This window comes from Facilibium subflavum (assembly GCF_003574485.1).
Taxonomy (GTDB): Bacteria; Pseudomonadota; Gammaproteobacteria; order Francisellales; family Francisellaceae; genus Facilibium; species Facilibium subflavum.
This window is the reverse complement of the sequence record NZ_QLIT01000048.1, coordinates 1-84,281: the sequence shown is the minus strand read 5'-3', so window position 1 is coordinate 84,281 and position 84,281 is coordinate 1. Positions and strand designations below refer to the sequence as shown.

Genomic DNA, 84,281 nt, shown 5'->3' with positions numbered 1-84,281 from the left:
TGAAAACTGAAACCACTGATGCGAAAATGAGTTATGCGTGACCTCGTAGTCATCCCTGTGGATTTTGCTTTAAGCAGCCACGTTTGCGAGTTTGGGGCACGCACTTTTATATATCGAATGGACAACTTGTGCGTATGGTTACGGCCATAACCACGAATAGCAGATTGGCCTATAAAGGTTTAAAAACGTTGTCATTGTGTCAATAGGTTTAAGAGTGTATTGCAAGGTAAAGTAAGGACCGTTATCAGCCTTTAGATTAAACGGAGAATTTCTTTTGGCCTGTCGCTTGACAATACACATAGCAGGATGACAAAGGATGGGATGAAAACCAAGTATCGGTATAGACCTAATCAAGGTTTCTTGCCATAATGAAAGCAACATGAAAATAAAAACAACAGCAATGCAACGAAAAGCAAAAAAACTGCGTTTAAATACCAAACAGCCCTTTGGCATGTGGGTTATTCTTATTACCAATATCTTATTCACAATGGGTGTTACCACGGTGATGATCTGTTTTGATGATTACAGTAACCAAACCGCACCTTATTTGCCCCTGTCTTTGCAGCACGCTGATTTAAATCTGTATATCAATCTGTTTTTGTTTGGTTTTTCTGGCATTATCGGTGGATTATTAGGCTTTAATATCGGTTATAAGCGCTCTGTCGTGATCGGTATGATGTATGCCTTTGCCGGTTTAATCGTTTTATCTTTTAACAACCTGGCACTGATTGGATTTTCTGCTTATATTATCGGGCTTGGTCTTGCTGCACCTAATCTATTTACCACACTAAGCTTTTTATACACACAGGATGATCCAAGAAGGCATGCGGGTTTCACCCTTGTATACATGGGCAGTGTATTAGGTGCAGCCCTTGCCATTATCACCATAGATTTGTTTGTGAACGTATTAGGCTATCAAACCCTGTTTATTATCATGGCGGTATTAAGCCTTATTGCAACACTGATTTTTATCACCTCAAACACGAGACTTCATATCAGCGTTATTGATCGGATTAACCCTAAGTATGAGCCATCCACCTATACCGTAATCTTTATTCTGGTTATCTTATCAAGCCTTCTGGATTATTTTTTGGCTTATCTTTTTATCTTACAGATTACAACCATTTTGGTTAGTCTTATCTGCCTGGGATTTATGGTGCTTTACACTTATCTTGAAAAAGACCTTGCACAAAAAAAGCGTAATATTGCTTTGTTGGTGTTGTTATTTTTTAGCTGTTTTTTTTGGTTTATTGATAAAAACGTCCTGATTATCTTTATCGATTATGTCAAACTGTTTGGTAATAATTATGGTTTCACAGGAACACAAACCCTTTCGGCTGACTTTATGTTTGAGGCCAACATCATTCTTGTTTTTGCCATCGGCATTATCTCTGCTATTTTATGGAATAAAAACAAGCAAAAGCAGCATGTTATTCGTCTGATTAAAATGGTTGGCCTTGCACTTTTGCTCTCAAGCATTGTCTGCTTATTGCTATTTATTGGCTTTTGGCTTCAGCGCTTACATTATTATAATACGACAAGCTATTTATTATTGGCCATGGTTATGCTAAATTCGGCAGCTAAAGTCCTTCTACTTCCTTTATACTATGCAATGGTTGGCAAGTTTGCCCCACGAAAATATGAAGCGATTGTTATGGGGTTTTTCTTTGTTATCACTGCAGCACTTGGCAGCCTTGCCAACATGATCAATCAACAGATAAATATTATCTCCAAGGATTTTACACAGCAATACACCGCGTTGAGTTACTTATATGGTGGGTTATTTATCTTGACCTTGATACTCACAGGCATTATCTACCTCACGGCAAACATATGGAAGAAACACCTATAAAGTGCTTAAATTTAAGCCATCAGCTCTTGCTTTTTTAGCAACTTCCCCCATATACTATTAAGCAATAAATACGCTATGAACAAAATGATTATAACCACGATAAGGAGAAGACATGAATAGCCCCTTTGACTATAAAAAACAACCCGGTGCACGCGTTATTGATCAACGCAGCAGCACTTCGGTGATTCAAGCCAATAAAGTGCTTAGAAACACCTATCTTCTATTATCACTGACTTTGGTATTTAGTGCTTTAACAGCTGGATGGTCCATGGCCGTTGGCGCACCGGTGATAAGCCCAATTTTAACACTTATTATCTACTTTGGCCTGCTTTTTGGTGTTCAAGCCACAAGAAACAGTCCAATGGGGTTAGTGCTCACCTTTGCATTAACCGGCTTTTTAGGCTGGACATTGGGGCCTATTTTAAACTTTTACATCACTGCCTTCTCAAACGGCTCTGAGCTTATTATGATGTCACTTGGTGCCACAGGTGCGATCTTCTTAGGCCTATCCGCCATCGCACTTAATCCTAATCGTGATTTCTCACGTCTAGGTTCTTTTCTTGGTATTGGCGCATTGGTTGCCTTGGTTGCAATCGTTGTAAACTTATTCTTGCAAATGCCAGCCTTATATTTAGCGCTTTCTGTCATTATTGCCTTTATCTCAGGCGGCTTTATCTTATGGCAAACCAATCAAATCGTTCGCGGTGGGGAGACCAATTATATCGTGGCAACCGTCACCATCTATGTCTCCATCTTAAACATATTCTTAACGATCTTACAATTCTTAGGCATGTTTGCCGGTAATCGTAACTGATATTAATCCTTAATCCTATCCAATACTAACAAACTTCGTCACAGCCGCTAGGCGGCTATTTATGTAGCACAATTGCACACAATGCTTTACATAAAACATTATCCATGATAAAACTTCCTCTCAAGAAAAACCGCTAAATAAAAAGGATGATCATATGCGCCTTGCCCATGTTATGATTCGCGTAAATGACTTAGATGAATCGATCAATTTTTATCATGATATTTTCAAAATGAATGTATTGAAAAAGACACAAAACGAAGCTTATCGTTATACATTAGCTTTTATGGGCTATGGCGATGATATCAACGCCGTTACCGCCCTTGAGCTCACGTATAACTGGGATACAAAAAGCTATGATCACGGTGATGCCTTTGGACATTTATGCATTGAAGTCGATGATGTTTATAAGGCTTGTGAAATGATTCAAAATAAAGGCGGAATTGTCACACGCCCTGCTGGCCCTGTTAAAGGTGGCACAAGCATTATTGCCTTTGTAAAAGACCCAAATGGCTATCAGATTGAACTCATTGAGAAAAAAGTCCGCTAAAAAACCAATTAACGCCGTTTGATTATTGGTTTTTAGATAAAAAATGCTACAATGACGGCCATGTCCTGATAGTTCAACGGATAGAACAAGCCCCTCCTAAGGGCTAGATGCAGGTTCGATTCCTGCTCGGGACACCAGATTTTATCTACCATCATTTCGTCCGAAATAAATTTACCAAGTAGCCACTATGACAGAAATAACTTAGCATAGACGCATTCAGTTTATGCCAAGGAGCGCTTATGAAAGATAAACCAAATGCAGTCATGAAATTATATCAGCACCCATTATTTGACCCAAATGCAGCCGCACAAATCTTTGCGCTTTTACCCTTTGATGGACATAATTCATCATGTGTTGCATTGCAAAGCCTGTCACCTAAAGATGAAAACCATCATGCACATGATATTTATCTTACTTTTCTTAAAAGCCATTCATGGAAAAAGCTTATAGAAGAAAGTGGACTGAGCTATACTGCTAATCTAATGTTGCAGGATATAGATCGAAGCATGATGAACCGATGTATTATCGCCATGTTACAGATTATCAATAATCAGCCACTTGAGAATGAAGAAGACTTGCAACTGCTTCATACCCATCATGCAGAAAGAAACACGCTTTATGATATCGCACGCGCAATCTATCGATTAAGAGATAATAAATATGCTGCAGCTTATCTGGCAGAAAACCTTAAAACCAATCTAGATATTGCTAAGGCTGCACTTCAAAACAATGGGTTTGCTATTCAGTATTTCTCTTATGATTTAATTGCAAACAACCCTGATATTGCAATGCTAGCTGTCACACAAAATGGATTGGCCATTAAATATTTAGCTGAATTTATAGAAGCCCATCCAGAAATTGCTATTGCCGCTGTCAAACAAACACCTTTTGCCCTTCAATACCTGCCGGATGCATTTTTAGAGGAAAGGCCTGATATCGCCGTAACAGCATTTCACCAACACGGCGATATTGTTTTTGACTTAGACTTGATTCCAGCATCTATTGTCGGGCTTGTTGAAGAAGCTAGCCTAAACACAGAGGAATTAAGCTTTCACAATGTCCAAGGTGTAACCGATATAGAGTTACTCAACCCTAAATTGATGTGATTAGATAAAAATAAACAACGCTTTTCACGAGGATCATCGCCAAGCAATGATGACGGTTCTTTGATAAGGAACGCCTTTGATTTTGGCCATAACCTCCTTGAGCACCCAACGATAATCACGTGGATCCCCGCCAGGCGATGATGACGAAGGCTATTATCCTTTGGCTATAAGCACCTCACCCGTCACAGCCGCCTGGCGGCTGTCCACGTAAAGGTTATTCCTAAGCAATAACGGTTGGGGCCGTATGCAAAGACTGATCCAATTGCAGAAAACCTAAAAGGTTGTGGCTAAAACTGGCACATCCTTGCCGATATCTGCATAAAACGCATTAACAAAGGCATCAAAATATCCTTCATCCAAAGATTTTCTAATCCCTTTCATTAAATTTTGAAAATAGGTAATATTATGAATCGTGTTTAATCGTGCACCTAACCCTTCTTTTGTCTTATCCAAATGATGAAGATACGCTTTTGAGAAATTCTGACAGGTATAACATTCACAGCTTTCATCAAGCTTTGTTGTATCTGTCTTATAGCGACTATTGCGAATTCTTACCACACCTTCTTTGACAAACAAATGGCCATTTCGTGCATTGCGTGAAGGCAGCACACAATCAAACATATCCACACCGCGCCTGACACCTTCAACCAGATCTTCAGGCTTCCCAACTCCCATTAAATATCGTGGTTTATCCTGTGGCATCTGATGTGCTGTGTGATCTAAAATACGAATCATTTCTGATTTTGGTTCACCAACCGATAACCCGCCAATGGCATAACCATCAAAGCCAATCTCTGTTAAAGCGGCAAGTGATTGATCACGTAAGTGCGTATACATCCCGCCTTGAATAATCCCAAATAATGCTGCTGGATTATCACCATGGGCAATTTTACTTCGCTTTGCCCAGCGCATTGACAGCTCCATGGATTTTTTGGCTTCAAGCTCCGTCGCAGGATATGGTGTACATTCATCAAAACACATCACGATATCTGAGCCTAGATCACGCTGGATTTGCATTGATTTTTCCGGATCAAGAAAGACTTTGGCGCCATCTAAGGGTGAGCGAAACGTTACCCCTTCTTCAGTAAGCTTTCTTAATTGACCCAAACTAAATACCTGGAAACCACCTGAATCGGTTAAGATCGGGCCTTGCCACTGCATAAAATCATGCAGATCACCATGTAATTTGATAATATCTGTGCCAGGTCTAAGCCATAAATGAAAGGTATTGCCCAATAAAATCTGCGCCCCTGTATTTTTGACATCATCCGGGCTTAAAGATTTCACCGCACCGTAAGTACCTACTGGCATAAAGGCCGGGGTTTCAACGATGCCACGTTTGAAATGAATCTCACCACGGCGCGCCTTGTTGCTGGTTGTTAATAGTTTAAATTTCATTTTGTATTTTGATAAAAAATGCAATGGGCACAATACTAGGCAATTCGCTGTAAAAAAGCAATTGAAAAAGTCAAAGTTACTTTTTATCTGGTGGGACACCTAACATGCTTAACACATGCGCGGCAATCTCAGTAAAAACAGGGGCGGCAGCCGAACCACCACCATAGGCCTGACCTTTTGGATCATCGATCACCACCACAATCACAAACTGTGGATCAGATGAAGGTACGATCCCCACAAAGGTTGCCATATAACTATCGGTTGCATAACCTCCGGCAACTGCCTTTCTTACCGTGCCTGTCTTGCCTGCAACATGATAGCGAGAAAGCCGTGCTTTTGAAGCAGTACCGCCAAGGCCTTCAACAACAGATGTCAACATATCAAGCATTTTAGCTGAGATGTCTTTATCAATTACAGGATAGCCTTGTGTTGGGATTTGTGGATCATGGCGCAATAGGGTTGGATGAATAAGCTTGCCACCATTGGCAATGGCTGCATAGGCTTGAGCAATTTGTAAAGCCGTTGCATTCATTCCATAACCAAATGATAAGGTTGCCAGTGGAAACTCACCCCATTTACGCGGACTTGGCACAAAACCAGAACGCTCACCAGGAAAAGCAATACCCGTAATACGCCCAAAACCAAACTCACGCATGGTATCAGCTAAATCATTCGCAGGTAAGGATAAAACCATTCGAGAAATCCCCACATTGGAAGACTTCATTAAAATATGCCGTAAATCCATTTCGCCATAATTGCGAAAATCGCGCACTGTGCGCCCATTTAAACGATAAAAACCAGGTGATGTATCAATCACAGTATCCACATCATATTTGCCACTTTTTAATCCAGCAACAGCAGCAAATGGTTTCATCACAGAGCCTGGTTCATATACATCGGTTAATACACGATTTCGGCGTTTATCGGCTGTTGCATTTTGGAGATTGTTGGGATTGTATGAAGGGTAGTTCACCATCGCCAAGACCTCACCGGTATGTACATTTACAATAACGGCAGAACCTGCAGCGGCATTATTCTCTATAACACCTTCTTTAAGATATTTATAGGCAATATACTGCACCTTTCGATCAATACTTAAATAGATATCCTGCCCATGTTTAACGATCTGATCGTCTTCATTTTTTCTTGCCACCCCGCCTTTTAAATCGCGATGGATAGAGCGCTTACCATCTTTGCCTGTTAAAGCCTTGTCATATTGAAGCTCAACACCTTCTTGGCCCTTACCATCAATATTGGTAAAGCCCACAACGTGTGCGGTAATCTCGGCATCAGGATAATAACGTTTAAACTCTCGATCAAGATGTATACCTTTAATATTCATCTGCTGGATTTCTGATGCAACAAAAGGCGAGACTTGCCTTTTAATATACACAAATCCACTTCTGCCTTGACCTTTTTTAATCCGTGCTAAAATCTCCATTTTATCGGCACTTGATAAGTCAAGCTTATCTAAAAGCGTAAGCAACTTTGGATCATCAGCAGAAACAAAATAAGGGTCAGCCCAAATAGAATCAACCGGAGTGCTAATAGCCAAAGGTTTACCTTCTCGGTCCAAAATCATCCCACGATAGGCGCGGCTTATTGTTGTTCTTTGTGAACGATTTTGCCCTTCTTTTGCAAGCCTTTCATGCTCAACACTCTGCATATGAATAAGCTTAAAGACAACGATACCAATGGCAATAATTAAGACAAATAAGATAAAAAAATAGCGCCATGCTTTGCTCATAAATTATCAACCTGTATTGTTTTAATCTCTTTCACACCAGGTAAATGCATGTTGTTTTTCTCGGCAAAATGTTCAATATTGGTGGGTGAGGCTAATGTGCTGTGTTCAATTAAAATTTGTGTCCATTGATCGCGTAAATCTTCTTGTTGATAATAAAGCTTCTGCTCTTTATCCAATAAGACTTTATATTGGTATTTTACAACAACCACCATAAAAGCCGAAGCAATCAATATGATACAAAACGCAAAGGCAATCATGACTTTGGTGTCAAAAATACTCTTAAACAGTGATTGGAAAAGTTTGGCACGAACCTCAGCACGCGTCATCGTCATGCGATTTTCTCCACTGCTCTTAAAATAGCACTTCTTGAGCGTATATTTTCATCGAGCTCATTGCTGTCTGCTTTAGCTTTTTTGATGATCCATTTAAATTTAGGTTTAAAGGTATTCACTAAAGGCAAGTGCCGAGGCAAATTTTTTTGCTCACCTTGAATATTGCCCACCATAAATCTTTTTACAATTCGATCTTCAAGTGAGTGGAAGCTTATAATACTCAAGCGCCCTTTAGGTGCCAAAATCTCCAGCATATCCCCCAATGCCTTTTTCAACTCCTCAAGCTCTTGATTCACATAAATGCGTAATGCTTGAAAACAACGTGTTGCTGGGTGTTTTTTTTCTCTTTTACCAATGCTCTGATAAATCAAATCCGCCAACTCAGTCGTGCTTGTTAAAGTCTGCCCATCATCCAAATGTTTTTTAATCGCACAGGCAATCTTCCATGCATGTTTTTCCTCACCATAGGTACGAAAAATATCGGCAAGCGCTTGCTCATCGTGTGTAATTAAAACCTCACTTGCAGGGATGCCTTGTGTTGGATCCATACGCATATCTAAGGGGCCTTCTTTTGAAAAACTAAATCCGCGCACAGCTTCATCAAGCTGTGGTGAAGAAACCCCAAGATCAAGTAAGACACCATCGATTTTACCTAAAAGCCCATGTCGCTGGCAGTAATCTTTCATTGATGAAAACGGTGCATGTATGATGGAGAAATTATCCTGGGTAAAATGTGATTTTGCATAATTTACTGCGTTAGGATCGCGATCAAAAGCGATAAGGCGTCCCTTATCAGATAGTTTTTTTAATAACGCCTTTGTATGTCCACCACGACCAAAAGTCCCATCGATATAAATACCATCTGATTTAACCGATAACGCATCAATTGATTCATCTAAGAGGACTGAATAATGCATGTGTTTTTAACATCCTTAATAAATTCGCTGATTTGTGTTGCTGCCTGAGCTATATTATCAAGGTTTGCTTCAATAATCGATGAAAAAAAACTGCCAACAATAGCACCATCAGCACCCGCCTGCCAGATTTTTCTGACATGTGCCGGTGAAGAAATGCCAAAGCCGACAATTATTGGCTGATCGATTAGTTTACTTAGATGTTTGACCCGATCAATAGTTTCTTGGGCAACTTCCTTTTTTGTCCCGGTTGTGCCAAATCCACTTAGTACATAATTAAAAGCACTGCTATTTTGCGCTAACTGCTTTACCCGTTGATCATCAGCATTAGGTGCGATCATTTGTACCGCACCAATATCGTACTTTTTTAATAACGCTAAATGTGCCGTTGCCTCATCAAAGGGCAAATCTGCACAAACAACACCATCAACGCCGACCTGTGAAAGCTTCTCATAAGCACGCTCACCTTGGCTAAATAAAAGGTTGTAATACAATAACAAGCCAATTGGAATTGTTTTATTGTATTGGCGAATTTTTTGCAATAACGCAATACTGCGATCAAAGCTCATCCCACTTTTAAGCGCTCTTTGCATTGATCGTTGATTGGTTGGCCCATCAGCAATTGGATCTGAAAAAGCAAACCCAAGCTCTAAAGCATCAGCGCCTGCATCAATCGCACTTTTAATTAAAAAAAAGCTTTGATCAAAATCAGGATCACCTAAGGTAAAAAAAGGGACAAAAATCTTTTTATTCTTTTGCGCGAATAATTTTTCAAATCGATTCATTTGCCAGCCCCTTTTTATATGCAAAATAACTATGTAAATCTTTATCGCCACGACCTGATAAATTTACCAATACGCGCTTAGCGGATAAAACATCTTGAGATAACCTTAAAGCCAACGCCACGGCATGTGCTGACTCAAGTGCCGGGATAATCCCTTCCTTTTTCGATAATTGCTCAAAAGCATCAATGGCTTTGTTGTCAGTAATACCATGATATTGTACACGCTTTGTCTGCTGCAAAAAAGCATGCTCAGGCCCAATCCCTGGATAATCAAGTCCTGCTGATATTGAATAAGGCTCTGTAATCTGTCCATCCTTATCTTGTAAAAACAAAGAATGCATGCCATGGAAAACACCAGCCTGGCCTTTATTTAATGTCGCTGCATGCTTATCCGTCTCAACCCCCTTGCCCGCGGCTTCAGCACCATAGATTTTCACGCTTTGTTCATCTAAAAAGGCAGAGAAAATACCAATGGCATTGCTGCCACCACCAACACAGGCAATTACAGCATCTGGCAAATGTTGTGTCTGTAGTAACATCTGTTTTTTAGCTTCCTGACCAATAATGGCTTGAAAATAACGCACCAGTGCTGGAAAAGGGTGTGGGCCTGCTGCGGTTCCAAAACAATAATACGTATTTTCAGCATTTGCAATCCAGTCACGCATTGCCTCATTAATGGCATCTTTTAGCGTGCTACTACCGGATGAAACGCTGTGAACCTTTGCGCCAAAAAGCTTCATACGTTCAACGTTACTTTTTTGTCTGACAACATCAACAGATCCCATATAAATCTCAACATCAAAGCCAAGCATGGCGCCTGTCATTGCGGTTGCCACACCATGTTGACCGGCACCTGTCTCCGCAATAATGCGCTTTTTCCCTAAATGCCTGGCAAGCAATAATTGACCGATGGTATTATTGGTTTTATGTGCACCACCATGCAACAGATCTTCACGCTTTAAATAAAGTTCAAAACCGTATTCTGAGGATAAGTTCTTTGCATGTGTAACAGGCGTTGGCCTACCTGCATAATCCTGTAAGAGTCGATGAAATTCAGCCTGGAAATGCTCATCTTGCTGAGCCTCAATAAATCCTTGTTCGATCTCTTGTAAAATCGGAATCAAGCTTTCAGGCGCATAACACCCACCAAAGCTTCCATAGCGCGTTTTTAGCTGCATATTAACTCACTTATATTGATCTGTACTCATTCATAGATACTAACACATCATGCGTTAAAATCACAACGAAATAAGCTGCCTTGTCCAAGCTCACTTTGGATATATAATACCGCCTTATGCCGAATTAGCACATGTTTGACGATTGACAAACCAAGCCCTGTTCCACCGGTTTGGCGTGAGCGCCCCTTATCCACTCGATAAAAACGCTCTGTTAATCGAGGGATATGCTTTTGTGCCACACCGATTCCTTGATCTTTCACATAAAAATGTTTGCCTGTTTTATCTTTATACCAGACTACATCAATTCTGCCACCATCAGGTGAGTAACGCACAGCATTAGTGAGTAAATTACCAAAGCAGCTTTTTAGCTCCTTTTCATTGCCACGCAACAATAAGCCTTGCTCGATCTTCGAAGAAAATGTATGTCTGCTATCACTTAAACGCTTTGCATCCTCAATCAACCCTTGAAGCAATAAAGGCACATCCACCATTTGAAGCTTGCTGTCATCGACTTCATGGCTTTGAAGCTTAGACAATAATAAAAGCTCCTCTAAAAGCTCTTCTAAACGGGTCATCTGCTGCTGCATCTGTGTCATATAAGGCGCCCAGTGTGGCAGCGCATCACTTACCTCTGCAGAAATCATCTCCAAATAACCGGCAATAACCGTTAACGGGGTCCGCATTTCATGAGAGACATTAGCGACAAAATCCTGACGCATCCGATCGATATGATGACGATAAGCCGCATCCTGTCCAATCAATAAAAAGTGCGCACCATAAGGAATAAGCACCATCGATAACACCTGATCAGGTTTTTCAGGTAATGGCAGCTCTAAAGTACTTACTTTCTGCTGTGTCAAATATTCATCAATAACAGGTGATTCAAAGATAACCGCAACGCTCTCACCATTATCCGTTTTGGTTAATTGAAAAAATTTCTTTGCCGCATGATTAAACCAAAGCAGTGTGCCTTTTGCATCAACCACCAGTACCGCATCACTAATACCTTTGGCAAATGTCTTTGCCCAAAAAAGACCGGTATCAGCAACGCTTATATCATCTATCATAACAGCTCACTAACCATTTGATATCCTTCTCCACGTACCGAGCGAATATAATGATCATAACCAAAATTCAAAAGAAGCTGTCTTACACGCCTGACATGGACATCAACCGTTCTTTCTGTTACATCCTTTTGCGGTGGCCAGACATTATTCAAAAGATGTTCGCGCGATAAAGTCTTGTTGATATTTTTCACAAAGTAAACCAGCAGATTAAATTCCAAACGTCCGCATTTTACCGTATTTTTATCATATAACAGACGTCTGCCTTCTAGATCAAAATACAGCTTTTTAAACTGTAAATGCTTATGTTTTATAGTCTTTGTACGCTTTAATACCGCATGAATCCTTGCGATTAACTCTTTTGGTGAAAAAGGTTTGGTAATATAATCATCCGCCCCCATACTAAAGCCACGCACGATGTTGTCTTCTTGGGCTTTGGCTGTGAGCATCATGACCGGTTTTTGCTTTAAATCTGCCTGCCCGCGAATATGCGTTAGCAGATGAATGCCACTCATATCAGGCAACATCCAATCCAAAAGAATTAAATCGATATCGGCATCTGATTTTAATTGCTGTAATGCTTCTTTACCATGCTCAGCCAAAGTCACTGAAAATCCGTTTTTTACCAGTGCGATATCAAGCATTTGCCGAATAGGCGCCTCATCATCGACGACTAAAATCTTTGCCATGAAGGTATCATCATGCTTTAATTTACACCTGCCATTATCTTATCGAGCATTCTCAGCAAGTGCAAGATCATTATTTACCTTACTTACTGGTGATTTGTTGGCAAGCATTTCTCTGACGATTTTCAACCTGTAACATAATCCTCGATGATAAAGCTTCACTTAACTGCTTAACCGCATTTATCCATAATTCATGCCCCTTTGTATAAAAATCATCATTGGTTTTTATTGCTGCAATCGATACCAAATAACAGCCAAATGCATAGAGTTTTGCAATATTATCATCTTTTGTCCATGAAACAGGGTTGCTGAAAAATCTAAAAAAACTGAAATTTGGCGCCAATAATGTTGGCATTGCCGCATCAATAAGCCCAAATATGTGATCAAGATCAGGTTTGTTTTCTGATTTGGCAAGATTAATGGCATCTACCAAACGGGCAACACTGCCTTTTGTTAAAGTAAGACCATTGCATTGAATAAGCTCAGTGCGCCCAAGCTGAATATTAAAAACCGCTGCAAAAGGATTTTGCTTTGCATCAACAGGATAAAAAGACACCTCTTGTGCTACGCTTTTTACTGCATCAACTTTATCCGCATCTAACACAGGGGTTATTTTGTGAATATGATAAAGCGCACGCGCAATAATTGCTGCAAACAGACCATCATAACTTAGATATTCTGTTTGTAAAATATGCACAAGTTTATTGATATCAGCCACCTTCTGCAATATAGTTATATCCTGGTAAAATAAAATCACCATGCCGGCAAAAAGAAGTTTACCAACATATAAATCATCATGATATAAAAATTCATCAAGCAGGATGATCTCAAAACTTGTTGCTACAGACATTTGCTGGAAGATATTAAACGTTACTTGATTTGCATCTTTAACATTCTGACAAGAAAAAACATATGCATTCACCAATTCATCCATTGGGATTTCACCCTTTTTTACCTGATCTACAAAAGATCGCGTTAATGCAGAAAAGTAAGTAAACGTGCCTTTTAATACCTGGTGATTATTGACACTTAAGGTCGTCTGCCCTATTTTATAATCAATCTCCATATTATTGCACCATATTATTTGCTTTTGAACACACCTGTATTCTAGCAATCAAATAAATGGCTTATTATAAAAGTTAAGACGATTTATTGCTTTTTTCGGACACATTTCACAATATATTGAAATCACAATCATGCGTAACATCAGTTACCAAGAAAACCAATTCAACAATTTCTCACAAAAAAAGTTAGGCGAACGTTGTTTTTTTGGCTAAAATAAGCCCAGGTTTATGAATTAGGCCATTTTTGATGGCAAAAGTATTATAAAAGAATTAAAAGGTAAAACATGTCACAAACAACAACGCCAGAAACAGATAACATACACCAGCATACTCACGTATTAAACAAGCCAAATAAAAAGGTTTTTATCAAAACTTTGGGTTGCCAGATGAACGAGTATGATTCATCACGTATGAATGAAGTTTTACAGGCGCACTTTAATACCACCAAAACTGAGGATTTCACCGAGGCAGACATTATTTTAATCAACACCTGCTCGATCCGTGAAAAGGCTCAGGAAAAAGTCTTTCATGAATTAGGTCGCTGGAAGAAGCTTAAAAACAATAAACCCGAGCTTGTCATTGGTGTTGGCGGCTGTGTTGCTTCGCAAGAAGGTGAAAACATTATTAAGCGCGCCCCTTTTGTTGATATTGTCTTTGGGCCACAGACCATTCACCGCTTGCCTGAACTTATTAAGAAAAAGCAGACAACGCAAACATCACAGGTTGATATCTCTTTTCCTGAAGTTGAAAAATTTGATTATTTGCCTGAACCTAAAGCTGAAGGTGCTAAAGCATTTGTATCAATTATGGAAGGTTGTGATAAATATTGCTCTTATTGTATCGTGCCGTACACACGTGGCCCTGAGGTTAATCGCCCCTTTGAGGATGTGCTGGCAGAATGCGCTTTATTGGCTGAACAAGGGGTAAAAGAAATCACCCTTTTAGGCCAGAATGTCAATCATTACCTTGGCAAAATGGCCTCGGGTGAAACAGCTGATTTAGCCCTTTTAATTCACTTTATTGCTGAGATTGATGGTGTTGAGCGTATTCGCTTTACCACATCACATCCAGTTGAGTTCTCTGATAATCTGATCAATGCCTATGCTGAAGTACCTAAGCTTGCCAATCACCTGCATCTGCCTGTACAACATGGCTCTGATAGAATACTTACCGCAATGAAACGTAATCACACTATTTTGGAATTTAAACAAAAAATCCGTAAGCTTAGAAAAATCCGCCCGGATATCACGATCTCATCTGATTTTATCGTGGGCTTTCCAGGTGAAACCGAAGAAGACTTCAACAAGCTTATGGATCTTGTCAAAGACGTTAATTTTGACCAATCCTTTAGCTTTATTTACAGCAAGCGTCCAGGCACCCCTGCGGCAAACCTGCCTGATGATACACCCATTGAGATTAAAAAGGAGCGCTTAAAACGCCTCCAGGAGCAGTTAAATCACAATGCGATGGTGATCAGCCGTCAAATGGTTGGCAGCATCCAACCTGTTTTGGTCGAGGGCGTATCTAAAAAAGACGATCAGATTTTAGCCGCACGCACGGAAAATAACCGGATTGTGAATTTTAGTGGTGATTCCAGTTTAATTGGACAGCTTGTCAATGTTAAAATAACACAAGCCAACCCACATTCACTACGCGGAGAACTCGTCTAGCTTATGAAGTCGTTACAATTTACCCTGGAATCAGACAATAATCATTTATTATCAAAGCTTTGTGGTGATTTAAATGAAAACCTGCGCCTGATTGAGAAATACTTAGCCGTTGAAATCATTCAACGTGGCAATCAATTTCGCATCGTTGGGCCTAAAACCGCAATCAATGAAGCACAACACTTTATTCAGGATCTGCATCATAAGCTTGTTAAAGATCCAGGTTTAGAACTTAACAACAAGGATTTAAATATGGCGCTTCATAGTATTGCAACCGAGAATAAAAGCGATCACAAGGAGAAATTTGTTGCTGAATTTCAATTGATGATCAAAGAGCGCGCCATTAATCCCAGAACAATTAATCAAGAGCGCTACCTTCGACGCATTCAGGATAATGATATTAATTTTGGTATTGGCCCTGCTGGAACTGGAAAAACGTACCTTGCAATGGCCTGCGCGGTGGCTGCATTTGAAAAGGGACTTGTCAAACGCCTGGTCCTTGTCCGACCTGCGGTTGAAGCTGGCGAGAAATTAGGCTTCCTCCCAGGAGATCTGGCACAAAAGGTCGACCCTTATCTTCGTCCCATGTATGATGCCTTGTATGATTTAATGGGCGTTGAGCGTGTTACAAAGCTTATTGAAAAGCAGATTATTGAAATCGCCCCGCTTGCTTATATGCGAGGCCGCACGATTAATGATGCATTTATTATCTTAGATGAAAGCCAAAATACGACAAAAGAGCAGATGAAGATGTTTTTAACGCGCATTGGCTTTAACTCAACGGCGATTGTCACTGGAGACATTACACAGGTCGATCTGCCTAAAGGCATTACCCCTGGATTAAGACATGCCATTGAGGTGCTCTCCGGCATTGATGGTATTAGCATGACCTTTTTTGAAACAATTGATGTGGTTCGCCACCCTATTGTTCAACGCGTTGTTTCTGCTTATGAGCACTATGAACAAACTCACAGTCCAGAGTACTTATAAACCTGTATGAATATTGAGATTGATCTTTACAACCCACATAATCTGGTCATACCTGAGAAATCAGATTTTGAAAACTGGATTGCTTTAGTTTTGCAATTACAAGGCGAATCAACCTGCCAGATCAGTATTAATATTGCCACCGAAGATGAGATACAAGCGATTAACAATACCTATCGTCATAAAGATAAACCAACCAATATCCTCTCATTTCCCTTTGAAGCGCCACCTGGTTTACCAAAAACACAAATGCAACATTTTGTAGGTGATCTTATCATTTGCCCTGAAATCTTATTAAAAGAGGCAGAAACGCAAAAAAAACCGCTCCAACATCACTGGTGTCATATCACAATACATGGCATACTGCATTTATTCGGCTATGATCATATAAAAGAAGATGATGCTGAAATCATGGAGAATATTGAAATTAAACTTTTGGCCCAATTAAATATTGACAACCCATATGTTGAGAAATAAATAACGATGGATGATAAGAATACCAAAAACACCACTGATGAAGTCACCCAGTCCTGGCTTGAAAAAATCGCTGCCAATATCTTAATGCCTCACTCACCTGCTGAGTTTTTAACGCTTGTTAATCTAGCGGTTAAAAAAGGCACGATCGATGCTGAATCGCGTGATATGATTAAGGGCGTATTAAATGTTGCCTCATCACAAGTCCGTGATATCATGATCCCAAGAACACAAATGGCAACGATACATATTGGCATGTCAGGTGATGCAATATTAGAAGCTGTTACCAATGCTTCACACACACGTTTCCCTGTTTTTGCCAAAAACCGTGAGGATATTGTTGGTATCCTTCACACCAAAGATCTGCTCAAGATTGAAGTGGAAAATAATCGCTTAACAAGTGAACTTATTCGCAGCATCTTACGGCCAGCTATTTTTGTACCAGAAAGCAAGAAGCTCGATGCCTTATTGCGTGAGTTTAAATCAAGCCACAACCACCTGGCGATTGTCGTAGATGAATATGGCGTTATTTCAGGCTTAATTACGATTGAAGATATCCTGGAAGAAATCGTTGGGGATATTGAAGATGAGTTTGATGAAGAAGAAACACAAATTCGCCCTATCGATGATGAACAATACAGTGTTGATGCGTTAACCGAAATTGGTGATTTTAACGACTTTTTTGACAGTGATATTGATGACGATGAAGTCGACACCATTGGCGGGCTTGTTGTCAACACACTTGAACACTTACCTAAGGTCGGTGAAGAGATCACGATTGATAAATTTTTATTCCGTGTAAGTGCCGCTGATGAACGTCGCGTATTAACCCTTACGGTAAAACCACTTTACGACAATGCATCATAAATCACTTCATTTACTGCTGAGCTTTTTAGCTGGGGCATTATTAACCTGCGCTTTTGCACCGATTAATTACCCGCTTGCCGCCTTTGTATCGCTTTGTAGCTTTTTTTATCTATTAAATATTGCGCAAAATTTAAAACGAAAGACTTTATTGGGCTATGTCTATGGCATCGGCTTTTTTGCCACCAGCGTATCCTGGGTTTATGTCAGTATTTCAACATTCAGTCAATCCAGCACCCTTGGCATACTTTTAACCGCCTTATTTATCATTATCTTAAGTTTATTTTTTATTATATTTGTTTTGCTTTCGGCTATTGCGAAGACACCCATACAACGGATGCTTATTTACCCTGTTGCATGGGGTGTTATTGAGCTTGCCAGAACAAAGCTTTTTACCGGCTTTCCGTGGGTGCTTTTAGGTTACACACAAACAGATAGTTTTTTAGCAAGCTATGCCAGCATTGGCGGGGTTTACCTTGTAAGCTTTATCGTCTGTTTAATCAGTGTTTGCTTAAGTGAAATATTGCTTCAATTCAAGCAATTTAAAAACCAACGCATTCAAAGAATAAACAAAACAACACTTATTTTGAGTATTACCCTTGCCGTTATACCCATTATTGCTGGCATATTTATCAATAAAATCACCTGGACACACCCAGTTGGCAAAAGTAAAACGGTGCGCATTATTCAAGGTAATTACGTGGAATACCAAAAATGGGATCCAACACGCTTACAACATATTATGCGTTATTACTATCAAGTCACAAGAAACAACCCGGCTGATTTGATTTTCTGGTCAGAAAATTCAATCCCAACGTTTAAACCTTATATTACCTCTTACTTAAAAGCAGTTGATGAGATGGCCAAAGCACAAGATAGTGCTGTTCTTGTCGGGACAGTCGATGTGAATGCAAAATCGCAGTATTTTAATTCCGCATTTGTCTATGGCAATGGTTATGGACATTATTACAAACACCACCTGGTGCCTTTTGGTGAATATTACCCTTTTGAGTATCTTCTATCACCTTTTATGCAATATTTTAATATCCCGATGTCAAGCTTTACCAAGGGTCAGGAAATACAACCCCTGTTAGATATGGATGGTGTTCTGGTCGCTTTATTTATTTGCTATGAAAGTGCATATCCATTTGAAGTACGTGCACAACTGCAAAATGCGCACTTGATCGCTATTATCAGTGATGATGCCTGGTTTGGTAATTCATTAGCACCGTGGCAACATGCACAGATTGCGCAAATGCGTGCAATCGAAACAGGACGCTTTGTCGTACAATCGACCAATAATGGCGTATCACTTATCATCAATCCAAAAGGACAAGTGATTGCGCAACTACCACGTAACAAACAAAGCATCTTAAGTGGAAAGATCACACCAATGGCTGGTCAAACTTTCTGGATGCAATATGGAATATATCCATTTGTTTTTATAAGTTTATTGTTTATTATCTTAAGCCTTTTATCTGGTTCACCCATATTTGCAAAGGCTAAGCCAGAGGTTTACACTAATAGTACTAACATACAACAGGAATAAAAGCGATGATGTTCAAAGAATATAAACTCTTGCCAACCCACACTGAAAACAAACCTGTACTTCCTTATTTTCACCCGGATACGATGGATGTTATCTCATTGGAGACACCTGCTTTAGATGTACTGGCAGACTTTCATACCAAGCGTCCACGCATTATTCATAAAGACGCGCGTGCGGATGATGCCTTAGCGCAAATGCAAAAAGAGCAGGTGCGCGCCCTTTTGGTTATTAACGATGAAGATCAGGTCGTCGGCCTTATCAATGCTGCACGTGTACAAGGTATCTACCGAACTCAAATAGCACGTCAACATGACATACATACCAAAGATGTCACGGTAAATATGCTTATGGCAGCAAGCGATATTTTACCCTTGCTTGACTATAATGCGGTAAAAGATGCATGTGTTGGGCATATTGCCCGCTTATTGCATGAGAAAAAAATCGACCATATCCTTGTATATGAGACCAACGCCAAACACAAGCTGGTTATCCGCGGTATTTTTTCAGCAAGCTTTATCAGCAGACGCCTTGGCATGCCAATTGGCCGAGATTTAAGCTCAGGCTCTTTGGCTGAGATGAATAAAATTATTTAATTGAACCTACTGATCACGCATACTAACGGACACACTATCCCTTTATGTCTATTATCTCACTTCGTAACCTTGAACTAAGGTTTGGTCACCATCAGCTACTTGACAACATAAGCTTTGACATCCCTGAAAACAAACGCATCTGCTTAATTGGCAGAAACGGCATGGGAAAGTCCTCTTTGTTTCAGGTCATCCAAGGACAAATACCGCCAGATAATGGCGAGGTCATTATTCACAATAATGCAACTGTTGCTTGGCTTAACCAGGTTGTGCCTGAAAATATTTTTGGCAATGTCTTTGAAGTTACCTTGCAAGGTTTAGGTGATATTGGCCACAGTATTATTGCTTATAACAAGCTGTTAAACCAGTCACTTGATAGTGATGAAAAGATGCAAAAACTTGCGGATTTGCAAAAGCAAATTGATCAGGCAGATGCCTGGCAAAAACAAAACGATGCTGATATTGTCTTATCCAAGCTCAACCTTGATCCAAAAGCAGACTTTCACACGCTTTCAGGTGGAATGAAAAGGCGCGTATTACTGGCACAGGCCTTGGTAAAAAAACCTGATTTGCTATTGCTGGATGAGCCAACAAACCACTTGGATATCGACTCGATCACCTGGCTTGAAGGTCTTTTAAAACAATTTAAAGGAAGCGTGTTATTTATTACACATGATCGAATGTTTCTTGAGAAAGTTGCCACAGATATTATTGAGCTTGATCGCGGTAAACTTTTGAATTTCCCAGGTGATTATACCAACTTTCTAAAACAAAAAGAAAATCACCTTGCTGCAGAGGCACAGCAACAGGCATTATTTGATAAGAAGCTTGCTGATGAAGAAGCCTGGATTCGTCAAGGCATTAAAGCCAGACGCACGCGTAATGAAGGTCGTGTTCGCGCCTTAAAAGCAATGCGTGAACAACGAAAGGAACGCCGCCAGCAACAAGGTCAAGCAGCTATTCAGGGCAATGTTACACAAAAATCAGCGAAAGTTGTCATTCGCGCGGATAATATCTCTTTTAAATATCAAACACGCTTTTTATTTAAAGACTTCTCTTGTGAGATTCATCGCGGTGATAAAATTGGCATTATTGGTAACAATGGGTGCGGTAAATCAACCTTGTTGCAAACACTTCTTAAGGTTATCCCACCAACAACTGGTGACGTCTTTCACGGCAACACATTACAAATTGCTTATTTTGATCAGCTGCGCCAAAGCCTCAACAACAAACTATCTGTTATTGAAAATGTAACCGAAGGCAGCGATTACTTGGATATTAACGGGCAAAAAGTGCATGCCGTAGGTTATTTAAAGAACTTTTTATTTTCACCAGCACGCCTGCAAAGCCCTGTATCTTCGCTTTCTGGTGGTGAAAAAAACCGCTTGTTACTGGCGAAATTACTCGCCAAACCAAGTAATGTCCTGGTAATGGACGAGCCAACAAACGACTTAGATATTGAGACATTAGAAGTTCTCGAGAGCTTTCTTACTGAGTATACCGGCACGATATTGTTAGTCAGCCATGATCGTGCATTTATCAATAATTTAGTCACAAGCACCATTGTCTTTGAGAGTAATGGGCACTTATCTGAATACGTCGGTGGCTATGATGACTGGCTTTCTCAGAGACCTTCTGTTGAGATAAATTCTGAGCTTTCTGTTAAACAGGCAGAAAAAAAACATGCATCACAGACAAACAAAAGTCGCAAAATTAAATTAAGTTTTGCACAGAAAAAAGCCTTAGAAACACTGCCTGATGAAATTGAACAATTAGAAAGCCAAATCGAGCAATTGCAACAAGAGATGGCAAATAGCACATTTTATCAGCAAGATCCTGCTGTTATTAAACAAGTGCAAGATCAGTTAACCGCACTGATGAAAAGTGTCGAGAGAAAATATCATGACTGGGAGGCACTCTCTGAGATTGAGGCACAACAATATGAATAAAAGTGAATTAACAACAAAAATCAATTATGAAACAGCAAAAGTCCACTGGCATGAGTTACAGCGCTTTTTTGCTGCTGGAAAAGTCTTATTCGTGGACAAGAAACTTGATCTTGTTGAAGCTGCAACACACATTGCACATGATAATATGCCAAAAGTCACCCAATGGCTTAATGATAACCTTATTTTACCCGTTAGCGATACACAGGCAAAGAAGTGGTATAAAAACAATACGGTACTTTGGGCAAATATCGTTAAACCATGGATTTTGGTTCAGAAATTATAATTTTTCACTGTAAACCCCTTGTTCTTTCAGCATTGCTTGTTTAAGCTGGACGGGTAAACTGACCAATATATAACAATGGAGAAAACATGAAAAATTTGACAAAAATCAGCCTAAGCGCGCTTATCTTAGCAGGTATCAGTGGTAGTGTATTTGCTGATACGAACAGCAACACAATGGATAAGACAATGCAGAAAACGCAACCTGCTGCAATGGTAAAAGCAGATAACAGCGACAACAACGCAGATGCCAGTTATACCATTGGTTACTCCATTGGCAAGAACATGACTGAGCAGCTAAAACAACAAGATGTTAATTTAGATCAAACTCAGCTTCAAGCAGGATTCAAAGCTGGCACAACCGGTGAAAAACCCACACTAAGCCAGGATGAAATGGAAAAATCAATGCAAACTTTCCAAAAGCAAATGGAAGCAAAAATGAAAGCCAAGCAAGCAGCACAAGAAGAAGCACAAAAAGCAGCAGATAAAGCAAAAGATGCAATGAAGCAAGCAGGTGATAGTAAAACAGATGCTAATGCCGCAGCAAAAGCTGTGACTGCAACACAAACAGATAGTGACAACACGAACTCATAATTTATTCATGACTTTAAGCATGCAAGGTTTACGATGGATTACATCCACATTCCTGACATGCTTTACTGTCATCAATTTTACGTTTAAATACCTTTTATTAAAGATGGAGTGTCTTATATGAAAACATCAAAGAAAATTTTGTTTGGTGCGATGGCAACAGCTATGTTATCTGTTGCCCTTGCCGGTTGCAGCGGCTCTAATGGCGATCAAAAGTCAAAAGATGCTCAAAAAGACGCAGGCTCAGCACAAGTCAGCACCAGCAACACCGCATCGGCAAAATCACCAGAAGCCACAACAGATAGCGAATCATTACTAAGCAAAGTAAGCTACACGCTTGGCTATAGCGTTGGTGGCAATGTTGTTGCACAGCTAAAAAGCCAGGGTGCAACATTGGATGAAGCGCAATTACTTGCTGGGTTTGAAGCAGGATCTCAAGGAAAAGATGGCAAGTTTGATATGCAGAAAATGCAGCAAATCATGCAAAATTTCCAGCAGCAATTAATGGCAAAGCAACAGCAAAAACAAGTCGCAGCTGTTTTAGACAACACAAAAATGCTTTTAAACAACCCTCAAACACCAGTTGTGGGACCAAAAGATGCAAAAGTTGCTGTGATTGAGTTTTTTGATTATAACTGCATGTTCTGTAGTAAAATCGCTCCTGTAATGGAAAAAATTATGGACAATAATCCTAATGTGAAATATGTCTTTAAAGAATTCCCAATTTTTGGTAAGCGTTGGGATTCTTCACAATATGGTGCTGAAATGGGCATTGCAACTTATATGCTTAAAGGATCTGAAGGCTATTTGAAATATCATAATGCTGTTTTTGCCACAGGCGACGATGAAGGTAAATTAACGATTGAGGAAATCAAAAAGGCAGCGCAAAATGCTGGTGTTGATCTTGATAAAGCACAAACGCTGATCAAAGCGAAAAAAGTGACTGAAAATATCGATCAAGATATGCAGCTTGGCTTGAAAGAACTTGGTATTCAGGGCACACCTGCGATTATCGTTATGCCTGTTAGTGGTGCTAATGCACAAAATACAACGGTCATTCCAGGCTATGCCCCACAATCAAGCATCCAAAGCGCAATTGATAAAGCAAGTAAATAGGAAAACAAAAAATGTCTAAAAAGAAAGTAGCCGACAAGGCTGAGCCTCTAGAAATACTAAACCAAAGCTATGACCTTAAAGCATTGTTTGATGATGAGCCTGATGTGCCAGCGGATGAAATGGTTGCAGAAATGCTAAATGGTGTCGTGAAAGCCAGTGTTGAGCTCACTAAACTGATCATTGAAAAAGACCCCACTATCAATACAAAAGATGCCATTTTAAAAACGTATCAAGAAAGTTTGGAGCGTACGTTTTCAACGCTTACTAATGTGGGGTACTAAATAAGCGCTTGGACAATTTCTTCCATTTGATTGGCCCGTGATCCTTTCACAAGGATGCGGGTTTTTTCTTTATTTTTAAGGTACTTTTTGAGCGTATCGACAATCGTCCTTTTATCATGATACAAGGCAATATTCTGCCCTTTTGTTTCGTGTAGCATGATAGACATTAAATTCTGATCACCATACAGGCATACTTGATCCAAACCTGCCTTTGCAATCTTTTGCCCAATTTTTTGATGATAAAAAACAGCCATTTCACCAAGCTCACCCATATTGCTTAACACCAGCACACGCACCCCGTCAAACTCTGAAAGGCTCTCAATAGCTGCCTCAACCGATTGAACACTGGCGTTATAGGTGTCATCAATCAATGAAACATAAGCCGTTAACCGGTGCAATGAAAAACGCCCCTTATAGCCAGAAAAGCATTTCAACGATTGAATGGCTTTATCAATATCTAACCCCAAAGCATGGACATAACCCAAAACCATTAACATATTATGTAAATTATGCAGGCCAAAGACATACAATTGCCCTTTGTAACATTGACCATCAACCTCCACCGTATATGCAAAACCATTTTCTTCGTCATGATAGTTTATTAAATGAATACCAGCCTGAGGCTTATTTTGTGCTGTAACAAATACTTTCTGACAAGAAAGCGTTTGACTAAACGTTGCAATACGTGGGTCATCAAGATTAATAATTGCCACACCTTTTTTTCCAAGCGCATTTAACAAAGCGCCCTTTTCTTCCATCACACCATCTAAAGAAATTAACTTTTCCAAATGTGATGCTGAGACATTCGTAATACCTGCAATATCCGGTTGTGCCAATGTGGCTAAATGCGCAATTTCTCCTGGTGCATTCGTGCCAAGCTCTAAAAGAAGATAATCACAGTTATCTGGCGCTGACAGGATAGAAAGCGGTAACCCAAGCTCGTTATTAAAATTTCCCTGCGCATAATGTACATGGCCTTGATCTTTGAGCACACATGCCAGCATCTCTTTGGTCGTTGTTTTACCACAACTGCCCGTTATGGTAATAACAGGCATTTTTAAACAGTTTCGCCATGCCATGGCTAGTTGAAAAAGCGCCTTTTTACTCTCTTTGACCACGATTTGAGGTATTGTTATATGTGGTTGTTTTTTTTCAACCAATAGTGCACTGGCACCCTTTTCAATGGCATTATCAATATAATCATGACCATCTCGTTTTGCACGAATTGCAACAAACAACTGTCCTGGCTTAATTGCTCGTGAATCCATATTTGCACCTGTGATGCTGACATCTGCACCAATATATTCAGCATTAATTTGCTGCACTAACTGCTTTAGTGATTGAATCAAGATTTTCTCCAAATACTTTCTACGACTTCTTTTTCATTAAAATAACGTTTTTGCCCTTTTTCATCGATATAATTTTCATGCCCCTTGCCAGCAAGTAAGATAATATCACAAGCTTCACTCATAGAAATCGCTTTTTCAATAGCGATTTCACGCTTGGGCTCAATATAATAGTTTTTTATTTGTGGATCAAAGCCTTTAATAATATCTGCTGAAATAGATTCAAAAGACTCATAACGATTATTATCCTCGCTGACAATGCAAAAATCTGCCAGTTTCTGCGCAATTGCCGCCATTGAAGCTCGCTTTGTCTTTTGTCGATCACCCCCGCAACCAAATACACAAATAAGCCTGCCATTTAATTGATTTTGCATGGCTTTTAATACTTTTTGCAATGCATCTGGGGTATGGGCAAAATCAATCACAACAAGCGCTTTATTTGCCATTTTTAAAAGCTCCAAACGCCCGGGCACTCCTTTTAATTCGGGCAATTTTTCTACCACAGCCATTAATGGATAATCATTTGCCATCATACTTGTAAATGCTGCGGCTATATTGCTGATATTAAAATCACCTAATACCGGTAGATGCAAACTTGCCACTTGATGCTTTTGCCAAAAAATATCAACAGCAATCGCATCAGGATAATATTGCTTGATATAAAAAAAAGTATCCGCATTCTTGTGAATCGTGCTATAACAAAACAGCGAAAGTTTACCTTGCTTTTTAAGCTTATCATAAAGCCTTTGCCCGTAGGGGTCATCAATATTAATTACCGCATTTTTAAGATGTGGTTGTTCAAAGAGTTTTGCTTTAGCTTCAAAGTAGTTCTCAAGGGTTTGGTGATAATCCAGATGCTCTTCATCCAAGTTTGTAAAAACAGCCGTATCAATCGCTAATTGTGCAATTCTATTTTGCGCAATGGCATGAGATGAGGCTTCCATTACCACATTTTTAACCGCCTCATTTTGATAATCAGATAAGTGGCTTTGCAGCTGCAAATTATCGAGCGTTGTATGGCTTGAGGTTTCAAGCTTTGGATAAATCCCATTACCTGTTGTGCCTAAAATAGCTGTTTTCTCACCCAACAAGCAAAATAATTGTGCAATGTAATGACTCACCGTTGTTTTGCCGTTAGTGCCTGTGACCGCCGTGATATTAAGTTTTTGTGACGGGTTTTGATAAAACCAGTCTGCCAGCGCTGACAGCCTTTGTCGAATATCTGTTATTTCAACAACGCTTGATAAATCACAAGTATTATCTATCCTTTTAATATCCTCAACAATACACAAACAAGCCCCTTTCGCTTGGGCGTGTCTGACATATTGATGCCCATCGAAAACAGCTCCTGATAAGGCAATAAAAATATCATTTTCACCGCATAACCGTTGATCTTGATAGATACGATTGACAATTACATCTGCATCAACCGGTAATGTTATATTTAAAAACGCAATCACTTGAGAAAGCTGTTTCACATTTGCCTGCCCTTGGTTTGTTTTAAAGTATTATAAAAGACAATTGGCTAACAGTAATCAAGATATACCTAAATATTTTATCATATGCTGGTACTACCCCAGCGTCCTTCAAACACAACTCTAATCCTCTGGTCAAATGCCAACCCTTGGCGCCATAAATTATCAATCATTATCATATTTTTTAAGTAAGCCTTTTGACTTAAGAAGACGACAATATTTCCCACCAAAATTCCTTACCGTAAAAGTACGCATTTAAAGACAGTCTTTAAAAAAATATTGACTTTTTGTTCTTAAAATATACACTTCATGCTTACTTAATATGATGTAAAATCAGTACGCAATATATGGAACAAATTATACACGCACACCGATTTGTTTGGCCAAAATATGCCTGCCAAATTGAAAAGCTGTGTAAACCTTTTTGCCAGAAATTTCATGTAGAAGGGCTGACATTAACAACGGTCGATCAAAACGGCGAAGTATTTGATCTTGTACTTAGAAAAAATGAAGGTATTGAAATTTATCAAAGCCAGAACTACTTTCAATTTGAACGACTACACTATTATCAGAATCTGCTGCGCATGCCAAAGCAATTTGAAGAAATACCTTTTCATACAATAATCAAAGACACAATGAAACAAAGTTTAATTATACCTAAAAATGCGTTGTATCGTACTATGATTAACATAGATGGGTCTATATCAAAGCTATCCATTGTGCCTGAGTTTGAAAACATTATCCCATATTATAAATACAATCAATATACATTTGATTGCTTTATTCAAACACTCAATGAGGCACTTCCACAAACCCTGGGATTAAATCATGAGGCATTTCGAGCTCATCCTGGTGAGCAACCCCAACCCTTACCACTGAATAACCCATCGGGATTTTCTTGGTATAAATGGACTGACCTTGAGAAAAAAGTTTTGCTTTGCCTTTACCACGGTATCATCTCAAGCAAACAGCTCGGTCATAAATTAAATAAGTCAACGAGAACCTGTGAAGACTATATTGAAAGGATTAAACAAAAATTGAATAAAAATACTAAAGATGAGTTATTAATTTACCTTCACCAAAATTATCGATTTATCTATCAGTCTTTGATCAATTAAAATCCTATATTGGTTTTTTTATATTCCAATTATTTTAATTGACATTATGAAAGTTTCACATAAAATGACTAGACATTTGATAATATGAGAAATGCCGTTGAAAAAAACTGATTTCATTATGTCTTCTTTTTGTATATTATCTGTATGTTTTGCTATTGATGGCTATGATGCACTAATTGATACAATTAGCCTGGATGTTGGCCTTGGTAACAACCTTATCAAACTTGGCACAACAATATTTCTGATCATTTTAGGTGCAGGGCAAATTATTGTTAGTAGAATTACTTCACTTTGGCATCAGTACGGCGTTTTGCTTATTAGCGCGTTGCTGTTTGTGCTTGGCAATGTTTTATGTGCAATTACTTACCACTCTTCTTTATTTTTTGCTGCCAGAATACTAGCTGGCCTTGGTGCTATGGGTATGCTGGCCTTGCCTTATATATTTGTTTCACAAAAAAATACACAAGGATCTATCACAAAAACGTTATCTTATTTTCATGCACTATCTACACTGTCACCAGTACTTGCCCCTATGCTTGCATTAATTTTATATAACCGCTGTCATAACTGGCACTTATTTTTTCTTATATTAAGTATTCCCGGGATTATTATTATCTATTTAACCTTTACTAACGCAAAACACCTACTAGAGGCGAAAGCACCACTTAAAACACTAACCTTAAGCCTTTACATCACATCAATAAAAGACCAACTTTTCTGGCTTGCGATATCGCCAGCAATCAGCGGCCTTAGTATATTTATTATTTTAATGACATCTTTATCTAACTTTCCACATGCACATATACTTATTTTTGCCAATGCTGGTATAGCACATTGCGTTGGTGCCTTTGTAGCACCTTTATGGTTAAGGCACTTTCATCAAGCTTCACTAGTGAAACTAGGAAGCAGTATTGTCCTTATTGGTTCTGCCATACTGCTGATGAAAGATAATACACCCTTGCTAACGTATTTTAGCATTTCAGCCATTAGCATTGGTTCAGCATTTCTTTTAGGCGCAAGTACAATATCAACGCTTTTTTCTACTGAGCGGTTCAACAAAATTGCTGTATCAACCTTTTACTCAAGCATACTACTATTGTTCAGTGGCCTCATCTCAACACTTGTTGCGTTAATAAAATATCCGAACATACACTTTTTCATTATTATTCTGTTATCTATATTAAGCTACTTGAGTATCTATTTACTTAAAAAACAACTCCAATATAGCCATGCCTGTTTATCTGCTGCATAAATGCAAAACAACACCTTTAATTAATTTTAAGTCACTTGATTTATTAGGAGTTGTTGATTATTGCTACTTTGAAATCGATCCATTTAAGCAAGCAATCTTTTTTCTGAAAAACACCAATCTGGCGGATAAGATATACAATACGTGCTGCAACCAGCCTCAAACATTTTCATGTACCGGTATCACGACTTTATTATCTTTACCAACAACACTTATTGATACTGAGCAACTACTTGATACTGGCTTACAAGATCAATATTCAACAGTATGTTATATTCATATTACCGTTGACTTGCACATTGCCATGTTAGTTTTGCAACTTAAAGATCCATGGCAAAAATATTACCTACCAGACCGTACTTATGAATTAATTGAGAGTGCAAAAATATGTCATAATATAACCCAAAATCAAAAGACAGCACCATTGCCTATAAACTATAACGAAATCATATTGAATAATACTCTATCAATAGATAACGTTTATAGCAGCAAACTAAAAAATAACGTTAAGCTGAGTATATCACAGCTGAAACTTTCAGCATTAATTATTAATCAAATATGTGTGCTATTTGAACAGTCTGCTTTACTTAAACTTTCACCAAGAACCATATAGGGACTCTATCGTCAGCTGGCAAAAAAGTTCAACTGCAAAAATAAATATGAAATTATTGCTTTTTTATCTAGAAACTCACATATCGTTTATGATAATTTACGTGACCGCATTTTAGGTAAAAACAAATGACATGATTAAATATTGCGTTTTCACCACGGACAAGTCTGCCCCTTTAGATCATAAAACTCACCTGAATGCGATGATGTCAAACCATCAATAAAGGCAATCATTTCCGCAACGCTTTCCTTAATACCAAGTACAGCACGATCACCACCCATATCTGTTTTTACCCAGCCAGGTCGCAAACTTATGGTAATAATATTTTGGTATTCGGCAGCAAAACAACGTGTCAACATATTAAGCGCAGCCTTTGACATCCTGTATGAATAACCAAAACCTGCTTTTGTTTCCGTAATTGACCCAGCCTGACTTGACATATTAATCACCTTTGGTGCTTTAGCCAAAAGCAAATTAGGCAAAAACGCTTGGATACATTGATAGCTTCCAATAGCATTCACATTTAATGCTTCAATGACATTTTCTACTGGGTTATCTTTTATCCCATGGCGTGCATGCATTTCAGGATAAACACCGGCATTATTAATCAAAATATCAATAGGGTTATTTTCTAGAAATAAGGCAGCCTGTGTAACTTCATGCTGGGATGTTACATCCATTTTTATTAATCTAAGATTATCTTGATTACTTTCATAGACATCAAGCAAACCCTTTGAGTTCACCTTATTGCGATAAGTTGCCGTCACAAAGTAGCCATCATGTAAATATTGCTTAACAAACCCCAATCCTATTCCTCTATTGGCTCCTGTTATTAGGACATGTTTTTTCACATTAAGACCTCTGTATTGAGTTTTACTAAAGCTAGATAAAGTAACAAATAATTTACGATTAATATATAGCTTTCAGCACCTTATATTAATCTCTTGTCAGGAGGTTATAAACTTCTCAAACACATTCAATGTTTTATTGATATCTTCATCGCTGTGGGCAATCGACATAAACCCTGCCTCAAAGGCAGATGGCGCAAAATAAATACCATGATCCAACATGAAGTTAAAAAAGCGATTAAATTGTTTTATGTCACACTTTTTAACCTGATCAAAGCTTTTTATATCTGTTTGATCTGTAAAGAATAAACCAAACATTCCACCGACATTTTTGGCAAAAAAGGCAACATTGTTTGCCTTAGCAAGCTTATTTAACCCATCAACTAAACGCTTTGTTTTTTGTGTAAGGTTTTCATAAAACCCAGGCTGCATAATTTTATTTAAGGTCGTAAGACCAGCCTGCATGGCAATTGGGTTACCGGATAAGGTTCCTGCTTGATAAACACCACCTTCAGGTGCAATATGCTGCATGATTTCTTTTTTACCACCAAAAGCACCAACCGGCATTCCACCACCGATGATTTTACCAAAAGTCGTTAAATCCGGTGTAACCCCATATAAACCTTGTGCGCCGGTTAATCCCACACGAAAGCCCGTCATCACTTCATCAAAAATTAATAATGCGCCATATTTTTCACACAACATTTTCAACTGTTGCAAAAACTCCCTGTGCGGGACAATCAGATTCATATTACCCGCAATTGGCTCAACAATAATACAAGCAATCTCTTCTGGATAGGTTTCAAACAGTGCTTTTACACTGTCAATATCATTGAATTGCGCAGTGAGTGTATGTTTTACAGTATCGCCAGGCACGCCAGGTGAGTTATGTACGCCAAGCGTTAAAGCGCCGGACCCTGCGGCAACTAAAAACTGATCCCCATGCCCATGATAACAACCGGAAAATTTAATGAATTTGTCTCTTTTGGTATAACCCCTGGCAAGTCTTACCGCACTCATGGTAGCCTCTGTCCCAGAGTTCACAAACCGAACCATATCAATACTTGGCATTAATTCACACACTTTTTGTGCCAATAATACTTCTGCTTCACATGGCGCGCCATAGCTTAACCCCAGATCCGCCTGTTTTTTAATTGACAAAATAACATCATCATCGGCATGCCCTAAAATCATCGGTCCCCATGAACCGACATAGTCGATATAAGCCTTATTATCAACATCATAAACATAAGCACCTTTTGCCCTGGCAATAAACTTTGGAATGCCACCGACACCTTTAAAAGCACGAACTGGTGAATTCACACCACCGGGAATTACTTGTTGCGCAGCATTAAACAATCTTTGTGAATTATCTGACATAGTGAATCCTTTTTTATCATTTGTTTCTTAATTTAGTCTCTATCACCGCAATTAAAGTATCAGCAGCATTTATGTTTGTGGCCTTATAGATTTGCTGAATCATCGTTGGGCTTGTAATATTAATTTCTGTTAAACATTCACCAATTACATCAATTCCTGCAAATAAAACGCCCTGCTTTTTCAAATCTTTGCCAATTACACTGGCAATGTCATACTCTTTTTGATTGAGTTGCCTTACTTTTGTGCTTGCGCCACGCGCGGTATTGCCTCGACCATCCTCAAGGCTTGGGATGCGTGCAACCAAGTGCGAAACAGGCGCTCCATCAATAATCAATATTCGCTTATCCCCATCAACAATTGCAGGTTGATAAGCTTGTGCCATTATAAACTGGCTTTGATAGCGTGTAATCGTCTCTAAAATTACATTCTTATTCACATCATTTTGTGTTATCCGAAAAATAGACTCACCACCCATACCATCTAACGGCTTAACCACTATGTCCCTATGTTTTTGCAGAAATTCATTAATCTGATGAAATGATCGGGTAACCAGTGTGTTTGGGGTTAATTTTGGATAATTCATAATGGAAAATTTCTCATTGGCATCACGCAAAGTGCCTGGTTTGTTAACAACCAAAACCCCTGCTTTTTCAGCCAACTCCAAAATATAAGTTGCATAGATATATTCCATGTCAAAGGGTGGGTCCTTACGCATGAAAATCACATCAAACTCGGATAGATTCATCTTTTGTGTAGCATGCTTATTATACCAGCGCTCACCTTCTTTTGGCAGCTCAATCGGCGTTGCCAGTCCATATGCATGCCCATCCTGCGCAAATAAATCGTTGAATTGTAATATATATTGCTGCCAATTTTTTATATCAGCCGCCTTCATCATCATATAGGTACTGTCTTTTTGAATATTAAAATGCTCAATCGGATCAATAATAAATGCCGCTTTAACTGTCATGATATTTCCTAAATATTTTACTTGATTAACGTAGAATGGTTCTATGGTGATTTATTTTATTAATTACACAAATGACAAACAAGGCAAACCTGCTCTTAAATACCTTACGATCCAAACACCTTGCCAACCCATTGTTTTAAGGCATAACCATGTTGAAGGGATTTCACTGCTTGCATTTTTTTACCAGGAAACTGTAAAGTACCAATTATCAAGCATCCTTTGGCTGTTTGTACTTTAATCCCATCATCTGTAACATCAACAACCTCTCCTGGAAAAGCAGTATTATGGCACTTGCAAACCTTAACATCTGTAACCTTAATCACCTGGTCATCAACGATTATAAAACTGCCAGGCCACGGATCAAAGGCACGAAATTTACGACTGATTTCATTAGCTGAAAGCGCCCAATTTATTCTGCCTTCTTCTTTGGTTAACTTGGCAGCATAAGTTGCTTTTGTATCATCTTGTTTTTGCGGTTGAAGGCAATCTTGCTCGATTTTCGCTAATACATGAATCACGGCAGGCACAGATAATTGTGCCAATCTATCATGCAAGCTTGCTGCTGTATCCTGATTCAATATCTCTGTTTCAATTTGATACAATATATCCCCTGTATCCAATCCCTCATCCATCTGCATAATGGTAATACCCATTTTTTCATCACCTGCCTCAATCGCCCGTTGAATGGGTGCCGCTCCACGCCATTTGGGCAACAAGGATACATGAATATTAATACAGCCAGCTTTTGGCACATCTAACACTTCTTTGGGTAAAATAAGCCCATAAGCAATCACGACCATAACATCTGGCTTAAGTGCCTTTAATGCTTCAATCGCTTGTGGTTCTTTTTTAAATGATACCGGCTGAAACACTTCTATACCTTGGCTACTTGCAAGCTGCTTTACCGGGGATGCCTGCAACTTTCTTCCGCGACCCTTGGTGCGATCTGGCTGTGTGAAAACACCAACGATATTCTGATTATTATCGATCAAGCCTTGTAATACAGTTGCTGAAATCTCTGGCGTGCCTGCAAAAACGATGCGCAAATTTTTATGTTTCTGTTGCATTTCACACCCTGACATCACATATTATAGGCATAGGCATAAAGGCTTGCACCATCTAATGGACCGGTATTTTGCGAGGCAACACAATTGCCAATCACAACATTTGCACCATGCGCAGATGCAAGCGCTTTTGCTTTGGTAACATTTTGCTGACAAGCTGCTTGAATTTGTGATTGTTTATCATAATGGGAAATAATACGAATAATACCTTGTGGTGCTTGATTCACATTATTCACAACAGGCACTGCTTTAGGCAGGTTCATGTCACTTGCCGCATAAAACTGTACTGATTTTGCATTAATTGGTTTCATCACTTCAGTGGTTTTGGGTAAATACACACCGTGGGCCTGATAGATGTGTTTAGGCACAATAAACCAAAAAAAGCCAATAATGGCAATTAATAATCCTGCATAAATGATATTTTGTTGAAAACGACTCATAGTTGCTTATTTGCATTATCTTTGGTAGCCGTTATCATAACATAATCCTATAAGGTAACGTAGCACAAATACACCATTCATCAATCATTTTATAAATGATTTGCGATGGGTATATTAGGTTTGTACTAGAACCAACTAGACAATTTAATGATACTTGTGTATCGTTACAAAGATACAAGCACCAACCGATGTCGCAAGGAAAAACAATGTCAAATCAGCAAACCTTTACAACAAAAACCGGGATAACCGTTACATATCAAAAAACGAATAATCCAATGGATAGCCTAACACACATCACGGATAAACTTGATCGTTATAAAGGTATGATGATGTCATCAGGTATTGAATATCCTGGACGCTATAATCGCTGGGAACTAGGGTTCTATAACCCGCCTGTAGAGGTTATTGCTTATCAGAATGAGGTTGTTTTCAATGCACTAAACCCTCGTGGTTGCATTATTCTGGCGTTATTTACCCCTGTGCTTATAAAAAGTGCTAATCTTGTGATTACGAAGCAGACAACAAACCAAATTCGGCTTAAAATAATTTCATCTGATAAACGATTCAGCGAAGAAGAAAGAAGCCTTAAGCCATCTGTTGCGACACCTTTACGGTTGATCAATGAAGAAATGCATAAGCTTAAAGATAATATGCTTGGCTTTTTTGGTGGATTTGGTTATGACTTGATCTTTGTATTTGAGCCACCAAAACAACCACTTAAGCGCCCGGACAATACAAAGTTATACCATTTATTCTTTGCCGATCATATTTTTGTGATCGATAAGCAAAAGGCACAATCATTTACCCTATCCCTGGAATTCTCAAAAGAAGATATCACAACGAATAACAGTGCAACAGAACCATTTGAGCACCTAAAACCCCAAAACGCCCCTTTTCAAGCGCAATCTAATATTGACATTTCTTTACCTGATGAAGAATATACCAAACTCGTTGAAAAGGCACAAAATGAAATGAAAAAGGGGAATATTTTTGAGATTGTTTACAGTCGTCATTTCAGTGCAAAAGTCAGTGGTTCTGCTGCCATGCTCTATCAAAAACTTAAAGAAATGAACCCAAGCCCGTATGAGTTTTATTGCCAGTTTGGTGATGAGCAGCTTGTTGGCACCTCACCTGAAATGTTTGTACGCTGTGAAGGTGATATCGTTGAATCATGCCCCATCTCAGGCACAGTGAAACGTGGAAAAAATGCCATGGAAGATGAAAAGCAGATCCGTCAATTATTAAACTCTTATAAAGATGAAGTAGAACTTACGATGTGTACCGATGTTGATCGAAATGATAAGGCACGCATATGTGAACCTGGCAGCATTGAACTTATTGCGCGCAGAACTATTGAACGCTATGTTGGGCTTTTTCATACAGTTGATCATGTTAAAGGAAAACTCAGACCTGGCTTTAACGGTTTAGATGCGTTTTTAAGCCATATGTGGGCGGTAACATTAACTGGCTCGCCTAAAAAGCGTGCTATTGAACTGATTGAAGCAACAGAAAAAAAACCCCGTAACTGGTATGGCGGTGCTGTTGGCTGCTTAGGTTTTAATGGTGATATTAACTCAACAATTACCATTAGAACCGTTCATTTAAAAGAGAATATGGCCTATTATCAAGCAGGTGCTACACTTGTCTGGGATTCAAACCCCAAAGATGAAGCCGAAGAAACACGCACGAAAGCTACGACTTTCTACAAAGCCTTAGGCCAGTTTAAAACAATAAGTAACACAAACCAGCAGTGGGTTAAAAAAGACTTCAGCCATATCAATGCCATTATGATTGACCATGAAGATTCATTTGTGCATACCTTAGCCAGCTATTTCAGACAACTTGGGGTTAAACTTTCTACTTATCGTTATAATGTGATAAGTACAGATGAGATTATTGCTCAATCCCCAGATTTAGTAATTTACTCTCCAGGCCCTGGCACACCAAATGATTTTGACCTGCCCAAAATGGTACAGACCCTTACCCAAAATGATATCCCACAATTTGGTGTATGCCTTGGTTTACAAGGTATTTTTGAAGCCTTTGGTGGAAAGCTTTCCTTACTCGACAACCCAAGGCATGGAAAAACATGGCAGCTTAAACACAATACATCTTTTTTATTTGATGGTATTCAACAAAATGCCGAGGTTGCCGCCTATCACTCTATTATTGCAGATAAAAGTACCTTACCGCAATGCCTTGAAATAAGCGCTTTTAATGAGCATGGTGATATTATGGCAATCACACATAAAACTAAGCCTGTTTGCGCCGTACAGTTCCATCCAGAATCAATTTTAACCTCGCACGATGACACCGGTCTTAAATTAGTGCAAAATAGCTTATTATATTTATGTGCAGAAAAAGGAAAAAACACGTAATGAAAGTACTAACAATCGGTGGTGCCACATTAGACACCATTATTGAATATGAAGAAATGGAAACCATGGAAATCCAAAAGCCTGCGACTACCCAGTCCTATCTTTTGTTAGAAGAGGGTGCGAAAATCGAAGTCACAAAACAAAAATGCTTTAGCGGCGGTGGTGCGACAAATGCGGCAGTGTCCTTAAAAAGGCTTGGATTTGATGTCAGTTTTTTTGGCAAAATTGGTCGTGACAACATTGGTCAATCGGTTTTACAAGAGCTTAAAGATCAGGACATCAACACAGATGAGGTACGATTTTCTGAGCATTACGGTACAGCAACCTCTTATGTTGTGCCTTCATTAAAAGGTGATCGCACCATATTTGCTTATCGAGGTGCTAATCGTGATTTGTTAACTGAAGATCTACCTGAAAATGCGATTAAAGCGGCAGATTTTGTTTATGTGACCTCATTGAGTAAAACCTCAGCTGCACAATTACCACAGATTGTTAAATTTGCCAAAGAACATGATACAAAAGTTGCCATTAACCCCGGTAATAGTCAGCTTGAAGTAGGCAACGGATTTATCAAGGAATCCTTGCATGGTATTGATATTTTAATTCTAAACTATGAAGAAGCCCAGAAACTTATGAGCTCTTTACTCACTGATGAAAATCAAGAAAAAGACGTTAAAAATCAACAAAATTTATTAGAAACCCAACCTGTTTTTCAAGACAGTTTCTTTTCATTAAAAGAATTCTTTCAAAAAACCTTATCACTTGGTCCCAGCATCGTCGTTGTCACTGATGGTAGTAATGGTGTTTATGTTGGTACAGAAAAAGAGCTTTATTTTCACCCTGCATTAAAAGTTGAAAACATCGTTAACACGCTAGGTGCCGGTGATGCTTTTGGTTCAAGCTTTTGCGGTGGGATTTATTCAGGCAAAAGCATTGCTGAGGCTGTTGCCTATGGGCTTGTCAATAGCGCCTCAGTGATTCAGACACATGATGCAAAATCAGGCCTTTTAGATAAAAGCACCTTATTAAAACAGGTAGAGAAGCTTGATTTATCGCTTAAAACGGTTAACTGGTAATACATTTTTTATTATTGGAACATTTTACGGTTGCGGCCATCACCGCCTTTAATAAAGACCTGGCCTATCGATCAGATGCCCATCTTCAATTTCATAAATATGATCCATCTGTTTTGCAAAGGCATAATCATGTGTGACGACAACAAAGCTTATAGCAAACTGATCACTCAATGTGTTAATAAGTTTTAATATATTCTCGGAATTATGTGCATCAAGGTTTCCTGTTGGCTCATCTGCAAGCACACAGCTTGGCTGGGTAACCAAAGCTCTGGCAATAGCAACACGCTGGCGCTCACCACCTGAAAGCGTTGCCGGTTTATGATCCATTCGATGACAAAGTCCAACGATATCAAGCATTTCCCTGGCTCTTTTTACAGCCTGAGCTTTATTCACACCCTCTCGCATCATTAAAGGCAGTAAAACATTGTCAAGCGCACTAAACTCAGGCAATAAATGATGCAGTTGATAAATAAACCCTAAATGTTTATTACGCATTAATGCGCGCTTATTTGCCGATAGATGATCAAATCGGCAGTCGCTTAAATAGACCTTTCCTGTTGTTGGTTTATCCAAGCCGCCTAAAAGATTTAAAAGCGTTGTTTTACCTGAGCCTGATTGACCTAAAATAGCGACTTTCTGACCTTTAACCACCTGCAGATTAATATCATGAATAACATTGATTTTTTGCTTACCATCCTGGTAGGTTTTAGATAATGATTGGCAAGCAAGTACAATCTCTTTACTCATAACGTAACGCCTCTACTGGTTGAACACGTGAAGCACTCCAGGCAGGATATAAAGTTGCCAAAAAGCTTAATGTCAATGCCGCAATGCCGACCTTGATAACATCTAGATAATCAAGCTTTGATGGAATGAAATCAATCTGATAAACACTTGGGCTTAAAAACTGCACACCAAATACGTTTTGAATCCAGTTAACGATTTCAGTGGCATTTAATGACAGTAAAACCCCAAGTCCAACCCCTATTAATATACCAATAATACCAATGGCAAGACCTTGAATAATAAAAGTCATAATAATCTGGCGCGATGACATGCCCAAAGTTCGCAAGATTGCAATATCTGCACGCTTATCGGTAACAACCATGACAAGCGATGATAAGAGGTTAAAAATTGCCACTGCAATAATTAACAACAAAATAAAAAACATCATCGTTTTTTCCATCTGTAGCGCCTGGAAAAAACTCTTATTTTCATCTGTCCAGTCACGTGCAACATAAAAGCTTGGTAATAGCTGGGTATTTAAGGTCTCTTTTAAAAAAGGCGCTTGATAGATATCCTTAACCCCCAGCTGTAAAGCTGTCACTGAATCACCCATCTGAAAAAGCTTTGCCGCATCATTAATGTTAATCAGCGCATAATAACTATCATATTGGTAACTCACCGAAAAGATACCGGATACTTTAAATTGCTTTAATCTTGGCATAAGACCTGCGGGTGTCAAATTTGCCTGAGGAATGATCACGGTAATTTTATCGCCAACCTTAACCCCTAAGGATTGTGCCAGATATTTACCCAAAACAATATTAAATTCTCCTGTTTTAAGCTGTGAAAGCCTGCCTTCAACCATATGCTGGCCAACAGGTACAACACTATCTTCATATTTGGGATCGATACCTTGAATCGCAGCAAAGGCATTACTGCCACCCATGGATAACAAGGCCTGGCCTTCAATAATGGGGGCTGCTCCCGTAATCCTTTTATCTTTTTCTTGTAAGTGCTGGGAAAGCGCCTGCCAATCATATAATTTTCCACCAGCCTGGTAAACTTTAACTGGCGGCACCATCATTAAAATGCGGTCTTTAATCTGCTCATCAAAGCCATTCATCACAGACATTACCGTTATTAGCACGGCAACGCCCAACGCAATACCGACAAATGAAATACCAGAGATAATGGATATAAACTGATTTTTTTTCTTTGCACGCAAATAGCGCAGACCAATAAAAAGTGGCAGCGGACGATACATGTTGGCCTTTTTATGTTTACTGTCTTCAACTAGCTGAAATACTAGCACAAAAAGCAAAACAAAGAACGGGTTTTATGGCTTTTGTTATTTTTTATAAACTACCTGCCCAACTGAATGCTTTAGCTAGCACATGTTATAGATATTTTGATAGTAAATGAAATTCAATATATTTACTCGATAAAAAATGGGGAATGGAAAATGCCTGATGATGACCTACTTTCACATGGCAAATAACCATACTATCATCGGCGCTAAGTTGTTTCACTTCTGAGTTCGGCATGGAATCAGGTGGTACCAACTTGCTATTATCATCAGACAAGGCAATTATACTGAATGCTATGAAAAAGTCCACCCTGTTTTTTATTATTTTAATGAAATTTCGATGACAAACTTTCTGACTTATGCTTGGATACCAGGTAAGTCACCATCATAGAAAAAGAAATCTACTGGGTAACTAAAAACTTCATCATAGTAAATGTTTGACTTATACGTTATTTTTTTGGTGGGAATCCACACAAGAGCTATTCGTGAATCCCTATATTTTAAGACAGTATTGTAGCGCCACTTGCCAGATGAATGTGGGCACCAAAAAATTCTGGTTTAATAATTTTATCTGATCCATGTTCCCTATCTGATTACCAATTTCTATGACATCAGTAATCGCATGCCTGGAGCTTGCCTGTGTAACCTTTACAAAACCCTTTTCTTTAAGATGCAACAAACCAAGGTAATCCGCATTGGGTAGTTCACCAAGGATACCTTTTTTTTGATGACGTAACAGCACTAAATCATCGGCAATTAAATGATAGCCATGCTTCTGCACCAGTACGTGGCTTAAATGGGATTTGCCAACACCGGGCGCACCAAAAATCAATACACCACGATTTTTTCTGGCAACGAAGTTGGCATGAATGGTAATAAATTTAAGGGGTAACATCTGAAGCGGATAAAAACAATTGATATAATTGTTCATTTGATTGCGCTTGACGGATATTCGTTAACGTCCCCTTTTTCTTCAGAAACTTGACAAGCTCCCCCATAAAAGCAATATGAACATCTTTAACACTTTCAGGGAAAATGGCCGCAATAAATATATCCACAGGCTCATTTGTCATCTCATATTCAATAGGCACATCAAGTGTTAAAATCGCTAAACGTGTTACCATAATGCCAGCAATTCGGCAATGTGGCACGGCGACACCTTTGCCAATTGCCGTACTACCAATTCTTTCTCGATCAAAAAGTTTTTGATAAATCAAATCACTGCTGATTTCATCATCAGGTGTATGCAATAAATTACTCAATACTTCAAAAATCCGCTTCTGACTTTTTAAAGAAGCTTTATTTACCGTACGATCTTTAGAAATAAAAGGAGATAGAAAGCTCATGGATAAAATTTAATTGATCATATTTAAGAAGATATTTCTTGGTTTTCAGGATGCTCTTGCTCAAAAACAGCCTCTTGATAGTTTTCTTCCGCCTCTGCTAACTGCTCTGCAGGACGTTCTGCACGATGTTCCTTTAGCTTTTGCTTATGTTTTCTCACCTGTGCATCAAGTTTATCTTTTAGCATGTCAATAGCGGCATACATATCACGGCCATCTGCTTTGGCAACAAATTCATTGCCTGGAACATTCACAACTGCTTCAGCCATCTGCTTTTCTCTTTCTACCGATAGAATGACTCTTGTGGCTATAATGTGATCAAAATGATTATTTAATTTACTTAGTTTATCTTCAACATAGCTTTTTAATGCATTTGTAATTTCCAAATGACGGCCTGTGATTTGAATTGACATAACTTAGGTCCTCCATCATTGTCATTGTGAACAAATATAACATAAGAAATATTATTTATTCTTATATTACCTACCTTTAAGGTTAGTGCTTTCATACATAAATTACCAGCTATTACAGCACAATTTTATTCACTATTTTTCGCTGCCTTGACTTGATTTTTCCTGATTTTCTTGCGTACTGTCGTCTGAGAAGTGTTGTTGAATATTTTGTTTGGTTTCATTTACAAAGCGCTTTGTATCTTCCCAGCCTTCCTTGCTTGCTGCTTTTGTTTTATCCCATGCTTTTTGACTATAATCACTTACTTTTTTGCCGGCATCTACCGCTGCATTTTTTGTCGCAGTTGAGGCATCTATCACTCCTTTTTTGAAAAGATCCCAATTACCCTGACAATCATAACTATCAGCTTTACACGCTTGTGCTTCTTCTGGTTTGTTATTTGTATCATCTGTTGTGCTTGAAAATGCAACACTTGAGATCATTGCAAACCCCAAAAATAAAATCGATATATATTTTTTCATCTGACACCTGTGCTATTGCGCTTTTAAAAATTTTTAACAAAAAAGATGCTGTAATACAATTTATAATGCATCAGGAAAATCAATTTGCTGCCACATTTGGTTTATACGATCATAGACATTCTGTGCGCTAACTGATACTTGGCATGGGGCAAAAGCCTCTTTTGTAATTGGGCATACTTTTTTCAAACAAGGTGAGCAAGTAAGCTTTGATGATACATGAATAACGCGCCCACCTTTTGCACCTGTAAGCTTAGCAGAGGTTGATCCATAAATACAAAGTGTCGGAACATGACAGGCGGCTGCTAAATGCGATAACCCAGTATCGACAGCAATCACTGCTTTACTTTGAACAAAATATTTTGCTAATTCCGTCAGATTTAATTTTGGTAGTACAATAACATGTTCCAGTCTATCGGCTATTTTACATGCCTGTTCATATTCTTTATCATTACCCCATGGTAATAATACTTTTACACCTTGATCTGAAAATAATTTTGCCAAGGCCTGCCAATGCGACAAGCACCAATGCTTGCTTGGCCAGGTAGTTCCATGCAAAAAAATCACCTGGTTTTGACACTGATTCATATGCCATTGATACTGAATACCATAATCTATATGTTCAAGCTCAGGCTTATAGTCTAATACACTTGCCAATAATAACTGCAAACGGTCAACTGCATGCAAGCCTTTTGGCACATGTACTTTATGTCGGTAGAAAAAACGTGATATGGGTTCTCGTGCACTTTTCTTATCAAGACCATAGCTTACACCTTTTGCTAAAAAAGCAATCCAGGCACTTTTTATCAATCCTTGCGCATCAATCACATAATCATAATGTTGGGCTTTTAAACGCTTTTTAAACTGACGAATGTCGCGGTAATGTTTAATAATATGTTTACGCCACTTTCTTATTTCAACCGGAATAACCTCATCTATCGCTTTATGCCAGCGAGGAATTTCATCAAATGATGCCTCCACCACCCAGTCAAAAACAATATCTGGTCGCTTTTGTTTGGCTTGTGTTATCGCCGGCAGCATATGAATAACATCCCCCAATGATGAGGTTTTTATAATTAAGCAACGCTTTGTCATTTTCTGTGCTTTTATTTTGTGTTCTACTTATAACTTCGATTATTGTACCGATATTTTCTAAAAATGACATCTCTTTAGTTTATACCGCTGAATCAGCAGGTTTATTGTAAATAGTCCTAGCATATGCGCACGCCTTAATATTCACTTGACATCTATAAACAAAGCCTGGAAACTCATCAAAATAAAAAACATAATCATGGATAAAATCAATGCTTACATTTGTCTTGTTGTTAATCATAGCTTACCTTTTTGGCTCAATTAACTGCGCTATTTTGACCTGCTTTGTGCTGCGGCTGCCTTCACCAAGAACCATAGGTTCAGGCAACCCAGGTGCGACCAATGTATTACGTTTAGGTGGTAAAAAAGCCGCGATTATTACGCTATTAGGTGATGCCTTAAAGGGTTTTATCCCCGTACTTGGTGCACATTTTTTTGGTTTAACAGAAATACAAATTGCCACGGTTGCGCTTTTTGCAATCCTTGGGCATATATTTCCCGTCTTTTTTGGCTTTAAAGGCGGCAAAGGGGTGGCAACCTTAATCGGTGTTTTATTTGGCTATAACTGGCTTATTGGTGCAATATTTGTTATCAGCTGGCTTGTTTTAGCCTTTTTAACCCGTTACTCCTCTTTGTCCGCGCTTATTGCAACCATTATTACCACTTTGTGTACCATAATTTTTTATGGTGTATACAGTGCAGCCCCTTTTATTATTATTGCAATACTTGTTATTATCCGCCATCAAGAAAACATCAAACGCCTATTATCAGGCACTGAAAGCAAGATTGGGCAAAAGAAATCCTCCTTGCCTTAAAGCAACAAAAACCCTTTGTCAATAACCCATTGTATCAATATAATAGCAACCCAGAGCAATGGGTTTTAAAGGAACCAAAATGAGCAAAATCATTGATGGGAAGTCACAAGCCAAGCAATTAAGAGCATTAATCAAACAAAAAGTAAACTTACGTAAACAGCAAAACCAGCGTGTACCAGGATTGGCAGTTATTATCGTTGGCAATGATCCTGCATCAATGATTTATGTTCATAATAAACGAAAAGCGTGCGAAGATGTGGGTTTTGTGTCCAGAAACTATGATTTAGAGACCTCTATCAGCAATGACGAACTTCTTGCTTTAATCGATCAATTAAATAAAGATGCAACAATTGATGGTATCCTAGTACAACTGCCATTACCTGCACATATTGATACAGAAAAGGTACTTGAAGCAATAACACCCGATAAAGATGTTGATGGCTTTCATCCTTATAATGTTGGCAAACTGTTACAGCGCAACCCTTTATTACGACCTTGCACACCAAAAGGCATTATGACACTGTTGGAAAATACATTGGGTGATCTCAAAGGCAAGCATGCTGTTATTGTCGGTGCATCAAATATCGTTGGCAGGCCCATGTTATTAGAGCTTTTGCTGGCTGGGGTTACCGTAACCGCTTGTCACCGACACACATATGATCTGACTGAACACCTTCAGCGTGCAGATATTGTTGTTGCAGCCGTTGGCAAACCTAATTTCATTCATGGTAAAGACTTAAAGCAAGGCGTAACTGTTATTGACGTTGGTATTAATCGATTAGATAATGGTAAGATTGTTGGTGATGTAGATTTTGACAGCGTGAAAGATAAAGCAGCCTATATCACGCCAGTGCCAGGTGGCGTGGGCCCTATGACGATTGCAACCTTGCTTGAAAATACACTATTTGCCTGTGAACAATTACACCGTAACGCTAGTCATTTAAATATTTAAAATACAAAGGTATAAAGCACAATGCGTTTTAGATTGAGAAAACCCTCCTTTTTAACCATAAGCGTATTATTTATGCTTGTGATTACCGCATTTGGCATCTTTATGCTTTACCCACAACAAACCAAAGCCGCCAAAGAAGTCGTTGCCTCTCAATCAACACTGACCACAAAAACAGCTAAAAAAAATACCTGCGAAGGTGAAAACTGCCAGATCAAGCAAGCACCAATTGCTCACCTTACGCCCAAGGAAGCTTTTATAAAAGGGGTACAATTCTCGCAAAATGGAAGCCAAGGTAGCAACATGACAAAAGCAGTTAATTATATTCAATACTCTGCTGCAACAGGATATGCTGAGGCTCAATTTAAACTGGGTCTTATGTATTTCCAGGGTGTCGGTGTTCAAGCCAACTCTGCAGTGGGTTTTTACTGGATTCAAAAGGCTGCTAGAAACGATTATCCAGAAGCACAGATATACCTTGCCTATATGTACAAAAAAGGTATTGGTGTTCCGGTTGATATGTTTCAATCCAATTACTGGCTGCGCCAGGCAAAACGAAATGGTATTGACGTTAATATCACCTCGTTAGATTTTATGTAATCTGAATTGCTCGCACATCTTACCTGCACTTTAATGATCAAATGACTTTCAATGACATTAAAATGATTAAAAAGCAACAAACCGTAATCACCACTCACATCCAGGTGATTTTCTGCCTATCTTGAAACAAGGCAGCAATAAACCAGGTTAACATTCCCCACACAATTCCCTCAGAAATTGACAGTGTCAGTGGCATCAATACAATCGTAATAAAAGCGGGTAAGGCATCGGTTGCATCACTCCAGTCAATATGCTTAACCGAGCACATCATAAAACTGCCGACAACAACAAGTGCTGGCGCCACCACAAACATTGGAATCATTTGCACTAATGGCGCTAAAAATAAGAAAGGTAAGAATAACAGCCCTACCACAACCGCAACAAAGCCTGTTTTACCACCTGCAGCCATACCTGTTGCTGATTCCACATATACAGAAGCCGGTGAACTACCACAGATACCTGAAAAAGTCGCCGCAATTGAATCAACAATTAAAGACTGCTTTATGCGTATCGGCTGGCCTTTATCATCAAACCAATCTCCTGCTTGCGCCAGACCAATAAGCGTTCCTGTACTATCAAAGATATTAATGAATAAAAAGGTAAAAATCGCTGGCAGCAAAGAAATTTTCAGGCTGCCAAGCCAGTCTATTGCAAAAAAAAGTGAAAAATCAGGTAACGCAAAAAAGTGTTTAGGTATGATTAATAGTGTACTTTCCCCCCATAAGCGTCCAAATGGCAAAGCAATAACACAGCCAATAACAATCATTAGCAAGATCGCAGCTTTAATGCGCAATGCAAAAAGCGCCGTTAGAATGACAAAACAAAGTAAAAACACAAATGTTGATTCGCTTAAAGGTGTTATCTCCAAAAGTCCTGAAGGCGCTTGGTGAATAAATCCTGCATTATAAAAGCCAACCAAGGCAATGAATATTCCAATACCAGCACCAATACCATGCTTAACGGCATTGGGAATCCCAGCCAATATTTTGGTGCGTACGTTAAAAATTGCCAGAAAAACAAAAATCACCCCAGACCAAAAAACCGCCCCTAACGCCGTTTGCCAGGGGATTCCCCAGGCTTTGACAATCGTATAGGTAAAAAATACATTCATGCCCATTGCTGGTGCTAGTGCATAGGGGTTTCTTGCATAAATACCCATCGCGATTGATGAAAATGCTGAAATAATCACCGTGCTTGTTACTAAAGCCGCCTCAGGCATTCCAGTTTGCGAGAGAATTTTCGCATTGACAACGATAATATAAAGCATTGCTAAAAAAACAGTTATACCTGCAATCGTTTCAGTACGGTAATTTGTCTGGTACTGATCAAAACCAAAATAGCGCTTTATTACTTCAAACATAACAATCTCACCCCAATATAATTAAACTAAATAACTTTCAAGGAACTTAACATTATCAAAAAACAGCAAAAAGTAATCATACACGACATCACACTTAATTGCCTGCGATCATGAAATAAAGTAATTAAAAACCATGAAACCATACCCCATACAATCCCTTCTGAAATCGATAGAGTCAGCGGCATCAGCACAATCGTCACAAAAGCAGGAATTGCCTGAGTCAAGTCATTCCATTTTACATACTGAATGGATGACATCATCAAACACCCGACCATTACAAGCGCAGGTGCAACAACGAATAATGGGACCATTATCACCAAGGGTGATAAAAATAAAAATGGCAAAAACAAGAGCCCAACAATAACAGCAACAACACCAGTGCGTCCACCTGCTGCAATACCGGTTGCTGATTCTACAAAAATTGCCGTTGGCGTGTTACCGATAACACCAGATAAGGAAGCTGCCACTGAATCAACTAATAAAGATTGTTTAATCCGAATTGGCTGCCCTTTATCATCAAACCAGTTACAGGTATGGGCAAGTCCTAATAACACACCGGTACTGTCAAAAATATTGATAAATAAAAAAGTAAAAATTGCAGGCAGTAAAGCTACTTTTAAGCTGCCCAACCAATCAATCGCAAAGAATAAAGAAAAATCAGGCAATGCGATTAAATGTTCGGGGACATGAATTAATGCGAAATTACCGAACAAATGACCAAATGGTAAAGAGATCAAGCAACCAATAACAATGGTGATCAACATTGCACCACGAAATTTTAAAGCCATTAAAATTGATAAGATGAAAAAGCAGCTGATAAAAACAAAGGTTTGCTCGGATAGCGCGGTTACCTCTAAAAGTCCTGAAGGTGATTGATGAATAAACCCGGCATTATAAAAGCCAACCAAGGCAATGAATATCCCAATACCAGCACCAATACCATGCTTAACGGCATTGGGAATCCCAGCCAGTATTTTGGTGCGTATGTTAAAAATTGCCAGAAAAACAAAAATCACCCCAGACCAAAAAACCGCCCCTAATGCCGTCTGCCAGGGGATTCCCCAGGCTTTAACAATCGTATAGGTAAAAAATACATTCATACCCATTGCTGGTGCTAATGCATAGGGGTTTCTTGCATAAATACCCATCGCAATTGATGAAAATGCTGAAATAACGACCGTGCTTGTTACTAAAGCTGCCTCAGGCATTCCGGTTTGTGACAGAATCTTTGCATTGACAACAATAATATAAAGCACAGCCAAAAAAGTAGTTATACCTGCAATAATTTCTGTGCGCCAGGTTGTGCTATTCTCAGAGAATTTGAAATATTTTTCTAATAACGACATGTATGAACGATACTAATCTCACCAAGGGGCTTATTGTAGCATGAAATCGGATACTGAAAAGTCTTATTCTTGATTTTTTGTTAGACTGACTGCTTTTAATATTTTCAACGCCTGAAATAGTTGGTAATCTTTTAGGTATAATGCATCGTCATCTTGATAACGCTTTTTATATGACTTAAGCTTTTGGCTAAAATTATCAGCCGTATTATTATCACTCAACGCGTTTGAATAACTTGATTCTTCAAACATCACCATTTCTTTTTCACGACCTTCTTCATCCTGGATGAACTGCTTTTGTTTTATAATAATATCTGGAATAATGCCCTGGCCTTGTATACTGCGACCTTTTGGCGTGTAATAACGTGCTGTTGTAAGCTTTATTGCCGTATCTCTAGAAACAGGGATCACCGTTTGCACAGAGCCTTTACCAAATGTTTTCTCACCAACGATAATTGCTCGTCTGTGATCCTGCAGCGCACCGGCAACAATTTCAGAAGCAGATGCAGAACCCATATTAACAAGCACAACCAAAGGCAGTTTATTACTATAATCCTTTGTGATGACATAACTGGTTAATGACTCCTCAGGCGTACGTGACTTAATATCAACAATTTTGTGCTTAACCGAAAGTGGGTTTTCTAAGAAAATATCACTCACACCAACGGCTGCTTCTAACAGACCACCAGGATTGTTCCGTAAATCCAGCACAAGCCCCTTTAATGGTATTTTATTTTTAACCTGCAATTGATCAATTTGATTTTTAACATCTTTTGCAGTGTCTTTTTGAAATTGGCTGATACGAATATAACCATAGTTATCCTCAAGTAGTTTTGCTGATACAGAATCAACGATAATAGTCTCGCGTGCCAAGGTTAGTTGGATTGGCTTTGCAACTTTTGCACGCAAAATTGTGAGTTTTACTTTTGTCCCAGTCTCGCCACGCATATGAGAAACAGCCTCATCAAGCGTCATTCCTGAGACCACATGGTCATCAATTTTAATAATCAAATCGCCAGGTTGAATGCCTGCCTTATATGCTGGGGTGTTATCAATAGCGGAGATAACTTTAATCACATCATCGCTTTTGGTTACATGCATCCCAAGCCCTGCAAATTTTCCTGTTGTCGATAGCTCTAAATCTACCAAATCATTTTTGCTTAAGTATTCTGAATGTGGATCCAATGATTGCAACATTCCATCGATTGCTGCCTCAAAAATTTCCTTATCCGACAACTCTTCAACATACATTTGTTTAACAAGCTGGATACTGCGTGAGAGTTTCTCAATTTCTTCTTCACTGATTTTGTCAGATGCCGCAAAAACGCCCACAGCATAAAAAAGACAACTGTAACAGCAAAGAATAATTAGTATTATTTTTTTCATCACATCTACCCACCTTACACAACTTATACCTTTAGTGCAGTACACTTGTAAGTTTTATTATCACTTAATAAACACGAAGTAGCGTATTTATGGCTGGTTCAGCCGTTTTTTTAACGCATCGCTCGGTTTAAATGCTACCCTTGTTAACGCCGGAATTTGAACGGTTTCTTTTGTTTTGGGGTTTCTTCCAAGTCTAGGTGATTTTTGTTGAATTTCAAACTTGCCAAAGTTCTTCAAACGTATGTGATGCCCTGTTGACAAAAGCGCTGTCAAGGTTGCAAAAAACTGCTCAACACAGTGATTTGCGCCAGCAGTGTCCATCGCCATACCCTGTGACACTGCATTGACCAAATCCTTCTTTGTCAATGTCTTCATCATAGTGCCTAAGCTCTAAGCGTTGCGTTATATGTTGTTGATAACAACTCGATAATCTGCCCTGTCATTTTTGTGATTTCATCATCCGTTAAGGTATGTGTATCTGCCTGAAAGCTTAAGCTTAATGCAATACTCTTTTGATCTTCTGCAATATTCTGCCCCGTATAGACATCAAAAGTATCAACCTGTTTGAGCATACTGATACCTGCATGATGAATTGTATCAATAATGCTTTGAGCTGGAATCTCTTGATTCACCGTAATGGCAAGGTCACGAACAACTGATGGGTATTTCGATATTGGTTGAAAGCTTGAGACTTTTTTATCTAAAAGCACTGCCGCATCCATCTCAAAAACAATTGGCGCTTTTGCTTTAATTTGCATTAATTTTAATACAGAAGGATGTAAAACACCAATAAGTCCTACGCTTTGATTACCTTGATAAATATAAGCTGACTGGCCAGGGTGTAACCATTTTATGTCATCACAAACCCCAAAATGATAAGGCTTCTGTGTTAAAGACAACAAAGCTTCAACATCTGATTTAACCGTATAAAAATCACTTGCTTTTTTATCTTGCCAGTTCAATGGCGTTAATGCACCAAAAGCAAGACCTGCTATTTTCTGCGTCTCATTATAACTACCTTGCTTATTTGGATGAAAGCAAACGCCGGTTTCAAACAAGCGAATACGTGGCTGCTGGCGGTTTAAATTTGATTTAAAGCTCAATAGCAATCCTGGTATCAGGCTTTGTCGCATAACGGACATGTCTTGAGAAATAGGATTTTGCAACATAAGACCTTTTTGATCAAAGAAAAACGCATCAAGTTTTGGCTCGATAAAACTATAATGAATTGTTTCATAAAATCCGCGATCGATAAGTGCTGTTTTCAATCGAGACTCTGCAACACCTTCTTTTACTGTTTGCGCTGTTAATTGCATTTTTGGCATACTTACAGGCAAGTTTTGATACCCATATAAGCGCCCTACTTCCTCAATCAGATCTTCTTCAATTGCAATATCAAAACGATAGCTAGGTGGGGTTACCTGCCAACTACTTTGAGATAACTTATGCCAATTCATGTTTAAACGTGTCAATGTTTTTTCGACAAATGCCTCATCAAGGCTGACACCCAAAATTCGATTAACACGGGATAAAGACAGATTAACCTTTGGTGGATTAAAAGTAAAATCGGATGCCATCGATACTTTTGCTGGTTTACCTCCTGCAATATCAGTAATCAGTGCTGTTGCATATTCAATAGCCTGTTTGGCAAGCATTGGATCAACGCCACGTTCATAACGATGAGATGAATCCGTATGCAAACCATATTTTCTGGCTTTCCCCGCAACATATTCAGGTGCAAAATAAGCACTTTCTAAAAAAATATTTTTTGTATTATTATCCACACAAGAATCTAAACCACCCATTACACCAGCAATAGCTTGGGGCTTATGCTCATCTGCAATAACAAGTGTACCCTCTAAAAGCGTCACCTTTGTTTCATCAAGCAAAACAATTTCTTCAGCTTCTTTAGCAAAGCGGATATAAATCTCATCACCTAATTTATCTGCATCAAAAGCATGCATTGGCTGACCAAGTTCTAACAATACATAATTGGTAATATCCACGATCACAGACACCGGTCGAAGCCCGCTTCGGCGCAGGCGTTCTTGCATCCATAAAGGTGTTTTAGCATCAAGGTTAATATTTTCTATTAAACGTCCATAATACTGCGGACAGGCTTTTGTTGCCTGCAAGGTGATTTTCTTTGTCTTTTCAGTAACAAAAGGCTGCGGTATGATTTCTAATGGTTTTAAATGAATCCCCGTTAAAGCCGATACTTCCCTGGCAATCCCATAAACACTTAAACAATCCGCTCGATTAGGCGTTAAATCCACTTCAATGCTAACATCATCAAGCGCTAAATACTCGCGAATATCAGCACCAACAGGTGCTTCTTCAGGCAGCTCAAGCAACCCTTCAGCATCCTCAGCGATTGTCAGCTCCTTTGCCGAGCACAGCATGCCAAAAGATTCCTGGCCACGAAGCTTGCTTTTTTTGATTTTAAAATCACCTGGAAGTACCGCACCAATCAAAGCAACAGGCGCTTTCATTCCTTCATAAATATTCGAAGCACCACAGACAATTGTCAATAAATTCTCTTGGTTAACATCAACTTCACAAATATTTAATTTATCCGCATCTGGATGTTTTTTTATCGTAATAATCTGGCCAACAACAACACCTTGAAATGGTTGGCTTACCGCATCAATCGCATCAACTTCTACGCCAGCAAGCGTTAATTTCTCTGCCAGTGCCTTTGTTTCTAATGTTTCATCTAAAAAACAATCCAACCACTTTTGGCTAAACTTCATTATTTTAAATCCTTAATTTCATCTATTTCTATTTTTCTAAAGATACAAACGATAATTTATCTGCCATGTATTTTATTTAAACTGTTGCAAAAAACGCAGATCATTTTCAAAAAACAAACGTAAATCATTAATACCATAACGTAACATTGCCAAACGCTCAACGCCCATACCAAAAGCAAAACCCTGGTACTTTTGTGCGTCAATACCACCTGCTTTTAATACATTAGGATGTACCATCCCACAACCTAGAACCTCTAACCATCCGGTTTCTTTACACACGCGACATCCTTTCCCATCACACATCACACATTCCATATCTGCCTCTGCAGAAGGCTCTGTGAAGGGGAAATAAGAAGGACGAAAACGCATCTTTAAGTCTTTCTCAAAAAAAGCGCTTAAGAAAGCTTTTAGCAACCCTTTTAAATCCGCAAATGATGCTTGCTCATCAATCCACAAACCTTCCACCTGATGAAACATTGGCGTATGTGTAATATCAGAATCACAACGATATACACGCCCTGGTGCAATCATACGAATCGGTGGTGATTGGTTTTCCATGGTGCGAATCTGCACACCGGAAGTATGTGTTCTTAACACTGCATTTGGGTTAAAATAAAAGGTATCATGCATGGCGCGCGCTGGATGATGATCGGGAATATTCAATGCTTCAAAATTATGATAATCATCTTCAACCTCTGGGCCATACTCAGTTGCAAACCCCATCTTCATAAAAAATGACTCAATCCGTTGAAGACTTGTGCTAATTGGGTGCAATGCACCTGGCTGCTGACCGACACCTGATAACGTAATATCGATTTTTTCTGCTTGTAGCTTTTGCGCCAATTCTGCAGAGTCTAGATTCTCAAGCTTACTATTAATGGCTTGTTGAAGGGTGTTTTTTGCTATGTTGACGGCTTGCCCAAGTTTTGGTTTTTCCTCATTAGGTAAAGTCGCTAACAACTTCATTAAACCTGTCAGCTCCCCTTTTTTACCTAAATATTGTATTCGTATTTGATCTAAATCCTGTTTATTCTGTGTTTTTTCAAGCTCAGCCAATGCTTTTGACTGAATTTCTTCAACAATCTGCATGTATCTTACCTTTGTCAATCAATAGGCAACATTATATACCACCCATAAACCATTTTACAGTATTTCTTGACTTAACTGGTAAAGCAAAAACAGCTAATTACGCGTTGAACCATCACTTGTGACACAATATTTAAAAGTTGTCAGCTGCTGAACCCCAACAGGCCCTCTGGCGTGGAGTTTTCCCGTTGAAATACCAATCTCAGCACCCATACCAAACTCCCCACCATCAGAGAACTGTGTTGAAGTATTATGCATGACAACTGCGCTATCTATTTCTTGAAAAAACAGCTCAGCAGCACTTTGGTCTTCTGTGATAATGGCATCGGTGTGATGAGAGCCGTACTTGTTAATATGATCGATTGCTTCTTGAATACCATTAACCGATTTTATTGAAACGATCGCATCTAGATACTCTGTTGACCAATCCTGTTCACAGGCCTTTTCACAAGTGAAATCTTCAGAGAAGATCTGATACAAAAAACTATCCAGATAAAGCGCGCAACCTTGTGCCTGCAACGCTGCTAATAATTTTGGCAAATGTATATTGATAATTTTTTTATCTATCAAAATGGTTTCTGTTGCACCACAAATTGACACACGGCGCATTTTTGCGTTAACACAAACATCAACTGCTTTATCGATATCGGCATCTTGATGAATATAGCTATGACAAATACCATCCAAGTGTTTGAATAAAGGAATTTTGCTGTGTTTGGTTAAATGCTCGATTAAAGCTTTACCACCACGAGGGACAATTACATCGATATAACGATCCTGCTGCACCAGATAATCAATCGCTTGTCTTTCTTGTACCGCGACCATTTCAATAGCCTCAGTGGGCATACCAGCCGCTAAAAGTCCCTCATGTAATGCCGCCATAATCGCCCTGTTAGAATGTAAACATTCTGAACCACCACGCAAGAGCACCCCATTGCCAGATTTTAAACAAAGTCCTGCCGCATCTACTGTCACATTTGGCCTTGACTCATAAATTACCGCAATCACCCCAAGTGGAACACTGATTGCTTTAATATCAAGTCCACTTGGGCGGGTTGTGTGTGATAGTATCTTATTCAATGGATCAGGCTGTTTTGAAATCTCAATCAATCCTGCCGCCATTTTCTCAATACCGATCTCATCCAACGATAATCGGTCGATCATTGCCAGCGATAAGCCTTTCTTATGCGCATTTTTGATATCTTCATGGTTGGCATATAAAATGGCTTTTTTATGTCTAAGCAATGCTTCTGCCATTGCTTTTAATACCTTGTTTCTTACATCATCAGTGCTTACTGCGAAGTATTTTGCATTTTCTTTGACCAAACGACATTGTTGTTGAATCTTCTCTTGTACTGTTTTCATGTTTATACCACTACCATATCATTTCGATGCACAACGGCTTTTACATTTTTATTATTTAAATACATTTCAATCTGCTGGCGCGTTTTGCCTTTTATTTTATCAAGCGTTTCCTGACTAAAATTCACCATACCAACGGCAATAACCTGCCTGTTTTGATCACAAATATTGACAATATCGCCTTTTTTAAACATACCATCACAGGCGGTTACACCGGCAGCAAGCAGACTATTACCAAGCAACAGCGCCTCAACGGTTCCAGCATCAACAACAATCTGTCCTTGATGCTGCAAATGATGAGCCAACCAGCGCTTTTTGGCATTTTGTGTTAAAGGCTGCGCCTTAAAAAGCGTATATCGCTCCTGTTTTAAAAGATGGGCTATCGGGTTTTGGATATTGCCACGACATAAAATCATATCACAGCCATTTTTTGTGGCGATTTCTGCAGCCATAATCTTTGTTATCATGCCACCAGAGCTAATTTTTGTGTGGCTTTGTCCTGCCATTGAACGAATATCTGCATCAATTTTATCAACAATTGGGATAAACTTCGCCGTTTTCTCAAAGTGAGGATTTGCACTATAAAGCCCATCAATATCTGATAAAAGAATTAATAAATCAGCCTCAACCATCTGTGCCACCCGTGCTGCCAAGCGATCATTATCACCATAGCTGATTTCAGTCGTTGCTACCGTGTCATTTTCATTAATAATCGGCACAACATTAAACTTCAACAGCGTTTGTAATGTATTTTGCGCATTGATATAACGATGCCTTGTTTCACTGTCATCAATACTCAATAAAACCTGTGCCACATTCATTTTATAATCATAAAATATCCGCTTATAGGCGTTAGCCAGTTGAATCTGCCCAATACTTGCTGCAGCTTGCTTTTCAGCTAATGTACACTTTCGATTCGTACAACGTAAAATCTGACGTCCTAAAGCAACTGAACCAGAAGAAACAATAATAACTTCAATCCCTTTTTCTTTTAAAGAAGCAACATCATAAGCCAATGCATTAAGCCAGGTTTCATTTAATTGATAACCAGCATCAACCAATAAGGCTGAGCCTATTTTAATGATAATTCGTTTTTTTTGTTCAATATGGCTACGCATGGGTTTGTTATTATCACGATACTTCATTTAACTATATCACATCTGATTTCAAACGAAATATTAAAGTTAAATCCGTGATCTTAGAAAGCTATAATCAGCTGCAACAGGCTATTTTCTTATCCCAAATAAATAGAGTTTTTTACGCTTTGCAAGCACCAGTGTTCTTGATAAAAGTGTGCTGTAGATAGGGCTTCCACCCATAAAAATAGCTGCAATTGTGGCACTAAAGCACGTTAATATTAATGGAAGAATTAAGGCATAGTTCATCGTCATCTCTACCACCAGCACGATACCAGTTAACGGCGCGCTAACCGTAGCAGTAAATAAAGCACTCATGCCCGCTACTGCAAACACTTGCGGATTTGGAATTAACTCTGGGAATAGAAAATTTGCCAATGTACCAAAAAACATACCAAAAATTGTCCCCAATGCAAGCATGGGGGCAAAAATTCCGCCTGGCACCCCTGTACCATAACTGATTAACGTTGTCGCAAAGCGTAATACAAAAAGCATGATCAAGATAGCCAATGTGATATTGCCATGTAATGCTTCAGGCATCACCTTATATCCCCCACCGACAACCTGCGGGAAAAAGACCATTAAAAGCCCTGTTGCCACACCGATAACAACAATCCATCGCCAAAATATTTTATTATTTTTTCTGGCAAAAAAATTCAACGATCGAATAAGATATTTATTAAATAAAACCCCTAATGCGCCAAAAATGGCGCCAAATAAAATAAATAGCCATAAGCTTGATAATGGCACAGCCTTATAGGTTGTCATATCAATATCCATCATCTGACGAATATTATAACCACCACTTTGTAAAATCATCTGTAAGAAAATATCGGCAACAACACAGGCAATAATAACCGTTTGCATCGAGCGAAAACTATATTTAAATTGCTGGCGCATCTCTTCGATCACAAATAAGATACCTGCCAAGGGTGCATCAAATGCCGCCGCCAATCCCGCACCTGCACCAGCTGCAATTAAAATATGTGCATGCTGCTCATCCAGGCGGAATATATTTTTCACCCATTGGCCAATTGCACCCCCCATCTGAATCGTTGGTCCTTCTCTTCCTAATACCAAACCACTTGACAAAGACAGCACACCACCGATAAATTTTGCCGGTAATACACGCCAGCCATTTAACTGTCTTTTGTTTTCCAAAACCCCTTCGATTTCCTGCACACCACTGCCTGCAGTTTCTGGTACAAGCTTACGAACAATAAGTAAGGATAACACTAAAAAGGTAGTTGATAAGACTACTGCCAACAGACATTTTAAAAATAAATGATCATAAAGTGCATTAAAGGCAGCTTGTTGGCCTGCATCAATCCAATGAATACATAGCTGAAACAATGCACCGACACAACCAACAAGCACACCTGTCACACCACCATACATCGTTGAGCGTGCAATTTCTTTTGGGTAATGAATTTTTTTCATCCGTGTTTTAATCCCATAAAAGCATGTAAGCTTTAGCTTAAAGAATTGCCAAAGATTTGCAACCTGTGTTTGCTTGTGAATGCACTTTAAGCATGAAGTAAGCTATATAACAAAGCCTGGCGCATATACACACCATTTTTTGCCTGTTTGAAATACCAGGCATGTTCTGTTTGATCTACCGATTCACAAATCTCACCAACCCGTGGCAGTGGATGCATAACAATTAAGTGCTTTTGTGCATATCTCATCAGTAAAGCCTTTGTCAATACATAGCCAAAGTCATGTATCTCATCGGTAAAACGCTCTTTTTGTAAGCGTGTCATATAACAGACATCAACAAAAGGCAACGCCGCTTCAAGTGATTGTTCAAAATTAATCTGTATATTTTTTTGCTTTAATTGATCAATGATATCTGGTGGTATTTGTAATTGATCAGGTGCAACATAATAAATGGTAATATCATTATATTGTGTTAATGCATAAGATAAAGAATGCACGGTACGACCGTATTTTAAATCACCAACCATCGCAATTTTCAAACCATCAATCCTTTTAAATTTTTGTTGGATGGTATATAAATCCAGTAGCGTTTGTGTTGGGTGCTGGTTGGCACCATCACCAGCATTAATCACAGGAATTTGTGAAATCTTTGTGGCTTTTAATGCACTTTGTGGTTCAGGATGACGCATTATAATTGCATCGGCATACGCATTTAGCATATAGATGGTATCTGCTAAACTCTCCCCTTTTTGTCCAAATGAAGTATTACGACTATCAGAAAAGCCGATAATCTTTGCACCTAAACGGTGAATGGCGGTTTCAAATGATAAACGGGTTCTCGTTGATGCTTCAAAAAAGCAACTGGCAATGATTTTATCATTTAACGTATTGTCTAACTCACCTTGTTTTGCTTTTTCAGCCAAACCCAATAGTCTATTTAAATCATCTTTTGTTAACTGATTGATATCAACCAAGTGTTTATTCATCCATTTTCTCCGCCAAATCATTCATGCGTGGTATAAACTATGGTATGCTTAGTTTCGCATAGCTTTACGCTTGTTTACTTGCCTTGCGAGTATAACAACAAACAATAAAAAGGTATATACAATATGTATGCAGTTGGTTTAACAGGCGGTATTGGCAGCGGAAAAACAACCGTTGCCCAATTATTCTCTGAAAAGTTTGATATCGATGTTATCTGTGCTGATCGCATTGCTAAAGCAGTTTTACAAGAAAAGGCCGTCATCGCTGATATTGCCGCTTATTTTGGTGATACAGTGCTCACCAAAGACGGCCAGGTTGACCGCCCGATTTTACGGCAAATCATCACAAGCAATCACAAAGCACGAGAGCATCTGAATCAACTTACCCATCCTGTTATCCGTGAACATATCCATACTGCGCTTGAGAAAAGCCAAAGCCCTTATACTTTAATTGATATCCCCTTATTAACAAAGGATTCTTTATCGCACTATCCTTATTTACAAAAAATTATCACAGTTGTTGCTGATAAAAACACCAAGATCACACGAATTATGCAACGTGACAATCAAACCTATACACAAGCACACGCCATGATCAATAGCCAAATTTCAGATAATGAGCGAAAAGCTTTTAGTGACTTTGTCATTGAAAATAATGGTGACAAACATAGCCTTCTGAGTAAAGTTGCACAAATACATCAAAGCCTCTTATCGCTTGCTTTGCAACCTAACACTTAATGCAGATCAAAGAAAAATGACAAAAGGTGTAAATCCAGCTATTTGATACATTTTAAAACTTCATAATTTGCCAAAATGTTCGAGTGAAAATATTCAGGCATCCTAGCCCAATCACTTACTTGGACTAAAATAGGAATATTTGAGTCATGAACTGCCTGCTTAAAGGCACTTAACTCCTCAATTGGTAATGGTGATAAATCAGCCGTCCGAATTACGATATCTAAATCACTAGTATCGTGCGCACTACCATCAACACGACTGCCATACGCCCAAATCTCACAAGGTGTCTTAAGCGTTGTCTCTGCAATGTTTAAAAGCCTCTTTTTATCTTCATCTCTAAGTATCATGACCTTTCCCTAATACCTTAATAAGTTGCTCCACATCCTTAATAAATCCTGGCATCAATGGTAAAGTTTTCTCTGCCAGATCAAAACCACAATCATGTGCTGTTAAATTACGATTGTCACGATAAACAAGCCACCTTTCAACAGCATCTAAACTCAACAAACCATGGTTACCTGCATGACGAAAAACATCTTTGAATGTTAAACGATCAACTGCTTTTTTTGAATGAAAATAATCTGCCAATGCTTTTTTTAATAACTTTCCTGACTGCTCTAAAATTACTTCAAACTCCTTAATTACTGCAGAGCGATATAAATCATATTGAATACTATTTTCTTCACTTTGCAACAGCTTTTTATACGCTTCTAACAGCGTTTGATTGCACCTGTCCAAAAATTGTGTATCAATAACCACTTAGCGCCTCTTTACCACGACAACAATTGTGGTTTGTAATTTACATTAATCAGCATTTAATGTCCAACTGATTACAATACACATTGTGAAAACAGCAGGCTTTGTTTACACTCATTATTGTGCACAATCAACAAAAAAGTTTATGACGGATAAAATTAATAAATTTATTGCAGCAATTCTATATCTTAGCATTTTATTGCTGACACTATGGGTGCTTTACCCGTATGTTAAAATCATCCTCTGGGCGATTATTTTGAGCATCTCGGTGTGGCCATTGTATGGTTATTGGGAACAACTTTTAAGGCATAAACGCTCCTTGTCCGCATTAAGCTTTACCATTATTGTTGGCCTTGCAATTTTACTGCCTTTGATTTGGATCCTCTATAGATTTGGATCCTCTATATTGGTATCAACGAGTTTATCAATCTTGGGCAGTACCTATCCCACGCCCACCAGGAAAAACTTCACCTTCCCCAGAATTTGGCCAACCTGCCTTTGGTTGGCAAATATTTATCCAATTTTTGGGACCATTACATCTTAAATCCTGATGCATTAAAAGCAATGATAACAAAGTTTGCCATCCCTTATGAAAAAGCAGGACAAATTGCACTGTTTATTGTGATGCAAAGCTTTCACTTTTTAATTATGCTTTTAGTTTTGTTCTTTATCTTCTTAAATAGTGCCAGACTTTCTGATGCATTAAACCATATTATAAAAGCCTATACACCTGGCTTTAGTGAATATTTTATCAAAGCACGTCTTGTCATTCGAAGCGTATTAGACAGTATGGTTTATACAGGGCTTGGCACCGGCGTTATCTTAGGCGTTGTTTATTACTTTGCTCATCTACCTTATCCGATCTTTTTTGCGATTTTTACTGCACTTGCCACAGCCATCCCCTTTGCCCTGCCCTTTGTATTAATTCTTATCTTTTTAATTACACTGGTTCAAGGCCAATTAATCAGTGGCCTTATCATTCTTATTATCGGTACAGTTTTATCCTTTATTATCGATCACTGGATACGTCCAGCTATTATTGAAAAATATGTTAATATACATTTTTTAGCGGCCTTTTTAGGCGCACTAGGTGGTATTGAAGCGTTTGGGCTTATCGGTATTTATCTAGGGCCTGTCATTATGGTTTTATTAACCCTTTTCTGGCAAGAAGCTTTAAATAATGCAAAAAAACAGAACAAAATATAGGTTAACAAATTTTTAACCTCATCTTTAATAAGTCCTCCACAATTGTCTCATTCGCTTTTGGCATTGCAAATTTTGATAAATCTTGAAAGGAAACCTCAGCAATTTTTTGGGCTTCTTTTGCTTTGGGCATACCCTCAAATTCATCGATAATATAAAAATAAAGCGCAACACTTTTATCCGGATAGGTAAAATAAATTTTCTGAAAGAAAGTCGATGCTTTTACATGAATCCCTACTTCTTCATATAATTCACGTACTAATGCAGCATTAATCGATTCATTTGCCTCAACTTTTCCCCCAGGAAACTCCCATAAATCACCTAAATGCTTATCCTTATGGCGTTTTGTAATGTAAACACCATTTTTCTCTTTATTTAAAATAACACCAATAGCAACGGTAATATCGTTCATAACAACCAAATTAAAAATAAATAATAAAGATAGCATAACAAATCCTTTTAGCGTTATCATACAAAGTAAGTAAAAATTTTTACCCATCTTACATGAACAACAAAAGATTAATCGGTATTGATTTTGGTAAAAGCCGTATTGGCATTGCGTCAGGACAAATGATTACGCAAACTGCATCACCGGTTGCAACCATTAATGCAAAAAATGGTGTACCTGATTGGATAATGCTTGATAAGATTATTAAAAAATGGCGCCCAAGTGATATTATCATTGGTCTGCCAATTGATGCAAAAGACCAGGAAACCCAGATCACCAAAGATACACGTGCTTTTGCTGAGCTTATTAAACTTCGCTATCAAATACCGATTCATTTAGTCAGTGAAACATTTTCAACGCGTGAAGCACGTTGGCGGCTTGAAGAAGCACAAAAAAAATCAAATCGTCATTTAAAAGTAGATGATGTCGCTGCTTGTGTTATCCTTGAGACTTGGATGCACGATAATTAAGGACATATAAGGTTTAGCATAATGGACATTCGTCAAACACTAAGACAAAAACGCCAAGCGCTCTCACCCACGATAAAAGAAACCTATGAGCAACTGCTGTACCAACAGTTTCTTACTGTGTTTTCAGATATAGCCAATTTAAAAATTGCCAGTTATAAAGCAACAGCTGAAGAAATTTCACCTGCACTTATTGATTTGTTTTTAAAAAGCCAAAATAATACATTATATTACCCGGCACTACATCCACTTCACTTACGTCATCTATGGTTTATTCAAAATCATGGGAAATGGGTTAAAAATAAATACCACTTGCTAGAACCGGCCATTGATTTTGACCTTATTCTTGAGCCATGGGAATTAGATATTGTTTTGGTACCTTTAGTGGGCTTTGATACACAAAAAAATCGCATCGGCATGGGCGGTGGTTTCTATGATACCAGTTTTTCATTTAGACGAAGTCCTTTTTTCAAAACACCAAAACTTATTGGTATTGCTTTTGATGAGCAGCAAGTAAATACAATTGCAATTAATTCTTGGGATATTACAATGGATGTTATTATTACGCCAACGCAGGTTATTCAATGACATGGATACCATTACACTGCAAAACCTTATTAAAGAAAAGTTAACTGATACCTTTGCACCGCAAAAAATTGAACTTATTGATGAAACAGATAAACATCGAAAACACCGGCATTTTCAACCAGACAAATTTCACTTTCAGCTTATTATTCAAAGCAGCTACTTGGCAAGCTTGCCAAAAATAAAAGCACACCAGGCTATTTATCATTGCTTGGATGAATTAATGAAAACTTATATTCATGCGCTGTCAATTCAAATTAACCCTTAGGATAGAAGAATGAAATGTTTACGCTTTATTAAAAATGAATACGGCCTAGTGCTACCACTTGTCTTATTTGTATTAATTAATTTTGTTTTTCATAACCTAAGCCCCACAAATATCTCCCATATCCACACTTTGCTGATCACTTTTTTCATCTTTGTCGTAATGCTTATTTGTGCCTTTAATGTCGTTCATCATGCTGATTGGTTGGCAGAGAAATTTGGTGAACCTTATGGTACCTTGATATTAACACTTGCCGTTATCAGTATTGAGGTCTCGCTCATTGTGACAATGATGTTAATCGGAAAAGGTGATCCAACACTTGCCCGAGATACGATGTTTGCGGTTATTATGATTGCCATTAATGGTTTTGCGGGTCTAAGCCTTTTAACAGGTGGCATAAAACATAAAAGACAGTTGTATAATATCGAAGGGGCAAGCGCGTATATTGCTGTTTTAATCCCACTGATTACCTTGACTTTAATTTTGCCAAATTACACACAAACAACATCAGCTGGCACCTTTAGTCTTGGACAATCGATTATTATCATCATCGTTTGTATCATGCTTTATGCAACTTTTTTAGTCAAACAAACCATTACCCACAAAGATTACTTTCAATTTTCCCTTGAAAGAAGTGAGGAAGAAAAAAAAGAAGACGTAAAACATCCCACAGGCAAGGTCTTCTATCATACGCTTTTATTGCTTGCAGGGTTAATCGTAATGATTTTATTATCAAAGAATCTGGCCACATTTTTAGAATTCAGCGTGCAAGAAGCAGGCCTGCCAAATAAGCTTGCCGGCTTTATTATCGCATTATTGGTTTTAACGCCTGAAGGTGTAAGCGCCATCCAGGCCGCTTATAAAAACCAGTTACAACGCTCAATTAATCTATGCATGGGCTCTGCAGTTGCTACAATTTGTTTGACCGTGCCATCAGTTTTGACCATTGGTTTACTGTTAAATCAAAAACTTATACTCGGTCTTAATCCAACCGCAGTCGTTCTTATGGCACTGACCTTTTTTATCAGTCTTATTACCTTTACCTCAAGAAGAACAAGTGTATTAAACGGTATGGTGCTATTAAGTGTTTTTGTGGTTTATTTTGCGTTAATTTTTGATATTGCTCAACCATTTTCAGTATAAATATAGGGCGCCTCATTTTTTTAATGAGGTGCCCCTATGTTTCAGCCAACCACTGTGCCACATCAAGCGCATAGTAGGTTAAAATAATTTTTGCACCAGCGCGCTTAATCGAGGTTAATGATTCAATCACAATCGCTTTTTCGTCCACCCAACCATTGCCAGCTGCAGCCTTAATCATCGCATATTCACCACTGACATGGTACGCGGCAACCGGTAAAGTACTATGCTCAACAACATCCTGGATAATGTCTAAATAACTTAATGCCGGCTTGACCATTAAAAAATCCGCACCTTCTTCTTGATCCATTCTGGCTTCTTTACGTGCTTCTTTTTTATTTCGATAATCCATTTGATATGATTTTCTATCACCGGTAGGTTCAGAGCCACAAGCCCCTCTAAATGGGCCGTAAAATGCTGAAGCATATTTCACCGCATAAGACATAATCATCACATCAGAAAAATCATTTTGATCCAACCCTTGGCGCATTGCTTGAATCATGCCATCCATCATCCCACTAGGGGCTACGATATCTGCACCACTTTGGGCATGTGACACGGCTGTTTTTTGCAAAATATCAAGGGTTTGGTCATTATCGATTTGACCGTTGTGTGTAATCCCACAATGACCATCTTCTGTATAAGCACACAAGCAAACATCAGTAGCAATAACCAAGGCGGGAGAAAGTGTCTTAATCAAGCGTATTGCTTTTTGCACAATGCCATTATCCGTATAATTTTCACTGGCATATCGATCTTTTTTTGCAGGAATACCAAATAACATAATCGATAAAATACCCGCTTTTTCAATTTCATTAATAAGCTCAGGTAAACGATCCAATGAGTAATGATATTGCCCAGGCATGCCATTGATTTCTTTTTTGATATTCTCACCATGCACCACGAAAACTGGATACATTAAATCCTCTGTACGTAAAACGGTTTCTGCAACCTGGTTACGCACAGCTTGTGTTTTTCTTAAGCGCCTTGGCCGGCAAACAGGAAAAAAACTCATTTTTTCTTTGCCTTTTTACGATAGATAATAGAGATATTGCCAATTAACTGAACCAATTGTGCATGAAGCTTCCCACAAATCTCCTCTGTAAGAGCCTTACGCTGATCTTTATCACCACCGGCAATTTTAACCTTAATTAACTCATGCGCGGTTAAAGCGCCATCAATTTCAGCAATCACATTATCCGTTAACCCTTTATCGCCAATGATAACCACAGGGTTTAGCGTATGTGCCTGGGCTTTTAACTGCTGTTTTTTCTCTGAAGTCAGTGTCATAAATTTTCCTTTTATTATTTACTTTGTGCTAACTGTAATAATACAGCTTCCAAAGCCAGTTGTTTATTAATATTAATATACTTACCCTGATAATCTTTAAGTGCTAATAACCTTTGGTAATAATAATAAAGCGTTTGAAGATCATGCCTGTTGCATAATAGCTGCAATACAGCAAGCTGGTCACTATTGGCTAAATAATTTTGCTGCACCCCCAAAGCTAAATAATAAGCATCGATAAGTAGGCTCATCAGCCAGTATAAACTATCCTCATATCGTTGTGCTAAATCAGTTGAAACAACAAGTGGGTGCACTTTACCTGCAATCGCCATACACAGATCTCGACGCAAATACCAAAAGCTCCTATCACTTTTGATCTGATCAATAATTGCTAACATCCCTCGTGATATTAATAATGCCTTTTGACAGGATGCATCATCCATTTGATAATGATTTTTCAAATAACTTATCTTATCTTGTACCGTTAACTGCAATGTGAATTTTTGCACACGTGATAATAGCGTTGATGCTACCCAGTTTAGCTGATGCGCACACATCAAGAAATAAGTATTTTCAGGCGGCTCTTCTAATGTCTTTAATAATGCATTTGCCGCAGAGAGATTCAACGCCTCAAGTGGCGTAATAATCACAAGCTTGGCTTTGGCTGAATATGACGTTAGATAAACATTTTCAAGCGCTGATTTTAAAGCATCAAGCTTAATCTGCCCACCATCACACTCAAGTTTTACCACATCAGGATGCGTATTACTCGTAACTGTTTTATCTTGATCAAATAAAAGCTGCCCTATTTGATCAAAAATCGCCTCCATTGGCCAGGCTTTTGGTGTGTGAAATAACAAAGCATGCGGCAGTTTACCAAGTAAAAAAGCCTGTTGAATAGGCTGTAAAAGGCGCTCCTGCCAGGTATTGCCTTGATCTTTAAGCATTAAGGACCAACTTTTGTTAACTGTTTTACTGCTGAATGGTAAACTGAAGCAAATCTTGATTTTTTCATATGATATTTTACATGCAGTAATTTACATTTTTCCTGCTGATATTGGTCAAGCAAATAGGCATGGCTTGTCATAAGCTCATCAACCAAATTAAGCGACAAAGCGGTTGTTCCAAACCAATACTCACCTGTTGCTACCGATTCAATATCAAGCTTAGGTCTATAGGTAGTAATATGCGTTTTAAAAAGCTTATGCACAACTTCAAGCTCTTGCTTAAATTTTTGACGGCCTTCATCGGTATTTTCACCTAACATAGTTAGTGTTCGTTTATACTTCCCTGCCGTATGAAGCTCAACATCTACCCCCTTATCTGTTAAAAAGCGATGTAAATTTGGCAGTTGTGCAATCACACCAATGGATCCAATAATCGCAAATGGAGAAGCAATAATTTTATCTGCAACTGATGCCATCATGTAGCCACCACTGGCAGCTACCTGGTCAACTGCAACGGTTAAATGAATATTTGCATGACGAATTCGTGCTAATTGCGCAGCAGCCAAACCATAACCATTGACAACACCACCAGGACTTTCAAGACGAACAAGTACGCTATCTTTGTTTTTATCTGCAATAGACAAAATTGCATCAACCTCTTGTGAAAGTGCTTCAACCTGAGAGGCTTTCATATCACCGTGAAAATCAATGACAAAAAGGCGCTTATGCGCTTCTTTATCCTTGGTTAGTGCTTTTGCTTGTAGTTGATGCTGCTTATCCAGCTTTTTCATCGCTGATTTTGATAAAGCCTCTTTTGCAATTTCATGCTGATTTTTTTGATATGTTTTATTTAAGGGTGTGACTTGTAGTCTACCTTTTTTTAATCCTTTTGCCTTAATGGATGCACCAATAATTGCACCAAAAGCCAGTACGACAGCAACAGCAATCGTTGCAACTTCTAGAACAAAGAATAAATAGTGAATTGCACTTTCATACCACATTTTTCACGCCACCTTAATGTCTGCGATAAACCTTTTTGACCTGCTTAGGAAGTGTTCGCTGAAATGACTCTCTTGCAAAGATTCTATTTGCATAGCTGTTAATCTCACCTAATGACGCATCAAGCTCAATGCCGACTTTAGGTAATGCATGCAACAATGCAGCTAATGAACAATCTGCCAATGTCATGGTATCTGACATAAAAAACTCGTTTTCAGAAAAAATCGGCTCAATTGCTTTAAAACTATCAATAAGTGCTGTTTTTGCCTCTTCAACCTTTGCTTTTTCATTGCTGGTGAGAATAAAATTGATAATTGAGTACCATTCCCGATCAATCCGCTTCATTGCCAAGCGTGTTCTGGCACGCTCAACTGGGTAATTAGGCAATAATGAAGGGGCAGGATAACGTTCATCGATATAAAGCATAATGATCTCAGGGTGATAAATGATATGATCACGCTCTTTTAATATCGGTAATGTCCCTTCCGGGTTTAAAGACAAAATCTGCGTTTTGTCTTTTTGCAAATCAAGCTCAACGACTTTAAAGCTCATGCGTTTTTCTTCCAAAGCAATGCGTGCGCTATGAGAATAAGGGCAGTCTTTTTGAATATAAAGTGTAATATACATCGGTTTATAACTTATTATTTTAGATTGCAACAAACTCAAAGTAGTATACCACTGATTATGTATTTTTCCAGCTTTGTCGTTTTGAATTTTTTGCAATAAATTACGGTTGGAAAAATTCCCGCCATTGACGCTTGGCTTTAACACCAAACTTATCTGGATAGTTGATTTCTACCAGATACAAACCTTGTGCCGGCGCTGTCTTTCCTGCCTGAGTACGATCTTTTCCTTGAAGTAATGTTTTAATCCAGTCAACTGGTTTTATGTGCTGGCCTATCTCAAGCATTGACCCAACAATATTACGCACCATATGATGTAAAAAAGCATTACCTTGAATATCAAAAATTATAAACTGACCAAATTGCGTAAAGCAAGCATGGTGAATATTGCGATAAACACTATGTGATTGACATTGTGATGAGCGAAAGGCACTAAAATCCTGCTCACCTAAAAGCGCATAACAAGCCTCATTCATCGCTTTTATATCTAAGGCAAAAGGAACCCAGGTACTATGCTCATCCCAAAGCGCACTATTGCCTTTTTGCTGATAAATCACATAATTATAACGTCGATAAACCGCACTAAAACGTGCATGAAAATTCTCATCAACTTCATATACATCAATCACTTTAATATCTTTTGGCAGTAACGAGTTCACGCCCATATACCAGGCATTTATATCTCTAAGCGCATGTGTTTTGAAACTTACCACCTGTGCAGTAGCATGTACACCCGCATCTGTTCTGCCGGCACAAACCACTTCAACCGGCGCATTTGCAATGCTTGATAAGGCTTTTTCTAAACATCCTTGCACACTAATCACATGTGATTGCCGCTGCCAGCCACTGTAGTTTTTACCATGATACTCAATGATTAATGCATAATTTTTCATGTAATGTATATATCGCTACTTTAATGACCTGGCTATTTTATACCACTGATAAGTGATTTTATAGTATTTCTTGTTCCCCCTTATATTCACACTATAAACTATTAGCCTTTAAAACCAACACAACACTGTAATTTTTATTTTCAATTTGATATTTTACGCGAATTGCCTGGACACTTTTATACCAACTGTTGACATAACCTGACACAGAAGCATTTTGCACACTCTGCCAGGTGCCATTCATATAATATTCAACCTGGAAATCATCAACATCCTCAATAACTTCCTGCCCTGCAGAAGCATCATCGATGTTCACAAACAAATCTGTTTGGCTGCCATCTTGACGTAGGTAAAAAATCAGTGTTTGGTAATGTCCAACAAAGCTGTCTGTCGCAAAATCAATAGATGGACCTTGTAAAACACTTACCTGGGCGCCTGTTGAGTCACTATTAGCACGCATCAATTGATGATTATCCTGATCGGATAATAAAACATAGTCATTATCACTGATAGAAAGCGTTGTTGGAATTGTTGTATCATTTGCACTGACACCACTGGTTGTCCCCCCATGTGCAATCACCCCTTGAACCAATAGAAGATCAGTCCCTGAAACATGATTATACGGTGTGAAGTTATCAATACTGCTTGCTGCATAAATTGGAGGATAGAGTAAAGGATTAAAACTTTGGCCTGGAATCCTTAATGCTTTATTCTGCCAAGGCCAAAATCCATGTGGGCTTGGCACCATTGCATCATCAATGGCTGTTCTTAAGGCCTGTGATAGCATCAAAGCCTTACTGTTACTGTCCATTTTGGTAATAACTGTGCCATATTTATCACGAACGACAAAATACATCTGTACGGCAATCAAAGTAACAAACACACCGATAACAATACCAACAAGAAGCTGGATTAGACTCATCCCTGAATATTTTTTCCCAAATAACTCATTGTACCTGTACACTTGCCACACGCTCCTGATTGATAGCTAAACGCGTATCAGTTGCCCTTAGCATCGTACCATTGATACTGTAGTTAACCCCATTATTAGATGTCGTATCAATACTACCTGTTATCCAAGCACTTTGCACACGATTATCAAGTTCAATACTCATATCGGCTTGTTTATTTGCATGACCTGCGGCACTCATTGACTTTAGCATGACCAATACAAATGAAATAAACACAAAGATTACAATAATCAAGGTAATCATTGCCTCAATCAATCCAAAGCCACCTTGTTTTATTAACCTTTGATGTTTTGCCAACATAAAGCCCACCTTCTTGCTTTATTTCCATTTATAACCAGTTAAGTGGGCGTTTTAGGTTGAAGAAAAGAATTATGCATGTAGTTACATTAGTTTGCACATTATTTCACAAGCGATGTACTACCCAAGATCACGGTGATCCAAAAAACGCTCAATCCGCTGGTATAAAAACTGTGTTTCTTCAGGTACTAGTTTAGCAAAATTTATAAAACCATGTATCATATTATCAAAATGATAATGATGCGTATCAACACCAAGCTTTAATAGTTTCTGGGCAAATAAAAGCCCTTCATCCCTTAGTGGGTCATAGCCTGCTGTAATTACCATCGTTCTTGGCATAACAGATAAATCTTGAAGATAAAGTGGTGAAATTTCTGGTGATTTCCCATCCATATCCTCAGGTTTATACTGTGCGTTGTACCAAAAAACACGCTTTGCCTCTAAAAGATAGCCTTGTGCGAATTGACGCATCGATGCTGTTTGATGACTTAAATCTGTGGTAGGATAAATCAACACCTGGTTACTGACTTTAAAATCACCTGTTTGATGCGCTTTATAAACACTTAATGCTGTGTAGTTACCACCAGAGCTATCACCAACCATCGTTAAATCTTCATTGCTGGCTTTTATATCTTCGGCATGATGATAAACCCAGTTAGCAACATCATAAACATCATTTAAGCCTTGCGGGTAAGGATGTTCAGGTGCCAAATGATAGTCAACCGCAACAACAACACGATTGGTTGCATGAGATAGTGATCGACAAGGCGCATCAAATGCATCTACGGACCCTGAAACAAATCCACCACCATGTGTGTAGATAATCACTGGAAGATGTTTTGCTGGATCAGGATGATATAACCGCACGGCAACCTCACGTTTACCAAGCTTTAATGTAAAATCACGCACTGAGGCAATTTGCTGTTTTACACCTGAATACAGTATGAGTGAAGATGCTGTCTTTCGAACAGAGTCAATTGTTTCACTACCTTCTTTTTTATATTTATTGACAAAGCTTAGCAGGTTTTGAAGCTTCATTGGGATTGGTTTTGTATCATGATAAAGTTTTAATTTTTCTTGTGGCTTTAATGCCTTAAGCTCACTGTTACTTTTGGCAAGCACATTAAACCAGCTGGCTTGTGTTGGTGTTAAGCGATCATTTAGGCTACTGATACTGCTTGCAATCCCCATATCATTGCAATCTTTTTTAGCATATGAATGCAGATTATGAATAACCCATGAAATAATTTTTTTGGCTTTATCATAGTTTTCAGAACGTGTCTGCAAAATACAGTCATTATTTTCAATATCTAAACGCCATGGCACATAATCAACAATAAAATTACAAGGCACATAATGCATACCGGCCTCACGTGCCAAGGCAAACTCAGGAAAAGCCGTCATGCCAATAATACCCGCACCCATTGACTGATAACAACGCGCATCAAGCATTGTTGGAAACTGTGGCCCATCAATACAAACATAAGCCTGAGAAAAATGCATGGCAAAATCAAAGTCTTTCTGCTTTTCCTTGATTTTATTTGCAATCTCCTCACTGATGGGGTGGGTTAAAGACACATAAGCTAATAAACCATCATCACAAAAAGTAAACTGCCTGATACCTTTTGTGCGATCAATAAACTGATATGGAATAACCATATCGCCAGGTTTGAGTGTTTCATTTAAGCTTCTGACTGAAGACAGCGCCAAAAGCGCTGTTGCCCCATATTTTTTTAATGCATAAATATTTGCCTTATAGTTAATTTTTGTTGGTAAACGATTCTCACCTTGACCCGTTCTGCATAAAAATAGTGCTTCCTTTTCACCAACTTTAATACGGTATAAGCCATTTGAACAAAGTCCAAAGGGCGTTTCTCTGGGGAGTGTTTCCAGGATTTCAAATTCATCAAAGCTCTCAAAACCACTGCTGCCTGTAATTGCCCACATCGTGTTTATCCTTTTTTATTTATAATTATATTTTTCGGGGAATATGCCGCTTGCCATTGCCCCTGTAAAATTACTTTATTGCCTTGCTTTATCTTCCAGGTAAATAAATCCCCTGCTTCGATCACACCCACACCTTTAGGTGTTCCACTCATCATAATATCACCATCAACCAGCGTAAAACTCTTTTGTATCTCTGTTATTAGCTGTTGTGGTTTATAGATCATCTGCGCATAATTACCTTCTTGTACAAGCTTGCCATTAATCATAAGCGCAAAACTTAAATACTTGATATGCTTTTTATCTATTGGGATAAAATCAGACAACACAGCTGCATTATCAAAAGCCTTTGCTTTCTCCCATGGCAAACCATGCTTTTTAAGGTAGCTCTGTTGCTGGCGATCTGTAATATCAAGGCCAAACCCAACACCTGATATCTCTCCTGATATTACCAAGAAACAAAGCTCAGCTTCATAATGAAGTGATTGCGCTGCATCAATCAACAATTTTTGACTGATCGCTGAGTTTGGCTTTATAAAAATAACCGGTGAAGCAGGCAGCTCATTAGCAAGCTCCTTAATATGTTCATGATAATTACGCCCAATACAAATGATTTTACTTGGATAATAGGACTTATTCTCTAAAAGCACTGACTTCAATGTGATAATCCACACAAAGTAAACATAGTCTTAAGTCTAGCAATTGTGTAGACAAGGTCAACAAAGGACAGGCTGTTGTGATCTAAATTCATCGTCATTGCTGAAATTTGCAGTGCAAACGCAATTCAATTTTTTATATTTTATAGCCTTGTAAATCAGGCGTTTAGCTTATCAATAACAATTGTAGCCTCACCTGACATTGCTTCATCAAGCGCTTGTATGCCGATGTTTAAACCATGGCGCCAAGGAATAATCGATTGCACATAACAGATAGTTTTAGCAGTTTTTTCCTCTTTGGCGAGATTGCCTTTATACCGGCAATGCTCTAACATCATCGACCCCCAGGCACTGGAGACACGGGTTGATTTTGGTGTTTGAATAAGGACTCGATCACCCTTTTTCACTTGCAGTCGATCTGCGTTAACCCCTGCTAAATACACGACATGATAAATCCCTTTGACTTCGGCAGTCATTTTTATCTCACGCCCAAAAGCCATGCTAGCAAGCATGCTTAAGCCTAGCAGGATCATTACTTTTTTGTTGTTATACTTCAATTTCATTACATACCCCATTATAATACGCTGGATATTGCTTATAATGTGAGCTATCGTTGCTATTACAGTAATAATTCACGTTTGATAACGCTTTTTATTTCCCCCTTGCACAATCATCTTTAATTGCTTCTGCTATTATTCTTTAAGGCACCAAAGATAGCAAATATGGTGCTATGCCAAGCGATAACGTAAAGCGCATATGAGCCAATTGACATTTAACAACTGGGACTCTAGCGCCTGAAGCTCGATGTTTACCCGCTTTCATAAAAGACGGGTATTTGCTCACATCAATAACCTGCAGATTACTATTTAATCATATTGAGACTCATAGTTATTCACCTGCGTGGCTAACCAACCATCATCACTCATTGGGAAAGTACCGACACTTGTCGTACTTCCACCACCCCATAAAATGGCAAAGACATGGCTTTCTTGGGCTTTATCCATATTGCCGATCTGCCAGTTATGATCTGTATTTCCCTTATCATGCAGCAGATAATTAGGTAGCTGACAGTCTTCATCACTCTGGCAATGATAAGTGCCATCCGCCAAATTGATATCTTTAATATATGCTTGCAGATTACTTAAATTTTTATCCACATCTGGATTACCAAGAAAGTAATCTGGTCCTGTAGCCCCGTGTGTTACTTGTGTATGTTCTTGTGTTGTTTGCAAATGTCCACCTGGAATTTGCCATAACATTACTGGTAAATCACCTAAGCCTTCAGATAATTGTTTAACGTATGTTAAGTAATTACCCCAATCGCGTGCATTCCATGCAAACCCTGCCCCAACCTCACCAGGAATTGGATTACGCTCATATTTATCAAACACAAAGAAATCTGGTTTATATTGACCACTATAAACTTCTGCTTTTTTCCATAACGCAATTGTTGGGTTAGATACTTTTTGCGCTACTTCGGATTCAGTTAAATCATTATGAACCCAAGTTGCACTACCAATATTCCAGACATTTTCCTGCCAACCAAAGCTGATTGAAGGTGCAAATTTTTTCATCACCCAGTTGGTCGCTTGCACCCACCCTTTAAAATTGTTTTCAAAGGACGGTAAATCTGCATGCGTGTCCTTGTATTGGTTTAATATATCCATTGCCGCATCTTGCCAAGGTGTTTTTATATCCCATGGGCTATAAACACCCTGAGCTTTAAGTGCGCCGCTTTCAACCAGCTGGATAAACTGCTCAGGTGTTTTTTGCTCAATATCAAGCTTCTTACCATTAGATAACACCAAATGCCAGTCATGCGCTGTTGTCATAAACCAATAAGCCTGTTGAATCGCATTTTCAACGTCAATATATTTCGGATTTTCATCTAATAGCTGCTTATCAAGCTTTTGCTGTTGAACCATACCCATTAAATCCGGGTTTAAAACAACCGAGCCATCTAAATCATCTTTATCATGCTCTGTCTGCATCGTTTGCGCCAGAAGCATTAAATTAACAAAGTGTTTGGTCAACACGCGATTTTCTAATGCACTATCTGATTTTTCATTATCAAAGTCCTTAAAGCTTGTTCCACCACTCATTTCAGCGGTATAAACAACCATGACAGGACGTGTTTTATGTCCATTAAGCTTTGATAGCTTATCCGCAAAGTTATATGTGTTTTGCGTATATATTGGATAAACGATTTTACCTGGATCGCCATTGCCACCATCACCGGCATATTTAAATACCGAATCAATATTACGATCTTCTAATTGATTGGTATTTGCTACATTCGCATCAGTAACTGCACCCATTGCTATATAATTTGGCCATCCACGCACCTGGTTAGAAAATTTTTGCTTATTAAAGCTTAAAGCCAATGTGTTTATCATGTCTTTTTTAACATTAAATAATACAGGCGATAATTGATATTGATACTTCCCGTCAATAACCGTTGTGGCTTTGGCCTGATAACTGCCAGCTTGCAAATCAATGCTTGTTTCACCGTTTTGGATGGTTTGAGTTTTAATAACTTTCCCATCTTGTAAAATTGTCAATGTTGTTGATTTTACCTTTGGTAATCCACTGATATTTGCACTGACTTCATATGTTTGAATTGGTGTTTGATGCATTTGTAATTTTCTTTGATAGTTCATCGTGGAACTATCTGTCGTAATCGTGCTATCAGGTAAGAATGCAAATTCATAGATATTTTGACGACCTGAAATTGTACTTACTGAAAGCTTATACGTTTGGTTTTGCTGTAATTGTATATCAACCGATTTTCCCCAACCAAGATCAATGCTTTGTACATCATTTACCTGATTGATGTTTTGCATTGTAATCGTTATTTTATCACTTTCTACATCTGTTGGCTTTACATAGTTTAAACTCAACTGCAATTGAGCTTGTTGCTGTTGTTTATAATCCAGGGTAACTTTACTTGTTTTATTTTCTGTTACTGTCACAGGATTATCTGAAACAACCTGAATTGGTATGTGTTTATCCTGACCTGCAATGTAAGCTACAACCGTGTATGTACCAGGTGCAACTGAGAAAGATTGCTTTGCAACTTGCTGCCATTGAAGCTGATAGGCAATCTGACCTTGCTCATCTTCTAATAAAATAACGGCATCATCTGGAATCGCTTGACTGCCTTTTGACGTGCTAAAGGAAATGCTCCCCTGCTTGACAGGTGTCTCATCACCAACACGGAAATTACTGATTTGTGCAGCATCTGTTGGTGAATATTGAAAAGAAACTGTTTGTCCAGCTTTAACCTTGGCCGCTGTATTCCAGGGATTCAATTTAAGTGTTATATGGTTCTCCGCCTGATCTATTGCTACATCTAGGCCAAGGGATTGACCATCAGCCACAAAATTCCATGCACCGTTTATGCCACCCGCTGAGAGATCAAACCTGATCTCATTGTGCGCTAAGTCAACTGCCTGATCACATTGAAAATCAAGCGTTGGTGTATAACTTTGTGCATCTTTAATGTCTTTAACATGACAATCTGCAGCATATAGCCCACTGGTTAATAGGGATAATGTACAAAGTGCCGTTAGCTTCATTGGAAATTTTTTCATAATTTATACCTTTATATATTTTGTTTAAGCTTACATTCATACTCAACTGCATCAAAAGCAATCAAATTCGATCATTATTAAATCAATATGTATTTATTGAATCAAGAATGATATTTGCATCATGGAATGCATTTTTAGACTTCAACTGATATTTCTGAAATAATTTATAAGTGATATAAGCAATATTATAATGTAAGAAAAACACTGTGCATGAAATCATCACATCGCTGTGCTGAGAAAGCGAACAACTTTATCAATAATTTCATTATCCTGATACGCTCTATTCACATAAAGCGTTGAAGAAAAATCAGGTAATCGATAGTCAGGCAAAATTTCAATGATATCTGCTCTTTGATCACCTTTAATCAGTCCTTCTGTTAGCCTGGCAATTCCTAACCCGGCATCAACAGCATGCGCCTGTAAAGCCTCGCTATCAATCGTCATACTTGGTTTAATGGCCACTTCATACAATTGATCATTTTTATCTAAAAATTGCCAGTACTCAATTGCGTTAACATTGAGAGATAGACACTTATGTTGAGATAAATCAGCAGGCGTTTTTACAGCGCCAACGCTTGCTAAATACCGATTTGAACAGTAGATTTTTTGTGTTAATGGAATCTGGCACAATGGCTTCCATATATTTGAGTTAATCATATATGAATATTCATCATTTAAAAAAACAAAATCCATGCAGTCAATTACAAACGGGGCATAGGTTGGAAAGCTATACAAAAACGATACCGTAAACGTTATCAGCTCAGCTTGTAGCTCGTCAAACTCTTTCACCAGCATCGGTATTAAATATTTGGCTGCCAAATAAGAGCCTGCAATTGGGAAATAAAAAGTAACGTTTCTTGCACTTTGTTTTCCATTAATGTTTTTTTGATGATCGTATTTTAATAAGGACAAAATGGGTTCATAAAGCTGCATGGCTTTTATTGTTAATTTATACTCGCTTTTTTGCCTTAAAAATAAATTAACACCTAGTTTTTCTTCCAAAGAAGCAATTGCCCGATTACAAGTAGTTTGAGAAATATTTAAGTTATTAGCAACTAATCTCACAGACCCTGTTCTCATGAGCATCTCAAAAATGCGCAGCTCTTGAATGCTAATATGTAAATAAGCACTTTCCCTGTTAAACATCGACATCATTATAACCTTTTTTAAAATTTATCATCCACCATTTGTTTAAACGTATCAATAAAACGCTTAACTGCTTTATGTTTACAATCATTTCTCACATAAACAGCCCAATCTTGATTATCTAAACGATACTCAGGTAACACCGTTACTAAATCATGACGATTAAAATATTCCACTACCGGCTGCTCAAGTTTGGCAATACCAAAGCCTTCTTCAACGGCAAAATACTGAATAAATGTCGTATCGATTATCACGCGTGAATCAATGCGCACTTGGTGGATTTGATTGTTGCGATCATAAAAAGTCCACACATTTTCATCTTGTCGACGAAAGCTTAAGCATTGGTGCTGGCGTAAATCCTCAGGTGTTTTGATATCCGGAAAGGCTCTCAAGTACTCAGGCGTCGCATAAAGTTTTACCTGTGTTGTATAACGGAATTTACAAACCCATAAATTAGGATCAATTAAATGCTCGTATTGCTGATTTAAATGCACAACATCATAAGTATTAATCATCTGCTTGGTCAACAGTCCATAATCACGAGCACGACCCAATGAGTATGTTGACAAGACAACTTTATCATCTGCAAGTGCTTGAAAACAGTGCTTAACCATTAAATGCGAAATAAATACTGATGCAAAAATTGATAAAGGCTTATCAATGGCGAATATCTTCTGCGCATTCTGAAGAAAATCTATCAGCCAGGGCAGCTGTGCTTGCCCTTCTTTTGTGATAACTATTTCTTTATTATTTTGCAATATATAAATAGGAAAACCAAATCCCTGCTCAATTTTTTTTATAATTCGCTTAACCGTATATGGTTCGATATTAAGCTTTTCTGCAACTGATGAAAAAGAACATAGCTGAATGAATGCTAACAATATTGACAACTCTTTGAGTGAAAAATTATCCGATAAATATTCCTGCATGATTGCCCAATATGCCTTTACCATCTCTTTATAGCTTAGAGTATAGATAACAATTTATAAAACGTGAAAACTTACTTTCATCTTCGCTACTCCATCTAAACATAATTAAAAATGCGCTCCAGACTGCAATATCTAACGTTGATCATTAAACCATCAACCTGTTTAATTTGGGTACACAAAACTACCGTAGCTTAATAAAAAATAACGCTATCGGTAAAGGTCATCGAATACGCTTTGGCATTATACAGAACAAGAAAGCTTATTCATGCCAGGTGTGAATGATGAATGAAGTAAAACCTACTTTAAGGAGTATGATAATGAAAAAAACACATCAACATAAGCTTTCTTTTAGTAAAGGAAAGCCACGTAAAAAATTGGTAGCCAGCCTGTTAACAACTTGCTTGTTTTCCAGCGCTATGTTGCTAAGTGCCTGCGGTGGTGGTAGCGGTGGATCCTCTAATCCAAGCCCAAGCCCAAGCCCAAGCCCAACGCCAACACCAACGCCACAGGCAGGCAGCTTAGATTTATCCGCACCTAGCACATTTGAGCCAGGGGCAACACACAACGTCACGGTTGCTGTGAACCCAAAAGTCTTACAGATGGCTGCTTTAGCCAGTACGAATAATAAGGTAAATGTCTCATTAACCGATATCTCCAGTTGTGATCCAAAATTAACAATCAAACCTGCCTCGCAACAAGTATCTGTTGGTGATAATGCTGTATTTACGGTGACAGCACCAACACAAAGCTGTGCACATCGTTTAAAAGCCACTGCTGATGGCCTTGAAGCAAAAGAGCAACGACTGCCTGTCGTGCCAGGTGATATTACGGCATCAGTGGCATTACAAAATAATGCCAAAGAAGCAATTACAGATATCCCTCAAGGCAAAAGTGGTTATGTTATATTTACCCATAATGGCGATTGGGGTACCGTAAATAACAGCCAGACCTATACCTTAACCACAGATGCAACAGGGATTACCTTTAATCCAGCCAATGGCCAATGCAGTATTTCAGGGACAGTACCAAGCTGCCAGGTTGAAATTATCGCAGCAGCCAATGCACCAATACAGTCAAATACATTACAAGCCAAATTAACCAATGATGAGACTTACGTTCCATTAGCGGGTGCAACTATTGATTTTAATGTTATTGAAGGTATAGGTACGATGCAATATACTGATAGCCAGCAACAGGCAATTACCAGTATAGCGCTTACCGTTTCAAGCTCAACACCTGAAACAATCACACTCAAAAACGATGGTGTTGGCGATATTAAAAATATCCAAGTCAACTCTGGGACAGATAGTGATAAATTTGCTATAAGCAATGATCAATGTAGTGGGCAATCGATTGCACCTAATAACAGTTGTAGTTTTGACTTATTACTTGCTAATACGGTAACAGAGACTGGACAAACCTATGTATTACAAGCTTCAGCAGATAACGCTGAAAACTCGCCTATTGCACTTGATGTCACAACACAACCACAAGGTGTAATGAGCTTCTTTAATAGCGATGGTGCACTTGCGTTACCTGTGCTTGCAATCACTCATCTCACACCAACACAAGTGACATTAAAGGCAACAACAAGTGCGATTCAGAACATCCAGTTAAACACAGGTGCTAATTCTGATAAATTTACTGTGACTGACAATACCTGTTCGGATACTTTAAACCAGGATCAAAGCTGTACCTTCAAGGTTCAACTTGCTAATGATGAAGCTTTAGGTACGCTGACTACTTTTGAAGTATCTGCAGATGATGCAGCCAACAGTCCAATAACTTTATCAACTGTTGCAACGATTGGAGTTGCCAAAACAGGGCAAACAGCAACAACGCCATTTGATCCAGCACCTGCGGGCTCGGATGGTGCCTTACAAAAAGGTGTTGCATGGCCTGAGCCTCGATTCGTTGAGGCAACAGATGCTAATGGAAACCCTTGTAGTGATGCACTTGTTGACCAGGTCACAGGATTAATGTGGCCTAAAAATGGGATTATTGGCTTTAAAGATGGTGGCGGGAATATATTAACCCAGCCTGATTACACCAATGCAACTGCTTCACTTAACCAGGTGACTTGGAGTAATGCATTAACAGCAATCAGCAACATGAACAGTGCAACAACAAAACTTTGTGGTTATAGTGACTGGCACTTACCTAATATATTAGAACAGTTAAGCATAACCAACATTAATAAAGCCAATTCAGCAACATGGCTTAATACACAAGGTTTTGAAAATATCCAGGTTGACACTTACTGGACAGGATCAACTTACGCAAATGGTACGAGTAGCGCTTGGGGTGTTAATCTAGAATCTGCTCTCACAGGGGCTTCGGGGAAAACCAGCACGAATATCGCAACATGGCCTGTGCGTGAAACAAACTAAATGGGAGAAATATAATGAAACAACTATATAAAAAATGCAAAAAGCCTTTATTAATATTAAGCTTAATTGGCCTATCAAGTGGCTATAACTACACTTTTGCAGCAGTGGCGCCGCTATTACAAACAGGTCAAACGGCAACAACCCCACTTGATCCAGCACCTGCTGGCTCAGATGGCGCCGTACAAGCTGGAAAAGCTTTACCACAAGACAGGTTTCAACCAGCCTTAGATATTGATGGTAACCTTTGCAATGACGCACTTGTAGATACGGCCACCGGTTTAATGTGGGCAAAAAACGGGACTATTGGATTTAAAGATGCCAATAACGATCTGCTAACACAGCCTGATTATGCCAATACAACCGCGTCACTTAATTGGTTATCTTGGGATGATGCACTAACGGCAGTCAGTAACATGAATAATGCAACAACAAAATTATGCGGCTATAGTGACTGGCACTTGCCCAATAGAAATGAGGCATTAACATTAAGTGATTTTAGTAAAACAAGTATTGCTGCTGCATTAAATAACCAAGGGTTTAATAACATGCAAGACGGAAACTATTGGACAAACTCAGCCTATGCAGTCCTAACCGCTGATGCATGGTCATTTCAAACAGTTGATAGTGGTTTTCCAATAACCATTAATAAAACAGAGATGAAAAGTAGCTTACCTGTTAGAGGCCCGGTTGGCCGCTAAGGCAACTAAAATCTACGCAGGTGGATATACCAACACCACCACTATTGTCAAATACATCAAGCTGGCAATAGTGGTTTCTTTACTTTCTTTCTAGCCAAAATTTGCTTAAATAAACACTGTGTCATCATGGTGTTTTAGCAATGAAAATAAAATCGATATTTCAGAAACTATTCAAGCAACTTTCTGTGTCGTTGGTTCATTATGAATGTATCTTATGTCATCAATCAGCACAGTCAGCCTTATGTATTTTTTGTCAAGATGCTTTAGCCAAAGAAGCCCTGACGAATAAGCGGAAAATCATAAAAGTTCAAGGTGAAACCATATTTATCTATAGCTTTAATCACTATGATGGTAATACTAAAAAGCTCTTATCGATGTTTAAATATAATAAAAATCACCTGGCAGGAAAAGCCTTGGCATCATATTTTTATCAAACCTGTCAACAACAGCATGCATTATCAGATATTGATTTAATTTTACCAGTGCCAAGCCACCGACTACGTTACCTATATCGAGGCTTTAACCAGGCTGAAATATTAGCAAAAAGCCTTTATGATCACGATCGTAACCACTATGATGCGCGCGCATTAATAAAGGCAAGATATACCCGCCCACAAGCCAAATCAAATTATACCCAAAGACAAACGCAATTGCATGGTACCATCGCTCAGCGCCATGTAATTGTTTCCAAACACCTATTGATTGTTGATGATGTCATTACAACTGGCGCAACCATTCAGGCTATGATCAAGACACTGTTAAACAATCCTAACAACAAAATTGATCGAATCAGTGTGGCAAGCTTATGTCGTGCCTAGGCTAAAATTCAATAATAGGCTTCGCATTTTGGTATAGTTTTGCCATAATGAAACTAAAACATAAACTTAAAGGATACACGCCTTATGCATCAAGAGATGACTGATATGAAACATTTAGATACCACCTTCCTGATCGCCATCATCGCCGCGATGATTGTCATCTATATTATTGCCATTTTATTTTCCTGGCAGACTTACCGGTTAGTCAAATCTATTGATAAGGAAAAACGCATCTTTGCGCCATGGTTTGCCTGGCTTTTTCTTGTTCCCCTTATTACTTATATCTTTCAATGGCTTATGCTCCCTTTTGGTATTGGTAAAGCATTACAAAAATATGAAAATCCACAAATAAAACAAAAGGGGAAAGTGCTTTTTAATCTTGGACTTGGCATCGTGATTATCGAGCTTTTCTTCTGGATTCCCATGCCGCTTATTACCCCTGCTGCCCCATTAATCGTGCTTATTGTTTGGATAATTTACTGGGTACAGATGAATAAGGCATATAAGTTATTACAAATCCAGCCAGATGGTGATATACATCAACCACCTTTACCCGAAACAAGTAAATAATTAAAACAGGAATTTTGCTCCCTTACATCACTCAAAGTCACGATTGCAAACAAAAATACAACGTTAGGTCAAGCAAACTCTGACACATCACAATAGCGAAAACTTGATTTTAACGTGCTATTATCTAATTGTAGCATGGTCAAAAAAGGGAAATTCAATGGAAGCTTTGAATAAAAAATGGTTAGATGTTATTTACCAGGTTAGCTTAAAGGATTTATATGTATTTTGCACTTTATATGAGACTCGCTCATATGCACAAACAACTCAATCGCTAAATATGTACGCACATACATGTAAACGCATCATCACAAAACTTGAAGAGCTTACATGTACTAAACTTATCCAGACAACACAGCAAGGTATACGCCCTACGCCCACCGCAGATATTATTTACCCAAAGGCAAAAGCCTTTTTACTACAAGCAGATGATGATATTTCAAAATTTACACAAGAAAATAAACTTAAACTTTTCCTGGATATCTATAGCGCTACGGTGTTAACACAAAGTCCTTTATTTAAAACACTTAATACACAAGGCTATTCAATGGAAATTAACACTTATGCACAAGTCGTATTACAAGAATATGGGTTAATCGTAAAGCAATATATTAATAGCTATAATATTGTTATACTTCGTAATGAGTTTGAACACCTGATTGACCCCTCACTATGGTTAATCAAGCACAGAAAAAAGAGCTCACTTAAATTATATGCATCCAAAGAATATATAAAAACGCATGGTATGCCAAAAAAACCTGCTGATTTGCAAAATCATTCGTGTTTGTTATCCAAGTTCACTGAAGAAAAAAGCCTTAGTTTGACACATAAAACAACTGGAGAAAAATCGACCGTGGAATTAAAGGGCAAATTCAGTTTTGATGCATTTATTATAAAATATATTGCTATAGTGAGAAATGTGGGGATTGGGGTATTACTTGACGACATTGTAGAATATCTGCAGTTAAAAGACTTAGAGGTGATTTTACCAGATTATGAGATAGGTGACATGGATCGTGTACTGTATGTTCGAAAAGACCAGAAGCACCCCTTATTAAACAACCTCGTCGATTTTTTGAAAACGAATTTATAAACCAGATAGTTTCTATAGTACACTGCTTATTTAGCTGGTTAAGCCTGTAAGCCCGACTTCATATAGTAATTTCGTAGTACGGCTAAAACTTCTTCCTTAAATGGGTGGCTTTGCATCGTATTTTCATAAATAGCAAGGCCTTTAGTTTGCAGCTTATATTCAGGCAATATTTCCACTATATCAGTATGGGTGATTTTATTCATTTCAGTCACAACACTTTCACTAATTTGAGCAATCCCCCATCCTGCCGATACCGCATAAGCTTGCATTATTTCAGTATCTAATACAAGGTCTGTATTAACAGGAACATGGATAAGCTGTTTATTTTGATCATAAAATTTCCAGTTCCAGTAACCTTTCATATAGGTTTTATAACTTAAACAACGATGATTGGCTAAATCATAAGGTGTCTGTAAACAGGGTAAACGCATCTAA

At 38.5% G+C, this 84,281-nt stretch carries 85 protein-coding genes, 1 tRNA gene and 1 rRNA gene; 35 read left to right on the top strand and 52 right to left on the bottom strand.

Translation table 11 applies throughout. The features are described 5' to 3' along the window. The first annotated feature begins 379 nt into the window (after positions 1–379). The 5 genes from DNK84_RS04100 (at position 380) to DNK84_RS04080 (ending at position 4,319) form a co-directional block, all read left to right on the top strand. A complete protein-coding gene (locus tag DNK84_RS04100; protein ID WP_119343297.1) occupies positions 380–1,852 on the top strand; it encodes an MFS transporter in 1,473 nt (490 codons plus the stop codon). Between the two features lie 112 nt (positions 1,853–1,964). After that, positions 1,965–2,666, top strand: a complete 702-nt coding sequence (locus DNK84_RS04095; protein ID WP_119343296.1) for a Bax inhibitor-1/YccA family protein — start codon at positions 1,965–1,967, stop codon at positions 2,664–2,666. Between the two features lie 154 nt (positions 2,667–2,820). Then, on the top strand, positions 2,821–3,213 hold the full coding sequence (gene gloA / locus DNK84_RS04090) for a lactoylglutathione lyase (RefSeq protein WP_119343295.1): 393 nt from the start codon (positions 2,821–2,823) through the stop codon (positions 3,211–3,213). 62 nt (positions 3,214–3,275) lie between these two features. Beyond that, positions 3,276–3,350: transfer RNA gene (locus tag DNK84_RS04085), tRNA-Arg, on the top strand. Between the two features lie 102 nt (positions 3,351–3,452). Then, positions 3,453–4,319, top strand: coding sequence for a DUF4116 domain-containing protein (locus DNK84_RS04080; protein ID WP_119343294.1), 867 nt, complete (start codon positions 3,453–3,455; stop codon positions 4,317–4,319). Positions 4,320–4,592: 273 nt separating this feature from the next. Here the strand turns inward: DNK84_RS04080 and tgt are convergent, their stop codons facing one another. The 9 genes from tgt to DNK84_RS04035 form a co-directional block, all read right to left on the bottom strand. Then, entirely contained in the window at positions 4,593–5,717 is a 1,125-nt protein-coding gene (tgt, locus tag DNK84_RS04075; RefSeq protein ID WP_119343293.1) for a tRNA guanosine(34) transglycosylase Tgt, read from the bottom strand. Positions 5,718–5,793: 76 nt separating this feature from the next. Further along, positions 5,794–7,464 (bottom strand): peptidoglycan D,D-transpeptidase FtsI family protein, encoded by a 1,671-nt coding sequence (locus tag DNK84_RS04070; RefSeq protein ID WP_235826816.1) that lies wholly within the window; start codon positions 7,462–7,464, stop codon positions 5,794–5,796. After that, positions 7,461–7,796: a cell division protein FtsL gene (gene ftsL / locus DNK84_RS04065; protein WP_119343292.1), complete on the bottom strand. Its 336-nt coding sequence runs from the start codon at positions 7,794–7,796 to the stop codon at positions 7,461–7,463. Before ftsL ends, DNK84_RS04070 begins: the two co-directional genes overlap by 4 nt. Then, positions 7,793–8,713: a 16S rRNA (cytosine(1402)-N(4))-methyltransferase RsmH gene (rsmH, locus tag DNK84_RS04060; RefSeq protein ID WP_119343291.1), complete on the bottom strand. Its 921-nt coding sequence runs from the start codon at positions 8,711–8,713 to the stop codon at positions 7,793–7,795. Before rsmH ends, ftsL begins: the two co-directional genes overlap by 4 nt. Continuing rightward, positions 8,692–9,495 (bottom strand): tryptophan synthase subunit alpha, encoded by an 804-nt coding sequence (gene trpA / locus DNK84_RS04055; protein WP_119343290.1) that lies wholly within the window; start codon positions 9,493–9,495, stop codon positions 8,692–8,694. The genes rsmH and trpA overlap by 22 nt, the downstream gene beginning before the upstream one ends. Continuing rightward, on the bottom strand, positions 9,482–10,672 hold the full coding sequence (trpB, locus tag DNK84_RS04050; RefSeq protein WP_119343289.1) for a tryptophan synthase subunit beta: 1,191 nt from the start codon (positions 10,670–10,672) through the stop codon (positions 9,482–9,484). The genes trpA and trpB overlap by 14 nt, the downstream gene beginning before the upstream one ends. A 47-nt stretch (positions 10,673–10,719) precedes the next feature. After that, a complete protein-coding gene (gene phoR, locus DNK84_RS04045; RefSeq protein WP_119343288.1) occupies positions 10,720–11,739 on the bottom strand; it encodes a phosphate regulon sensor histidine kinase PhoR in 1,020 nt (339 codons plus the stop codon). After that, a complete protein-coding gene (locus DNK84_RS04040) occupies positions 11,736–12,425 on the bottom strand; it encodes a response regulator (protein ID WP_119343287.1) in 690 nt (229 codons plus the stop codon). Before DNK84_RS04040 ends, phoR begins: the two co-directional genes overlap by 4 nt. A 79-nt stretch (positions 12,426–12,504) precedes the next feature. Further along, the gene (locus DNK84_RS04035; protein WP_119343286.1) at positions 12,505–13,488 is read right to left on the bottom strand and encodes a hypothetical protein; all 984 of its coding nucleotides are present in this window, start codon (positions 13,486–13,488) and stop codon (positions 12,505–12,507) included. 282 nt (positions 13,489–13,770) lie between these two features. Between DNK84_RS04035 and miaB the strand changes: the two genes are divergently transcribed. From miaB to DNK84_RS03980, 11 genes are all read left to right on the top strand, one after another. Beyond that, positions 13,771–15,156, top strand: coding sequence for a tRNA (N6-isopentenyl adenosine(37)-C2)-methylthiotransferase MiaB (gene miaB, locus DNK84_RS04030; protein WP_119343285.1), 1,386 nt, complete (start codon positions 13,771–13,773; stop codon positions 15,154–15,156). Positions 15,157–15,159: 3 nt separating this feature from the next. Further along, positions 15,160–16,143, top strand: a complete 984-nt coding sequence (locus DNK84_RS04025; protein WP_119343284.1) for a PhoH family protein — start codon at positions 15,160–15,162, stop codon at positions 16,141–16,143. Positions 16,144–16,149: 6 nt separating this feature from the next. Beyond that, positions 16,150–16,617: an rRNA maturation RNase YbeY gene (gene ybeY, locus DNK84_RS04020; protein WP_119343283.1), complete on the top strand. Its 468-nt coding sequence runs from the start codon at positions 16,150–16,152 to the stop codon at positions 16,615–16,617. 6 nt (positions 16,618–16,623) lie between these two features. Next, positions 16,624–17,481 carry a transporter associated domain-containing protein gene (locus DNK84_RS04015; protein ID WP_119343282.1) on the top strand — a complete coding sequence of 286 codons (858 nt, stop codon included), beginning with the start codon at positions 16,624–16,626 and terminating at the stop codon, positions 17,479–17,481. Then, complete coding sequence (gene lnt / locus DNK84_RS04010; protein WP_119343281.1) at positions 17,471–19,027, top strand: apolipoprotein N-acyltransferase; 1,557 nt, start codon at positions 17,471–17,473, stop codon at positions 19,025–19,027. The genes DNK84_RS04015 and lnt overlap by 11 nt, the downstream gene beginning before the upstream one ends. Positions 19,028–19,032: 5 nt before the next feature. After that, complete coding sequence (locus DNK84_RS04005) at positions 19,033–19,620, top strand: CBS domain-containing protein (RefSeq protein WP_119343280.1); 588 nt, start codon at positions 19,033–19,035, stop codon at positions 19,618–19,620. A 44-nt stretch (positions 19,621–19,664) separates the two neighbouring features. Then, complete coding sequence (abc-f, locus tag DNK84_RS04000; RefSeq protein WP_119343279.1) at positions 19,665–21,566, top strand: ribosomal protection-like ABC-F family protein; 1,902 nt, start codon at positions 19,665–19,667, stop codon at positions 21,564–21,566. After that, positions 21,559–21,849 carry a DUF2288 domain-containing protein gene (locus DNK84_RS03995; RefSeq protein ID WP_119343278.1) on the top strand — a complete coding sequence of 97 codons (291 nt, stop codon included), beginning with the start codon at positions 21,559–21,561 and terminating at the stop codon, positions 21,847–21,849. The genes abc-f and DNK84_RS03995 overlap by 8 nt, the downstream gene beginning before the upstream one ends. Before the next feature lie 86 nt (positions 21,850–21,935). After that, positions 21,936–22,439 (top strand): FKBP-type peptidyl-prolyl cis-trans isomerase N-terminal domain-containing protein, encoded by a 504-nt coding sequence (locus DNK84_RS03990; protein WP_119343277.1) that lies wholly within the window; start codon positions 21,936–21,938, stop codon positions 22,437–22,439. Positions 22,440–22,556: 117 nt separating this feature from the next. After that, positions 22,557–23,552 (top strand): thioredoxin domain-containing protein, encoded by a 996-nt coding sequence (locus DNK84_RS03985; protein WP_119343276.1) that lies wholly within the window; start codon positions 22,557–22,559, stop codon positions 23,550–23,552. Between the two features lie 11 nt (positions 23,553–23,563). Beyond that, a complete protein-coding gene (locus DNK84_RS03980) occupies positions 23,564–23,833 on the top strand; it encodes a hypothetical protein (protein ID WP_119343275.1) in 270 nt (89 codons plus the stop codon). Here DNK84_RS03980 and DNK84_RS03975 read toward each other — a convergent pair. Beyond that, positions 23,830–25,182, bottom strand: coding sequence for a UDP-N-acetylmuramoyl-tripeptide--D-alanyl-D-alanine ligase (locus tag DNK84_RS03975; RefSeq protein ID WP_119343274.1), 1,353 nt, complete (start codon positions 25,180–25,182; stop codon positions 23,830–23,832). The genes DNK84_RS03980 and DNK84_RS03975 overlap by 4 nt on opposite strands. Continuing rightward, positions 25,179–26,657, bottom strand: a complete 1,479-nt coding sequence (locus DNK84_RS03970) for a UDP-N-acetylmuramoyl-L-alanyl-D-glutamate--2,6-diaminopimelate ligase (protein WP_119343273.1) — start codon at positions 26,655–26,657, stop codon at positions 25,179–25,181. Before DNK84_RS03970 ends, DNK84_RS03975 begins: the two co-directional genes overlap by 4 nt. Before the next feature lie 344 nt (positions 26,658–27,001). Here DNK84_RS03970 and DNK84_RS03965 point away from each other — a divergent pair, with 344 nt between their 5' ends. The 3 genes from DNK84_RS03965 to DNK84_RS03955 all read left to right on the top strand — a co-directional run bounded on the left by DNK84_RS03965 (position 27,002) and on the right by DNK84_RS03955 (position 29,634). Continuing rightward, entirely contained in the window at positions 27,002–27,772 is a 771-nt protein-coding gene (locus DNK84_RS03965) for a hypothetical protein (protein ID WP_119343272.1), read from the top strand. Positions 27,773–27,869: 97 nt separating this feature from the next. Further along, positions 27,870–29,024 carry an MFS transporter gene (locus tag DNK84_RS03960; protein WP_162902205.1) on the top strand — a complete coding sequence of 385 codons (1,155 nt, stop codon included), beginning with the start codon at positions 27,870–27,872 and terminating at the stop codon, positions 29,022–29,024. Further along, on the top strand, positions 29,002–29,634 hold the full coding sequence (locus DNK84_RS03955; RefSeq protein ID WP_119343270.1) for a hypothetical protein: 633 nt from the start codon (positions 29,002–29,004) through the stop codon (positions 29,632–29,634). Before DNK84_RS03960 ends, DNK84_RS03955 begins: the two co-directional genes overlap by 23 nt. A 149-nt stretch (positions 29,635–29,783) precedes the next feature. Here the strand turns inward: DNK84_RS03955 and DNK84_RS03950 are convergent, their stop codons facing one another. The 5 genes from DNK84_RS03950 to fvfA all read right to left on the bottom strand — a co-directional run bounded on the left by DNK84_RS03950 (position 29,784) and on the right by fvfA (position 34,333). Continuing rightward, positions 29,784–30,482 (bottom strand): SDR family oxidoreductase, encoded by a 699-nt coding sequence (locus tag DNK84_RS03950; protein ID WP_119343269.1) that lies wholly within the window; start codon positions 30,480–30,482, stop codon positions 29,784–29,786. A 96-nt stretch (positions 30,483–30,578) separates the two neighbouring features. Further along, a complete protein-coding gene (hemL, locus tag DNK84_RS03945; RefSeq protein WP_119343268.1) occupies positions 30,579–31,859 on the bottom strand; it encodes a glutamate-1-semialdehyde 2,1-aminomutase in 1,281 nt (426 codons plus the stop codon). 16 nt (positions 31,860–31,875) lie between these two features. Next, a complete protein-coding gene (gshB, locus tag DNK84_RS03940; RefSeq protein WP_119343267.1) occupies positions 31,876–32,829 on the bottom strand; it encodes a glutathione synthase in 954 nt (317 codons plus the stop codon). A gap of 104 nt (positions 32,830–32,933) precedes the next feature. After that, positions 32,934–33,896, bottom strand: a complete 963-nt coding sequence (gene fmt, locus DNK84_RS03935) for a methionyl-tRNA formyltransferase (protein WP_119343300.1) — start codon at positions 33,894–33,896, stop codon at positions 32,934–32,936. Positions 33,897–33,910: 14 nt separating this feature from the next. After that, the gene (gene fvfA / locus DNK84_RS03930) at positions 33,911–34,333 is read right to left on the bottom strand and encodes a Francisella virulence factor A (protein WP_119343266.1); all 423 of its coding nucleotides are present in this window, start codon (positions 34,331–34,333) and stop codon (positions 33,911–33,913) included. 206 nt (positions 34,334–34,539) lie between these two features. Here fvfA and DNK84_RS03925 point away from each other — a divergent pair, with 206 nt between their 5' ends. Further along, positions 34,540–36,711 (top strand): anthranilate synthase component I, encoded by a 2,172-nt coding sequence (locus DNK84_RS03925; protein ID WP_162902204.1) that lies wholly within the window; start codon positions 34,540–34,542, stop codon positions 36,709–36,711. Then, on the top strand, positions 36,711–37,787 hold the full coding sequence (locus DNK84_RS03920; RefSeq protein ID WP_119343264.1) for a carbohydrate kinase family protein: 1,077 nt from the start codon (positions 36,711–36,713) through the stop codon (positions 37,785–37,787). The genes DNK84_RS03925 and DNK84_RS03920 overlap by 1 nt, the downstream gene beginning before the upstream one ends. A gap of 48 nt (positions 37,788–37,835) precedes the next feature. Here the strand turns inward: DNK84_RS03920 and DNK84_RS03915 are convergent, their stop codons facing one another. The 8 genes from DNK84_RS03915 to waaC all read right to left on the bottom strand — a co-directional run bounded on the left by DNK84_RS03915 (position 37,836) and on the right by waaC (position 43,186). Beyond that, entirely contained in the window at positions 37,836–38,534 is a 699-nt protein-coding gene (locus DNK84_RS03915; RefSeq protein ID WP_119343263.1) for an ABC transporter ATP-binding protein, read from the bottom strand. Continuing rightward, on the bottom strand, positions 38,527–39,777 hold the full coding sequence (locus tag DNK84_RS03910) for a lipoprotein-releasing ABC transporter permease subunit (protein WP_119343262.1): 1,251 nt from the start codon (positions 39,775–39,777) through the stop codon (positions 38,527–38,529). Before DNK84_RS03910 ends, DNK84_RS03915 begins: the two co-directional genes overlap by 8 nt. A 200-nt stretch (positions 39,778–39,977) precedes the next feature. Next, positions 39,978–40,093: ribosomal RNA gene (gene rrf, locus DNK84_RS03905) — 5S ribosomal RNA — on the bottom strand. Positions 40,094–40,312: 219 nt separating this feature from the next. Next, entirely contained in the window at positions 40,313–40,714 is a 402-nt protein-coding gene (locus DNK84_RS03900; protein WP_162902203.1) for a phosphoenolpyruvate carboxykinase (ATP), read from the bottom strand. Further along, complete coding sequence (locus tag DNK84_RS03895) at positions 40,701–41,165, bottom strand: PTS sugar transporter subunit IIA (protein WP_119343260.1); 465 nt, start codon at positions 41,163–41,165, stop codon at positions 40,701–40,703. The genes DNK84_RS03900 and DNK84_RS03895 overlap by 14 nt, the downstream gene beginning before the upstream one ends. A 23-nt stretch (positions 41,166–41,188) precedes the next feature. Next, a complete protein-coding gene (hpf, locus tag DNK84_RS03890; RefSeq protein ID WP_119343259.1) occupies positions 41,189–41,575 on the bottom strand; it encodes a ribosome hibernation-promoting factor, HPF/YfiA family in 387 nt (128 codons plus the stop codon). A gap of 132 nt (positions 41,576–41,707) precedes the next feature. Next, complete coding sequence (locus DNK84_RS03885) at positions 41,708–42,094, bottom strand: hypothetical protein (RefSeq protein ID WP_119343258.1); 387 nt, start codon at positions 42,092–42,094, stop codon at positions 41,708–41,710. Positions 42,095–42,154: 60 nt separating this feature from the next. Next, positions 42,155–43,186, bottom strand: a complete 1,032-nt coding sequence (waaC, locus tag DNK84_RS03880; RefSeq protein WP_119343257.1) for a lipopolysaccharide heptosyltransferase I — start codon at positions 43,184–43,186, stop codon at positions 42,155–42,157. Positions 43,187–43,395: 209 nt separating this feature from the next. On the opposite strand from waaC, the gene plsY reads away from it, so the two are divergent. From plsY to DNK84_RS03865, 3 genes are all read left to right on the top strand, one after another. Beyond that, a complete protein-coding gene (gene plsY / locus DNK84_RS03875) occupies positions 43,396–43,998 on the top strand; it encodes a glycerol-3-phosphate 1-O-acyltransferase PlsY (RefSeq protein ID WP_119343256.1) in 603 nt (200 codons plus the stop codon). Positions 43,999–44,077: 79 nt separating this feature from the next. Beyond that, positions 44,078–44,950: a bifunctional methylenetetrahydrofolate dehydrogenase/methenyltetrahydrofolate cyclohydrolase FolD gene (gene folD / locus DNK84_RS03870; protein ID WP_119343255.1), complete on the top strand. Its 873-nt coding sequence runs from the start codon at positions 44,078–44,080 to the stop codon at positions 44,948–44,950. A 21-nt stretch (positions 44,951–44,971) separates the two neighbouring features. Beyond that, complete coding sequence (locus DNK84_RS03865) at positions 44,972–45,547, top strand: tetratricopeptide repeat protein (protein ID WP_119343254.1); 576 nt, start codon at positions 44,972–44,974, stop codon at positions 45,545–45,547. A 94-nt stretch (positions 45,548–45,641) separates the two neighbouring features. Here the strand turns inward: DNK84_RS03865 and DNK84_RS03860 are convergent, their stop codons facing one another. From DNK84_RS03860 to pyrB, 10 genes are all read right to left on the bottom strand, one after another. Then, positions 45,642–46,907 (bottom strand): NCS2 family permease, encoded by a 1,266-nt coding sequence (locus DNK84_RS03860; RefSeq protein ID WP_119343253.1) that lies wholly within the window; start codon positions 46,905–46,907, stop codon positions 45,642–45,644. A gap of 26 nt (positions 46,908–46,933) precedes the next feature. Continuing rightward, positions 46,934–48,253, bottom strand: coding sequence for an NCS2 family permease (locus DNK84_RS03855; RefSeq protein WP_235826815.1), 1,320 nt, complete (start codon positions 48,251–48,253; stop codon positions 46,934–46,936). Between the two features lie 63 nt (positions 48,254–48,316). After that, positions 48,317–49,636: a S41 family peptidase gene (locus DNK84_RS03850; RefSeq protein ID WP_119343252.1), complete on the bottom strand. Its 1,320-nt coding sequence runs from the start codon at positions 49,634–49,636 to the stop codon at positions 48,317–48,319. Between the two features lie 87 nt (positions 49,637–49,723). Beyond that, the gene (locus DNK84_RS03845) at positions 49,724–50,011 is read right to left on the bottom strand and encodes an HU family DNA-binding protein (protein WP_162902202.1); all 288 of its coding nucleotides are present in this window, start codon (positions 50,009–50,011) and stop codon (positions 49,724–49,726) included. An 8-nt stretch (positions 50,012–50,019) separates the two neighbouring features. After that, positions 50,020–52,389, bottom strand: a complete 2,370-nt coding sequence (gene pheT / locus DNK84_RS03840; protein WP_119343250.1) for a phenylalanine--tRNA ligase subunit beta — start codon at positions 52,387–52,389, stop codon at positions 50,020–50,022. Positions 52,390–52,461: 72 nt separating this feature from the next. Next, a complete protein-coding gene (gene pheS / locus DNK84_RS03835) occupies positions 52,462–53,478 on the bottom strand; it encodes a phenylalanine--tRNA ligase subunit alpha (protein WP_119343249.1) in 1,017 nt (338 codons plus the stop codon). A gap of 93 nt (positions 53,479–53,571) precedes the next feature. Next, the gene (locus DNK84_RS03830) at positions 53,572–54,840 is read right to left on the bottom strand and encodes a glutamate-5-semialdehyde dehydrogenase (protein WP_235826814.1); all 1,269 of its coding nucleotides are present in this window, start codon (positions 54,838–54,840) and stop codon (positions 53,572–53,574) included. 2 nt (positions 54,841–54,842) lie between these two features. Beyond that, on the bottom strand, positions 54,843–55,982 hold the full coding sequence (gene proB / locus DNK84_RS03825) for a glutamate 5-kinase (RefSeq protein WP_119343247.1): 1,140 nt from the start codon (positions 55,980–55,982) through the stop codon (positions 54,843–54,845). A gap of 81 nt (positions 55,983–56,063) precedes the next feature. Continuing rightward, positions 56,064–57,413 carry a H(+)/Cl(-) exchange transporter ClcA gene (gene clcA, locus DNK84_RS03820; RefSeq protein ID WP_119343246.1) on the bottom strand — a complete coding sequence of 450 codons (1,350 nt, stop codon included), beginning with the start codon at positions 57,411–57,413 and terminating at the stop codon, positions 56,064–56,066. Between the two features lie 86 nt (positions 57,414–57,499). Then, complete coding sequence (gene pyrB / locus DNK84_RS03815; protein ID WP_119343245.1) at positions 57,500–58,399, bottom strand: aspartate carbamoyltransferase; 900 nt, start codon at positions 58,397–58,399, stop codon at positions 57,500–57,502. Positions 58,400–58,522: 123 nt separating this feature from the next. Here pyrB and coaE point away from each other — a divergent pair, with 123 nt between their 5' ends. After that, positions 58,523–59,134 (top strand): dephospho-CoA kinase, encoded by a 612-nt coding sequence (coaE, locus tag DNK84_RS03810; RefSeq protein WP_119343244.1) that lies wholly within the window; start codon positions 58,523–58,525, stop codon positions 59,132–59,134. A 38-nt stretch (positions 59,135–59,172) separates the two neighbouring features. Here coaE and DNK84_RS03805 read toward each other — a convergent pair whose 3' ends face one another. Both DNK84_RS03805 and DNK84_RS03800 read right to left on the bottom strand, forming a co-directional pair. After that, positions 59,173–59,481 carry a nucleotidyltransferase domain-containing protein gene (locus DNK84_RS03805; protein WP_119343243.1) on the bottom strand — a complete coding sequence of 103 codons (309 nt, stop codon included), beginning with the start codon at positions 59,479–59,481 and terminating at the stop codon, positions 59,173–59,175. After that, positions 59,471–59,893, bottom strand: coding sequence for a nucleotidyltransferase substrate binding protein (locus DNK84_RS03800; RefSeq protein WP_119343242.1), 423 nt, complete (start codon positions 59,891–59,893; stop codon positions 59,471–59,473). The genes DNK84_RS03805 and DNK84_RS03800 overlap by 11 nt, the downstream gene beginning before the upstream one ends. Positions 59,894–60,454: 561 nt before the next feature. Here DNK84_RS03800 and DNK84_RS03790 point away from each other — a divergent pair. Further along, complete coding sequence (locus tag DNK84_RS03790) at positions 60,455–61,096, top strand: AI-2E family transporter (RefSeq protein WP_119343240.1); 642 nt, start codon at positions 60,455–60,457, stop codon at positions 61,094–61,096. 1 nt (position 61,097) lies between these two features. Here the strand turns inward: DNK84_RS03790 and mutT are convergent, their stop codons facing one another. Next, positions 61,098–61,541, bottom strand: a complete 444-nt coding sequence (gene mutT, locus DNK84_RS03785; protein WP_162902201.1) for an 8-oxo-dGTP diphosphatase MutT — start codon at positions 61,539–61,541, stop codon at positions 61,098–61,100. 56 nt (positions 61,542–61,597) lie between these two features. Between mutT and ruvX the strand changes: the two genes are divergently transcribed. From ruvX to DNK84_RS03765, 4 genes are read left to right on the top strand one after another with little or no spacing between them, the layout of a single operon-like run. Further along, entirely contained in the window at positions 61,598–62,011 is a 414-nt protein-coding gene (gene ruvX, locus DNK84_RS03780) for a Holliday junction resolvase RuvX (RefSeq protein WP_119343238.1), read from the top strand. 21 nt (positions 62,012–62,032) lie between these two features. Then, positions 62,033–62,596 (top strand): 5-formyltetrahydrofolate cyclo-ligase, encoded by a 564-nt coding sequence (locus DNK84_RS03775; protein WP_119343237.1) that lies wholly within the window; start codon positions 62,033–62,035, stop codon positions 62,594–62,596. 1 nt (position 62,597) lies between these two features. Further along, positions 62,598–62,861, top strand: a complete 264-nt coding sequence (locus DNK84_RS03770) for a BolA family protein (protein ID WP_162902200.1) — start codon at positions 62,598–62,600, stop codon at positions 62,859–62,861. A 9-nt stretch (positions 62,862–62,870) separates the two neighbouring features. Beyond that, the gene (locus DNK84_RS03765; protein ID WP_119343235.1) at positions 62,871–64,001 is read left to right on the top strand and encodes a calcium:cation antiporter; all 1,131 of its coding nucleotides are present in this window, start codon (positions 62,871–62,873) and stop codon (positions 63,999–64,001) included. Between the two features lie 34 nt (positions 64,002–64,035). Here the strand turns inward: DNK84_RS03765 and hemB are convergent, their stop codons facing one another. The 14 genes from hemB to DNK84_RS03695 form a co-directional block, all read right to left on the bottom strand. Then, the gene (gene hemB / locus DNK84_RS03760) at positions 64,036–65,013 is read right to left on the bottom strand and encodes a porphobilinogen synthase (protein WP_119343234.1); all 978 of its coding nucleotides are present in this window, start codon (positions 65,011–65,013) and stop codon (positions 64,036–64,038) included. Beyond that, complete coding sequence (yhbY, locus tag DNK84_RS03755; protein ID WP_119343233.1) at positions 65,010–65,288, bottom strand: ribosome assembly RNA-binding protein YhbY; 279 nt, start codon at positions 65,286–65,288, stop codon at positions 65,010–65,012. The genes hemB and yhbY overlap by 4 nt, the downstream gene beginning before the upstream one ends. A 14-nt stretch (positions 65,289–65,302) precedes the next feature. Next, on the bottom strand, positions 65,303–66,232 hold the full coding sequence (locus tag DNK84_RS03750) for a DNA polymerase III subunit delta' C-terminal domain-containing protein (RefSeq protein WP_119343232.1): 930 nt from the start codon (positions 66,230–66,232) through the stop codon (positions 65,303–65,305). Beyond that, complete coding sequence (gene sohB, locus DNK84_RS03745; RefSeq protein ID WP_119343231.1) at positions 66,232–67,233, bottom strand: protease SohB; 1,002 nt, start codon at positions 67,231–67,233, stop codon at positions 66,232–66,234. Before sohB ends, DNK84_RS03750 begins: the two co-directional genes overlap by 1 nt. Before the next feature lie 13 nt (positions 67,234–67,246). Further along, complete coding sequence (locus DNK84_RS03740) at positions 67,247–68,002, bottom strand: glutathione S-transferase N-terminal domain-containing protein (protein ID WP_162902199.1); 756 nt, start codon at positions 68,000–68,002, stop codon at positions 67,247–67,249. Continuing rightward, entirely contained in the window at positions 67,959–68,747 is a 789-nt protein-coding gene (truA, locus tag DNK84_RS03735; protein ID WP_119343229.1) for a tRNA pseudouridine(38-40) synthase TruA, read from the bottom strand. Before truA ends, DNK84_RS03740 begins: the two co-directional genes overlap by 44 nt. Positions 68,748–68,838: 91 nt before the next feature. Next, the gene (locus tag DNK84_RS03730) at positions 68,839–69,708 is read right to left on the bottom strand and encodes a PilW family protein (protein WP_119343228.1); all 870 of its coding nucleotides are present in this window, start codon (positions 69,706–69,708) and stop codon (positions 68,839–68,841) included. After that, complete coding sequence (locus tag DNK84_RS03725) at positions 69,692–70,015, bottom strand: type IV pilus modification PilV family protein (RefSeq protein WP_119343227.1); 324 nt, start codon at positions 70,013–70,015, stop codon at positions 69,692–69,694. The genes DNK84_RS03730 and DNK84_RS03725 overlap by 17 nt, the downstream gene beginning before the upstream one ends. Positions 70,016–70,132: 117 nt before the next feature. Continuing rightward, positions 70,133–71,959 (bottom strand): alpha/beta hydrolase fold domain-containing protein, encoded by a 1,827-nt coding sequence (locus DNK84_RS03720; RefSeq protein WP_119343226.1) that lies wholly within the window; start codon positions 71,957–71,959, stop codon positions 70,133–70,135. Between the two features lie 5 nt (positions 71,960–71,964). Beyond that, the gene (locus tag DNK84_RS03715) at positions 71,965–72,606 is read right to left on the bottom strand and encodes a fumarylacetoacetate hydrolase family protein (RefSeq protein ID WP_235826817.1); all 642 of its coding nucleotides are present in this window, start codon (positions 72,604–72,606) and stop codon (positions 71,965–71,967) included. Positions 72,607–72,770: 164 nt separating this feature from the next. After that, the gene (locus tag DNK84_RS03710) at positions 72,771–73,175 is read right to left on the bottom strand and encodes a hypothetical protein (RefSeq protein WP_119343225.1); all 405 of its coding nucleotides are present in this window, start codon (positions 73,173–73,175) and stop codon (positions 72,771–72,773) included. Positions 73,176–73,478: 303 nt separating this feature from the next. After that, positions 73,479–76,205, bottom strand: coding sequence for a hypothetical protein (locus DNK84_RS03705; RefSeq protein ID WP_119343224.1), 2,727 nt, complete (start codon positions 76,203–76,205; stop codon positions 73,479–73,481). Positions 76,206–76,424: 219 nt separating this feature from the next. Then, positions 76,425–77,357 (bottom strand): LysR family transcriptional regulator, encoded by a 933-nt coding sequence (locus DNK84_RS03700; RefSeq protein ID WP_162902198.1) that lies wholly within the window; start codon positions 77,355–77,357, stop codon positions 76,425–76,427. Between the two features lie 14 nt (positions 77,358–77,371). Further along, positions 77,372–78,304 carry a LysR family transcriptional regulator gene (locus tag DNK84_RS03695; RefSeq protein ID WP_119343222.1) on the bottom strand — a complete coding sequence of 311 codons (933 nt, stop codon included), beginning with the start codon at positions 78,302–78,304 and terminating at the stop codon, positions 77,372–77,374. Positions 78,305–78,597: 293 nt separating this feature from the next. Here DNK84_RS03695 and DNK84_RS03690 point away from each other — a divergent pair, with 293 nt between their 5' ends. The 5 genes from DNK84_RS03690 to DNK84_RS03670 all read left to right on the top strand — a co-directional run bounded on the left by DNK84_RS03690 (position 78,598) and on the right by DNK84_RS03670 (position 83,846). Continuing rightward, complete coding sequence (locus DNK84_RS03690) at positions 78,598–80,670, top strand: Lcl C-terminal domain-containing protein (protein ID WP_119343221.1); 2,073 nt, start codon at positions 78,598–78,600, stop codon at positions 80,668–80,670. 14 nt (positions 80,671–80,684) lie between these two features. Further along, on the top strand, positions 80,685–81,368 hold the full coding sequence (locus DNK84_RS03685) for an Lcl C-terminal domain-containing protein (RefSeq protein ID WP_119343220.1): 684 nt from the start codon (positions 80,685–80,687) through the stop codon (positions 81,366–81,368). 185 nt (positions 81,369–81,553) lie between these two features. Then, complete coding sequence (locus DNK84_RS03680) at positions 81,554–82,186, top strand: ComF family protein (RefSeq protein ID WP_208123250.1); 633 nt, start codon at positions 81,554–81,556, stop codon at positions 82,184–82,186. A gap of 84 nt (positions 82,187–82,270) precedes the next feature. Continuing rightward, positions 82,271–82,756 (top strand): hypothetical protein, encoded by a 486-nt coding sequence (locus DNK84_RS03675; protein WP_119343218.1) that lies wholly within the window; start codon positions 82,271–82,273, stop codon positions 82,754–82,756. A gap of 157 nt (positions 82,757–82,913) precedes the next feature. Further along, the gene (locus tag DNK84_RS03670) at positions 82,914–83,846 is read left to right on the top strand and encodes a LysR family transcriptional regulator (RefSeq protein WP_119343217.1); all 933 of its coding nucleotides are present in this window, start codon (positions 82,914–82,916) and stop codon (positions 83,844–83,846) included. A gap of 38 nt (positions 83,847–83,884) precedes the next feature. Here the strand turns inward: DNK84_RS03670 and DNK84_RS03665 are convergent, their stop codons facing one another. Then, positions 83,885–84,208 carry a type 2 periplasmic-binding domain-containing protein gene (locus DNK84_RS03665; protein ID WP_162902197.1) on the bottom strand — a complete coding sequence of 108 codons (324 nt, stop codon included), beginning with the start codon at positions 84,206–84,208 and terminating at the stop codon, positions 83,885–83,887. Between the last annotated feature and the right edge of the window lie 73 nt (positions 84,209–84,281).

Excerpts from the sequence above, each read along its gene's own strand:
- DNK84_RS03805 (WP_119343243.1), bottom strand. The coding sequence starts at position 59,481 with ATGATACTTAGAGATGAAGATAAAAAGAGGCTTTTAAACATTGCAGAG.
- DNK84_RS03725 (WP_119343227.1), bottom strand. The coding sequence starts at position 70,015 with ATGTTGGCAAAACATCAAAGGTTAATAAAACAAGGTGGCTTTGGATTG.
- ruvX (WP_119343238.1), top strand. The coding sequence starts at position 61,598 with ATGAACAACAAAAGATTAATCGGTATTGATTTTGGTAAAAGCCGTATT.
- rsmH (WP_119343291.1), bottom strand. The coding sequence starts at position 8,713 with ATGCATTATTCAGTCCTCTTAGATGAATCAATTGATGCGTTATCGGTT.
- trpB (WP_119343289.1), bottom strand. The coding sequence starts at position 10,672 with ATGCAGCTAAAAACGCGCTATGGAAGCTTTGGTGGGTGTTATGCGCCT.
- DNK84_RS03695 (WP_119343222.1), bottom strand. The coding sequence starts at position 78,304 with ATGGTAAAGGCATATTGGGCAATCATGCAGGAATATTTATCGGATAAT.
- DNK84_RS03980 (WP_119343275.1), top strand. The coding sequence starts at position 23,564 with ATGTCTAAAAAGAAAGTAGCCGACAAGGCTGAGCCTCTAGAAATACTA.
- DNK84_RS04080 (WP_119343294.1), top strand. The coding sequence starts at position 3,453 with ATGAAAGATAAACCAAATGCAGTCATGAAATTATATCAGCACCCATTA.
- yhbY (WP_119343233.1), bottom strand. The coding sequence starts at position 65,288 with ATGACACTGACTTCAGAGAAAAAACAGCAGTTAAAAGCCCAGGCACAT.
- DNK84_RS03915 (WP_119343263.1), bottom strand. The coding sequence starts at position 38,534 with ATGAGTAAAGAGATTGTACTTGCTTGCCAATCATTATCTAAAACCTAC.
- DNK84_RS03955 (WP_119343270.1), top strand. The coding sequence starts at position 29,002 with ATGCCTGTTTATCTGCTGCATAAATGCAAAACAACACCTTTAATTAAT.
- proB (WP_119343247.1), bottom strand. The coding sequence starts at position 55,982 with ATGAAGTATCGTGATAATAACAAACCCATGCGTAGCCATATTGAACAA.
- DNK84_RS04100 (WP_119343297.1), top strand. The coding sequence starts at position 380 with ATGAAAATAAAAACAACAGCAATGCAACGAAAAGCAAAAAAACTGCGT.
- waaC (WP_119343257.1), bottom strand. The coding sequence starts at position 43,186 with ATGACAAAGCGTTGCTTAATTATAAAAACCTCATCATTGGGGGATGTT.
- gshB (WP_119343267.1), bottom strand. The coding sequence starts at position 32,829 with ATGACAGTTAAAGCGGCATTTATTATTGATCCGATTGAGCATTTTAAT.
- DNK84_RS04025 (WP_119343284.1), top strand. The coding sequence starts at position 15,160 with ATGAAGTCGTTACAATTTACCCTGGAATCAGACAATAATCATTTATTA.
- ftsL (WP_119343292.1), bottom strand. The coding sequence starts at position 7,796 with ATGACGATGACGCGTGCTGAGGTTCGTGCCAAACTTTTCCAATCACTG.
- DNK84_RS03995 (WP_119343278.1), top strand. The coding sequence starts at position 21,559 with ATGAATAAAAGTGAATTAACAACAAAAATCAATTATGAAACAGCAAAA.
- DNK84_RS03710 (WP_119343225.1), bottom strand. The coding sequence starts at position 73,175 with ATGAAATTGAAGTATAACAACAAAAAAGTAATGATCCTGCTAGGCTTA.
- DNK84_RS03855 (WP_235826815.1), bottom strand. The coding sequence starts at position 48,253 with ATGTCGTTATTAGAAAAATATTTCAAATTCTCTGAGAATAGCACAACC.
- DNK84_RS03830 (WP_235826814.1), bottom strand. The coding sequence starts at position 54,840 with ATGAAAACAGTACAAGAGAAGATTCAACAACAATGTCGTTTGGTCAAA.
- DNK84_RS03750 (WP_119343232.1), bottom strand. The coding sequence starts at position 66,232 with ATGCTTAAAGATCAAGGCAATACCTGGCAGGAGCGCCTTTTACAGCCT.
- DNK84_RS04005 (WP_119343280.1), top strand. The coding sequence starts at position 19,033 with ATGATGTTCAAAGAATATAAACTCTTGCCAACCCACACTGAAAACAAA.
- DNK84_RS04070 (WP_235826816.1), bottom strand. The coding sequence starts at position 7,464 with ATGAGCAAAGCATGGCGCTATTTTTTTATCTTATTTGTCTTAATTATT.
- mutT (WP_162902201.1), bottom strand. The coding sequence starts at position 61,541 with ATGCTATCTTTATTATTTATTTTTAATTTGGTTGTTATGAACGATATT.
- DNK84_RS04095 (WP_119343296.1), top strand. The coding sequence starts at position 1,965 with ATGAATAGCCCCTTTGACTATAAAAAACAACCCGGTGCACGCGTTATT.
- DNK84_RS03700 (WP_162902198.1), bottom strand. The coding sequence starts at position 77,357 with ATGTCGATGTTTAACAGGGAAAGTGCTTATTTACATATTAGCATTCAA.
- lnt (WP_119343281.1), top strand. The coding sequence starts at position 17,471 with ATGCATCATAAATCACTTCATTTACTGCTGAGCTTTTTAGCTGGGGCA.
- truA (WP_119343229.1), bottom strand. The coding sequence starts at position 68,747 with ATGAAAAATTATGCATTAATCATTGAGTATCATGGTAAAAACTACAGT.
- DNK84_RS03665 (WP_162902197.1), bottom strand. The coding sequence starts at position 84,208 with ATGAAAGGTTACTGGAACTGGAAATTTTATGATCAAAATAAACAGCTT.
- hemB (WP_119343234.1), bottom strand. The coding sequence starts at position 65,013 with ATGAGTTTTTTTCCTGTTTGCCGGCCAAGGCGCTTAAGAAAAACACAA.
- DNK84_RS03775 (WP_119343237.1), top strand. The coding sequence starts at position 62,033 with ATGGACATTCGTCAAACACTAAGACAAAAACGCCAAGCGCTCTCACCC.
- sohB (WP_119343231.1), bottom strand. The coding sequence starts at position 67,233 with ATGTGGTATGAAAGTGCAATTCACTATTTATTCTTTGTTCTAGAAGTT.
- DNK84_RS03850 (WP_119343252.1), bottom strand. The coding sequence starts at position 49,636 with ATGAAAAAAATAATACTAATTATTCTTTGCTGTTACAGTTGTCTTTTT.
- DNK84_RS03910 (WP_119343262.1), bottom strand. The coding sequence starts at position 39,777 with ATGTATCGTCCGCTGCCACTTTTTATTGGTCTGCGCTATTTGCGTGCA.
- clcA (WP_119343246.1), bottom strand. The coding sequence starts at position 57,413 with ATGAAAAAAATTCATTACCCAAAAGAAATTGCACGCTCAACGATGTAT.
- DNK84_RS03845 (WP_162902202.1), bottom strand. The coding sequence starts at position 50,011 with ATGAAGACATTGACAAAGAAGGATTTGGTCAATGCAGTGTCACAGGGT.
- pyrB (WP_119343245.1), bottom strand. The coding sequence starts at position 58,399 with ATGAATAAACACTTGGTTGATATCAATCAGTTAACAAAAGATGATTTA.
- DNK84_RS03685 (WP_119343220.1), top strand. The coding sequence starts at position 80,685 with ATGAAACAACTATATAAAAAATGCAAAAAGCCTTTATTAATATTAAGC.
- hpf (WP_119343259.1), bottom strand. The coding sequence starts at position 41,575 with ATGTCAATTCAAATCACAGGCCGTCATTTGGAAATTACAAATGCATTA.
- coaE (WP_119343244.1), top strand. The coding sequence starts at position 58,523 with ATGTATGCAGTTGGTTTAACAGGCGGTATTGGCAGCGGAAAAACAACC.
- DNK84_RS03790 (WP_119343240.1), top strand. The coding sequence starts at position 60,455 with ATGATAACAAAGTTTGCCATCCCTTATGAAAAAGCAGGACAAATTGCA.
- fvfA (WP_119343266.1), bottom strand. The coding sequence starts at position 34,333 with ATGAGTCGTTTTCAACAAAATATCATTTATGCAGGATTATTAATTGCC.
- DNK84_RS03770 (WP_162902200.1), top strand. The coding sequence starts at position 62,598 with ATGGATACCATTACACTGCAAAACCTTATTAAAGAAAAGTTAACTGAT.
- tgt (WP_119343293.1), bottom strand. The coding sequence starts at position 5,717 with ATGAAATTTAAACTATTAACAACCAGCAACAAGGCGCGCCGTGGTGAG.
- hemL (WP_119343268.1), bottom strand. The coding sequence starts at position 31,859 with ATGTCAGATAATTCACAAAGATTGTTTAATGCTGCGCAACAAGTAATT.
- plsY (WP_119343256.1), top strand. The coding sequence starts at position 43,396 with ATGCTTACATTTGTCTTGTTGTTAATCATAGCTTACCTTTTTGGCTCA.
- pheS (WP_119343249.1), bottom strand. The coding sequence starts at position 53,478 with ATGCAGATTGTTGAAGAAATTCAGTCAAAAGCATTGGCTGAGCTTGAA.
- phoR (WP_119343288.1), bottom strand. The coding sequence starts at position 11,739 with ATGATAGATGATATAAGCGTTGCTGATACCGGTCTTTTTTGGGCAAAG.
- DNK84_RS03765 (WP_119343235.1), top strand. The coding sequence starts at position 62,871 with ATGAAATGTTTACGCTTTATTAAAAATGAATACGGCCTAGTGCTACCA.
- DNK84_RS03985 (WP_119343276.1), top strand. The coding sequence starts at position 22,557 with ATGAAAACATCAAAGAAAATTTTGTTTGGTGCGATGGCAACAGCTATG.
- DNK84_RS04015 (WP_119343282.1), top strand. The coding sequence starts at position 16,624 with ATGGATGATAAGAATACCAAAAACACCACTGATGAAGTCACCCAGTCC.
- folD (WP_119343255.1), top strand. The coding sequence starts at position 44,078 with ATGAGCAAAATCATTGATGGGAAGTCACAAGCCAAGCAATTAAGAGCA.
- abc-f (WP_119343279.1), top strand. The coding sequence starts at position 19,665 with ATGTCTATTATCTCACTTCGTAACCTTGAACTAAGGTTTGGTCACCAT.
- miaB (WP_119343285.1), top strand. The coding sequence starts at position 13,771 with ATGTCACAAACAACAACGCCAGAAACAGATAACATACACCAGCATACT.
- DNK84_RS03865 (WP_119343254.1), top strand. The coding sequence starts at position 44,972 with ATGCGTTTTAGATTGAGAAAACCCTCCTTTTTAACCATAAGCGTATTA.
- DNK84_RS03990 (WP_119343277.1), top strand. The coding sequence starts at position 21,936 with ATGAAAAATTTGACAAAAATCAGCCTAAGCGCGCTTATCTTAGCAGGT.
- DNK84_RS03900 (WP_162902203.1), bottom strand. The coding sequence starts at position 40,714 with ATGTTACCCCTTAAATTTATTACCATTCATGCCAACTTCGTTGCCAGA.
- DNK84_RS03860 (WP_119343253.1), bottom strand. The coding sequence starts at position 46,907 with ATGTTTGAAGTAATAAAGCGCTATTTTGGTTTTGATCAGTACCAGACA.
- trpA (WP_119343290.1), bottom strand. The coding sequence starts at position 9,495 with ATGAATCGATTTGAAAAATTATTCGCGCAAAAGAATAAAAAGATTTTT.
- DNK84_RS04035 (WP_119343286.1), bottom strand. The coding sequence starts at position 13,488 with ATGGAGATTGATTATAAAATAGGGCAGACGACCTTAAGTGTCAATAAT.
- DNK84_RS03965 (WP_119343272.1), top strand. The coding sequence starts at position 27,002 with ATGGAACAAATTATACACGCACACCGATTTGTTTGGCCAAAATATGCC.
- DNK84_RS03675 (WP_119343218.1), top strand. The coding sequence starts at position 82,271 with ATGCATCAAGAGATGACTGATATGAAACATTTAGATACCACCTTCCTG.
- DNK84_RS03690 (WP_119343221.1), top strand. The coding sequence starts at position 78,598 with ATGAAAAAAACACATCAACATAAGCTTTCTTTTAGTAAAGGAAAGCCA.
- gloA (WP_119343295.1), top strand. The coding sequence starts at position 2,821 with ATGCGCCTTGCCCATGTTATGATTCGCGTAAATGACTTAGATGAATCG.
- DNK84_RS04040 (WP_119343287.1), bottom strand. The coding sequence starts at position 12,425 with ATGGCAAAGATTTTAGTCGTCGATGATGAGGCGCCTATTCGGCAAATG.
- pheT (WP_119343250.1), bottom strand. The coding sequence starts at position 52,389 with ATGAAGTTTAGCCAAAAGTGGTTGGATTGTTTTTTAGATGAAACATTA.
- fmt (WP_119343300.1), bottom strand. The coding sequence starts at position 33,896 with ATGCAACAGAAACATAAAAATTTGCGCATCGTTTTTGCAGGCACGCCA.
- DNK84_RS03895 (WP_119343260.1), bottom strand. The coding sequence starts at position 41,165 with ATGAGCTTTCTATCTCCTTTTATTTCTAAAGATCGTACGGTAAATAAA.
- DNK84_RS03925 (WP_162902204.1), top strand. The coding sequence starts at position 34,540 with ATGTCAAATCAGCAAACCTTTACAACAAAAACCGGGATAACCGTTACA.
- DNK84_RS03885 (WP_119343258.1), bottom strand. The coding sequence starts at position 42,094 with ATGAAAAAATATATATCGATTTTATTTTTGGGGTTTGCAATGATCTCA.
- DNK84_RS03670 (WP_119343217.1), top strand. The coding sequence starts at position 82,914 with ATGGAAGCTTTGAATAAAAAATGGTTAGATGTTATTTACCAGGTTAGC.
- ybeY (WP_119343283.1), top strand. The coding sequence starts at position 16,150 with ATGAATATTGAGATTGATCTTTACAACCCACATAATCTGGTCATACCT.
- DNK84_RS03720 (WP_119343226.1), bottom strand. The coding sequence starts at position 71,959 with ATGTGGGCAATTACAGGCAGCAGTGGTTTTGAGAGCTTTGATGAATTT.
- DNK84_RS03920 (WP_119343264.1), top strand. The coding sequence starts at position 36,711 with ATGAAAGTACTAACAATCGGTGGTGCCACATTAGACACCATTATTGAA.
- DNK84_RS03705 (WP_119343224.1), bottom strand. The coding sequence starts at position 76,205 with ATGAAAAAATTTCCAATGAAGCTAACGGCACTTTGTACATTATCCCTA.